We start from the raw sequence: 115,343 nt of genomic DNA, 5'->3' as shown, positions 1-115,343 counted from the left end.
AACCGAAGGTAAGGGCCGATTCCTTATCCATCATCATAAACCGCTGCTCTACGATAGGCCGCTCCAGCGGAGCTTCTTTATAAAATTCCGGGATGACATCCTCCATCATCTGCCGGTACAGCACGCCGCCCATCACATTTTTCGAGCCCGGATATTCGCCTCGCTCCAACAGCAGCACCTTCACTCCGGCCTTGGCCAGCTCATAGGCACAGGCAATTCCCGCAGGGCCGGCGCCGACGACGATGCATTCAAATTTTTCGGACATACCCGTCCTCCTTTCCACCCAAGGCCGTTGTGTACTCTTCAATCAGCAGGGGCAAGATCTCGAACGCATCGCCTACAATCCCGTAATGGCAGTTCTGGAATATCGCAGCATTCGGATCCTTATTGATCGCTATGATTAATCCGGAATTTTGCATGCCCACGATATGCTGGATGGCCCCTGAGATGCCTATGGCAAAGTAGATTTTCGGCGTGACCGTTACACCGGTCTGCCCTACTTGATGATGATGCCCGATCCATCCCGCTTCGACCACATCCCGGCTGGCCCCTACGGCGGCTCCCAAAACTTCGGCCAGCTTATGTATCAGCTGAAATCCTGCGGGTCCTCCCATTCCCTTTCCCCCGGCTACCACAATATCCGCTTCATCGATGCGCACTCTGCGGGCTGTTTCCCGAACGATCTCCAACACTTTGGTGCGAACCTCTTCTTCCTGCAGCGGAATCGATTCTTCTACCAGCGTTCCCGTTCGGCCAGGCTCCGGGAATAGCGCTTTCATAACTTTCGGGCGAACGGTAGCCATTTGAGGCCGGTACTTCTTGCACAATATTGTCGCCATGATGTTGCCTCCGAAAGCAGGACGGCTGGCCAGCAGCAGGCCGGTGTCTTCTTCCACATCCAGCATGGTGGAATCGGCGGTAAGTCCCGTAGGCAGATCCGTAGCCACCGCGCTCGCCAGATCCTTTCCGGTCGAGGTGGCACCGTACAGAATAATTTCCGGTTTGTACTTCTGCGTGCACGCGAGCAAGGCTTTCATGTACGGTTCCGTACGGTAATGCTTATAAATCGGGTCATCGTATACATAGAGCGTATCCGCACCGTATGCAAATACCGTTTCTGCCAAGGGCTTCACGCCTTCGCCGATGACGACCCCGGCCAGCTCCGTTCCCCGTTTATCCGCCAGCCTTCTCCCCGCCCCCAACAATTCAAGCGAAACCGGAGCGACCTGGCCTTCCTTCACCTCGATATACACCCAGACACCCCGGTAGTCCTCGAAGCTCATCAAGCTTCACCCCTTGCTTGGAACAATTCTTTCTTTTCCATCAAAATGCCGAGCAATCCCTTCACCTGTTCCTTCGGTCCACCCTCCAGAATGGTCCCCCCTTGGGGCTTTTGGGGCGCCCACACGGAGGAAACAATCGTCGGCGACCCTTTTAATCCAAGCTGAGTCCGGTCAACATCGTCCAGATCGCCCACCGACCATATTTGCGGTTGATAGCGTGCCGCCCGAAGCACGTTAGGCAGCGGAGAATACGGAACTTCGTTAATCTCTTTTTCCACGGAAAGCAGACAGGGCAATGTCGATCGGACAACCTCATAGCCGTCCTCCAGCTTACGGTGTACGATCAAATATCCTTGTTCCCGCCGCACCTCCACGATCTTCTTGACCGAGGTGAGCGGGGGAATATCGAGTCTCCTGGCAATCCCGGGACCCACTTGACCCGTGTCTCCGTCTATGGTCATTTTACCGCACAGGATCAGGTCGATCGGCCGGAGCTTGGCGATTTTGTCCAAAGCTTTCGTCAGCGCATAGCTGGTCGCCAGCGTATCGGCGCCGGCAAACGCGCGGTCGGAGATCATATAGCCCTCGTCCGCTCCGATTTCGATGCATTTTTTAATCGCCTTCACCGCCGGCGGCGGCCCCATGGTCAGCACCGAGACCGTTCCCCCGTACTTTGCCTTGAGCCGAACCGCCTCCTCCACCGCATGAGCGTCATAGGGATTGAGGATCGCCGGCGCGCTGGCACGATCCATGGTATTGGTCTTCGGATTCATCTTGATGATTTTCGTATCCGGCACCTGTTTAATACAAGCGACAATATGAAGCAATGCGCATCACCCGCCCTATCATCCTAGGAAGTAGTCATAATCCAGTATATATGGCTAATACAAATAAAATGCATGGGATTTCTCATTCCTCCGGGCTTTTCCCGCCGTGAGTGTTCTTTCCGGCTCCACACGCTCGCCGGCCTTGATGGATCGAGCAATTTCGAACCGCCGTGCAGAATATGCACAACATGACCATCACACATCAATTAGAAATTTGAAGAGGAGGTTGATGATATGGGCAAAAAAAAGTTAACGACATCCAGTGGAAGCCCTGTCGCGGATAATCAGAATTCGCAAACGGCCGGCCAACGCGGGCCTGTAGTGATCCAAGATGTGCACTTACTCGAAAAGTTGGCTCATTTTAACCGCGAACGCATTCCGGAGCGGGTCGTCCACGCGAAAGGTGCAGGCGCTTTCGGCTATTTTGAAGTCACGCATGCCGTGAATCAGTGGACCAAGGCCAAATTCTTATCCGAGGTTGGCAAGCAAACACCGGTTTTCATCCGCTTCTCAACGGTCGCCGGCGAAAAAGGCGCCGCGGATACCGAACGCGATCCTCGCGGTACGGCTATCAAATTCTATACCGAAGACGGCAATTATGATCTGGTCGGCAACAATACGCCTGTTTTTTTTATTCGCGATCCTCTGAAGTTTCCGGACTTTATCCATACGCAGAAACGCAATCCCCAAACCAATCTTAAAGACCCGAACGCGATCTGGGATTTCTGGTCTCTTTCCCCGGAATCGCTGCATCAAGTGACCATTTTGTTCTCCAACCGCGGCACACCCAAATCGTATCGTCATATGCACATGTTCGGCAGCCATACGTTCCAATGGATTAATGAGCAGGGCGAAGCCGTCTGGGTAAAATACCATTTCAAGACCGATCAGGGCATTCAGAATTTTCGCCGGGAGGAAGCCGTCCGCATCGCCGGCGAGGACCCGGATTACGTAACCCGGGATCTGTTTGAAGCGATCGAAAAAGGGGATTATCCGTCCTGGACGCTGTACGTTCAAATTATGCCTCTGCAGGATGCAGATACGTACCGTTTCGACCCGTTCGATGTGACCAAGGTGTGGTCCCAGAAGGATTATCCTTTGATCCCGGTCGGACGCATCGTATTGAACCGGAATCCGAAAAACTATTTCGCGGAAGTGGAGCAAGCGACGCTGTCGCCTGGAAATGTGGTGCCCGGTATCAGTTTCTCCCCGGACAAAATGCTGCAGGGCCGGCTGTTTGCCTATTCCGACGCGCACCGGTACCGCGTGGGAGCAAACCATAATCTGTTACCGGTAAACCGTCCGATAAGCCCTGCAGACAACTATCAGCGGGATGGGGCGATGAGATTCGACGACAACGGCGGCAGTTCGGTCAACTACGAGCCCAACAGCTTTAACGGCCCGAAAGAGGTTCCGGAAGCCAAAGCTCCGCCGCTGCCGGTATCCGGTGCGGTCGACAGCTACCCGTATGATCGCGATGATCATTACACGCAAGCCGGCGATTTGTATCGTTTATTGAGCGAGAGCGAACAAGCGGATCTGATCGACAACATTGTCACTGCAATGAAGCCTGTGAAACCGGAGATTCAACTGCGGCAAATCGGGCATTTCCGCAAAGCCGACCCCGATTACGGAGCGAGAATCGCAGAAGGTCTGGGATTAGGTTAAATCCCGGGCAAAGACGAAGCCCTTATCGTTATCGATAAGGGCTTTCGCTTTATGACAGCACGAAAGGAACCGCCTTTCTGGAGACGATCCCTGTGGTTGCTGTCTTATGGCTAAGACGGTATGTGCTTTACAGCTTTACAACATTTTCGGCTTGAGGACCGCGGTTGCCTTGTACAACGTTGAATTCCACGCGTTGGCCTTCGTCAAGCGTCTTGAAGCCATCGCCTTGAATCGCGCTGAAATGTACGAATACATCGTTTCCCCCTTCAACCTCGATAAAGCCAAAACCTTTCTCTGCGTTAAACCATTTTACTGTACCTGTTTGCATTGTGAAAAACCTCCAATAGATTAATTTAACATGTTCCTTTTTTCTTTAAAAAAAATTCACATATTGAAAAAAGTTCCATCTTCAAAATGATCCCCTTTTCAATATGTGAATTGCGGTTTCAAATTTCCAATTTCTCTAACTTTACCACAGGTTATTTCAAAAAGCAACTGTCTGGGCCATCGGCCTTTCCCCGCCGGTATGTGAAAAGACACCCGATAGGGTGCCCTTGATTCACAGGGATCCGGCATGCTGTTTATATATCCATGTCAGGCTTGTTTCGACGCTTCAATCTCAATCGAAACTTTAACCTCGTCTCCGACGAGCACGCCTCCTGTTTCCAATGCCGCGTTCCAGGTTAAGCCGTAGTCGCTGCGCTTCAGGCTGCCTTGACCGCTGAATCCGGCTTTCTCATTTCCCCAAGGATCTTTGCCCTGACCCTCAAATGTAACGGAGAATGTTTCAGGGCGAGTGACGCCATGAAGGTTCAGATTGCCGGTCACATTGTATTCCCCGTCACCTGTTTTCGTGATTTGGGTAGATTGGAAGGTCAGTTTCGGATACTTCTCGATATCAAAAAAATCAGCTGTACGCAAATGCGCATCACGATCATCATTCCGGGTGTCAATACTGCTTAAATCGATACTAAATTGAACGTCAGCGGTTGTCAGATCTGTGGGGTCGGCTTCAATATTCGCTTCAAAGGTATGGAAGGTCCCCTTTACCTTCGCAATCATCATGTGTCTGATCGTAAAATCGATACTGCTGTGCGTAGGGTCGACAATCCATTTTGTTTTAGCCATTGTAACAACCTCCCTATTTTTACTTACTAATAGTTAACATCTAACTATTAGTATGTTAGTATTAATTGTATTCTTTTATCCTTCTTTTGTCAATCAATATTTTGGAAATTTACCCAAAATTATTTTTTTCTATCTGCGTAAAATAAAAAAACAGCCCGTAGAATCCCATTCCGTGAGGAATGCTGTCTACAGGCTGTAAAAGAGTGATCCCACTCATGACTTTATGATTCGGCTAACGGCAGCTCAACCCTTACTTCCGTACCTTGATTGTATGTACTCTGGATATGGATCGTGCCTTCAAAATGATCCAGAAGCTTCTTTACCATGTAAAGACCAATCCCTTGACCGCTTTTTTCTTGATTGAATTTCCCGTATTTTTGAAACAAATTTTGAAGCTGGTGTTCATGCATGCCCACACCATGATCCTTAATCTTCATCACTACTTTCTTCCCGTCACTGACGGCCGAGAATATGACTTTGGAATGCTCATGACTATACTTTATCGCGTTGCTCAATAAATTCGACAATATTAATTTAAATCCGATGGTATTGTTGAAAAGCTTCTCGTTTCCTTTCAGATCCAGTGTATAAACAAGCTGAATCTCTTGCGTTCTCGCTTTAATACTCATAAAATCGATGACTTCTTGTATACTCGGCAAAAGCCAGATCATTTCTTTATTCCATAATAAGTCGTTTGATAACATCTGTTCCGTATAGATGATATATGAAATTTCATTATCTATAATATCCACGCAGTCGGCAATCGATTTCATCTTTTCTATGCTGCCCGGACTTAGATGAGACTCCGATTTAAGCACCATCGAAGCATACGCTTTGATAATCGTCAGCGGATTGCGGACTTCGTGGGACACCACATGAACAAAATCCAGCTTTTGCTTATATAAATCCATTTCGGATTGCATTTCGGACTGAACCGAAAGGGAAGGAAATATCACCGTTTCATCTGTATTCTTATATAAATTGGAACGAATCAGTTCATTGTCCGTCATCAGGTACTCGTGGCTTCTCATTAACTTCATAAGAAGTGACGCAGGTACACTTTTCGCATCATAGGCACAGACGGATAACAATCCCATTCCGTAAACATTGCTGTCAGCTATCACTTCGTACTTCTCAAGCAAATCTGCAATACCTTCTTGTTCCTTCCAATCTACATGGGCCCACGTTCGTATAGAAATATGCTTACTCAAAAAAGGCTGCAGCATTTCACCGAATTGATTCACGATGGTTTGACTGTTAAAATCTCCGTGCGCCCCATAAAAAACGCATCGGTCATAAAAATGCACCTTACACCGTTGTTCATTCGATAGAATCTGCTTCAGCTTTTCCTCAATCAGACGATTTTTCTCTTCGGAGTCAATAAACAGAATATGATGATCGTGTTCCAGACCGGTGACAATATATGAAAGCGCATTATTTAGATAATGCTGCAAATCATCGTAAAAGTATAAAATATGCCCGCCGTTTGATACTTGTAACTTTTTTGTTAATTGCATGATTGAATTTCCGTTCATGTCAGCACCTCATTGTAAAAAAAAAGCTACAAGAATGGGAAAGACAGCGCTACCTGGTTGAATATGTATTTACAAATATTATACAAAAAAATTGTCGATTTTTAAATTCATATTTTCCAAATTTTTGCGCATCCCGACGGCAAAAAATAAGGCCCCCTCAGCGGAGAGCCTTAATTTTTATTACTTCTTTGTCATCCATTCCGGCTTGGAGAAGCCTTTGAATTGTTCGTCGATCGTTTTCTCAAACTCCGGCGATTGAATCGCAGCTTTCAGATCTTGGGCGAATTGAGTTTCGACATCTTTCGTATTCACAACCAGTACGTTGCGGTAGTTTTCCGCCATGTTCTCCAATTTCAAAGCAGCGGTCAGATCCATCTTGGCGGCAAGTGCAAAGTTGCCCGGTACCGCAGCCAAATCGGCGCTATCTACAGTACGCGGCAATTGAGCGGCTTCAAGCGGTTTAATAACAAGCTTCTTCGGGTTTTGGTCGATATCCTTTTCGGATATTTTCGACGGATCGGCATCCTTTTTGATGGTAACCAATCCGATATCCTGAAGCATAAGCAGCGTGCGGGCCAGGTTGGCCGGATCGTTGGCGACCGTTAACGTGCTGCCTTCTTTGATATCATCAAGCGATTTAAACTTGTTGGAATACAGTCCCATTGGAGCCGTCGGTACACTGATCACTTCTTTGAGATCCAAACCATTGTCCGATGCGAATTTTTTCAAATAAATAATGTGCTGGAACAGGTTGGCATCAATCGAGCCGTTGGCAAGCGCCTTGTTCGGCTGAACGTAATCGTTAAACTCCACAACTTCAATCGTGTAGCCTTTGCTTTCCATAATCGGCTTAATCGCTTTACCGACCATATCGCTGTAAGGGCCGGCCGTTGCTCCGATCTTTAATGCTTTTTTCTGCTCTTGCTTAGGCGCATCGGCGCCATTGTCGCTCCCGGCATCTTTGGTTCCACAGCCTGCAAGCAAAGATAAAACCAATGCCAGAATCATCATGAGTACAGCATGCTTTCTCATGGTTTCCCTTCCCCCTTTGAAATCATATTTATCTCAACGCTTATCTACTTTACGTGCGGCCCAATCCCCGATATGTTGAATGATTTGAACTAACACGATCAGCAAAATAACCGTTGTAAACAACACTTGATTATCGTACCGGTAATACCCGAAACGAATGGCCAGGTCGCCAATCCCTCCACCGCCGACCGTACCGGCCATAGCGGAGAAGCCGATCAGGCTGATTGCCGTGATCGTCAATCCCGAAATAATTCCCGATTTGGCTTCGGGCAGCAGCACTTCACGGATAATAAGCCACGGCTTTGCGCCCATCGCCACCGCAGCTTCGATAACGCCTTTGTTTACTTCCCGCAGCGATGCCTCTACCAGCCGTGCATAGAAAGGAATGGCCGCCACCGATAACGGAACCGCCGCCGCTGTCGGGCCGATGGTCGTCCCGAGAATCCAATGCGTGAACGGCAGGAGCAGTACGAGCAGGATCAAAAACGGAATGGAACGAATCATATTCGCCACAAATCCTACCACCACATTGAGCGTACGATTCTCGGAGAACAATCCCCGGTCACTGACAAAAAGCAGTATTCCTATCGGTATACCCAACACGATGGCGACGCCGAGCGAGATGCCGACCATGTACAAGGTCTCATAAAAGGCCTTGAGCATATCGGGCAACAATTGAAGGAATTCGCTACTCGACACGGTCTACCACCTCCACTCCGCAGGATCGATCCACCAGATATTGCAGCGCGTTGTCGATCTCCAGGGGTTCTCCTGTCACTTCCATAATAAACGTGCCCAGAGGCTTGTCCCCGATATATTCAATCTTGCCATGCAGGATGTTCGCCTTGATTCCGCTCGCTTTCAGCATGTCATAAATAATCGCTTGTTCAGCCGCTTCATCGCGAAATAATACTTTGACCACTTTCCCGGCCGGATCGAGCTTGTCCCATAATTTCCGGGGCAGTTTGAACTCCAGCGTGTTGGCAATAAATTCCCGGGTCAACGATTGAACCGGATTGGCAAAAATCTCATAAACCGAGCCTTCTTCAATAATTTTTCCGTCCTGCATGATGGCGACGTGATGACATAAATCCTTCACCACTTCCATTTCATGCGTGATGAGTACGATAGTCAGGCCTAAGGTTTTATTGATATCGCGAAGCAGCGACAAAATGGATTGGGTTGTGGTCGGATCGAGAGCGGAGGTCGGCTCGTCGCACAGCAGCACCTGAGGATCATTGGCTAATGCCCGCGCTATACCTACCCTTTGCTTCTGGCCGCCGCTGAGCTGGGCCGGGTAATGCTCCGCTTTGTCAGCCAGTCCTACCAGCTGCAAGAGCTCGGTGACCCGCTTGTCGATCAAAGATGGCGGTTTCCCCGCAGCTTTAAGCGCGAAAGCCACGTTCTCGAACACCGTTTTGCTGGTGATCAAATGAAAGTGCTGGAAGATCATCCCGATTTTTTGGCGGGCGACTCTTAGCTCTTCCTTCGAAAGCGACGTCAGATCCACGCCATCGACCACCACTTTGCCCGAGGTAGGCTTCTCCAGCAGGTTGATACACCGGAGCACCGAGCTTTTACCGGCTCCGCTGTAACCGACAATGCCGAAAATATCCCCTTTGCGGATAGTTAAATTGACACGATCGACACCGAGGACCATTCCTTTTTTCGTCTTATACTCTTTATGCAAATCAATAAGTTGAATCATATCGTCCCCCCCAAGCAAAAACACCTTTTTCGATCGAAAAAGGCGTCACCCATACGACGTACATCGCTTCCGCTTATGTTCATGTCGATCATACCCGTAATTGTATAATGGTTCAGATTGAATAAATCATACTATTTGCATGAGACCCTGTCAATAAAATATGGATTGGATATTTTGTCTAGAAGCGGCACTTTCATTTCCATATATACCTCACGCCGTCCCTTTTGCCCAAACCATTCCCTTAAAAAAGACATATTATAGTGGAGATCATTTACTACAGTATCAAGCAAATGGAGATGAAGAGATGGGACTTCCAACTCAGAACCCGCCCAAAAGCAAAACCAAAATCGATGTGCTCATCCCGGCGATTGAGAAGGATTCGGGTACACTCCCTTATGTGATTGATGCCATCAGAAAGCATGTAAAGCATCCTATAGGCAGCATTATGATCGTTTCTCCAAACAGCCAAAAAATCAAAAACATATGCCGCCATAAAGGGTGCCGATTTATCAATGAGACTGCCGTCCTGCCGATTACCAAAAAGCATATTCATTACCGTTCCAGGAAATGGGATAAGTCGGGCTGGCTTTACCAGCAGCTATTAAAGCTCGGCGGCGATTCCTTAGGTTCCCAAAAATTTTACTTGGTCATCGATGCCGATACGGTACTGATTCGTCCCCACAGGTTTAGAACCGGTGGCAAAACCGTGTTTTACTGCCGAAATTGGAGCCAGAATGAATATTTCAAAACCTACAAAAAGCTATTGGGAACCAAGGCCTCTTCGCCCGTCTCATTTGTCACCCACTATATGCTGTTTGATAAATCAAAGCTTGCCAAGCTGAAGAAGGCTATTGAAGCCAGACATCATACAAGCTGGTACCGGGCGATTATACGCCAAAGCGACAAGTCCAAACCGTTTGCTTTTTCCGAATTTGAAACGTATGGGAACTTCCTCTACTCCAGATCCCCCGGCCAGCTCATACTTAAGAAGGCTTTGAACAAAAGTTTAAATATGAATGCTTCACAGTTATCCCCGTCCAAGATCAAGAAGCTGGCTAAGAAATTCAGGTCCATCTCCTTCCACAAGCGGAAGTGGTATTCAAGAAAACCTAAGGGACTGGTACAATGACTGCTTATCAAGTGGTATGGAGAGGGCCTGTAAGTAGAGCCAGCGGTCTTGGAATAGCAAGCAGAGAGTATGTTCTTGCTTTGCAGCGGCGAGGCGTGGATGTGAAAGTGGATGTGAAAACGCATCAGTTGACCAGAACACCAAACAGAACAAATACCCTGCTTGCGAAATTCGCACAAAAGCCATACGCCAAAAACAAACCCAAGGTTTTAATATATCATTATCCGCCAAATACCATTAACCTGAAAAAGGAAAGAAAACGTTACGATTACATCATTTTGAATACCGTATGGGAAACAACCAAAATACCGCGCTGCTGGCTGCCTAATATCAATCAGTTTGATGCCGTTTTCGTCCCTTCGCTTCATAATAAGGTCGCCATGAGAAATAGCGGCGTGAAGGTACCCCTATTTATTGTCCCGCATGGAGTGCATATCCATATTTTTAAGCCGAAGAATAAGAAGCTGCTGTTAAAACAGCTGTCAGGAAGGTTCATATTTGTTTCCATATTTGGTTTCCAACACCGTAAAAATCCCGAGGCTTTATTAAGAGCCTACTGGGAAGAGTTTTCTTCCGCCGATCGAGTCGCTTTAGTAATCAAAACGAATGGATACAGCCGGGTTGAAAAGGAAGAATGGATTAAAAATAAAATTCGCAATTACAAAAAAATGCTTCGAATCCGCAAAAAAACTGCTCCGGTTTCCATTATCACACATCGTCTGAGGCAGCATCAGATGAAAGGGATATATACTCTGGGGAATGTCTTTGTATTGCCTTCCCGAGGGGAAGGCGTAGGCTTACCTTTTCTTGAATCGCTGTCCAGCGGTGTTCCCGTTATCGCTACCGGATGGGGCGGACACATGGACTTCTTGCATTCCGGAAATTCATTTTTCATCCGTTATCAGCTTAGACCTCCGGCGATCAGCATGAATAGCCGGCACTCCATATCACCTACTTTCCGCCATTTGTTCGCACAAAAAGGACAACGCTGGGCGGAAGCGGATATTCAGAGCCTAAAAAGACAAATGAGATTGGCGTATCGAAACCCGGGTCTTTGTAGACAGAAGGGAAGGCAAGGCAGAAGGGATATGCTTAATCAATCTTGGCTCCGTGCCGGATTCACATTAAAACAAGCTATCGAAAAGGTGATCCGAATAAGAAGAAAACGTCTATTCGTCCATGGATGAGCGACCGCCATTATAAGGCAGGTTTACTTGTACTAAAAAAAGATTTCGGCACCGCTGAAAACAATGTATACTTTTTTTATTGTTCAAAAAACAACGAAGATCCTAAAGGCTTCCTGTAAGGAGGAATAGTCTTGCGAATTGTTTTGCTATCCGGTGGTTCCGGGAAAAGACTCTGGCCGCTCTCCAATGAAATCCGATCGAAGATATTTCTTAAGCTGCTGGAATCTCCAGACGGGGTCAAGGAATCCATGATCCAAAGGATTTGCAGACAATTGGAGTCAGCCGGATTGCTTCCATACACATCGATCGTTACTCATCAAAGCCAAATTGAAATTACCATAAATCATATTGGCGACCGCGTTCCTATCATTAGCGAACCTCACAAAAGAGGAACTTTCACGGCAGTCGCTTTAGCCGCAGCTTATTTTCATTCCAAAGTGCATGCCGATGCAGATGAAACCGTCTGTATTATTCCTGTTGATTTATTCGTTGAGGAGTCCTTTTTCCATATTTTTCATCAGATGCCGCATATCCTCAGCCAATCCCAAGCAGATCTCGCCCTTCTTGGAACCACCCCTACTCACGCCTCCAGTCAATATGGATACATTGTGCCGAAGATCCAAAACAAGGCGGAATACTATCCCGTTGCCCAATTCGTGGAGAAACCGGATGCAAACCATGCAAGCTTCCTGATTCAAAAGAACGCTCTATGGAATTGCGGTGTTTTCGCCTTTTCCCTACGGTTTATGCTTTCTTACTTAAGCAGCCGAGGTCTGCCCGTTGAATATGAGGAATGGCTTGATCGGTATGAACAATTGCCCGAGCTTAGCTTTGATCATGAAGTTGTGGAAAAAACCGGTCATACGGTAGTGATCCCCTACGGTGGGACCTGGAACGATTTGGGCAGCTGGGATACATTAGCGAATCATCTTGGCAGCAGCGTCGTCGGTTTAGGCCAGGTGTCAGATGACTCTGTGAATACCCAACTGGTCAATGAGCTCTCCTTTCCCGTTCATGTGATCGATGTATCCGATATTATTGTAGCCGCAAGCGCCGATGGTATTCTTGTCGCCAGTAAAACCAACGCCAATCGAATCAAGCAGCAAGTCAATAGCATCCTGCGACGGCCTATGTATGATGAAAGAAGATGGGGAACCTGTCGGGTATTGGACTACTCGAAAACAGAAAAGGAAACGGAAACTCTGATTAAAAAGATCGAGATGCATGCAGGCAAAAATATGAGCTATCATTCTCACCAAAAAAGAAGAGAAGTATGGACCGTCATTTCCGGATCCGGTGAGCTGATTTTGGAGGGCCGACTCTCCACCATTGAAACCGGCGACGTGATTCAAATCCCCTGCGGGGCCAAACATACAGTGAAGGCCATTACGCCGCTCGTATTCATTGAAGTACAGATAGGTAATGATCTTAATGAAGAAGATATCACACGTGTTGCAGTAACCTGGGAGAAGGCCATCGAGTATGGCAACAAGGGGGAACCTCCCGCATAGCCTTCCGGCCCTACAATCTTTTAAGCGAAAGGGAATGGACATCATCAAAGACAGCAAAGGGACCGCTCCTCCGTCTAAAATAGACATCGGGGCGGTCCCTTCTCCATTGGTTTAGCCGTACTTCTACAAATTCTCCGCCTTGCAAAGCTTTTTCAGTGGCATGCTTACCTTACTCTGCCCTTATGAATGCATCCCCCGGGCTGCTTATTTAATTTCCCATCGTAATGCAGGGATGGCGGCTTCCTTTTCAAAAGCGGCAGCGAATTGATATAATGACGCCTCATCGAAAGGCCTTCCGATGAACTGCATCCCGATCGGTAAGCCCGTCTTTGAAAAACCGCATGGAACCGAAAGGCTGGGCAGTCCCGTCAAATTGGTTGGTCCTGTTAAGCGGAGAAGGGCGGCACGAACCGGCTCGTCCTGTCCGTTGATCCGGATTTCCTTCTGTCCGATATTCGGAGGCAGGATGGGGAGGGTTGGCGTAACCAGCACATCCACATGCTCGAAAACATGACGAAAGGACTCCTGAGCGCGACGGCGAATGTCCTGAGCCTTCACGTATTCATACCCCTTGGCTTCTGCGCTTACCTGCAGCCGTTCCAACACTTCCGGATGATATTTTTCCGCGGAAGAATTGAAGTGCTCTTCGTGAACCGCATAAGCTTCGCTTTGTATCGTTTTCAGCTGTGCCCATGACACTTCGGAAAGAACCGGAATATCCACCGTTCGGATTTCTGCGCCCAGGGTTCTCAACAGATTGATGGCGTCGTCTATTTTGGCGCGGATTTCATCATCAATCAGGTCGTAATAGAAGGTCGATGGAATACCGATCACCTTACCTCGAATCGGTTCCCCGATATAACGGGTAAAATCTTCTCCCGCTCGCTCCACCGAAAACGGGTCCTCAGGATCGTAACCGGCCAAGATGCCTAGCAGCTCCGCATTATCCTGAACGGTCCGTGTCATCGGTCCGATATGGTCCAGCGTGTAGGCCAACGGATATACTCCGTGTTTGCTTACTCTCCCAAAGGTAGGCTTCATTCCGACAATCCCGCATGCCGAAGAAGGAATCCGGATAGAGCCCCCGGTATCGGTTCCTAAAGCTCCGAAGCAGAGTGCTGAAGCGACGGCCGCACCGGCGCCGCTGCTGGACCCTCCGGTCATTTTGGACGTATCATAGGGGTTGCGCACCGGGCCAAAATAAGAAATATCGCCCGTAGGTCCATAGGCAAATTCATGCGTGTTGAGTTTTCCGATCACAATGGCACCGGCCTGCTTTAGCTTCCGGACCACACTGGCATCCGCATCGGGTATAAAATCTTTGTAAATCGCGGAGCCCATGGTGGTTTTTATGCCTTTGGTATAAATCAGATCCTTTAATCCGACGGGAATTCCGTGCAGCGGTCCTCTGTATTGACCTGCCGCGATTTCGGCCTCGGCTTGTTCGGCCTGTACAAGCGCCTCCTCCGCCGTTACCGTAATGAAAGCATTGAGCACCGGATTGAGGGCATCTATCCTTTTTAGCAATGGGGTGACAATGTCTTTCGGAGATATTTCCTTGCTGCGAAGCTTCTTCGAAAGCGTCGCGATATCGAGCTTTAACAGATTAGAATCGGACATTTGGAATCTCCTCTCACCTTGGATTGGCACCCCCTAGTCGGGGGCTGCCTTGGAATGTGAAATATTCGTCGATTAAGCTGTTTTTTCCCTTTTGCCGGGTTTCACAAAGATCATGGCCACCATCCCTATTCCTGCTGCAACGGCTGCCGCTACAAACATAGCCGTATACCCGCTTGACGCAACCAGTACACCTGTTAACGTAGGAGCGACAATAGTAGCTATATTCGTGATAAAGTGAGTAACTCCTCCAAAGGTCCCCGCTCGGGTAGGTTCCGTATCGATAATAACGGTCCAATACACGGAATTAGGCAAAAAGTTAAACGCATTCCCGATGGCCATCAGAGCAAGCACGGCCCCTACACTGTTTACAGTCGGAATCATCATAAAGCAGATCGCCGTAAGAAGAAGGGAAACAACCGCCAAACCGGAACGGGCGATGCGCAAGCTGCCTGTTTTCCGGCGAAGAGCGTCGGAGATTTTCCCCCCGAGCAATACGGTGACGCAGGCGCCGATCCAAGGGATCATCCCTAAATACCACAAAGAAGATAATTTAAAATCAAAGGTGTCCTGCAAATACTTAGGTGTCCAGGTCAAAATCAAGAAATTGACGTATTGGAAGGCGAAATATCCGATGGCGTTCATGACCAACGTCGGACTTTTAAAGAAATGATACCATGGGACATGTACCTTCGGTCCTTGATTTACGACCTGCTCGGTTTTCAACAAACCGTCGGTGGACCGGATTTCAACCAACTCCTCCTTGGATACTTTCGGATGATCCTCCGGATTGTCGGTAAACATCTTCATCCAAATCACGACCCAAATGATTCCGATGATACCCAAAACGAGGAACATCTTTTTCCAGTCCATAATGGAAAGCAATCCGACAGCTACCGGGGCTGTCAGCAAAGCCCCCAGCGGCGAGCCGAGCAATCCGAGCGAAGCGGCAAATCCTCTTTCTTTGGGAGCGGCCCAGTTGGCCATCGTGCGATTGATGGTAGAAAAAAGCGGCCCCTCGGACAGACCGAACAACACCCGAAACAGAGCAAAGCCGGCAATGGCGGAACCGCCTAAAAGGGTCATTCCGATATAACCGGCATAAGCGGTCCCAATCTCAAAAACAGACCAAGCCAGCCCCGCCGCAATCCAAACAAACTTCGGCCCCTTCTTATCGGCCAGCATCCCGCCGAACAGCGCCCCGATCATGTAACCGTAGCCAAAGTAACCCAGGATTTCACCCCATGACTTTGGATTAAGACCGAATTCTGCGATAATCGCGGCTTGGGCGTACGAAATCGCTCCACGGTCAATGTAGTTAATAACCGTCATAAATACGATCATGCTAAAAATCAAATACCGGTACTTCAATCCTCTCACTCCTTGTCTTATTAAACAACATTGGTCTGCAAACGCTTTCGACGTAAGCCCAGTGTCGCTTTACCTTTCATTTATAACAAGGCTCTTGGAGTTAAACAATAGGTTGAAAAACAAATAACTATGCAGCATCGCATAGTCATTTTAGTAGAAAGCTTATAAATTCAGGATATTTAGCCATATCCATCGCTTCCTTCTTTTTTATGCATTAATGCATAACCATATATGCAAATATGCATAATTCATTGCTTTCCCTTCCACCGACTTAACTTTCTGCTTACCGTAGATTGATTTACTCCTAACACTTCAGCGATTTTCGTGGTCGAATGATACCGCTTTTGAGCCAATTGCAGCAATTCTTTTTCCAATAATTCAACAGCATCCTTTAAGGGCATAATCTGATGAATCTGGATACCTTTATGTTCTTTGACATTGACGTTCACATGGTCAGGCAAATGCTCCTCATGAATCCATTCGTCCTCCGTTGTGACAAACAGTCTTTCGGTCATATTTTGCAGTTCGCGGACATTTCCCGGCCAAGCGTATTCCTGCATTTTTTTTAAAACGAGCGGATTAAATTTCTTCTTTAGCCCGTATTTTCGGTTTAACTGGTCTGTGAAATAAAGGATTAAGGGAATAACGTCCTCTTTCCGCTCGCGCAGCGGAGGAATCGCAATGGGAACAACATTCAGCTGGTAATACAGATCTTTTCGGAATTGTCCGGACTGTACCTTCTGCTCGATGTCCTGTGCCGTAGCGGAAATGATTCTTACGTTAATCTCAACGGAAGTGCTCCCTCCCATCCGCGTAATCCTTTTTTCCTGGATGGCTCGAAGCAATTTCACTTGCAGAGCCGGTGGAATTTCATCCACTTCATTCAAAAATAAGGTTCCTTCATGTGCCATTTCCAAGCAGCCTAGTTTCACTTCCGCCGCACTCTCGTCACCAAACAATTCGGTCTCCAGTAACAGCGGCGGAATGGCCCCGCAATGAACGGTAATGAACGGTCCTTCATGACGGTGACTCCATTTATGGATATAAGAAGCCAGCACTTCTTTGCCGATTCCCGATTCACCTAACAGCAGTACGCTTGAATCCACCTTGGCTACCTTTTGCGAGAAAGAAACCACTTTTCTCATCTGTTCGCTCCGGTAGATCATTTCCTTCTCAAATTCCTTCTTGGAGCGCAGGTCCATAATTTCTTTCCGGTAGCTTTCCGTTAATTGCTTAAGCAATTCAATCTCGGCTTGAAGCTGACTAATCTCCGTAATATCCCTGGAGGCATTGACAACACGAATAATACGTCCCTCATCATCTTTAATCGGGGTGCCGACTACCTTCAAGCGGCGGCCTGTCTTGGTCGTTTGAATCATCGATACCTTTTCCTGCTTTTCCAGAACGAGACGGGTAATGGAAGGGTAATACACTCCCTCTCTTTCTAACTCATATACGCTTTTTCCCACCAGTTCTTCTTCCTTGTAGCCCCATAACGTTTCGCACGCGGAACTAACCCTAAGGGTAATCCCCTGGCCATCAGATACATAAATCACATCATAAGAAATATCAAAAATCGCCTTTAAATCGAAATTCAGATTTTTATAAAAATCCAGCTCCTCGACGATCTCCTGTAACTCGGACGCCCGCTGAAAAACCAATACTTCTCCTTCCCCTTGACCCTGTAGAAAAAAGGGAAAACGCTGAGCGGCAAACGCTTCATCCCCCAGCTTAAATTGCATACTTCTTTTTGGATCGGAAGGCTCCATGCTCAAATCCTGGAGTACATCCTGCAAAAATATATCCTTGTCAGACTTAAGTGAAAAGCGATCGGCGGCATAACGATTCATAAGTACAATCCGCTTGTCCCGATCCATAAACATCATGCCAAACGGCAGCAGATCTAAAGCTTCTTGCTCCAAACCTTTCACAAGAACTTCCCCCCTAAACACGGCAATCCCTCGTTATATTCATCCCATGCAAAGAAACAGGCCACCCGCGAGAGTTGGCCTGTTCAACAGGATATTTCCATTTATGCCTTGATCTTGAAGTTAAAATAGTCCTTGGCATTATTATAGGAAATGCCTTGAACAATACTGCCCAGAAGCTCCATATCATTCGGAACCTCTCCATTCTCAACCCATTCGCCAATCAGGTTGCAAACCAATCGTCTAAAGTATTCATGCCTTGTATAGGACAAGAAGCTTCTGGAGTCGGTAAGCATCCCGACAAAACGGCTCAGCAGTCCGACGTTAGCCAACGTTTTCATCTGCTCGAGCATGCCGTCCTTCGTATCGTTGAACCACCAGGCGGAGCCCAGCTGCATTTTCCCTGGAATCCCGCCGTTCTGGAAGGCTCCCATTACCGTGGCCAGCACATAATTGTCCTTAGGGTTCAAAGAGTACAAGATCGTTTTATGCAGGGCGTTTTCTTTGTCCAAAGCATCGAGCAATTTTCCTAACGGATAAGCAAGTGCGCTGTCGTTGATGGAATCGAAGCCTGTGTCCGGGCCCAGCTTCTCAAACATCCGCGAGTTGTTGTTTCTTGATGCATTAATGTGGAACTGAGTGGCCCAGCCCAGCTCTGCATAAATTTTGCCCAAGAAAATCAATGTATATGTCTTAAACTTTTTTTCTTCCTCTAAGCTAACCGCTCTTCCCTGCAAGGCATAAGCAAAAATCTCTGCCGCTTCTTCTTTGGTCGTCTCGGCATAAGCTACATAGTCCAACGCATGGTCGGAAACCGTACAGCCCACGCTGTGGAAAAATCTGGCCCTTGCATCGAGAGCTGCCAAAAATTGATCGTAGCTGGAAATCGGCTGTCCGGTTACTTGCCCAAGCTTCTCAATCCAAGGCACAAACGTAGCCCGGTTGATTTCCAGCCCCTTATCCGGCCGGAAAGCAGGCAGTACGGCCACGTCAAAATCGTTCTCTTCCTTCAGTTTGATATGATATTCCAGGGAATCGGTTGGGTCGTCCGTCGTGCAAACCACTTTGACATTGGACTTGGTAATCAGATCTCTTGCGCCGAAGCCTTCCCCTTGGAGCAGAGCGTTTACCTTCTCCCAAATCAACGGCGCATTCTTTTCATTAATCAAGTCATGGATGCCGAAAAAGCGCCGGAGCTCCAGATGGGACCATTGGAAAAGCGGATTTCCAATCGTCATCGGTACGGTTTTGGCCCACGCCAGGAATTTATCATAGTCGCTAGCATCGCCGGTAATATACTTCTCTTCTATACCGTTAGCTCTCATGACTCTCCATTTGTAGTGATCTCCGTTCAACCATACTTCCGTTATATTTTTAAACGTTTTGTTCTCATATATTTCCTGAGGGCTCAAATGGCAGTGATAGTCGATAATCGGCATTTCTTTTGCATAATGATTGTATAAATGGACTGCCGTTTCGTTGTTTAACAAGAAATTTTCATCCAAAAATGTTTTCATAAACATTCCACCTCTGCCCTTTTTAGATTAATGTTCACGTGTGCTTTAATAGTACTTCTTTTATCACGCAATTACAATACAAAATTGTTCACGTTAACATTTTTTTCGGGAGATTTCTCTTCGGGCTGCAAATGACTTTAGCTAAACGGCTTTACCTATGAGAAAAAGAGGACCGGATTCGCTTTTCAATCGCAAACCCGGTCCTCTATTGCTGTACCTATGAGAGCTTTTTATGGTTTAACAAATACCGTTTTGATGGAAGTGAAAAATTCGATTGCCGCTTGACCCTGTTCACGGGAATGGGAGCTCGATTGTTTCATTCCGCCGAACGGAGCCTGCAGTTCTACGCCCGCGCTTTCCGCATTGATACGAACGAGGCCCGCATCGATATCCTTGATGAAATTGAGCATGTTCGCGATATCGCGGGTAAAGATGGACGCGCTGAGACCGAACTTCACGTCATTGGCGATCTCTATCGCTTCCTCAATGGTATCTACCTTGATCAAAGCAAGCACAGGTCCGAAAATTTCTTCCTGCGCGATGGTCATGTTAGTCTTGACGTTCTCAAATACCGTTGGCTGTACATAGAAGCCATGCTCCAAGCCTTCTCCTTCAGGTCGGCTGCCGCCGTAAAGAAGAGTGGCCCCTTCTTCCTTTCCTTTTTGAATATAAGAAAGAACGGTATCCAATTGGCTTTGGCTGGCGCAAGGGCCCATCCATGTATCGCTTTGCAGCCCGTGACCGACTTTGATTTCCTTCACTTTGGCCAGAAGCTTTTGTTTGAATTCCTCATATACGGCGCTTTGAACGATAACACGGCTGGTGGCCGTACATTTTTGACCGGTAGAGCGAAGACCTCCGCTGACGGTCGCATCCACCGCAAGATCCAAATCCGCATCCGCCGCCACGATGACCGGGTTTTTACCGCCCATCTCCAGCTGATATTTGGCACCGCGTGCAAGCGCACCCTGTCCGACCAATTTACCCACGTTGTCGGAACCGGTGAAGGTAATGCCGTTAATATCGGGGTGATCGATAATGCCCTGACCGATAACGGAACCGTTGCCTGTAACCAGATTCAAGACACCTGCGGGCAGTCCTGCTTCCGCCATGCACTCGATCACTTTCGCCGCAGTGACAGCCGTTTCCTGGGCCGGCTTGAGCACTACGGTATTTCCATATACGAGCGCCGGCGCCATTTTCCAAATCGGGATGGCCACAGGGAAGTTCCAAGGCGTGATGACGCCTACAACTCCAAGCGGAACGCGTGTAGTGAACATCAAAGCTTCCGCATCCGTAGACGGGATAACGTCACCGTTCTTACGCATGCCCTCACCGGCATAATAACGCAAAATCGCTATACCGCGGGCGGTTTCGCCCTTGGCTTCCGGGAACGTCTTGCCCATTTCCCTTGTCATGGTTTCCGCTACTTCATCGAGGCGTCTTTCCAAAGCATTCGCCATCTTATACAGGTACTCTCCGCGCGCCGGGCCGGACAGCTTTCTCCACTGCGCGAAGGCCTTTTTCGCAGCAGCTACGGCACGATCCAGGTCTTCTTTGCCGGATTTTTGAATGTAGCCGACAATTTCATGCTTGTTCGCGGGGTTAATGCTCGCGTCCGTCTTGCCCGTGGAGGCGGCAACCCACTCTCCATCGATATAGTTCAAATAGGTTTTGGCTTCTGTTTGTACGGTCATGGTCTATTTACTCCTTCCGAATAACAAATTTAGAATGTAGGTCCGATGCGCCAGATCCCGAAATCATGCTGCTTTAATATTTCCGCTTTGGTCAGCTTTCCGGAGCACACCTTGGCAATTTGATCCATAATCCGCTGGCCGACCGAGTCGATCGTTTCCGTGCCTTCAATAATCGTCCCTGCGTTAATATCGATATTCTCGCGCATTTTATTGAAGATCGCCGAGTTCGTGGATATTTTGATCGTTGGTGCGATCGGAGAACCTGTTGGCGTCCCCCTTCCTGTAGTAAACAGCACGATTTGCGCTCCGCCGGCGACCATTCCTGTTAACTGCTCGATATCATGGCCTGGCGTATCCATCCAAACCAGTCCCTTGCGGGTCGGCCGCTCGGCATAATCGATCAGCTCCTGAAGCGGCCGGGTTCCTGCTTTATTCGCCGCTCCGAGCGATTTTTCCTCAAGAGAGCTCAGCCCTCCGCGGATATTGCCCGGACTCGGATTGCCGGTACGGATATCCACGCCCATCGTAAAGGCGCGGTTTTCCATGGCCTGAATGACTTCATAGACCCGCTTCGCCACTTTGTCGTCAACGGCACGATTCGCAAGCAAATGCTCGGCGCCGATCAGTTCCGTCGTTTCCGCCAGAATCGAAGTGCCTCCGCAATCGACAATCCGGTCGCTGACGAATCCGACCGCCGGGTTCGCGGATAAGCCGGAACAGGCATCTGAGCCGCCGCATTCGGTACCGACGATAAGCTCGCTGAACGGAAACGGCTCGCGCATGAGCTCAGAGGCGTCCTGCACCATTTGTGCCGCGATTTTTGCGCCCTGGGCGATGGCAGACAGGGTGCCTCCGTGGTCCTGGATCGATACAAGCTCGACAGGCTTGCCGCTCTTGGCAATTTCACCGGCAACGCTGCGCGCTTGATGCGTTTCGCAGCCCAGTCCAAGTACGACAACGCCGTAAACGTTAGGATTGGTCCCCATGCCCACGTAGGTTCGGAAGGTTTGTTCATAATCGACGCCGACCTGGGCGCAGCCATGCTGATGAATGAAGGATACCGTGCCCTGCACAAGCTCCGTAATTTGCTTCGCCGCTTGAGTGGCGCAAGTAATGGTAGGTAATATCAGCACATGGTTGCGTACGCCTACACGTCCGTCCGGACGACGGTATCCCCAAAATGTCGGTTCAGGTTGATTGGCCAAGCTTATCACCTCTTCCTCGTTTGCCTTCCAGGTTATGCACATGCACATGCTCGCCGGCTTGAATATCTTTGACGGCAACGCCGATGACCTCGCCGTATTTGAGGATATCCTGACCCGAGCTGATCGGTAAGACGGCGAATTTGTGGCCGAACTCGATCGCCTGCCTGAGCTCGACTTCAAAGGTCTTATCCTGACATGTGACCTGAAGAAGCGCTCCAGCCGGTACATTCTCCAAAGCGACAGCGACGTTGTCCTGCGGCTTCATCATAATGACCTTGTATTTGGCCTGTGTCGGCTCCATTCCGATCCCTCCACTCCGCTTATGGGCGTTTTACGAAGTTCGTCAGTACACCGATACCGGAGATTTCATTCTCAATGCGGTCGCCATCCTGCAACGTGAACTCATTGGGGGGGACGATGCAGGTTCCGGTAAGAAGGATAGTGCCGTCAAAGATTTCATTATCTCTGATCAGGAAGGAAACCAGCTCTTCGAGCTTTCTCTTTAACTGCCCGGTGCTTGCCGTACCATCTACAACCTTCTCATTGTTACGGTAAATCCGGCAGGCAATTTCGAACTTGTACGGATCCTCCACCGTTTCCGCCAAACGGATCGACGGTCCGATGGAGCACGATCTTTTCCAAAGCTTCGCCTGCGGAAGATAGAGCGGATTCTCCCCTTCGATGTCACGGCAGCTCATATCGTTACCGACGGTATAGCCGAGAATCGTACCTTTGCTGTCAATGACAAGGCCGAGCTCGGTCTCCGGAATTTGCCAGTTCGAATCGCTGCGCAGGTAAACATCGTCATTGGGCCCCACGGTCCTTGCGGCAGTCGATTTGAAGAAAATTTCCGGACGCTCCGCATCGTATACTTTATCGTAGAACGTCGTTGAATCCAGCTTGCCGCCGGTAGCCTCATAATTTCTCGCTTCCTTGCTCCGGGCATAGGTGACGCCGGATGCCCATACTTCAGGGGCTTCAATCGGCACCAGCAGACGAAGGTTCTCGAACGCCGTTGGCAGCGGGCTGCCGTTTTCGATCTCACGCAAAACGAGCTTCAGCGGGGTCGTTCCCTGTGCATTAGCGGCATCCACCAGCTCTATAAATCCTTGATACGGCAGCGCAAACACTTGATTCTCATCCGTTAAAGCAGCAACCGTAGGTACATCAGACTCATTTAAAAATCGAATTATACGCATGAAATATGCCTCCCAAGTTGGTATATAGTGAACTCCTTCATATCCCTAGAGCACTTCCTTGCCATGAAATGAAGGAATGCCGAATCCCATCTGTTCTGAAATTTCCTCCGCAGCCTGCTGCAGGGATTGTACGTGCTCCATCAACTCCGCATCGCTCACGCGTGCAACGAGCGTTGACATACTGATCGCAGCGATCACCTGCCCCGAATGATCCCTTACCGGAACGGCAATGCAGCGCACTCCCGGCTCATTTTCTTCATTGTCTACGGAGTAGCCCTGTCCACGTACCTTTTCAAGCTCTTGCATAAAATAAGATTCGCTCATAATGGTTTTCGCGGTATGCTGCCTGTAAACATAACCTTTCAGTAATTGCTTTAACTCCTTCGGCTCTTTATAGGCGACGAGCACCTTGCCAACCGCACTGCAGTGGATTGGAATTCGTTTGCCGATACGCGAATAACGGATGATCGCCTTCGAACCTTCGACTTTATCGATGTACACGCCCTCTTTGCCGTCCAGAATGACCAAATTCGTCGTCTGGCCCGTGATGTTCGATAAGTGGATCAGGTGCTTTCTTACAACGTTCCGAATATCGAGATTATGCATGACGATGGTCCCTCTCTCGAGCAGCTTCATGCCCAAACGGTATTTTCCGTTCTCGGGGTTTTGTTCAATATAGCGATGAACCTGAAGCGTTTTTAAGAGAGAATGAACGGTACTCTTGTGCAGAACCATGCGGTCGCTGATTTCAGTGATTTTCAACTCGGTATCATACTCATCGAACAAATCCAAAATCAAAAGTGCCCGTTCTACAGCTTGAATCATCGGCATGTTTATTCACCCTTTTTACGGAAACCTTTCATTTGTTTACTTCTTCACAGGGACACCCAAGCCGGCGGCGCCTTTTTCCGATGTTCGCAATTCGGGACTGTACCGTTTGATCATATCCGTTCCGATTTTTGCGCGTCTCACGCGCTCTTTGCACAGCGCAATCGAGGTTTGCTCCAAATGGGTGCCGGAAGGATAAATGTTAGGCGAGTTGCGCAATCCGAACTTAATATAGACGGGAGCAGCCACACGGATGATTTCCGGAATTTCGTAATGCCGGATAAATCCGCCGATATCGTCCGGAACTTCAACATAAATATCAATCGGAATATCAACGGCCTGACGAATCGCAGCAAGGCGGGCCAGGGTAAGATCGGTCGGTACGTTGTAGGTATCCGCCCCTATGCTTTCGATCAGTTTAATGGAAACCGGGTTCGCCTGCGCCATTTGCACGGAAATTTTCACGACCAAATCTTCCGGCAGCTCGCCCTTCTTTTTGAACTCATTGACAAGCCAAAGCAGCCCTTCATCCGCTACGAGAATGCCGCGAATGCCCGCATCGCACGCACGCTTGATATCCTCGATCGAATAAACGAGCTGATCCATGCTTTCCACGCGAAGACCGATGACCTTGCCGGCACTCGCCCAAGGCATTGCAGTGGTATCCCACGTACCGCGAGGTCCTACAAACAAGCTGACCTCCAAGTTTTCGCGCTTGCCGATTTCCGCCATTTGCTTCAGTTCGTCATCCGTCAGCAGCATGATGCCGCTGCCTTGAGACACGCGATGAATCAACACATCATATTGCTTGCAGGCTTCGATAACCGCCTCAAAGGAAGCGGGCCCTTCCACGCTGGGAATTTCAATCCGGTATTGGGCGCCATCCGGAAATGTCTTTGTGGAGGACGGCAGATCATGAAGGTCACCACGCGGGAACCCAAGCTGTTCAATGACATCACGAGTTTTTTGCAAAAGTCGCATCCCCTTTATAAACGTATTCATGTTCTTATCCAAACCATCTTTCCATGGATCCCGGCCTGTGGCTTAACGGCGCTGCATTCATGGAAGACGGTTCCGATCCCATAACCATTCCTTCCGTTGTTGTCCCTGGTTTCGGGAAGCAATACAGATGGGGAGACCGTTGTTCCAGCTCCCCCCACCTTGACCATGTCCATCCTTGAAATAATTGGTGCCTCTTCCGTTTCAGCCGTTACCCAAGTAAGGCGGCTGCTTAAGAAGAATCATCACTTGGGTTGCGTCTTATTTCCCGCGCACTTTATTCACTTCATCGTACATTTCTTTGACCAAAGCTTCACCTAAGTCTTTGGAAAATTTATCGAGGACAGGCTTGACGATTTCCTGCATCTTCTCCCGGTCTTCCGGTTTCACCTCATTTACTTCTATGCCCTTAGACTTCAGGTTTTCCAGCGATTGCTTATTTTGCTCCCGGTTCTTTTCACGTTGGAATTTACCCGCTTCTATGGATGCCTCTTGCAAAATCTTTTGTTCATCCGGTGTCAGACCGTCCCAGAACTTCTTGCTGACCAGAAATACAAACGGCGTATAAACGTGATTCGTCAAGCTCAAGTATTTCTGCACTTCATAGAACTTGTTGGATTCGATCGTCGGCAGCGGATTTTCCTGGCCGTCGACGGTTTTCCCCTCCAATGCGCTGAATACTTCGGAGAACGGCATCGGTGTCGGATTTGCCCCTAAAGCACTAAATGCTTCGATATGCACTTTACTTTGAAGGGTACGGATCTTCAGTCCCTGAAAATCCTCCGGCGCAGCAACCGGTCTCTTGCTGTTGGTCAAATTGCGGAACCCGTTCTCCCAATAAGTTAATCCGATAAGTCCCTGCTGCGGCAGCATATCGAGTAATTTTTTCCCTACGGGTCCATCAAGCACGGCATCCGCTTCTTGCTCGTTATTAAACACGAACGGATAGTCAAACACGCCGAATTCTTTCACCATCGAGGTGAGCGGTGAAGTGGATGGAATGGTGATCTCCTGCGTTCCGGATTTTAACGCATTCGTCATTTTTAAATCATCGCCCAGTTGAGCTGCAAAGTAAGTCTGCACCTTCATGCTGCCACCGCTCTTCTGTTCCACCAGCTCGGCAAATTTCTTAAGCCCTTGGCCCTGCGGATGATCCTCATTCAAACCGATTCCCGCTTTGAGGGTACGCGTTTGTTTGGCCGGCGCTCCCCCCGCCTGACCGCCCGCTTCCTGGGTCGCCGATCCCCCGCCGCCGCAGGCGCTAACGACAAGCAGGCTGGGCAGTGTAATGCCGATCATCGCTTTTTTGAACCAATTCATGTTTGATTCCCCCATTCTTATTTTTTGTTTATCGGGTTAAAGGCTCTGGTAGCGCTGCTCCGGCCGGGAAGGCTTCAGCTCTACCCGCTCTTTCACCTTTTGGTTCACCAGGTACTTCGGATATTCGCCGGCAATCAATACGTCGACTACGCCCATAGCCGCTTTGGAGCGCATCTCCGCCGCCGCTTCTTCGGAATACCATGCCGCATGAGGCGTAAGGATGACGTTATCCATCGAGAGAAGCGGATGATCCTTAGGAATCGGCTCTTCTTCCACCACATCCAGCGCTGCTCCGGCAATCTGCCCTTTGGTCAGGGCGTCGACCAGCGCTTTCTCGTGAATGACCGGTCCGCGGGAAGTATTAATAATAATGGCATCCTTCTTCATCCGGGCAAATTGCTGCTCCCCGATCATCCCGCGCGTGGCTTCCATAAGCGGGGCATGCACGGAGATAAAATCGGATTGGGCGCACAGCTCATCCAGCTCGACCAGCGCAACCCCCTTCTCTTCAGCCAAATGCTTCGGAAAATAAGGATCATAAGCCAGGACCTTCAAGCCGAGCGGCTTTACTTTTTCCGCCAGCATCTGAGGGATTTTGCCGAAGCCGACTAAACCGATCGTTCTTCCGCGAAGACGATAAATCGGCTGTGTGACTTTGAAATCCCATTTGCCGTTTTTCACATGATGGTTGGCCAGCGTGATTTTTCGGGTCCAGCTCAGAAGCAGCGCCAGCGCATGGTCGGCCACTTCATCCATACAGTAATCCGGCACGTTGGCAACGCAAATTCCTTTTTCCGTAGCCGCATCGAGATCAATCGTGTTCACGCCGACTCCGTAGCGGGTGATCACCTTGCATTTCTCGAGCGCCTCGATCACCTTGCGGCCGATCGGCGCGTATTGGTTGATGAGCGCATCGGCGTCACGGCATGCTTCGATCACGTCTTCCTCGGTTTTGCATTGGGCGGAAACCAATTTGATGGAGTCGTGGCGAAGCAGCACGTTTTCCTCAAACCGCAGATCTGCGTATTCCCAATCGGTAACGACAACTTTCCATTTTTTCATCTCTTGTGTCCTCCTCTATCAAGTAAACCAATCAAGCGGTACAAGTACAATTTGCGGGAACAGGGTGAGAAGAAGCAGAATAATCACTTCAACCAGCAAGAATGGCCAAACGCCCCTCATAATATCTTCCATACTGAGCTTTCCGACCCCGGCCGCTACGTTCAGTACGGTTCCTACCGGCGGAGTAAGCAATCCAATGGAGCAGTTGAGGACAAACAAAAGTCCGAAAAGCACCGGATCGATTCCTGCAGCATCGATAATCGGCATAAGCACCGGCGTCAGGATCAAAATCGTAGGCGTCAAATCCATCGCCGTTCCAACCAGGAAAACGACAAGATTAATCATCATCAATAAAAGCAATTGATTATCCATTAACGGGCTAAGCATGTTCGTCAGCTCGTTGGGAATATTGGCTACGGTAATCAGCCAGGAGGAAACCAGCGCAGCAGCAGCCAGGAACATCACGACGCTGGTCGTTTTGCCTGCCGCCACCAAAACCTGGTACAAATCCTTCAGCTTCAGCTCGCGATAGACGACGAGACCGACGAACAGCGCATAAAAGGCGGCAACGACGGCGGCTTCCGTCGGTGTAAAGGCTCCACCGCGCAAACCGACGATAATAATGACCGGCAAAATAAGCGCCCATATCGCTTGGACCGAGGCCTTCAAAATTTCCTTCGCGGATTTTTTCGGGAATACTTTGTAGTTATCTTTGCGTACGATCAAATACCAGGCAATGGTCAAACCGACGCCAAGCAATAAACCGGGAACAATACCGGCCATAAACAATTTGGTAATCGAAACACCGCTGGTCACGCCAAAAATGATCATAGGGATGCTTGGCGGAATGGTCGGCGCAATGATCCCTCCGGCGGCGATCAACCCGGCGGACCGGTTTTTGTTATACCCTGCCGCCACCATCATTGGAATTAAAATCGCTCCGAGTGCAGCCGTATCGGCTACAGCGGAACCGGATAGTCCTGCGAACATGACGCTTCCGATAATCGCAACGTAACCGAGGCCGCCTTTGATATGACCGACGAGAGCCATAGCGAAGTTAATGATGCGCTTGGAAATACCTCCCGCATTCATCAGCTCCCCCGCCAGGATAAAGAACGGAATCGCGAGCAGCGGGAAATTGTCGGCGCCATCAATCAGGTTCTGGGCCATAATCTGACTGTCGAAAATATCCATCGTATACATTAGCACCATCCCGCTGACGAGCAGCGAAAAGGCGATCGGGATGCCAAGCGCCATAGCGCCCAGCAGAGATCCGAGAAATACGGTAACGATCATCTTGGGACCTCCTTATTTCCAGAGGTGTTCACATGCGTAATGATTTCCTCAGATTCGTGGATTTGCATATATTTATTGACATCCTCATTAGCGAACAGCACACGGTACAGCTTAAAAATGATAATCAGCCCCATACCTATACCCATGATAATACCCGTTCCGTAAATCAACGTTAGCGGCAAGCCTGTCGCCGGTGCCGTACTGCCGGCGTTAAGCAGCGTAATTTTCCAGCTCCCTTCGACCACCAGGTAGATAACGGCCAGCAAAATCACATTACTGATGATGAATACGATCTTTTTCAGCGGCTTCGATAATCTTTTGACCAGCATATCGACACCCAGATGGGAATTTTCCTTGAATGCAATAACTGCGCCGAGAAGCACAAGCCATATGAATAAAAATCGGGCCATTTCCTCGGACCATGTAATGCCGGAGTTAAACAAATAGCGCAGCACGACATTTCCAAAAACCAGGATAGCCATGAGCGATAGCGCCAAAGCAATGAAACCGTTAAACAGATTCTCAACCACTTTTCCTACATTTTTCACGCGGATACTCCCTCCTCTGTTGTAATCGAGAAAACGTGTTGTCGGGGCATTCCAAGTCGCCAGATGGTCGGTCCGGGCCTGTTTGCGCTTACTTCTTATCAGCGTTACTGCGCTGCCGCCTTAATCTTTTCTACCATGTCCTTACCCCACGGGTATTTCTTGTAGAATTCCTCGTACAATGGAGCTGCGGCATCCTGCATCGCCTTCTTGAAGCTGTCATCCGGCGTAATGAACTGCAAGCCCTTTTCCTGCAGGAATTTCTTATCCTCCTCAAAGCTGTCTTCAAGCAGCTTCCACTCATGGTCCGCCGCTACTTTGGATGCATCCTGGATGACCTTCTGCTGTTCAGGCGTCAGTGCATCCCAGAATTTCTTGTTGATGATATACATATTAGGACTGAACATGTGGTTGGATTCCAAAACATACTTTTGAACTTCGTACCAGCCGGATGCGCGTAAGGTAGCGATCGGATTATCCTGACCGTCCACAACCTTTTGCTCAAGTGCGGTAAACACCTCCGATATCGGCAGCGGCGATACGTTGGCTTTCAAAGCTTGGCCCAGTGCGATATAGTTCGGAATGTTCGGCATACGGAGACGGAAGCCTTTGAAATCCTCAATGCTGTTAAGCGGCTTGGTGCTGGAGAACATCCGGAACCCGTTAGCGCTCCAGGCGAGCACTTTCACGCCGTGCTTGCTTTCCATATCTTCCGCCATCTCTTGTCCGATCGGACCGTCAAACACTTTCTTGGCATGGGCGAAATTTTCAAACAAAAACGGCCATTCGCCAACCTGCATTTTCTCGATGTCGGACTGCATAATCAGCCCCGGAATTCCCATCTCGATCGTTCCGCTGCGAACTCCGTTGTAAAATTCCTTCTCGGCGCCAAGCTTGTTGTTGTCATAAATTTCAACCTTGAGTGTGCCATTCGAATTGGTCTCGACCAGCGGCTTAAATTTCTCGCGAAGTGCAACGTTCTGCGGATGCTCGGGGGCAAAGTAATTCGCAACTTTGATCGTTTTCGCTGCCTGACCCGAGCCCCCCGATGCTCCCGTGCCGGAACCGGTACCCTGATTGGAACTGCCGCAGCCGGCAAGCACAACGGAAGCGGCCAGAAGCAGAACAGCTGTCATTTTAAACCCTCTTTTTACGCTCATAAATGACACTCCCCTTTTACAAAGTTGGATCATTTATTATTTCTGGAAATCGGGTTAGTTTGATTTCCAGCAAATAACCGGGATGAAAGCGGTTAAATTTGTTATGTTAGTTTTATATTATAAAACTATGTTTTATTTCCTGTTTATATAGAGACATGCGTGAGTCCCAAGATATCAAGTCAAAATACAAAGGCTTCACGGGATAGTGCTGCTCATCGTCAAGAGATTTTGCCGCAATTTGTTTTATATTATAAAACATAGTTTTATATAAATGATCTGAAAACGCTTTAAATGAACTATATAACACACTTGCAGCTTTTGTCAATGACTAAAAATATTTTTTTATGCAGCGGCCCCGCTAGTGCCGGATCACGGATGAATGACTTCAAACCGCGGTAAACCATCCGACAACCGGCAGGGCCTGTGCCATACGATATATCCAATTATTCGCCTGTCATTTTCCCTTCAAATGCATCAAGACAGGCTTTGCAAATACCGCAAAGCGGACAGGATTTGGCATTCTCGGTTTCCTTGGTCACGTACGGCACCTACTCTACGTGAATCGCCGCATGTTCACGCAGCGCGGCCCCATCCGTCAGGTGCAGCTGATTTAGAAATTCGGTCTGAAAAGTGCCCGGGCGATCGGCTCCGGACACCTCGACAGCCTTCTCTGCGGCCACTCCGTAATAAGCTAGGGCGGCTGCCGCGGCCAATGTCAGATCCTTTTCGACGGCCGCGAATGCGCCGATCACCGAGGTTAGCAAACAGCCCGTCCCGGTGACCCTGGTAAGCAAAGGGGTACCGTTGCTGACTTTATAGACGATCTTTCCGTCACTTACCATATCGTCCTTCCCGGTAACGACCACGACGACCCCCAGCGTCCGGGCCGCTTGACGGGCAAGCTCCGCTGCATCGCCTCCCGCCTCCAGGGCATCGACGCCCTTGATGCTCCGCGCTTCCCCAATGACATTGGCCACTTCGGCGGCGTTCCCCCTAAGAATTGAGACCTTGATGTCCTTCATGATTCGGCGTGCCGTTGCCGTTCGATAAGGGGTGGCTCCCGCTCCTACCGGATCGAATACCACAGGTACCCGGTGCTCATTCGCCGATTGGCCGGCAACCTGCATCGCATGAACAACCTCTTCATTCGGCGTGCCCATATTCAATACCAGCGCCCCGGCTATTTTGGCCATATCCGCCACTTCTTCCCTGGCATAAGCCATGACGGGAGAAGCGCCTAAGGCGAGCAGCCCGTTGGCGGTGAAGTTCGTCACAACGATATTGGTAATATTGTGTACCAACGGGCTCTTTTCCCGTACCTTTTCCAACACAGCGACCGCTTGTTGAATGTCCACCATATGAACCTCCTTACTCGTTCCTCATTTTGATCAATGCATCGTCAATCCGCCGTCTACCCTTAAGCATTGTCCTGTGATAAAGGCCGCCCACTCCGAGGAAAAAAACAAAACGGCTCCTGTAATATCATTCGGAGAAGCCAACCGTCCCATCGGCGTCAGACGGATGATCGCATTCTTGACATCTTCCTTCGTCTCCCGGCTCGAGTCGGTGGGGTACGTCAGTCCGGGCGCCACACAGTTGACCGTAATTCCGAAAGCTCCAAGCTCTGCAGCCAGATTGCGGCTGTAACCAAGCAGGGCCGATTTGGCCGTTGTGTAATCATGATACGGGACAACCGGAAAATCAATCAGATTGGTGACCATATTCACGATCCGGCCGCCGTTTCGTTCCTTCATATGGGGAATCACCGCCTTGCAAACATGAAACGCCCCGCCGAGGCTGCCGTCCAGTTGTCTTTGATAGTCGTCCCATTCGATATTCCATGCCGTTGCGCGCTGCTTCGGGTTGAAGCTGTAATGGCTGAGCGCATTATTGACAACGATGTCGATTCCGCCGAAAGCCTCCACCGCTTCGGAGACCATCCGCTGCACCGCCGCCCCGTCCGTGACATCGGCCTGCAGCGCCACGGCCTCTCCTCCCGTCTGCCGGATGTGCTCCGCCACTTCCGAGGCCGACTTTTCATTGCTTTTATAGTTGACGATAACCAAAGCGCCCAGAGCACCGAACGCCTTGGCAATACTTGCGCCGATGCCCCGGCTTGCGCCTGTGACCAAAACCGTTTTTCCCGCAAAGTCCATTCCTATCCCCCCTACTCCACATCGGGATCATACCGTTCGGCATCCTGCTCCACGCTTCTCTCCAAATCAACCCAGCGGACCAAATCGAGCAGATTCAAGCGTCCGTCATGGTGCCAGCCCGAGGGCGTCCGCGACATCTCCCCGACCGCGCAGATGCGGGTGGCGCCGTACATGCCAAGCAGCCCTGCCACCGCTTCTAACCGGTCCGGACCGACAGCGAGGCCCACCGTCTGCAAAACCTCCCGGTAAGGCCGGATCTGTTCGGCGGCCGACTCCAGGGACTCGCACGCAAACACATGAATCGTCCGGTTCAATGGAGAAGCCTCGAAGCCGGGCCGCCCGTGATAAATGACGGTCCAATCCGTTCCGGTCCGACTCGTATAGACCGCTGCGGGTTCTCCCCGCAAACTCATCATTTCAAACCGCTGTCTCACCGCGTGAATAGCCATCGATTCCTCGTCCGACAGCACGGCCCGGGGCTTCTTCTCGTGATAGCGTTCCATCTCGGAGGCGAGCAGCTGCCCGAACTGCCGCGGCGATACCGCGCCGCCTTCTTCGACGAACACACTGTGCGGAGCCAGGCAGCCCTGCTGATCATAGATCGATGCGTCCTCCGCCAACCTCCGGGCGGTTTCGCGATAGCGGTCTGGGGTCAGCGCCTCCTGCCCGATCATCGCGAAGCTGACCTTATGGCCGTAGCTGATAAAGCGCTTGGTCCCCGGCACTCGCGACCGCAGCTTTTCCACCGTTTCCTGCGAGCCGTAAGCGACGACCGCCTCAGCCGCCTCGATGACAGGCCGCTCCAGCACTTCATTGCCGCCCTTCCACGGCAGCACGGCCAGGCAGTCCGCGAGTGCGGGGTCCACTTCCGCCAACGATTCCGCAAACAGCACAGCCATCAGCGGCTCGGCCGAGGACGTCTTGCCCAGATTCGCCGATTTCAACAAGATTCCCATGACCAGGCTCCAGATCGGAAGCCCGGGCACATTGCCGGAAAAGACGTGAAATAACAGCTCAGGCCCGTACGCCCGGCTCATTCCGCCGTTTTTCATCGGCCGGAACTCATCAAGCACCTCCGAGGCATCGAATTCCACGTCCAGAAAGCGAAGCAGCTCCTTCCGGCGAAAGGTCCGGAAGAAGCGTTTGAGTTCGAGCCGAATCATTTCCCCGTCGTAGCCCGTAATCACCGGCAGCCAAGCCTCCGCCAACCGGCGGAGCTCATAGTCCGGGTCCAGCCATTGGCGAACGGCCAGGTCCAATCGCTCAACAATCTGTTCCGTTCTTAAGCGGGCCAAATATTCCCTCCGCCGTACGGATAGTTCCCGGGTAATGTCCGCCATCAACTCCGGTGTCAAATCCGGGTATTGAAGAACCAGCGTTCCCTGCGGACCATCGTAAAGCCGCTCCGTAAACGAACCCGGCCGGATGCCGCTTGGGACTTTGTACGCAGGTCTTACGGTCACCGCCTCACTTGAGTTCATGCTTTCACCTGCTTCTTATGGGAACTCATCAGCTGATCGATGGCTATGGAGCACCCGCGGGCCTCCGAGCCTTTGATCCGTCCCAGCAGGACAAGCCCGCGTTCGTTCTTATACCCCATGTCCTCCGTGAGAACAGCGAATGCCGAGTTCCAATTGCCCAGATCATAGTGGGCCAGAACACCGGTTTCCCCGTCTGGAGCCGGCTCCAATGTGTCGGGGTTAAGAACAAGCGTCCGAATCCAGGGGGGATTCGCCTTCTCATGTACGGCACGGCCCGTCAGTACGCGGCTGCGTATCGTTTGATCATAGATTTGCGAGCTGAGCTCCGTCATCCCGTACATATTCACACAGGACTCGCGATTCAGCCCGAAATGATCTTCGATCTTCCGGTACAGCTCCTCCGCCGTGATCTCCCGGGACTGCCCTTTCAGACCGCCTGTATCAAACAGGCGGCTGCCCTGCGGAAGCTCGACTTGAAATGAATGGTCTGCACAGTAATCCAGTAAATGCACATAAGCAAAAGTAGCCCCGATCAGAAGCACCGGTTCGTTACAAGCCGTACACTCCTGAAGTGACGCCAGAACCCCTTCCATATCCAAACCGTTCTCCTGCGAGTAAAAATAACGGCTGCCGGATGTGCCGTAATGCTCCACAGCCTTCGTCAAATAACGGGAGAGGGACGAATTGCGGTTCAAATCGGCCGCGGGAGACAGCACCAATACCGTGATCCGGTCACGGTCCGGAAGCACATAATGCTTGAAAGGAGGGACCATCGATGCATCCCATACTTCCAAGGTCGGATGATAATGCTTGCCCCGCTTGTCCGCATTCGTCGTTCCGCTGGTCATGAATACGGCTTCCGCTTCCTCCGCCGGCTCGCAGGATAGCGTCAGCTCTTTAAACGCCTGAATCGGGATCGGCGGAATCTCCCGCCAATCCCTAACCGTTAACGGGGATTTACGCCGGGCCTGGCAATATTTCTTGTACGCTGCATTGTGTTGAAACTGATAGCGAAACAGCTTTAAAGCCGCTTCCTGAAACGAAGCCTCCGATTCAGCCTCCGTCACATCGCCTGCCGAAAAGCGTCCGATATACCCCAGAATATGTTGTACGATTTCTCTCGATTCCGCCTTCAATTTGGATTCCCCCTCCCTATAGCACCACTCCCATTATTGTAAAGCCCGATACCGCTCACATCTGCGGCGATTACTTCTTCGGAACCAGGTCATTGGTCACGATGTCGCTGAGCTTCAAGTCATTTTGGATCAAACCCAGCTTCTTGTATACGTCGGCGCCTTCCTGCAGAATAGACGCATCCAGCCATCCAAGTCCGTTTTTGTCCGTATCTTCGGATACCGTCGATTCATTGCGCAGCTTGATGATTTCTCCGTTGCGCTGTTTATCTTTTCCGTCGATAGCTTTCGTCAAAGCCAGTTCAGCCGCCGCGTCAGGATTCTGAATCATCCATTCGGCGCTTTTCTTATAGACCTCAAGAAAGCTCCTCAGCATTTCTTTCTTCTGCTGGAAGGTCTCCTCGGTCACAACGAACACGTCGCTCGGTACATTCAGGTAGTCCTTCACGTTGATGACATTCACATCTCCGAGTCCTTTCAGCATCGCATCGGCCAGACCGGTATCGGTGGCTGCCGTTGCGTCTACCTGCCCTTGGATCAGAGGAGCGAAATTGGATACTCCGGTTTCCACGATCGTGACATCCTTCTCCGTCAGGCCCGCCTGATGGAGAACAACCAGCAGGTTATGGCGGGTGCCGCTGGATAAACTGTATACGCCGATTTTTTTCCCTTTGAGATCCTTAGGTTCCCGGATGTTCTTATCCTTTAAAGAAACGATATTAAATACATTTTGAGGATAAATGTTATAAATGACGCGCAGCTTCTCGCCTTTATCCAAAGCAAAGTACAAGGAACCCGGGTCTGTAAACGCAATGTCGGCCTGCTTGGACAGGATGTTCTTAATCGCATCTCCGCCTCCGGCGCCCGGAACAAACGTAAAGTCAATGCCCTTTTCCTTAAACCAGCCTTGCTCCTCCGCATAATAAAGATTCGTTTGTTCGGTGATCGGCTTGCTCCAGCTGGCCATGATCACCTTTTGCGTTTGCGCCGGCGTCCCGGCGGCCGGTTGAGCCGAACCGGTTTCATTCGACGATGGGGTCCCGCATGCCGATAACAGCAGGCTCCCCGCCAACATCAGGATTGCTGCGATAGTATATTTTTTCATTTGTCTTTCTCCCTTTTATACGGTTTTAACTTGACCCTCTCCAGAACAATAATGATCTGATATAAAATCATTCCGAGCACGGTGAGCAGCAGCAGTACAGCGAACATCAGAGGCGTGTCCATCATCCCCTGGGAGGCGATGATCAAAGCCCCGAGGCCCTGGTTTCCCCCGATAAATTCGCCGACCACCGCCCCGACTACAGCCAGCACCACAGCGACGCGAAGCCCTGAGAACATACCGGGCAATCCCGCCGGCAGCTTGAGCCGGATCAACGTCTGCCACCGGGAGGCTCCCAGCACCCGGAACAAGTCCCGCTTCAACGGATCTACGTAGTGAATAGCGGTAACGGTGCTTTCCAGCAGAGGAAAAAAGGAAATTAGCGCCGTGATGACGACTTTGGGGGTGGTCCCGAATCCGAACCAGATCATAAACAGCGGCGCCAGCGCCAGCTTGGGCACCGCTTGACTGGCCACGATATAAGGGGATAAAAGCCGTCTTAGCCACGCCCATTCGCCCATCGCGATCCCGCAAAGAACCCCGAACAAGCCGCCCAGCAGCAAGCCGAGCACAATTTCCAGCAGCGTTTGGCCGATATGCTTCGTAAAATATCCCGTGACCAGGCCCGTCCACAAGGTATCGGCTATGACAGACGGGGCAGGCAGTACCAACTCCGAGACCCCGCTGGAGCGGACAAAGCCCTCCCACGCGGCGATCATCAGCACCAAAAGCCCGACCGGCAGGACAGCATTCCGAATCACTTCCGCTCCCCTCCTTCCATCGCCTGTCTCACCGCCAGACACACCCGGTTAAATTCGCCGTCATAGCGCATCTCATAATGGCGTAAATCGGGTAATGGCACGGAGTACTCCCCGGCAATGCCTCCTCCATGAAGAACAATGACGCGATCCGATAAATACACGGCTTCCGTAATGTCATGGGTGATAAAAAGGACCGTCATCTTCCTGCTCCTGCACAGCTGGAGAAGGTCCTCCTGCAAAGACTCCCTTGTCAAAGCGTCCAATGCGGCGAAAGGCTCGTCCATCAGCAGCAAGGACGGGTTTCGCATCAAAGCCCGGGCAATGCCCACACGGCTTTGCTGACCGCCGGACAGCTCGGCGGGATACTTATCGGCATGCTGAGCCAGGCCCATGCGTTCCAAAAAGGCGTCCGCGGCCTCCCGGTCGGCTCGGGTCGGCTTGCGGACCAAAGACACCGGCAGCAGGACATTATCCCTTACCGTCTGCCACTCCAGTAAAGTAGGCGCTTGAAAGACAACGCCAACTTGGGTTTGCGGCTCCGTGACCGGCTTGTCCGCGATCCGGACCGTCCCTTCGTCAGGCGCGAGCAGGCCCGCCGCCATCTTTAACAAGGTCGTCTTGCCGCAGCCGCTTCTGCCGACCAGGGAAACGAACTCCCCTTCCTGCACCTGCAGATGCAGGCCATGAATGACCTGCTGCTCTCCGTTATAGTTGTGACTAACGCCTTGAAACTCCAGGTAGACCACCTTGATCCCCCCTGCTTTCTACTAACAAAAACACACCTTGCCCATAGCAAAGTGTGTCTCTCACCTCTCCCTACGCTGGCATGACCCAACAGGTTCAAATGGTTAACGGCGGACTAGCCGTACTCTCAGCCCGATTCCTCGGACCCCCACGCTTTATCCAGTTATATTCATGATACGCTATATGTGAACCGGCGGTCAAGAAAGAGCCTGCTTTCCTATCAAGGATCACAGGCTCTTTCCTATTCTTATTGCAGATCTTTAGGTGCCAATTCAATGGCATCCCGTATGGCGGCCAGCATGCTCCGCTCGTCGGCAATATTTTTACCGGCGATATCAAAGGCGGTTCCATGATCTACAGAGGTGCGAATGATCCCGCCCTTTAATCCGACCGTGATATTGACTCCCTCTTCCAATCCCAATACCTTGATCGGACCATGGCCTTGGTCATGGTAGCAGGCGACCACGATATCGAAATCCCCGCGGACCGCACGGAAAAATAACGTATCCGCCGGGTACGGCCCCGTGACATTGATGCCCTCTGCCTTGGCTTTCTCAATGCCCGGAATCAGCTTCTCTTCTTCTTCCCCGTTTCCGAACAATCCGTTCTCGCCGGCATGAGGATTAATCCCGCATACCGCAATGCTCGGCCGGATCTTCCCCGCACGGGTAAGCGTCTCATGAGCCAGCTTGATGACCGTATACGTTCTTTCCGGATTAATCATCTCGATCGCTTTAATCAATCCCACATGGGTGGTGAGATGAATGACTTTCAAATTCGGAGAGGACAGCAGCATGGAGTAGTCCTCCGTGCCGGTTAATTCAGCCAGAATTTCGGTATGTCCCGGATACAGATGTCCTCCCTTATGAAGGGCTTCTTTATTCAGCGGCGCGGTACAGATGGCATGAATTTCCTTTGCTTGCGCGAGTTCCACGGCCTTTTTAATGAATTGGAAGGCTGCGTTGCCCGCCTCGCTCGATACTTGCCCGAACGGCAGGTCTTCAAGCAACAGATCCAGATCGACGCAGTCTATCGTGCCATGCTGAAACAGGGCCTCGCTAAGCTGACTGATTTTATGAATCTTCACATCGGCCTGCACGATATTTCTGGCGCGTTCCAGAATTTTATAATCGCCTATGACAACCGGCTTGCACTGCTCGTATACCTGAGCCGATTGCAGCGCTTTCACGATAATTTCCGGACCGATACCGGACGCATCACCCATCGTTATGCCAATTACTGGTTTCATACGATTTATTCCCCCTTGAGCTTTTGTATGGAGTTAAGCAGCGATAAATCCGTTCCGAACGCCCCCGCTTTGGTGATGGCATACATGGGCCTGGACCCGATCGTTCGGCCGAGCGGAATACCGGTTTCCACTTCGGCTATGAGATGAAATCCGGTCACACCAAGCTGCATACAAACTTGCTTTGCCGTATCCCCTCCGGTTAACACCAAGCCTTTTACTTCGCAGGCTTCGGTGAGACGGGAAGTGACCGTTCCCAGCGCGGCGGATATCGAATTGCTCACTGCACTTTCGTCCATTCCGTTCTTTTTTCCCAGCCGCTGGGCCTCTTCAATATCTTCAGGCCTTCCGGAGGAAAATAGAGCAATATCCACCTGATCCTCGAGCGCCCGCTTGGCTTGCTCATATACTCTTTGCATTTCCGCCTCACGGGACGCCTCATCAGCGACAAGAAAAGAGGAACGCATTTCAATACCTTTAATATGAGGCTGCTCAAGGACAATATCCAGCTGTTTCCGGGTCGTTGAACTTACACTGCCGGCCACAAGCAGCACCGGCTTTGGATCCCGCGGGATATCCAGCTCAATCCGCTTCGGCTGCAGCCCGTAGACCTCCGGCAAATAATTAGCCAGCCCTGCAGAGCCTACCCAGCAAACGGAGTGGCCGCTTCGGGACATCAGTTGAACAATAAGCCGCAAATCTTCTTCCCGTTCGGCGTCAAATACGATATACCGGATCTGATCCTCCCGACATTGCTTTAGCTTGGCCTGCACCTGTTCAAAGCCGGATCGCAGCTCCTCATAAGTGACCAGAGCCACCGGCCGCTCCGATTGACCCTGCACAATGCTCGGGATATAGGAATCACGGACAGGGGTTTTCGGGTCCCTTGCGATTTCTGTCTCGCCCAAGGGCTTTCCATAAAGGTAGTGAATACCTTTGACGGTCGTTCTGCCATTCCTCGGATACGCCGGTGCAATGACGACAAAATCCGGATGAAAAACGTCGTATAAAGCATCGATCTCCGTGCCCAGATTTCCTCTCAGGGTAGAATCCACTTTTTTGTAAATTACATCAAAGCTGCCCGATTTAAGCACCTGCGACGCTTTTTTTACTTTGTCATACGCCTGGCTTTGAGGCAGCCATCGGCTATCCGTATCAATGACAACCGCGTCCTGATCGAAGGCCGTTTCATCCAGCTCGAACAATACCGACGTATTCAAACCGTATCTGGCCAACTGCACTCCGCTATCATTGGCTCCTGTCAGATCATCGGCAATCATCGCTAATTTCAACACATTCACCTCTTTTAAACACGGACTGTTTAAAATTTATACACATTCCTGTAAAATCGCTTTTATTTTCTAACTCTTACTATTCTAAATCATAATAGTTAATGCATAGTAAATCAATATAAACTTTTGATTTTATAAAAAAACGGGCAAAAGTGTTTAAAATTAAAACACTCTTACCCGTTTTTTGTCTCCTTCAGCTTTCTCCATAAGGTAGCTCTCGTGATGCCTAACCGTTTGGCCGCTCTGGATTGGTTCATCTTTTCCTCCGCAAGCACGCGTTGAATAATCTCCTGCTCGATTTCCTCCAGCGTTTGATGAATATCGATTTCCACCGTGCCGCTGCGGGACGCGCTTTTTCCGGTATCTGATGGAATCAGGGACAGCACATCATTTTCAATATAATGCCCTTTCGAAATTCTCACGAAGGAGTCGATCATTTGTTCAAGCTCTTCGAGGTTTCCTTTCCAAGCATATTCAGACATCCTTTCCAGCACATCGTTGCGGATGCCGACGATTTGTTTTCCGTACTTTTCATTGCATTTTCCAATAAAATAACGGATATACTCATCCAGATCTTCCATCCTTTCGCGCAGGGACGGAATATAAACAGGGTGTTTTGAAATCAGCTCATACAGCTCTTGGCCTACGGCCCCTTTGTCCAACATGGCCTCGGGTGATTCCTTAAAGGACATGATAACCTTGTTGGGCTGCCGCTCCAGCCATCGGCTAATGGCGGCTTGACTGAGCTCATCGAACTTTTCCAACCCTTTGAGATAAACCGTTCCGTTTTCAATCCCGGACAGCGCATCTGTTAATCTGGAAAGCGCACCGGGGGTGCCCGCCTTGACAGTCAATTCAATAAACCAATCGTTCTTGGGTTCCAGTGATCCGTGAATGGCCCCGGCTATATATTTTTTGCCCGTCCCCTCTTCTCCGTACAACGTAATCAGATGCTCGGCGGCGGCTTTCTTCGCTTGCTCGATGGCCTTCTTGCCTTCCCTGGCCGACCCTAGAATCTGGGTAAACGAATGGACGGGAGGCTGCGCATACTTGATTTCCAGTTCGTCCTCTGCATCCCGGAGTGATTTTATTCTTACATAATAAAGACGCCGATGCCTGTCCTCTTCAAAAATCCCCAAGGTCCACTGCAGCTGCCGTCCTCCAATGTTTACGTAGGAGATCGCTTTTTTATTTTCATTGACGGTCTGCACCATGGACATCCAATCCGGAAACAATTCTACTAAAGAGGGATTGGCCGTTTCCCCGGGTTCTCCGAACAGCTGCATGAAACGGCGAAAGCCGGGATTGGAAAAGCTGATCCTCCCCTGCTCGTCTGCCATCGCAATCCCTTCTTCCAGCTCATGGAGCAGCGCTTCGTAAGCCCGGTATTTCTTATTCGCCTGTAGCAGCACCTGATATACCTGTTTGGCATGATGAAAGGCCTCGATGACAGACTCTCTTCCCGATGTAATCAAGACGCCCTGCAATCCGTGCTTCTTCGCCAGCCGTATGGTGACGGTATCTCCTACGATCACTTGAACGCCCTTTTTTTTGGCTTGCCGGATAATCCCCTCCACCTGCAATTCTTCATGGATCACTGTATAAGGAATATCAATCCCCATCAAGTGGGAGACGGCAATCACGTCATCGCAAATATTCGGAAAAGCCACCATTTCGAGCTTCCCCTTATAGTCTTTGACCAAGGTTAGCGTACGAAGGAGATCGAAGCCCGACAAGGGAATTTCAACCACGGGCTGGGGCACATGGTCCCGAAGAAGATTCGCCGTTCCTCCCCGGCTGATAATGATGTCGAATTTCTCGTTTTCCAGATGCTTATATATGGCCAAGGCTTCTTCAAGGTCGCCTTCTTTTACCGTAATATCCAAATCCGTCTGTTCCGACGCAAGGCTTAAAGCTAATTCTTTCAATCCTCGATAGGGGGCCAGCAGTAAAATCTTGATCTTCATAGCAAACCAGATCCTCCAACCCGCTTGATTTTCATACCATAACGCCATGCCTTAAACCAGTAAAGCACTGTAAGCCCCTCCCTTTGTTCGGGTACCTAAAGTGCTTCAGCCGTTTAAAGTGTATCATTTTCCGCAGGAAAATTCACCATTGTATTTTTTTTTGCGCAGCTCCGGTTTTTGGGCATGAACAAGCCATACCCCGGCAAGAATACAGACGATTCCGCCCAGGGTTGCAGGGTTGAGACTTTCGTTCAGCACAAGATAGCCTGATAAAACTCCGATAACCGGAACCATCAGCAGCGAGATCGACGCTTTGCTCGCTTCCAGTGTAGACAAAATACGAAACCAAAGTATAAACGCAAGCGCCGACGCGATCACTCCCGCAAAAACAATATAAATGACAGGCATGATCCCCCAGCGGCTTTCGCCATGCTCAAAGCACAAGGAATACAGGTAAAGCCCGACGGCCCCCACAGCCATCTGCCATGTCGTAAACTGCATATTATCGCAATGAACCAGCTTCCGCTTCATAATGACCGTGGATACCGCCCATGCCATCCCCGACGACAAGGCCAGAAGAAAAGCGCCAAATCCCCCTCCCCAATGCACATCGAGGGCCAAAAACAATCCGGCTATGCCCAGGAGCACTCCTGCCATTTTGGAGAGGGTCAACCGTTCTCCCGGGATCCAAAAATGAGCCATCACCGTTAGCCAAAGCGGCATGCTGTACGTCAGAACGGAGGTTAATCCCGCGCTCATCTCATTCAAAGAAAGTTGTATCGCTATATTGAAGTAAGTCGTATGGAGGAGACCGCAAGCGATAATCCATTTCCAATCCTTTTTATCCGGCAGCGGAACCCTTTTATAAACATAAAAGGCCAGGAGCACTGCCGCGCCCAGCCCAAACCTGTAGCCTGCAAACAACACCGGGGGAAAAACCGAATTCGCCTGCTTCATAATAACCCAGTTAAATCCCCATATTAAACATAAGATGACAATCGTAAAATTCATTCCGGCACCTCTTGATGTAAACAGATATCCAGTTCAAATCGCCTTTTTATTCACCGCACCGGAAGATTTCATAACGGCGAACTTCCGGTGGTGCAGGCCATAATAAATGGCCCCCGTACAAGCAACGATAAGGCCTGCGATGAAATACATCGTATGATAGCTTGTACTGGCTGCTATGATGCCCAGCAGATAAGCGCCCAGGCCGTAACCGGTATCAAACAGCACAAAGTAGGTCCCCGTGGCCACGCCTCGCCGATGGTTCGGCGATGATTGAACCGCTATGGTTTGGAAGCTCGGGATAAGCGCGCCGAATCCGAGCCCGATGATGCCGCCTGTAACCAAAAACACAAACGGTGTTTGAGCCAGGCTTAACCCGATCATGCCTAGCGTAAACAGCAGTAACCCCGGGTAAACCAGCACGTGCGCGCCTAATCGATCGAATATTTTTCCTGTAAACGGACGGGATAAAACAATTATCGCAGCAAAAATGATAAAGAAATAGCTTGCCAAAGGCCCCATTCCCAGATCCTTGGCATAAACGGAGATAAAAGTGGTAATCGCTCCGTAGGAAAAAGCCAACGTACTTCCGGCCAAAGAAATGGGCAGCGCCCTCGGTTCGAACCATTTCCTCCAGCCTGTGGCTCGCTCTGCCGTCTTCCGCCCCTCCTGTTCCGGGACCCGGACAACGAACCCGAAGATACACGACAATAAGGCGAGAATGACACAAAAAACAAATAAAATAAACGCATTGTAGCGCTCTATAATCGTCAGCCCCAGGAAGGGCCCGATGACCATCGCCAGGCTCATAAACAAGCTAAAATAGCCGATCCCCTCCCCTTTACGGCGGTCGGGAACCAATCCAACGGCAATCGCCCCCGTCGCCGTCGCAGCGATTCCGAATCCAATGCCGTGTATAAACCGCAAGGTAAGCAGCGCATAGTAATTATCGATGATCGTATATACAGCCGTACAACCCATAAAAAGCAGAAGCGACAGCATGACGATTTTGCGCTTATTCAACTCGTCGGTCCATTTGCCCGCCAAAGGCCGGAAAATCACCGCCGCAATGACAAAAACCGTCATCACAAGCCCGATTTGCTCCTGTCCTCCCTTTAATGAATCCGTGACAAAGATCGGAAGCGTAACCGCCAAAATGTAAAAAGTCATAAATAAAAAAAAGCTGCTGAGGCATACAGCAACAAAATCACGATTCCATAAGTCTCTTTCCCTGTTCAAAGCGTTTCCTCCAACTCGTTAATGGTTCTGTTCGCATTCTTGGTAATTTGGATCAACGCCGCCCTAAGCCGTTCAACATCTTCCTCCGACAGTCCGTCCAGAACGGAGCTGACTACCCGACTTTCAATAGGCAGCAGCACTTGATTTAACGATCTCCCCTTGTCTGTAATGAACGTTAAAAAGGATCTCCGGTCGACGGCGTTCGGCCTTCTTTCGACGAGGCCCTTGCGCTCCAGCTGGTCCAGTATTCGCGTGATGTTGGTCTGGTCCTTTTCCGCTCTATGGGCCAAGTCCTTTTGAGTGATTCCATCCCGCTCCGACAACCGGTTTAATACCGTCCACTGCTCCGTGGTGATGTCGTACGGCTGATAATGAAGCGAAAGCAGCTGACTTAATCTGCGGCCGGCATGATTGATGATAAAGCCTAACGAATGATCAATATTATTCAAGGACAGACCCCCATTTATTTGCTATAGCAATTATAGTTCCGACATGTAATTCTGTCAATGACACCTGTGCACAACTGAACCCCGCCTCCTTTTATGAACATTGACATATCGAGAACTCGCGATATAATAGGTGTCATGAACCCAATAATAGTGTTTAAAGCTTTATCGAACGAAACGCGCCTGCAAATACTCCATTGGCTAAAGGAACCGGAGAAGCACTTTCCCTCGCAAGAAGGCGGTGATAGTAAAAAAATCGGGGTTTGTGTCGGTCATATTCAAGAAAAGGCCGGATTATCGCAATCGACGGTTTCCCAATATCTGCTGATGCTTCAGAGAGCCGGTCTGTTGGAAGCGACACGTCACGGCCAATGGACATATTACAGAAGAAACGAACGGGCTTTTCAAGCGTTGGCCGGTTATATTCAGGAACAATTATAGATAAAATACCTATTATACATGGCTGGGTTTCTTACAGAAATTCTCCATGTATATATTCGGTTTCCATATCTAAAAATATAAATATATGAATAACTATCTATTGATGTGAGGAAATATACTGTAAGAATTTACTATACACCTGGAATTCATCGTTACGATGCTACATTTCCGGACGGAAGGGGAACCCGCCATGGTTAAAGGCAGTTCTACAGCTAAACAAATTCATGAAATTCCTGTTTCCATTTTGGATCTTGCCCCTATCGTCGTTGGCGGCACAGCGGCAGAATCCTTTAAAAATACACTCGACCTTGCGCGGCATGCCGAAAAGTGGGGTTACCACCGGTACTGGCTTGCGGAACATCACAACATGACAGGGATCGCCAGCTCGGCTACATCGGTCGTTATCGGGCATGTAGCTGCAGGTACGGAGAAAATCCGCGTGGGCTCCGGAGGAATCATGCTGTCTAATCACGCCCCGTTAGTCATCGCCGAACAGTTCGGGACGCTGGAATCCTTATACCCGGGACGCATTGATCTTGGATTGGGGAGAGCCCCTGGTTCAGATCAGCTTGCAGCGCGTGCACTGCGGCGGGGACTGGGAAGCGACGGTCACGATTTTCCCGAGCAGCTGAGCGAGCTTCGCAGTTACCTGAACCCCTCGCTGGGCAATCGCCCGATGGGTGTGCGAGCCGTTCCCGGCGAAGGACTGAATATCCCGATCTGGCTGCTTGGCTCCAGCGGTTTCAGCGCACAGTTAGCTGGACAGCTTGGTCTGCCTTTCGCCTTTGCCAGCCATTTTGCGCCGGATTACATCCTGCAGGCCCTGGAGCTCTACCGCAGCCATTTCCGTCCTTCGGAAGCGTTGGAAGAGCCTTACGCCATGATCGGCGTTAACGTCTTCGCCGCTGATTCGGTGGAAGAGGCCCAGAGACTGGCGACCTCCCAGCAGCAGCAATTTCTCAATCTCATCCGCGGCCGCCCGGGCCAATTAAATCCGCCGGTGGAAAGCATGGAGCCGTTGTGGACCGCTCAAGAAAAAGCGATCGTTCAAAGTCAGCTGAGCTATACCGTTGCCGGGAATAAAGATACGGTTCGGGAGCAGTTGAACCGTTATCTTAAACTCACACAGGCCGATGAATTGATTGTGACGGGCCAGATTTATGATCACCAGGCCCGTTTGCGGTCCTATGAAATCCTCGCCGAGGTCATGAACGGAAACTAACTAAACACATCATGGCTGTGAATATGGGACGTCAACCAAAAAGAGAGGCAGCGCCGAGCTCCTCTCTTTTTGGTATGGAAATTATTCCTTTGTCTGAAGTTCAACTGCTCCAAGCGCCCCAGCAGGAACGTCTCCGTCCCTTTCATCCGATTCAACATAATGCTTCAAGGCCATGAGTTTATTTTCCCAGAACCGTTCATAGTAAGCCAGCCAACGCTTCAACTCGAGCAGGGGATCCGGATCAAGCCGGTATCGGGTCTCCCGTCCGACCTTTCTCTCTTTGACGAGTCCCGCATCGGCCAGAACGCGCAGATGCTTGGACACCGCCGTCCGGCTCATCGGAAAGTATCCGCTGATGACTGTCACAGGCATCTCCCGATCGACAAGCAGTTGGAGCAGCTTACGCCGGGTCGGATCGGCGATCGCCTGAAAAACGTCATGCTTCGGTGCCGGTGCCGTCATCTTAACCCTCGACGTACTGGCCGAGCTTTTGAAGAAGGCCGATCCAGCCATGACCCATCCGTTCGCGAACCATCGCATGTGCTTGTCCGAATTCGGTAACCTTGTCCGCATCCCAGCCGGAATGAATCAGTGTAACTTCGGTTTGACCGTCTTTTTCGATTAATTCGAACGTAAGAAGCCAATCTTTGCCCCATTCAAAAGACAGACGGTGAGGCGGATCGATTTCGGTCACTTTACAAGGGGATTTTCCGAAGGGCCCCGCTTCCAAATGAAACTCATGTCCGACTACAGGTTGAAAATCATTAGGCATAAACCAGGCGGCAAGGCCCTCCGATGTGGCGACGGCATCCCACACTTTTTGAATCGGAGCATTCAACAGCTGCGTCTGCCGGATGTCCGGCAGTGTATTCGGGCTTTTATTTTCCATCATCTTACCTCCAGGATCGATCGCCGATTTTCCATTCGGCCGTTTTCTAAAGAATACGAAACCTTTCGGTTTCATATGTTATATTTTATTACACATTTGGCTTCACGGCAATGCTTAGGTATTTGTCACATCCTTGCCCCCGTCGCCATATTATTTTGTATATTGGATTTTCACCCAAACATAAGGATATGGAGGGATATACTTGAGCAATCTTATAGTAATGGGAATTGATCATGGAAACGGGTATTTTAAGGGATACAGCAAGGATGTGAACGGGCTGGTTCTTCCGAGCGGCTTTCTGACGAAAGAGAGCGTGAGAAGAGAGGATTCCACAGGCGTAGGCGATATCCAATATAACGAGTTTGAGTCAAGCTTGTATGAAGGTGAACAATATATGTGGGGGCAGGAGGTGAATGCAGCCAAAGGTAAATTCCTGTCCACCTATACCAGCGAAGACCGGTATGCCCAAAAATATTACAAGTTGCTGAGTCAATTCGGCTTAGCCAGCTTGATCAATGAAGAAGGGTCATTCGACGTCTTTCTGGTTACCGGATGTCCTTCAAGAGAAAAAGGCACGAAGCGGGAACAGGAGCTTGCCCGTGTATTCAAGGGCAAACACAATATCCTGATGAACGGCCAACAGAAGATCATTCATGTGAAGGAATGCAAGATTCTGCCTCAGCCGCTTGGAAGTATACTGGACTTATACATTGACGAAGAAGGACTGATTGACAGAAAAGAAATCGCAACCTCTTATATCGGCATTGTAGACATCGGTTCCGGTACGACGGATATTGACGGAATCGATTCCTTAAGGGCGATCCCCGAAGACCGGCATACCATCCCCGTAGGCGTTCATGAAATTTATCAACGTCTCGCCGATTACATCAATGCCCAAAGCCCTGATGCCTTCGCCACGCCAAAAAGTGTTGAGATGCAGTTCGACCGCTCCATCTACCAGGCTTCCAAACGCCTGACGATTCCTATTCAGGACATGAAAGAAAAAATTGTCCGTGAAACCGCTGAATACATCATCAATGAGCTTCAAATCCGTTGGAGAAACCGAAGCAAATTTGACATGGTGATTTTAACAGGCGGTGGTGTAAAGGTACTGCATCCTTGGTTTAAAGATTTTATTAAAGACATCACCGTGATTGAGGATTATCAATTATCCAATGCCCGGGGGTTCTGGAAATTCGGATTATTGCTTTCCAAAACTAATGAAGACGCGGTGGAAAGCCAGAATCGGCAGGCCGTCCTAATCAGGAGCTGATCAACGTGGCCAAGGCTGGATCTATTGTTTTTCATTTGAATTCCAGTGACCTTGAAAGCAAGGGCAAAGCTGATCGTTTAATGACCTTTTATAGACAACTGCTGAAAAACCGTCGTCTGACGCGATTTTGCAAAGAGGCTTTTATTGAAAAGGCCGAGCGCCAATTGAACGGGCTGGAGGAGCAATATACCTTGCTCAATTACTATATCAAGTCAAAAGGGATAGACTACATCCTGGATGCGGTGCAGGAAAAGGAAAAACGGCCATCGCCTGCTGCGGATGAGACGGAGATGAATAAAGCCGTCAATCACATCATTCAAGCCGTCCTAAAGGGGATTCAAACCGAGCTGCGCCGCCCAGCGCCTCCTATACCCGTAAATGCCCAAAACCCGGACCCCCTCTCTAAACCCAAGCCCGATTTGTTCAAGTTAAAGGCTTTACTGTAAAATAAAAAACTTGCCGCTGCCGACAGTACGATTCTGGTTACTGTTTGCCAGCGGCAAGTTTTATTTTCAGTGTTGAAACCTTGTAGGAGTTGGGCTACAATGAGTGTACTAAAATGCAACACATCGATCCGGAGGTCCTCCTATGAACAAAATCTTAGTAATAGCACCTTATCAAGGATTAAAGGAATTGTTTCTGGAAGTCAATGAGGACCTGCATAAAAATATTCATGTGGAAATGGGCGATTTATACAAAGGCCTGGCCATCGCCAAGGAGTACGAGAATAAGGGATTTGACGTGATTATCAGCAGAGGGGCTACAGCCCTGCTGCTCCAGGAGCATTGTCAGCTTCCCGTAGTAGATGTGAAAATTTCAGGCTATGATATTTTGCGGACGCTCACGCTGATCAAGGGGTATCCCGAAAAAATCGGGGTCATGAGCTATCACAATACGATTCAAGGTGCGGACGAGGTTGGAAAGCTGCTCGAAATGGATCTTACCTTCTTTCCGATCAGTACGGAAACGGAAATTGAAGACCAGATCCGATCGGCCATAGAGCAAAACATCCAAGTCATTATAGGGGACCAGATATCTACTTATACCGCATCCCAATTCGGTCTGAAGGCCATCTTGATCACCTCCGGAAGAGAATCGGTGGAAGAGGCGCTCAAAGAAGCGGAGAAGGTCGCTTACTATACGGCCAAAGAGAGGACTCTCCGCCAATTATACGAATCGATTATACGGGACTATCCTGACGGAATTCTGGTGACAGATAAACGAGGCAAGGTTCAGGTGCTGAACGATAAAGCGGAAAAGCTGCTTGATCTTACGAAAGAGCAAGCGACGGCACAAAAGCTGAAGTCGATTCATCCTGCACTAGGCGCCCCCTGTGATGCGACAAACGGACCCGGTACCAAGGAAATTATCGAGGTGAACGGGGAAACCGTCATTTTGAACAAAGGGCCTTTAGCCGTTCAGGGGAACCCGCCAAGCGAGCTGACGATTCTGCAGACGGTAAGCGATATCCAGGAAACGGAGAGCCTGGTTCGTCAAAAGCAATCGCTCAAAAGCTCGCGGGCTACCAAGCATTTCAATCACCTCGTTGCCAGTTCCCCGGCTATGAAAGAGGTGATCCGCACGGCCAAGCGATTTTGCAAATCAGACACACCTCTTTTGATTTACGGTGAACCGGGAACAGGCAAGCACAGTCTGGCTCAAGCAATTCATAATGAAAGCGGTCGCAAAAACCAGCCGTTTTTATTTATCAATTGCGAAGCCTTCAATGAAAAAAACATGGAGCTTGAACTCCTGGGCGATCACGAAGAGCAGACGCCGGGGATTTTTGAGCTTGCGCATGGCGGAACGGTATTTATGGATGCCATCGGAAAATTATCGCTCCCACTGCAGGCCAAGCTGATTAACGTTTTGCTGGAAAAGAAGGTGGCCCGTCAAAACGGCGGCAAAACGATCCCTATTGATGTCCGTATCATTGCCGCCCACTCCGAGTCCCTGCATGAGCTGGTGGAAGTACGCCGTTTCCGTGAGGATTTATACCATCTTTTGAATGGAGGAACGATTGTTATCCCTCCTTTAAGGGAACGGAGAGAAGATATCCGGGAATTGGTGCGCTGGTTTATCGTATCGGCCAATCCGAAATTCGGAAAACAAATTGTAGGCTGCCGGGAAGAGGTTTTGGACAGATTAACCCATGCTTCATGGCCGGGCAACGTGTTGGAATTAAAGCATATGGTGGAAAGAATGTGTGTATTTACATCCGGCCCTTTCATCGAACTGAAAGAAGTGCTGCCTTTTTTAGAGGAAATGGATATGAACGCAAACCACCATCCACATGTTCAAGGGATTGATATTGCGGGCAAAACATTAGATCAATTGGAGAAGGAAATCATTTCCAGGGTTCTGAAGGAGGAGGATTATAACCAAACGGCGGTAGCCAAACGGCTCGGTATTAATCGTTCGACATTGTGGCGTAAAATCAAGGAAATTGAAAAAGCCGATGGATAAGGGACAAGCATTGATAGCATATTAAGCAAAGTTTTACCATGTCACTTGAAACCGTCAGGTGAAATATCACCTTAAACGGAAGGGTGACTTTTTTGTTTTTGGATCATGTTGCTTTATTGCACAAATGGGTAATGAATCCTGTATTTGGTTTAATAACGGCTGGATGGATTCAAATAATATTGGATAATAATTCCTTGAAATTGTTTTATTTTGAAAAAATAATGATGCAAAATATAAAATCGTTTTATTTTACATCACTTTTTTTGAAATTTAGGTATTGTAATATTCAACAATTTCGTGTATTTTATTATTGAAAACGATTTCTTCATAACATTGTATCAGGGGGTATATCATGAAAAAACTAATATCTGTTTTGACACTTGCTTCTGTCCTCACCTTAACGGCATGCGGCGGAGGCGGACAATCGCAAGGCTCCACAGAAGGAGGAGCGAAAAAGGTTTCTCTGAAAATCGGACATACGCTGGCGGATACGTCCCATTATCAAAAAGGGATGGAAAAGTTTAAAGAGCTGGTTGAGCAAAAATCCAACGGCGAGCTTACGCTTCAGATCTTCCCTAACGGATCGCTTGGCGGCGAGCGCGATATGATTGAAGGCTTGAATGTGGGCAGCCTCGATATGGTATTGACTTCGACGGCTCCGATGAACGGTTTCGTTCCGGAAATTAGCGTTGTAGATTTGCCGTTCTTGTTCCGCGACGCCGATCATGCACATAAAGTATTCGACGGGGAAATTGGACAAGATCTGCGTAAGAAAGTGGAAGAGAAACTGCCGAGCGTAACGACACTGGCCTGGTGGGAAAACGGATTCCGTAATGTAACAAATAAAAACGCTGCCATTAACAAGCCTGAAGATCTGAAAGGCATCAAAATCCGGATCCAGGAAAATCCGATCCACAGCGATACCTTTAAGGCCTTTGGCGCCCAACCGACTCCAATGTCCTTTACCGAGCTGTTTACCGCGCTTCAGCAAGGTGTCATCGATGCGCAGGAAAATCCGGTACCGGTTATTTACACCTCCCGTTTCAATGAAGTTCAAAAGCACCTGACCATGACGCGCCATTTCTACTCTCCGTCGCTTTTGATGGTTTCCAAAAACACATTTAACAGCCTGACTCCAGAGCAGCAGAAAGCGCTTAGCGAAGCCGCTGTGGAAGCAGGAAACTACGAGCGTCAAGTAGTACAAGACATGGAGAAGCAATACCTCACAGAGTTGGCTCAAAAAGGTATGACGATTAACGAAAAGCCGGACATTCAGCCTTTTGTAGATGCCGTGAAGCCGGTATATGACAAGTATCAGCCGCAGTTCGGTGATTTAATCAAAAAAATTCAGGATGTAAAATAAGCTATCAAGAGAGCCACCGCGGCGGATGAGATTCTCATCCGCCATTCACCATCCCACAGATAAGGACAGGATGTGAACGTATGACTACGATCATTAAATATATAGACGGATTGAATAAGCTGTTGCGCTACCTGTGCGCGCTGCTGTTGGCCGTGATGTCGGTTGCTGTCGTATTCCAGGTCGTCATTCGCTTTGCAGGTAAATATATTGATGTTGAAATGCCCGACTGGTCGGAGGAGCTGGCGCGTTACTGCATGATCTGGCTTGTGTTTTTGGGTACGGCCTTGGCGGTTCGTTACAGCGCATTAATCGGCGTGGAGGCCATTGTTGAACGCTTGAATCCGACCTTGAAGCGGATTGTCCGCGTTCTGGTTACAGTGATTACCATGATTTTCTTTTTTATTCTCGTCTATTACGGATTCGAGATGCTGGGTCATGTTTCGGCGCAAGAATCCCCAAGCCTGCGTATCCCGATGTCGATTCCTTATGCGGCACTTCCCGTTAGCGGTATATTCATGCTCTTAAACGCAATCGCTGTATTGTTGGAAACCATTGTGGGAAAAGACGGACAACAAAAAGAAGTATTTTCGGGGAGTGAATAACGTATGGCGCTGACTATGCTTGTTTCTTTATTGATTTTACTGCTGCTCAGCGTGCCTGTAGCACTGTCATTAGGACTTGCTTCTACGATCGCTGTTCTTAGCGACGGCAACATGCCTTTGCTTGTTCTGGTTCAGCGGATGTTTGCGGCATTGGACGTTTTTCCGCTAATGGCTATCCCTTTCTTTATTTTAGCCGGCTCTCTTATGGAAACCGGCGGAATCTCACGTCGATTGGTCAACCTGGCTAACTCCCTCGTTGGGGGCATGACGGGCGGTCTGGCGGTTGTAACCGTCGTAACGGCCATGTTCTTCTCCGCCATTTCCGGTTCCAGTGCGGCTACGACTGCAGCCATCGGGTCGATTCTGATTCCGGCCATGGTGCAGCGCGGCTATGATATCCGGTTTGCTTCCGCTACTCAAGCGGTATCCGGTGAATTAGGGGTTATCATTCCTCCTTCTATTCCAATGATTCTGTTTGGTATTTCCGCAGGTGTATCCATTGGCGATTTGTTCTTGGCCGGTTTTATACCCGGGATTATGATTTCGTTCTCCCTGATCCTCACCTGCTGGTTTATTGCCAAGCGTAAAGGCTATAAAGGAAAATCGGGAATCACCATGGCGATGAAAGTCCAAGCCTTCAAAGAAGCTTTGCTCGCACTTCTTATGCCTGTCATCATTCTCGGGGGAATTTACGGCGGATTGTTTACACCGACGGAAGCGTCCGTTGTCGCCGTTGCCTATGCGTTTATCGTAGGAGTATTTATTTATAAGGAAGTTAAATGGAAGGATCTTGTGAATATCTTCGCCAAGTCGTCCATTACGACTGCGATCATCATGGTCATCATTGCCAATGCCGGTATGTTCGGATGGATCTTGACCCGTGAACAAATTCCACAGCAAATCGGAGAGTTCTTCACTTCCATCTCCAGCAGCCCGATTGTTTTCTTGTTCTTGATCAACTTATTGCTCTGGTTTGTGGGTATGTTCTTTGAAACTTCCGCAGCGATCATTATTCTGGCTCCGCTGTTAACGCCTGTAGCGGTTGCGCTCGGCATCGATCCTGTTCACTTCGGTATGATCATGATCGTCAACCTGGCTATGGGTATGGTTACACCACCTGTCGGCGTGAATCTGTTTGTCGCTTGTCAAATTGCAGGTATACGATTGGAACAAATTATGAGACCGTTGGTTCCTTTCTTGTTCGTGCTTGTCGTGGATATATTAATCATTACTTATGTTCCAAAAATTTCACTACTCTTGCCTCAACTATTTAAATAAGCGCAAAGTCTGGTTATTTTGGGTAGAGAGATAGAATACACTATTCGGATTAGAAAGGTGCTGTCTAAACCATGCTGTTTCCAAAATGGGTGAAGATTAAGCAGCGATTTACCGGACCTGTTGTAACCGACATTGATGCGACCATCGCGCAGGAATTCGCAAAGGTCGGCCTGGCTGAAAAAATCAAGCCGGACCAACGCATTGCGATTACCGTGGGAAGTCGGGGAATTGCCAATATCTCGACCATCGTGAAAGCGGCGGTTCAAGAGCTGAAGAAGATCGGTGCAATCCCCTTCATTATTCCAACGATGGGAAGTCACGGCGGCGCAACAGCGGAAGGCCAAGTCGAAGTGCTGGAGAGCTTAGGAGTCACCGAGGACTTCTGCGGCGCGCCTATTCTGTCTTCCATGGAAGTGGTCCAGGTAGGTGAAACTCCCCAAGGGATGCCGGTCTTTGTAGATAAATATGCTGTAGAAGCTGACGGCGTCCTGCTCATGGGAAGAATCAAGGTGCATACCGATTTCAAATCACCGATCGGCATTGAGAGCGGTCTGATGAAAATGGCTGCGATTGGTATGGGCAAGCACAAGCAAGCGCTGCTGATTCACAGCTATGGCGTGCATGGCATTCGCGACATCATGCCAGAAGTCGCCAAGGTGATGCTCCAAAAAGTGAATATTGTGTGCGGCGTGGGCATTGTAGAAAATGCCTTTGAACAAACCGCTATCATTGAAGCGATCCCGACGCCGCTTATCCCGCAGCGTGAATCAGAGCTGCTTCGGCAATCCGCCGCTTTAATGCCTAAGCTTCCTGTTGAGGATATCGATGTTCTTATTGTTGATGAAATTGGAAAAAACTACAGCGGAACCGGAATGGATACGAACATTATCGGACGTATCCGGATTTTGGGCGTTCCTGAGCCCAGCAGTCCGCGTATCAAATATATTATCGCGAGCGATGTCAGCGAGGAGTCGCATGGCAATGCGCTGGGCATCGGGCTTGCGGATGTAACGACCAAACGATTGTTTGATCAAATTGATTTTCAAAAGATGAACGAGAATGTCATCACCAGCACATTTTTGACCCGGGCGGCCGTGCCGATTGTGCTCGACAACGACCGTGAGGCATTGAAGACTGCACTCCGCTCCAATTGGGGCGTAGAACCGGAGCGGGCCAGAATTGTCCGCATTCCAAATACGCTTCATTTGGAATATCTATACGTTTCGGAACCGCTTTTGCCGGAAATTCTCAATCAGCCTCACATTGAGGTGCTCGGGGAACCGGAAGAGATGAGCTTCGATTCGACAGGTTATTTTCCAAAAACAGATTTTACTCATGCCTGAGGAGGAGAGAGAACATGGAAACTTACGGTCATTACATTAACGGAACATGGATCCATGATGAGAACAACTTTACGGTTTACGACAAGTACACGGGAGAAGCGATAGCCACCGTAGGGAATGCATCGAAAGAAACCGTAAATAAAGCTGTTGAATCTGCACTCGAAACGTTCCGTTCCCGTAAACTGAGCCCTACCCAACGTTACGATATCTTGATGAAAGCCGCCGGCATCATTCAAGACCGCAAGGAAGAATTGGCGCTTGTGATGGTGCGCGAGGTAGGAAAAGTGCTGAAAGACGCGCTTGCCGAAATCGACAGAGGCACCCAAACGCTCATTGCATCGGCGGAAGAAGCCAAGCGCATTGCCGGTACAGGCATTCCTTTGGGACAGCCCGGCAATGACCAAAAAATGGCTTTCAGCATTCGGGTTCCGGTAGGCGTGGTCTGTGCGATTACTCCTTTTAATTTTCCGTTCAATTTGACTGTCCATAAAGTAGGGCCGGCCATTGCAGCCGGAAATACCATTGTATTAAAGCCGGCGGAGATGACGCCCATCATCGCTTGCAAATTGGCTGAAATTTTGACGGAAGCCGGACTTCCCGCAGGTTTCTTAAATGTGGTCAACGGCCTAGGCTCGGAAATGGGCCAATATTTGTTGGAAGATGAGCGCATCGCAATGTACACCTTTACGGGCAGCCCGGGTGTCGGACGTCATATCAAGAGCGCGACAGGCATCCGCAAAGTGACGTTGGAGCTTGGCAACAATTCTCCCAACATCGTGCATCGGGACGCCCCTGATCTGCAAAGAGCGGCGGAGCTCTGCGTCACACGCGGCTATTCCAATGCCGGTCAGGCATGTATTTCGGTTCAGCGCGTCTATGTTCACCAAGACGTATTTAACGAGTTTGTAGACAAAGCCATCCAAGTTGCCCAAAAGCTGAAGGTCGGCGATCCGAAAGACCCTTCAACCGATATCGGCCCGATGATTGCCGAGAGAGAAGCGATTCGTGCTGAATCCTGGATTAAAGAAGCGGTGGCGCAAGGCGCCAAGATCGCTTTCGGAGGTACACGGGAGGGAGCTGTTTTACAGCCTACCATCTTAACGAACACCACCCCTGACATGAAAGTGATGTGCCAAGAGGTATTCGCGCCTGTCATCAGTATTGTGCCTTACGAGGACATTGACGATGCATTCCGTCAGGTCAATGATTCCCGCTTCGGACTTCAGGCCGGGTTCTTCACCAATGATCTTCAATTGGCCATGCGTGCCGCTCATGAACTGGAGTTCGGCGGCGTAATCATCAATGACGTTTCCACTTATCGTGCGGATGTTATGCCTTATGGCGGTGTCAAGGACAGCGGAACCGGAAAAGAAGGCCCTCATCATGCGGTTCAAGAAATGACGGATGAGAAGATTGTCGTTATTCATATGCAATAAGCAGCCGGAATGATTATTATATCTTAATAGATAATGGGGTATGAACATGAGAAACGTCTGGGAGTATTTCTCAACGGGACAAATCGTATTTGGTAATGGTGCCATCCGTGAATTGGACAGAGTGTTGAAGCGTCTTAAAGCAAACCGCGTTCTGCTGGTTACCGACCCGGGAATCAAGCAAGCGGGCATTGCCGATAAAGTCATTTCTATTTTGCAAGACGCCGGTTATACGATCGTCGTGTATGACAAAGCTGTACCGGAACCTCCGGTAAGCTCGGTATTAGAGTGTTTCGCATTCGCCAAGGATCAATTGAATCCCGATGCCGTTATCGCTCTTGGCGGAGGCAGCAGCATTGATCTGGCGAAAGTGGTGGCCTTATTGATGGCTCACGGCGGACATCCGCTGGATTACGTTGGAGAGAATCTGGTTCCGGGGCCGATTGCTCCTTTAGTTGCCATACCAACGACAGCAGGAACGGGCTCCGAGGTCACATCCGTTGCGGTACTTACCGATACGGACAACAATCTTAAGGTAGGCGTTTCCGACAATTACCTTCGCCCGGCTGTCGCCTTGCTGGATCCCGAATTAACGCTTGGGCTTCCCCCATACGTAACGGCATGTGCCGGAATCGATGCCTTATCGCATGCCATTGAGGCTTATACAGCCAAAAACCATAAGTATATTCAAGCGGAAGGCAGCATCTTGTTCCAAGGCTCCATTCCGATCAGTGATGCGCTGGCCATGGAAGCCATTCGCCTCATTGCCGGCAATTTAACCGTCGCCGTACAGCAGGGCAGCAACGTAGAAGCCAGATCGAATATGCTTCTTGGCAGCCTGCTCGCAGGCTTGGCTTTCTCGAATGCCGGGACAGCTGCAGCCCATGCGCTGGCTTATCCGATCGGCGGTCTGGTCAAATCGCCTCACGGCGAAGTGACGGGGCTCCTTCTGCCATATGTCATGGATTTCAACGGCGATGTTGAACCTGAAAAAATGGCCAATATCGCAAGAGCGTTTCATGTGAATGTGGACGGATTAACGGACCGGGAGATCGCGGAAAAAGCATCCTCTGCGGTATTGGACACCTTGCGCGCAATCGGTCTGCCTACAAAGCTGTCCCAGATCGGTATCCGCGAGGAAGACATTCCGCATATTGCTCAAACCGCTTTAACCATCGCGCGTCTTGTCCGAAACAATCCAAGGGTTCCTACACAAAAAGGATTTGAGGAGCTTCTTCGCAAAGCTTTATAATTAAGCCTGGAATGAAAATAGGCTTTACTTAAATGATTGGGGAACAGTATACCTGTTCCCCTTTTCTTGTTCATATATAGTTATTTTAAGGAAATCAGCCCTACCGAATACAGGAAAATGAGCACAATCAGGATCGGAGACACTACACGCAGCAAGAACATCCATAGCTTATACCAGATGCCCGACAGTCCCGCTTCCTCACCTGCACGTTTCCATGCATACCCGGTAAACAATGTAATGATAAGACCGCCCAGCGGCATTAATATATATGAGGTAGTAAAATCGACCAAATTGAAAATCGTTTTGCCTCCAATTTGGAATGGGGCGAGGATTCCCGCAACGGAAAGGGTTGACGGAATACCCACTAAAAAACAGATGATTGATGTATACACCGAAGCTTTTTTACGGCTCAGCTGCCATTTGCGCATAACGTATGCTACGGGCACTTCTAATATAGAGACCGCAGAGGTTAGTGCAGCAATAGCCAGCAGCAGGAAAAATAAGCCCCCAAAGAAAAATCCAAACGGCATTTGCGAAAAAGCCACAGGCAGTGCCATAAAGACCAATCCTACACCTTCGCCGGGCTGAAGCCCATAGGAGAAAACGGTAGGAAAAATAACCAGGCCAGCAATCAACGCGTAAAACAAATCGCCAAATCCAACAGCTAGCGTAGCGGCACCCAAGGATTGCTCTTTCTTGACATAAGACCCGTAAGTGAGCATACAGCCGAATCCGAGTGATAAGGAGAAGAATGCATGCCCCAGTGCCACTAGCGCCGATTCCGCATTAAGTTTTGTAAAATCGGGCTTTAAGAAAAAGCTTACCCCCTCTTCTGCCCCCGGAAGCGTAAGGGATCGAACCATAAGAATAAGCAAAATCAGCAAAAAGCCTGGAATCAAAATCTTATTAAACTTTTCAATTCCACCGGAAATGCCTTTGGCTATAATCCACCCCGTGAGCAGCATAACTACGGCTTGCCAAAACAACGGCATATATCCGCCGGCAAAGGATTCGAATTTCTCTTTATAGTCGACGCCCGATTGAAACAGCAAGCCCGTGAACGATTCTACTGTATAATGCAATGTCCATCCGACTACAACGGCATAATAAGACATGACCAGAAAAGCCGTTATGACAGGGAACAGTCCGAGGATGCCCCAATATTTTTTGCCTGACAGGTTAAACAAGGAAGTGGATGCATTGCCCCTTCCTCCGCGGCCGATCGTCAACTCTGCAAGCAAAATCGGCAGTCCTGCTACAATGAGACAAATGATAAACAATAGGAAAAATGCGGCTCCACCGTATTGTCCTGTAATATAGGGAAACTTCCACATATTCCCCAAACCTACCGAGCTTCCGATTGCCGCCAAAATAAACCCGGTGGAAGTAAACCGTTCGCTTAGCCCTGCCTTAGGAGAAGACTGGGATGCTGGTATCTTTCTCATGATAGTTCTCCTGTTCTCTAGATGTTTACTAAAATACTAAATTAGCATAAAACGAATTCTCATTTCTGTCTACTAGAGAATAATAATTAACAATAATTGACATCACGAGTGCCCATAGAATTCAATAAAAAATGAAAAAAGTTGATCTAAATTAAACGGATGTGGGAACCTTTCCCCATAGTTACGGACTCAAATAGATGAAAATAACTTTAAGGGGGTGAAAACCTGGATGGAAGAAGACGTAAGGAAAGCTCAGCAAGGTGATCGAGATGCTTTTACGAGATTGATAAAAAATATGGAGGGAAATCTGTATCGCATAGCATCGTCGATATTGAAATCTGATCAGGAAAAATTAGACGCAGCGCAGGAGGCGATCATCAAAGCGTATGTTTCGCTTCCAACATTGAACCATCCTCGCTTCTTTAAAACATGGATGATTCGCATCCTTATTCGGGAATGTATGCGCATCGCCCGATCACGTAAAAAAGTAATCCCCATAGGGGAAATAGTCGAACCTGCAGCCGATCAACGTTTCGAAAACCGTATTGAACTGCAGGAAGCAATCAACAGCTTGGAAGAAGATCATCGGACTGTCATCCTCTTACACTATATGGAAGATTTATCGATTAAGGATATCGCCGAGATTTTGGAACAGAGGGAGGGAACAATAAAATCCAGGCTTAATCGCGCACGAAAAAGATTATCCCAATTCATGAGCGATCACTACAACGAAAGAGGTTTTGTGAATGAACGAATATAATATCGATCAAGCGTTGAGACATATGAGGCAAAAAAGGAAAAACTCCGTCCCCGAGTTTTTCAGTAATGGTATAGAAGAAGTATTAACACGCTTGCCTGAACAAATGAATGAAGCGAAAACAGAGACGAAGAAGAGATTAAAGTGGGGCTGGGTACAAACCACGGCGGCAGCCTCCATTGTTTTCTCCTGCATCATTTATTCCGGATTTGCTTCGCCCGCAATGGCTTCGATCCTAATGAAAATACCAGGTTTACATTTTATATACTCCGCGACCTATGAAGATGTTTCAAAACAGCCTGAAGACCCACATTTGCTTCGAGGTTCGCAGTTTCATTTTGGCAATCATGGTCCGTTTGACGTTATAGATAAAATGGGCCCAAATATCAAGCAATTTACTGCTTACTCCGAAATGGAGCAATATATTGGGATGGAAATACCACGGATTCCTGATCAAGAGGGGAGCATCCGGGTTACAGATTATAATGGAATAGGCTATGAAATCCATGCCTTTAACAGATCGGGGATGCTTTTAGACGTCGTTCCTAATGCGGTTAACCTTCCACAGTTTGAAGGAAGTAGTGTAAATCCTGTTATCAAATCAACGACGGATTTAAACGGACTGGAAGCGGATGTTCTTTCTTATCAATTCAGTACAAAGAATCCGGATGATCGCACCAGCTATATAACTTGGCAGCGAAATGGGTTTACACTTATTTTAGCCGGAACCCAACCCATAAACCAATTGATCGAGGTTGCGCAAAACATAGACAAACAAGCAATGAGGATGAAAGCGGACAAAAAATAAATTTTATTCAAAAACAAAAACTTATATGCAGTACTGTCAATACTTTTGTCAAGAATAATTGTCAGTCATGTTATTGCGACATATATCTTTACTTTCCACTGCTACTTCAATCTCTGCTTTACCATAGATATGTCTAACATGAAACAGGAGCCCCAAAAATGGGCTCCTTGATCATTCTAACACGCAGCATATTAATATTATTAATTCCAGAATAAATATGTCGCCACGATAACCGATACAAGCAACCCTGCCGCAAACATAGCCCACCTTCCGGCCAATTGCTTTTTCTGCGGTCGATGCGTATCCCGGATCATCTGCACTTGATCGTACAGAAACTCAATATGCGATGCAGTCCAAGTATGGACGCTCTTGGCCTTGTCCAACTCATCCAGGATTTCATCCATGACCGCGACATTTTGTGCATGGTAGACGGCCAACGTCAGCACCAGCTTGATTGTTGTCTGTTGGGCTTGTGTCAAATCCCTCATGAGCGATATCATTTCTTTGTTTGTGGAACCGGTAATCGATCCAATGACACGCCCGATCACTCCCTGATTTTCAAGCCGATCCAGCCGGTGCTCAATAGATGAGAGCTGAGAAAGGGATTGTTGAACAATGGACTTTACCTGGTTTTGATCAACCAGCCGCGGGTTTTCTTTAACAACTTCATTAACCTGCTGTTTGCTTGGGAGGCTAACTGCTTTTTCATTCATTTGCGTCACAGGTTATCGTCCTCCTTGCAGACGGTTTCGCATGCTATCCAATCGGGATAGAATGCTGTCTGCCTGTTGACTGTAGTCGATTCGCATCCTATTGTCGTTGTCCCGCTCCAACTTGGTGTAGATGTTGTCGGCCTGCATGCGGTCGGCAATCATATCATCAACGGTGGAGAGAGCCTTTGCCAATGTATATCCGTTCATCTCGGTAAGCTGTGCGACGTAAACCGTACCGTTGTTCAAGAGTTTCACATTAGCATGTACGGCTCTTGTTGTTTCCAACACTCCGCCAAACATACCATCGCCGTATGCTTCATCCAGCAACCGGCGAAGTGTTACACCGACGACGAAACCGACGCCAGCACCGATGATACCGCCCGGAATGAACAACGATAAGCCTGCCAACGCACCTCCGGTTATGGTCCCTTTTAGACCGTCCTTTGCCATTTTCATCTTCATCTCGTCAAATGTGATCTTCCCCGATTTATACTGCAAGTAAGTGACGAGGCCGGATACCGTTACGGAAATAACTGCTCCGATTGCCGCCCCGCTAATCATTTCGCCTGCAACCGAACCCGGTGTCATCCCAACGGCAAGCTGCTCGTTCAGGATTTTATTGCTCAACTCATTGGCTGAGTCCAGATTGTCTTGAAGCGTCCCCATCACCTTTGTCGGATTCGGAATGCCTAGTTCATGGGCACGATCAATCAATTCCTGTGGGCCAACAAGGACAGTGGTCGGTTTGTAATGGTCGTTGTTCAGAAAATCCTTCAACGTCTCGTTGATGCTGTCTGCGGAACGAAGCGTCTTGACTTGGTACTCGTTGATGATCTCCCCGGTCAGGCGGTTGTACTCTATTGCATCAATGCCGGGGTTGTTGCTGACGATTCTGCCAGCCGCGTTACGCGGAAAATCAATTTTCGTAAAAATATTGCGGATGTGCCCTTGCATTTCCCGAACGAAATCGACTTCGCCAGCCGCGTCCCCCTGAATGCGGCTTAGGGCATTGGCAGCAGCGTTATTGCTTCCCTGCAACTGCTCTTCAAGCCACTCTTTCAATCCATCGGTTGTCTTAAATGCATCCACATTCGGAAATTTCTCCTGAAGCGTCTGAGTGATTTTTACTTCACGTACAAATGCATCGGTTCCCTCGAACACATTTGGGATTCCGTAACGGGCTACCTCATATGTAGGGATGGTTGTGGCGATATTAATGAAATTAGCGATCTCTTTCTCGGTGAGATTATGATGCAGATGCCGGACGCCGATAGTACTCGTGATTTCGTGATCCATTCGGCATTTCTTGCAGTAGTAGCTGTTGTTCAAACGGTTTCCTCCATGAATCCAGACTAAAAAAGCAGAGGGAACACGCGGCTCCCTCCTTTGTAATGATGCGGAATTTTACAGGTTGATACGCCGGATCGCATTGCTTTCTTTATCATAGAGGATGACATTGCCGTTATTATCGAAGCTTATCAGATCGATCTTTTTAATGGGCAGGCCATCATTGTAGATAAGGTCATTTCCATCTACAAAGGTAGACATATTTCCATCTGTACTCAATTCGTAGATGGTAGCTCCGCTGGTCAAATAAAATTTGCCCTCGTGAGCCGTGACGCTGTCATATTGGGTATTATCATAATCAACGACTTTATCCACCTTGAGGGGAAATAACTGAACACTATAGAGCTTGCTCCGACCGAAAACAAATACTTTGTTGTCTGTCGCAAATGCCGTGGCAACCGGAGCATAGCCATAATAGTCAGACACATCAATGTCGTTGTATGTTGAACTGCTGGCGAGAAGGTCTGCCTGAGCGGAAAGTTGCCCCTGAAAGATGCTCGATTCATGAGCCCCGGTTATACCATAAATAACAGAGTTGTTATCTGGGAATGCAATGAAGTCATAATAGCGTCCGGACTTTTGCCCATAAGCGGCCATGTTGATGCCGGTTGAAATATCATAGATAACAGCATCGGTTCCATATTTGGATGGCAGGTAAACATTTGATGCCAAATACAGCTTATCGTTTGCATAGTTATAAGCCAGTTTCATTGGCGTCAAATTTGTGTAATCGAAGTGGGTCACCTGACTTCCATTCTTGAGATCCCAGTTGAACTCATGGTTAATCGTCTTGTATGTTTCGACCGCTCCATTGGAACTGTTGAATTTGCGAATCTTCTTCTTTTGACTGTCCAAGAAAAAGACGTTGTTATTCTTATCGACAACCATACTGTCGACAACGTTGATTTTCGCCATGCGTACAGGCCCGTCCACATCCCCTTGACCGTTACCGCCAACTAAAGTATCTACACTGAATTTCACCGCCTGTGATGGTTGTTGCGGGTTGCTTGGTGTTGACGGATTTGTTGTTGGCGATGTTGGGTTCGTTGTTTGACCCGGTTGAGTTACCGGCGGTACAGACGGTGTGGTCGTTTGTTCGCCGCCTATGGTTTTGTTGTCATTTCCAAACTGGAAGGCCCGCCAAAGCATTACCGTAGCTTCAGCCCGGGTAACCGTTGCTTGCGGACGGAACGTTTCATCCGGGAACCCGGAAACCAGCCCATTTTCCACTGCGATGGCTACGTAATCCTTAGCAGACTCGGAGATACCGTCATAGTCCTTAAACATAGCTTGGATCGTGCTATGGTCGGGCAAGCGGCTCATATCATATCCTTTGAGCTTCACAAGGGCAACCGTGATATCCTCCCGTAATGCAGGTGACGCAGGATTGAAGATATACTCCCCGCTCGCAGTACGGTATCCGCTCATGTAGTCCTTGACGGCTTCCACAAAAGGAGATGCCCAATTTGTAACCGGAATATCAGAAAACGATGAATAATTCACCTTTTTCGCTTGAATTCCTGAAGCGGTCAGCATGATCTTGGCGAATTCAGCACGTGTGATGGTGTTGTCTGGACGGAACTTTTTGTCAGGATAGCCATCGATCACTTTTCTGTTGACCATTTCAGCTATGTACTTGTACGCCCAATGCGTCGGTGGAAGGTCAGTAAATGACACGGTCGGCGAATTGGCAGGTGCATTTTGCCACTCCTCTCCGTATTCAGGCAGTGCCGCTGACGCCGCGCCGACTGTACCAAACAGTAATACAAAGGTGATAAGCAGAGTTGTCATTTTCTTCATTGCTTTTGTTTCCCCTTTTCTTTGGAGTGTCCTGACCGTTATAGGTAACATGGAGCAATTTGTTCAGTGTCTTTCTGTTTTGTGATACCCCCTATCAAAAAATGTAGAATCTTGGAAGTTGCTATACGAGGACATTATACAACAAGCTGCCCATCTATGTGTAGTTCAATTGTCACTGTCATAGGATAATCGTCCCAATCACACTCTGCTAAGATGAAGTTGAGGTGATACTTAATGGATTTCAAGCAAACGGTAGGTGAACAAATTCGTAGGGTACGTAAACTCAGAGGAATGACGCGAGAACAGTTGGCTGAACAATCAGGCTTATCTTCAGCTATATAAATGACGTGGAAAGAGGCATTCGTAATATATCTCTGGAATTCCGAGTGAGGCTGGGAATGGAAAAGCGGGCAATGGAAGGCAAGTTCAATGGAGGAAGAGTGCTGGGGTACGACAACATGGATAAGGAACTAGTCACAATGAAAATGAGGCCGTCATTGTTCGCAGGCACCAAGAAGAGTCGGGCGGCAGATCACCAAGATTAATCTTCTTTTTCGACTTTACTATCGATGCATTACACAAGGACTCCGCAACACTGCTTAGCCGTCTAGCGGTCGCCCAACAATTAGATTGTATTGCCCCTCTGGAATCCTTCGTATTGGACAGCCTGAATCAAACAATACTGACAGCCTCAGGGACTTGATGAACTCCCTTAATATTTTACCCTTAGCGATGATACGGTTCACCTTACACGCTATAACGGCTAAATCTTCACAGTTTTGCGATCTAAAACAATAAAACCCCCAGACCATTTAATATGGAACTGGGGGTCGCTTTTAAAATATTCAGTACTCCCGAATATTATTATTTTAATTTTATCAAGTAATCTTGATTGACAGCAACTTTGGCGTTCACACGCTGCAATGAGATCGTATAGCTGTCCAGCATAGGTGCGGGGATATAAAGGTCAAGGTATGGCAAACCTATATCGCTGCTTTCAGCCCTCTCCCATCCTTCTATCTTGAACTCCTCACGCAAGGCATCCAAGTTTCTACCAATTTCCTTATTTTTTGCCATTTCGGCGTAATAATCCGGAATATAGAACCTTACGCCATCTAAAATCTTTTGATCAGGGTATTCCTTTTTAATTTTTAGATGGATGTATCCGTTTTTGAACTCCGCTCCCTCAATAACGATAAGTCTTTTTTTAAATTGCACGGTTTTGGGAAAAGTATCATTCTTTGAGAGTTCGAAGGTGCCGCTCGGATCTTTTTCGGTTACCGAAACCGTACCGATATGCAATTGCAATGCCGCCGTATCTTTTTCGAAAAATATTGACGACGAAAACGGCAACTGTTGTTTGCCATCCTCCAGCATCAGGGCGGGACCGGACGGATCGTACTTATATACATTTCCCTTCTCATCTTTCAGATACGGAGCCATCCCCTCTTCTCTCGGGAAATCCAAAGTCAAGCCATTTTTATCGTAAAGAATCGCATTCATCGTTGTCGGTTGAATGGTCAACTTTTCCAAAATGAGTTCCTTCAGATCGGGGTCGAAGACCGCAATTGGAAGCGATTGATTGGGTTCGTACACTTTATTATGAAGCAGTTTATTTTGATCGACTGGAACAGCAATCATTCCCATTTGCTCGATATCCGCACGTTTAATCTCTCGGTTTAAAATAAGCTTCCTCACTTCAAATTGAAGCTCTTTTTCCTTTGCCAGAAACTCTCGCGCCGCATTTTCCGGTAGCTGAAATTTATAAGAAACTTGAAGGACCGGTCCTTTGCTTTCATCCGTTGTTTCGGCAATCGTGGTGCCCGTAGTTGAACCACCACCTCGTAAATTGATCGGAGCGACTTCAATATGAACGTTGCTTTTGCCATCCCTTACGTCATATTCGTTTGTGCGAATGAATGCCTTAAACAATAGTTCCTCGTCGGTTAAATAGATATCACTTATCGTTACGGTGGTCCCGCCAAATTGCGCGGTTTTCGCCTCAATAGGCGTGTACCCGTTTTCAATAGCTACTTGAACTCCATCTTGACCTCTTAAGTGATTGAGCCAATCAACAGCAATATCAAATCCGGGGACTTCTTTCATATAAGCGGCAAATGCGGGGGACATGGATACACCCACAGAAAATGTACCGGTTAAGATGGCAATAGCCGCCGCAGACTTCGACAAAATCGAAAAAAGATTGAGCTTGTGCCGCCCGTTGGGTCTACTTTTGATCACAGAAGTTTCCCGCTCCCTCTCATAAATATCGGGGACTTCTTTTGCGAAACGATATAGGGAATTCGGAACGGTAACTTTGGATAAGGACTGTTGCAACTCTGATTTGAACTGCAATTCATTTTTCATAGTTGAGCCACCTTTGTATTTAAGTCCGGAAACGATACTAATTTGCTAAGTCGGATTCTCGCACGATGAAGCCGGGTTTTGACAGTTCCCTCATTAACATGCAACACATTCGCAATCTCATCGATTTTCATTTCTTGAAAATAATAAAGGACAATGACCGTTCGCTGCTGTATATCCAAGGACATGACCGCTTCCAAAATCTCACTTGATTGCTCTTTTCGAAGTATTTTTTCTACAGGTGATGAGGAAGTGTCGTTTACGATAACCGATTCAATATCCAAACCATCAAATCGGTTTTCCTTTCTTACAAGATCCAATGCCCTGTTTGCTATAACGCGGCTGAACCAGCCATTAAAATGTCGGATTTCCTTGCCTGCCTTGATCGATTGGTACGCTTCGATCATCGCATTTTGTACGGCTTCCTCCGCCAAATGCGGTGAGCGCAAAATGGCCAAAGCGGTATGATAAGCTTTTGGAATTAATGGTTCCACCAGTTTAGCGAAAGCTTCCTTTTTACCGCTTCGAATTTCTTCAAGTAATCGATGTTCACTTTGGGATTCCATAAAGTACCGCCTTTCATTTCTGTTCAACTATTATATAGGCGTCTATAATCGGTTTTTGGTTCTTCATTTTGGTGCTTTTCAAAAATATTTTTTATATAATGCCATAACGCTTCTGCAGTCATATAGGGCTCACCTGCGTTGATTCTTCGTACGAACCGACTGTCGGGCACGTTCATACCTTCCTCAATTGTAAAAAACAACTCGATTCCCACCCTTCCTCCCTCCTCTACGACTGCCGTATTATAAGCACCGAATGGAAAAGCCAAAAGCTTCGGCTGGAAACCCAGTTCTTGCTGCAGCCTTTTTTCCATGAACTTCATATCTGTGGATATCCTATTACGATACTCACTTTCATCCTCTTGTCTCTTTTTCTGCTCCAAATATAACTGAGAGGTTAGAGCCGGTCCAACTTGACCCTGAAGGTCGGTCTGAACATAACGGTGCAGATTATAAGTGTGGCTGTAAATTCCCATGCCTTTCTCTTTGAGTTCACGCATTTGATCCCAAGTTAAGTGGGGCTCCGCATCCGGATTGAACAAATCCGATGAAACGCCTACCACAAAATTGCTTGCAGTAACGCCAAACTCCTGCAAAACGGGAAAGGCTACGTTGTAAAATGATTCATACCCGTCATCAAAGGTGAGCACAACCGCGTTGGCCGGCACTGGCTTTCCGTCTAGCATGAATCGGACAAACGCATCCATTGTAATGATCCGGAATCCTTTCTCTTTCAACATACGCAAGTGCTCTCTAAATTGGTCGATGGTCACGGTAGAATGATTCTGCTTTCCGGGTTCAAAACTTTCCACGACATCATGGTACAACAACACGATGGCTTTATCACGGTAATAGACAGAATGGATGGATTCTTGAACTACCCCAGCCACCGTTTGAGCCAAGAGAAAAAGCCCCAATAAGGCGAAAACGAACCTGTTCACCGATTCTCCCTCTTTTTGTTTGATACGCGCGTTCATTCTATAGGCGTATCACAAAACAAAAAGGTTACAGGAGACCTACGGATACGATAAAGGCATTTTTTTAAAACGGCGAAGGGACTTATGCTTTCTACAAGCAAAGTCTCCCCTCCAGGTACAATTTTGTCTTCGTTTGGTCATCCCACTCCGGTCAATATCCTACTGCGTATATAGTGGTGTAAATAGTGAAAGCGATTGTTGTACGCGACGCTAGAGATGGTGATGTTTCATAAGGGAACCGCCTACTTCGCTTAGGCCCTACGCCACCCCTCCGAACATCCGAATCATCACGCGGCGGAATTGTTGATTTGCCACGCCAAGGTTCGTCATCTGGAATCCCTGTTCGTGTTATTTAAAAGGCCCGTATTAGCCTCTAAACAAGCTAATCGGGCCTCATCTATCTCATATTCCACCTTACCCGCTCCAGCCTCTTTCCGCGCCTCTACGCTCTTCCATACGAAAAATTTAGCCGTCATTTATGGTAAGGTTCTCTCCGCATCACTTTAAAAGCCCTGTAAATCTGCTCCACCAGCACAAGACGCATCAGCTGGTGGGGCAGCGTCATGCGCCCGAACGAAAGCTTCAGGTCGGCTCGGGCAAGCACATCGGGAGCGAGGCCAAGCGAACCGCCGATCACGAAAGCGACGCTGCTGCGCCCGTATGTAGCCAGGTCCTGCACGTGCCGCGCGAACTCCTCGCTCGAAAGCAGACGGCCCTCGATAGCGAGCGCCACAACATAGGCGTCGCTCCGCAACTGCGCAAGGATCCGCTCGCCTTCACGCTGTTTGACCTGCGCCTCCTCTGCGGCGCTCATGGACTCCGGCGCCTTCTCGTCGGGCACCTCGACGATCTGCAGCTTGGCATAGGGGCCAAGCCGCTTTACATACTCCGCTATACCCTGCTTCAGGTACGATTCCTTGAGCTTGCCCACCGCAATCATTTGAATGTTCAACTCCAATCCATCCTCCTCACGATCCAACAAAACAAAAAAAGAAGACCGCTTAACCTAAGCGAGCCTTCCGACATCTCCGGCATAAGCCTCTTTTCATCTATACAACCAAAAACCGCCCCGGCGCGGAACAGCGCTCGCAATGCGCCGGGGGTGTCCAGTCCGTAAAATGGACTTCCTCCAAATCGACAATATCCGGCGCGTCCTCGAATTCATCAACGAACATATCGATCGCCAGCTCCAAATGATCTTTACAAACCACGTACATCGTCAAACCCCTTTTTCTTTTGCCCACAAACCCGAACAGCCGTGAATGCTTCAGACAATTGATCATCTTATGTTTTTCTAGTTTACCTCAATGTATACCGGTCTAACAAGCGGATAACTCTGCTCATGGCTTACCGATTCTGCAGCTCCTCCAGCTTCAGCTTCAAGGTGTTCTTCTTGGCTCCGCGGTAAAAGGTAACATCGAGCTTATCACCCACCTGCTTATAACCGTATATGTATTTGCGCAGAGCCAATGTTCCGTCCACCGGCTTACCGTCAAGCTCTACGATCACGTCTCCGCTTTTGAGTCCCGCAACCTTGGCCGGTCCAGTGACCTCCAGTACGATGACGCCGCGCTTGACATCCGATGGAATCTTCAAGTCCTCGGTCCCGGCGAACAAATGGAGATCCTGGGTGACGACCCCCATATAAGGGCGTTTAATCTTTTGATCTGTAATCAGCGCCTGAATCACTGTCTTCGCCTGATTAATCGGGATTGCGAACCCGAGACCCTCTACGCCCATATCGGCAACCTTCAGCGTATTAATGCCAACGACCTTGCCGGACAGATTGACCAGCGCGCCGCCGCTGTTGCCTTGATTGATCGCCGCGTCGGTCTGGATGACCTCCATCTCCCAATCGAACTCGCCTTCACGGCCAAGAGCTACCGGGATCGTCCGCTTCGGCCAGCTGATAATGCCCTTCGTAACGGTTGGAGCATAGCCAAGACCTAGCGGATTGCCTACCGCGATGGCGGTCTCCCCTGCCCGCAGCGCGTCGGAATCGCCAAACTCCGCCACCTGCTTAATCCCGCTCCCATCGATCTCCAGTACCGCCAAGTCCGTGATCTGATCGCTGCCGACCAAGACTGCCTCCCTTTTCTCACCGGTAATGGTCACGACATCCAGTTTCGTAAAGCCGTCAACCACATGGTTGTTTGTTACGATGTGTACTTTATCCCCAGCCCGTTCGAACATCACGCCGGAGCCGAGCCCCATGGAACTCCCCCGCTCCTTCTCCCCTTCCCGGCGGGTACCCAGGATGCTCACTACGGTAGGAGATACTCTCTCCGCGGCGCTTACAACCGTATCGCTGATTTCCCGGTCATTCTCTTCTCCGACTGCGACATTCCCCGGGACGGGAGCAAAGGCAGCCAACGCTTGCGGCTGCACCGGATCGTTCGACGAGCCGCCGCCGAAAAGCACAAACAGCACGGCCGTAACTGCCGCTCCGACGATAGCCGGGAGCAGCCAGCCAAGCCACCCTTTGGGCAGACGGCCCGCGGAATAACGCAAGGATTCCTTGTATGACACCTTAGTTGAATAGAAATCGTCGTCAAATAAACTCACCGCAGCCGCCCCCTCAATTCCCATACATAGATGTGATGCAGCGAATCCCAGACCTTTTCAGCCATCATCCCAGCCGCATCTTTTGCTTCAACTATTGTACCTTAAAATCTCGAATTCTGAGAATCTAAAAAAATAGGAATGTTTTCCTTCACACTGGACTAGAATAAGAACATGAGTCTTTCATCCCCGAAAATAAGAGAGGTTAAGCCCTATGACCAGCAGCCGTATGTATTCCCATCTCGAAGAAATCGCATGGATCGGTCAATTAGCCGACCTGAAGGAAGAACATTACCGCAACTCCCTTCTGCTCAGCGCCGTCATTGAACTGCTCATGGAGAAAGGGATACTCTCTGCGGAGGAGATTTCCGCCAAAGCACAGGCTTTGGAAATTCAAGATGCCACAGCGATCCGCCAGATCCAATGTTTTGAAGGATGAAGAGGGTTACTCCTCGCTGAGCCGGTCCCAGGCCGTGGGACGGTCGTGATATGTATCCATCAGCTTAGCCCGGTGATCATCCGGCTCCAGACGCTCTTCTACCATATTATTCACGGTCAGCCTGGCCAAATCCATCATATTGTGGTCCCGGCTCAGATGAGCAAGGTATACCCGCTTCGTCTTCGCCGTCACCACATCCACCAGTCCGCTGCCTGCCGCTTCATTGGATAAATGCCCTACATCGCTTAGAATACGACGTTTAATGTTCCAGGGATAACGGCCCATTCGCAGCATCTCGATATCGTGATTCGCTTCCAGGATCAGCACATCGCTATCTTCAATCTTCTCTTTCACCTTTGAACTCATATAGCCGAGGTCGGTTGCCAGACTTAACTTTTCTTCCCCATGATAAAAGCAGTAGCCCACAGGCTCTGCGGCATCGTGCGAAATGGCGTAAGACTCAATCTGCAGAGAGCCGAATTCGCGAATTTCTCCTGTCTGCATAACGCATTTGTTCGCTTCGGCAATCTCGCCGATCTGTTTGTCGAGCGCTTCCCACGTTTTCTCGTTGGCATAAATCGGCAAATCATACTTGCGCGCGATCGCCCCGAGCCCCTTAATATGATCTGCGTGCTCGTGCGTCACCAGAATGGCATCCAGCTCCTGCGGCGACATTCCCCGCTCCTGCATAAGCTGCTCCACCTTCTTTGCACTTAGCCCCGCATCGATCAACACCTTGCCTTCGTCGGCAGCCACCACCATGGCGTTCCCCGTAGAACCGCTGCCCAGCATACAAAAACGCATTCCCATCCCCATAACTCCCAATCTCTTACTTATTGTTTTGCTGCGGTTCTTCCACCGCACCGTTAAATGCATGAACAAAATAAACATCCCCGTTGGCGAGCGATACCCGCCAGGACGGCACCATATACATCGTTTGCGAATTGTAAACCTGTCCGTGATACCCCAGCCTCACGCCGGTAATGACAGAACCCGACGGCAAATAATTCTCTATCATGCTGCGAAGTGCAATATAGGGTGAAATGACCTTTTGTTCCTTCTGGTCATCTTCGGACTGCACCTCCACATAGCCCTGCCGATAGGCAGTCACCTGCCCGTTTTCCTCGATCAGCTCCAGCTGCACCTCGAACATCGGAAGTGAACGGTACATCTGATGGAATACATAGGTTCCCCCAAGGCTTGTCATTGGATCGAACTGGTACTCTCCGGCATGCGCAATCCCGGTCCGGCCGAGCACATCCTTGAAGGACCCCTTGTTGATCAGAGGGTCGAATTTGAAGTGCGTTTTAAGCGGAATCGGCTCCTCCGGCGTCAGGTTCTCGTCGAATTTGACCACAATTTCCTTTAGCCTCGGCAGTTCTTTCGGGATGTCCGCGGGCACTTGAATATTTTTGCTTTTCACCAGCCGCTGAAGCTCCTCCGCCGTCGCGCTCTGGTTCGCCTCCAGTTCAAGAATGTCGGCACGGCTGGACCAGAGCTGGATGCCCAACACTATATTGAGCAGCAGAAAGGACATAATCAATATCGTTTTGGCCCGGCTCCAATCCATCCGTTGTTCCCCCTATTCTAGAAACTCATACGTCCCATCGCGAAGCTCGACCGCCCATGCAGGCACCAGCTCCATCGTTTGCTCCCTTATAACGGGCCGGTAACCGGGAAATACCGAGTACACCTGCTTTGTACCGGTAAACTGCGCAAGCTTTTGCTCAAGGGGTTCACCGCCGGCAAGCTGAACTTCTTTGCGGATAACCTCCTTCGTATCGGGGGTTATAATCGAACGTTCATAGCTCGCGACAATCCCTTTTTGCAGCGATATTTTCATAAACCCCATATTTTCGTTGCCCGTATTTATGATCGGATACGATCCATAATATTGGCGAAAAACAAAGGCCTGATGGTTTGAAAGCATCTGCTGAGGCACCTTTTGCACCGCATACGTTCCGTTCCATCCTCCATGCTGGTTAATAAACTGCACCGCCGAAAGCAGATTATCGAGAATATTCAATTTGCTGTCCGCCGGCGCCACAGGATCGGAATAGGTCATCCAGTGCTGTTCATTTTTGAGCTGCAATCCTCTCTTGCCATCGGTGTGGATCTCCGATCCGTCCCGCTCCGTCAAATTCCGTGTTACGCTCGGATCAACGAAAAAGGTTCGCTTCAGCTGATCTGCTGTGAATTGCGTAAAGCCCATTTGATACCCTGTCATCGGCAGCGGCTTTGTCGGTAAATAAAAATCGCCAGCGGCTGCCTTGCGATACGGAATGAAATCAGGGTCGACGGTGACAAAACGCTCGATATCCTTCACCGTAAAATCCGCCCTCGTGACCTCGTACAAGGTGTTCGGCGTATCGGTAAAAAGAATGGTACGAACCTCGTTGGCATCCTTGGCAAAAATCCATATCCGCGTAATCAGGTCACTCTCATTAATCAAGTCCCCTTTAAGCTGCATCACCCGTTGAAGCACATTCATAGGCAGCCCGTCACGGAAGCGGATTTCCACTCCCTGCTGTTTGCTGCCCACTTCCTCCAAATCCAAGCCTAATTGCAGCGCATTCGTCTTACGGAAATCCTCCATGAAACGCTGCTTTACATTCTCCCATACATCGTTATACTGCTGCGTATTGGGATAGAGCACCGTATGCTGCCCATTGCCCAGGTGCAGCACCAATTGATCCGAAAACAGCATCTCCTCAATCGAGGCCTGCGTTCCCAGCATGTCGGTCTTCACGTATTCATCCGGAGGCATCAGCGGATCAAACTTCGGATAACTGTAAGCAAGGAAGTAGCTTTGCACCAGACTTGCCAGAACCAATAGGGTCAGTACCGCCGTCTTCAACTGCTCTATCATCCGGTCGCCTCCTCCTGTTGATACGGAAGTGTGAACGTAATCCGCGTCCCCTGGCCGAGTTCAGAGTCCAAATGAATCGTTCCGCCGTGGGCTTTCACTATTTCTCGGGCAATCGACAAGCCGAGACCCGTCCCCCCCATACTGCGCGATCGTGCCTTATCTACCCGGTAAAACCGCTCAAAAATCCGGCTCAAATCTTTCCGGGGGATCCCGATGCCGTTATCCTGTATAGAGATTTCCAGCACCGACTGTACCGGTCTTGTAGCTTGAATCCGGATATGCCCGCCGTCCGGTGTATATTTAATCGCATTCGATACGAGGTTATCCAGCACCTGGTCTATACGGTCCCGATCGAGCATAATCTCACCCACACCCTGCTCCACTTCCAAATCAACAGAAATCGACCGCTGCTCCAGCTGAAAAGAAAACCGATCCGTCATTTCCTCCAGCATCTCAGCCACATCCGTCGTTTCCTTACTGATGATCGCCTGTTTCGAATCGAGCCGGGACAGCTGCAGCAGGTCCGTTACGAGCCGAATCATCCGCTCGGTCTCATTACGCGCCACGCCTACGAATTTGGCCGCCAGCTGCGGCTCCTCGATGGCGCCGTCCTCCAAGGCCTCCAGATAGCTTTTGATCGTCGTTAGCGGCGTTCTTAGCTCATGAGACACATTGGCCACAAACTCCCTGCGCGACTGCTCCAGCTTCTCCTGTTCGGTGACATCCTGCAGGACGGCAATCGTTCCGGCCGCGCCTTTTCCTTTACTGTAAATGGTGGTGAACGTCACGCGCACAAACACCGGCTCTTCCTCCGGTTCGTGAACCAATTGCAGCATCATCAACCGGTTTCCGTTTTCTTCCTTCATCTGGGCCGTCTCCGGGGTTAGATTCAGCAGCTCTCCCAAATGCATCCCCAACGTCGTATCCTCGTTCACCTTCAATATTTGTTTGGCCCTGCGGTTGATCACAATCACGCGCCCATGGTCATCGGTTGCAATCAGTCCATCATTCATATTGGACAAAATCGAGGCCAGCTTTTCTTTTTCCTCTTCGTTCAGCAGCAAGGCCTCCCGAAGCCGTTTCACCATAATATTAAACGTCGTTCCGAGCTGGCCGATCTCGTCTTGACCCATGACCCGAATCTGCTCGTCAAAGTCAAACCGGCCTTCCGCCACCGCCGTAGCCTGTCTCGTAATCGCCTTAATCGGATTGGTAATCGTCGCCGACAGGATGACTCCAAGCAGCGCCGTCAGCGCAAGCGCGATGAGCGTACCCGATATGAAGAAACGGTTGATCCGGTTCATCGTATCGTATACCTCTTCCATTGAAGCAATGATATACACCGCTCCGAGCACCCTTACCCCCGAGCCGATCGGTTTGGCGATGACCACCTTGCGGACCCCGTCAAAATCCGTAAACATGCGCTGGTTGTCCTTAATGCCCTGCAGCGCCCGGGTGACCTCGGTTTGCGTATTTTTATTGCCTATCACCGATTGATTGCTGGCTAACGAGGTAGTAAGGACTACACCGCCCGCATCAATCACCTGGATTTCCGCATTGCTGATCACAAACAACCGGTTGACGAACTCGTTTAAATCCGCGTACGACCTCTTCAAGGCTTCCGTGTTTTTGTTATCTTGGCTTTCGCTCAAATACGTCTCCGCATATTGCGCAAGCAGCTGCGCCTGCTTATTGCGGTTATCCATAAATTCGTTTTTGAGCGAGCTTTCCAGCGTACGGATAAAATACACGCCGATGAGCTGCATCGCGATCAAAATCAGCAAAACGTAAATAATAATCAGCTTGGCTTGAATCGATTGAAAAAAGCGGATGCGATTTTTCTGCATCAGGACCGCCCCCGCCTAGTAGCTGCCGGCGATTGTTTTCGGATTGCGCATCATGTAGCCAAGCCCCCGCCGGGTGATAATATATTCCGGACGGCTCGGATCGTCCTCCAGCTTCTCTCTGAGCCGGCGGATCGTCACGTCAACCGTACGTACATCCCCGAAATACTCAAAGCCCCACACGGCCTGCAGCAGGTGCTCGCGCGTCATGACCTTGCCGCTGTTCTTGGCCATGTACTGCACAAGTTCGAACTCCCGATGAGTAAGATCGAGCGGTACACCGTCCTTATAAACGACATACATGTCGGTATCGATGAACAAGCTGAGGATTCGGAAGCCCTGCCGTGGTTGCTCTTCCTCCGGAGACTGGGACACAGGTACGGACGATACCTTGGTCTGTCTGCGCAGGTGTGCTTTCACCCGGGCAAGCAGCTCGCGCGTTCCAAAAGGCTTGGTCACATAATCGTCTGCGCCAAGCTCAAGACCCAACACCTTATCAATCTCATTGTCCTTGGCTGTCAGCATGATGATCGGGGTATTCAGCTTCGCCCGTACCTCCCGGCACACATCCATACCGTCCTTCACCGGCAGCATCAAATCCAGCAGGATCAAATCCGGTTCTTCGGTGTAAGCCAGATCCACCGCCGTTCCGCCGTCGTAAGCGCAGATGACCTCATGGCCCTCTTTTTCCAAATTAAACTTCAGTATATCCGCAATCGGTTGTTCGTCGTCTACAACGAGTATTTTCGCCATTCGTTCCTTCACCGCCTGTCAAAGACTAACAGCTGTTCATGGAAGCTATTCTACTATTTTACCACAACTTGAAGCAAAAAGAGACATGGCGCGCAAGGCCTGCCGCCCTGCTTTCTCCATGTCCCTTGATCTATGTGCCGCTTGCATCCTTAGCGGTTTAAATATTTAAGCGGATTTTGCGGCGATTGATTGAGCAGAATTTCAAAATGCAGATGCACCCCTGTAGAGTCCCCGGTACTGCCCATCGTTCCAATCTTTTCGCCTTTCTCCACAATTTTGCCGCTGCTTGTCTCAATCTTGCTTAGATGCGCATACACCGTACGATACCCGTTCATATGATTAATGATGATCATATTGCCGTAACCGTCTTTCACACCTGCAAACTCAACCTTGCCGTTATCGGAGGCGAGAATACTGCGGTTGCCCGTCAGGTCAATCCCCTTATGAAAAGCGCCCCAGCGTTTCCCGAACGTACTGGTAATCGTAGCCGAAACGACCGGCCACGCAAACTTGCCCGTGCCTTCCCCTAATACAACCTTGGTGCCTCTTTTCACGACGGCCTTCACCGGCTGCTGGACGATTTCCTCGCTTAATACGCTTTCTTCTTCCATCAGTCCGTTGACCTTCGTCAGTTGAAGGGTCACTTTCTTCATGCCGTTCTTTCCTTCCGAAAGCACCTTCGTCTCTCCGAGCCGCATGCTGTCGTCCTGCTTGTATTCCGTCTCGTGTTGAATCTCCTGATTTTCCACAACCTTCTCTACTGTCCGCACGGACAGTGTCGGGTTCATCACGGTAAGATCCAGCTGCTCTCCGACTTTGATCATATCATTATAAATCCAGGGGTTGTTCTGGTATATCACTTGCTTTGGAATATTCAGCTTCTTGGCGATACACGATACGCAGTCGCCGTCTACAACCGTATATTTTGTAGGCCGCGCGTTGCCCGTCGCCAGCTTATTCAGAAGCTCGTCCGGCTTCATGAGCTGGTCAGGCTTAATTTCCAATTGTTTCATCTCTACATCCTGAACGAAATCCGCTTTCTGCAATTCCGTAGTTACTGGAGCGTCGCCGGCAGATGAAGCGGACAATATGCCGACCTTCCCCGGTTCTTTTTTCTGCTGCAGAGAGGCAATGACATTAGCTTTTAGCTGCTCCAGCACTTGCTTGGCCGTCGCTTCGTCTTTTACAATACCTACGGGCTTGCCGTCCACCAACAATTGAACGCCTACAGGATAGGCCGAAAAATAACGTTCCAATTGCTTAAGAACAGCTTCATCCTCTGCCGGTGTTCCAAAAACCCTCTCGGGAGTAAATTCGAGTCTGGGTTCCTTTACGACCATCTGGATGTCCGCATCGCTCTTGGTCAGCTGCTCCCGCTTCTTCTGCTTGAATTGTTCGACCTTCGCCGGATCGGATATGGTTCCGATCGAGTCCCCATTCGCATACACATGATAATAATCCTTCATATTCGCCTGCACGTATTGGTTTCCGCTCCAGATGACGGCAGCGATTAAACTTAATACGGCTGCGGACTTAATAACCAATCTTTTATGTTTAATAATACGGTTTTTTAATGGGATAGGAGTGGTTGTTCCTTGTTCCTTTGTCACCGGTTCGACCCTTAAGCTCTCAGCCAAGCCCTCGGATCCATTCTCAGCCTTCTGGCGTTGAAGCTTTTTTACCAGACCCTTGAATTGATCCATCATCTTGAAAACTGTCATCTTCTTCTCCTTTTAAGCTGTTTTTTGCCGCATTGGATAGGCATCCGTGCTACATAACACGGAACTACTGCTTTCTTGAGACCCTAGCACATAAAAACACCTAAAATCAGGGACAACAACCAAAGTGCCCAAACTCCTTTATAAATTTACCATACCCCGTCTATTTATTTCAACCAAACCCCATGTGATCCCTTATTTTCAGAAAAAATTCTGACAGGAGTGTGAAGTAAAACAATGGAAAATATCATTGCGGCTTTCCGCAATCCACACGATATGGAAAAAGCCGCAGAGGCACTTTTAAAGCAAGGCGTCATTAATCTCAAGCTCGAACCGGGTGCTTTACACCCGAAAGGCGAGCAGCCTGATATCACTCTCCTTGGGAGAATCGGTACGTCGATCTCTGAAACCGCAGCCAAGCTGCAGGTTATCGTGGAATCGTCACGGAGGCGGCAAGCTGAGGATACCATCCGCAAATATGGCGGCGTATGCTGGTTCTAACGAAGACGAAAAAACTGACCTTCAACGATCATGAGGTCAGTCTTTTGCCATGCCCTATTTTCAGATGCCGCATCAGAAGCCCAAAAACCGGGCTCAGGGCGCTCCAATTAAAGATTGCAGCTGTTGATACTCCTCCGGCTTTAAATGCCTCTGAAGCAGCTCCTCCAGTTCCTTCAGCTCTGCCGCGGTGATTCCGTCTTCCAGAATAACGGAAATCCTCTGCATCTCCTCTTGCGGTACCCGGGGGACCAGCAGAGAAAAAATTTTCGCTTTGTTTGCTTCGGACAATTGATCCTTCTTCTTGGCAAACTCTTCACTTGAGACAACAATTCTTCTTTCCTCTTCCGGCAGCTCCGTCTGACCGGATTGACGGCTCCATACAGCTACCGCGTCCTCCGGAACCGGATAAGGGTCAGCCGTGTCTTTGCTTGCCTTGCCATCATGGTCTGCCCCTCCGCTTTTTTCCGACCCGGTTTCGGAAGAAGTCGAGCCTGGATCGGCAGAAACGGCCAGATCCCTGGGCTGCTGCGGGGTAGCCGCCTCGTTCGTCCCGAACCCCAACTGCGCGGTAAAACGGTTCACAAACCGGTTCCACTCGATCTTTTGATTTCCCGGACGTTGAATCTGATATTGGTCCAACAATACATCCACATAGGCATTCACGGCGAGAAAGGTCACCACCACGCAGCATAAAGAAGTGACCGCTGCGCTGACTCCTAGCTTCAGCAACCAGCTCATCCATTTCATTACTCTTCCCATCTCCCATCAGCCTGTTGTTCATAGTTCCAGTATTGACCTTTTTCTGGGAAATCAATCGGGCTGTCCGCACATATGCAAAAAAACCCCGCTCTCCGTCATCAGGAGAACAGGGCCATGTTTTTTATAAGATCGGATTCCAATTAGAAAATGGGCTTCACCAGGTTGGTTTGCTCACGATTGCGTCCAACGGAGAAAATCGCAATGGGGATGCCGGTCAGCTCAGACACCCGCTCGACATACCGTCTTGCGTTCTCCGGCAAATCCTCGAGCTTGCGGACATCAGACAGATCCTCGTTCCAGCCCGGGAGTTCCTCATACACGGCTTCGCATTCAGCCAACACCTTCAGACTGGCCGGATAATGCTCGATGATTTCACCGCGGTATCTGTAAGCCGTGCAAATCTTCACCTTGTCCAGACCGGACAGCACATCGAGCGAATTTAAGGATAAGCCCGTAATTCCGCTCACCCGGCGGGCATGACGAACAACGACGCTATCGAACCAACCGACGCGGCGCGGTCTTCCGGTAACCGTACCATATTCATTGCCGCGTTCGCGAATCCAATCACCGGTTGCATTTATCTGTTCGGTCGGGAAAGGACCGTCTCCAACGCGTGTAGTGTAAGATTTGGCTACGCCGATAATGTGCTGAATTTTGGACGGACCCACTCCGGATCCGATGCAGACGCCGCCCGCAGAAGGATTCGAAGAGGTGACATATGGATATGTTCCTTGGTCGATATCCAGCATGACACCCTGCGCGCCTTCGAAAAGCACCTTTTTGCCTTCGTCGATCAGATCGTTCAGAACTACCGACGTATCGGTAACATAAGGACGGATTTTCTCCGCATAACCGAGATATTCCTGAATGATCGAATCGGCATCAAGACCTTTAGATCCGTACACCTGTTCGATCAATTCGTTTTTCTCCTTCACCATTTGGCGGACCTTCCGGGTAAACTCCTCCGCATCCATCAAATCGGCAATGCGGATCCCGTTGCGTGCTGCTTTATCCATGTAACAAGGGCCGATCCCCTTACGTGTCGTCCCGATTTTGTTCTCGCCTTTGCGTTCTTCCTCTAAACCGTCTAACAAAAGGTGGTAAGGCATAATCAAATGGGCACGATCGCTGATGCGCAGATTGTCCGTCGTAAAGCCGTTATCATGAATATATTGAATTTCCTCGAGCAGCGCGCCTGGATTGATAACCATACCGTTGCCGATGACACATATTTTATCTGCATAAAAAATGCCCGATGGAATCATCGTAAGCTTATACTTTTTATCATTAATAAGAATCGTATGTCCCGCGTTATTGCCCCCCTGATAACGGGCGACAACCTCGGCAGACTCTGCAAGAAAGTCGGTAATCTTCCCTTTCCCTTCGTCTCCCCATTGGGTTCCGACAACTACTACCGTTGACATATTCACTTACCCCCGTGAGGTGGAAACCACCTGTTATTTGCCCTAAAGGCACAATACACCATTGATTAGTTTAGCAGTACCGCTCTGCAAAGTCAACAAAAACGAACAATGAACATAGTCTGTTGCCCATTGTTCGGAATTTATTCATATGTAGCAGGTCTACAGCGGCATTCCAATCGGGATGCCTATCTGTAGTCCGCATATTCTTTTCCTTTTCTTTAAAACAAAAAATGTTCCCCGTGCAACAAGCCAGGCCGGCGCAAATCTTACCGGGCCATCGCCGGCTCCTGATGGGTTCGATCAAGATTTACGAATTTATTGTAATTTTTCAGAAAGGCAAGCTCCACCGTCCCGACCGGTCCGTTACGCTGCTTTGCAATAATAATCTCAATAATATTTTTCTTCTCCGACTCTTTATCGTAGTAGTCGTCACGGTACAGGAATGCCACAATATCGGCGTCCTGCTCGATCGATCCCGATTCCCGGAGGTCCGACATCATCGGCCGCTTATCCTGCCGCTGCTCCACCCCCCGGCTCAACTGCGAAAGCGCGATGACCGGAACGTCCAGTTCACGCGCAATCTGCTTCAGCGTACGGGAAATTTCCGAGACCTCCTGCTGGCGGTTATCGCCTTTGCCGCGCCCGTGAATGAGCTGGAGATAGTCGATCAAGATCATGCCAAGACCCTTCTCCTTTTTCAGGCGGCGGCACTTTGCCCGAATATCGGCTACGGTAACGGACGGGGAGTCGTCAATATAGATGTTGGCCTCCGACAGCGATCCGATGGCCATTGTCAGCTTCTCCCAATCGTCCGGCTCCAGGAAGCCCGTCCGCATTCGTCCGGCATCCACATTCGCCTCCGCACAAATCATCCGCTGCACGAGCTGAGCCGCGCCCATCTCCAAACTAAAAATGGCGACCGTCTCTTTTTCCCGCACCCCGACATTCTGCGCTATATTCAAAGCAAACGCCGTCTTTCCTACGGAAGGACGGGCCGCAACGATAATCAGGTCTGACCGTTGAAAACCTGAGGTCATCTTGTCCAAGTCGGTAAATCCGGAGCGGATCCCGGTTGTCCCCCCCTTTTGATTGAAGAGGAACTCTACCTTGTCGAAGACCTCCATCAGCACATCCTTGATCGCAATGAAGCCGGAGCCGGAGCGGGCCTGTGAAATCTCCATGATGCGCTGCTCCGCATCGCTGAGCAGCGTCCCCACTTCGTCTTCCCCGGAGTACCCGTTCGTAACAATCTGCGTAGCCGCCCGGATTAAACGACGCAGCATCGACTTTTCTTCTACAATCTGCGCATAATAATCGACGTTGGCTGCCGTAGGCACCGCATTGGCGAGCTCCGACAGATAGCTGATGCCGCCGACCTCCTCCAGCTGCTTCTTATCCTGCAGCCGGGCGGTCAGCGTAATCAGATCGACAGGCTCATTGGCCTCGGCAATCTCGATCATGGCCTCATAAATCCGCTGGTGTGCCCCGCGGTAGAAATCGTCGCTTGTCACCCGCTCCATCGCCGTAACCAGCGCGTCTCCATCAAGCAAAATAGCGCCGAGCACCGCCTGCTCGGCTTCTATATTTTGTGGAGGGATACGATCCATAAATAAACTCTCGTTCACCTGATCTCCTCCTGATATTCAAGCTTCTCATCATGGATAACAAGGGAAATAACGGACATTCACGTCCGTTATCCATTCCTTTGCCGAATCAGGCTTTTTTCCTATTCTTCCACTACGTGCACTTTCAGCTTCGCGCTTACTTCCGGATGCAGCTTGACGACAACCTCTGTCACGCCCAGCGTGCGGATCGGTTCGTCCATAACGATCTTCCGCTTATCCAGCTTGATCCCTTGCTTGTCCAGCGCTTCGGCCACCTGCTTATTCGAAACGGCGCCGAACAACCGGCCGTCCGCACCGGATTTTGCCTTCAACTGCACCGTCAGCTCTTCCAATTTCCGGGCCAGCTCCTGCGCATCAGCCTTCTCCTGCGCTTTCCTGCGTTCCTCGGCTTTCTTCTGCTGCTCCAGCACCTTCATGGATCCCTCGGTAGCCGGAGCGGCCAGGTTTTGTTTAAACAAGAAATTATTGGCATAGCCCTCGGAAACCTCTTTAACTTCCCCTTTTTTTCCTTGGCCCTTCACATCTTTCAACAATATGACTTTCATTCAAACAGCCCCTCCTCTGCGTGTATCTCGCTTAACACTTGCTTGAGCCGCTGTGTGGCTTCCGCCACTGTGCCTTCAATCTGGGTTGCCGCATTCGTCAAATGACCGCCGCCGCCCATCCGTTCCATAACCAACTGGACGTTCATCTGTCCGAGCGACCTTGCGCTGATCCCGATCAGACCGTCCGGGCGTTCGCTGATCACAAACGAGGCCATAATACCCGTCATAGTTAACAATGTATCAGCAACTTGGGCGATGAGCAACTGTGAATATTTACGTCCCGGCTCATTCACCGCAAGCGCAATATGGTCGAAGATGACGACCGCGTTCTTGATGACCTCGGCTTTCTGAATGAAGTATTCCAAATCTTCCTTCAACAGCTGCTGTATCAACAAGGAATCGGCCCCGTTGCGCCGTAAGAAGGACGCCGCCTCGAACGTCCGTGCCCCCGTGCGGAGACTGAAGCTTTTCGTATCGACGACAATCCCGGCGAGCAGCGCCGTCGCATCAAGTATGCCCATGGTAAGCCGCTCATGAAAATATTGGAGCAGCTCTGTCACCAGTTCGCATGTGGAAGACGCATAGGGCTCCATATAAACCAGTGTAGCGTCTTGAATAAAATCCTCGCTCCTGCGGTGATGGTCTACGACTACCTTCCGCTGCGTCATCTGCAGCAGCCGCGGCTCCGGCGTCATCACCGCCCGGTGCGTATCTACAACAACGGCCAAAGACCGTGAGTTCGTAATCTGCAGCGCCTGCTCTGGAGTAATAAACCAGCGGTTCAGCGTCTCATCCTCGTAGATCATCTCCATCAGCTTCTGGATCGAAGGATTCACTCCCTCCAGCACAATGTAGCCTTCTTTATTGCTGACATGCGCCATCTTCAACACGCCGATGGCCGCCCCAATCGCGTCCATATCCGGGTATTTGTGTCCCATGATGATGACCTTGTCGCAATCCTTGATCAAATCCCGAAGCGCATGGGAAATTACCCGAGCCCTGACACGTGTCCGCTTTTCGAGCGCATTGGAGCGTCCTCCGTAGAACGACAACCGCTCGCCTACCTTCACAGCCGCCTGGTCGCCGCCCCGACCGAGAGCCATATCCAAGCTTGTTTGGGCCCAATGCCCAAGCTCGGTTATGGACGAAGTGCCGGAAGCGATGCCGATGCTTAACGTCAGCGGCAGCTTATGCTCGATCGTGATATCCCGAACGTCGTCCAGAATCTCGAACCGGGATTGCTCCAGCGCCTTCAACCCTTTTTGATCCATCAGGACTAAATACCGGTCTGACGCAGTACGGCGGAGATAAACGTTATGTTTTTGCGCCCATTCCGTAATTTCACCGGTCACTTTAGCCATCATGATGCTGCGTGTCTGGTCGTCAAGACCCTGCGTCGCTTCATCCAGGTTATCCAGCATCACGATGCCAAGAGCCAGCTTTTCCTCGTCATAGCGGAGCTGAAGCGATTTGAGCTGTGTAATATCGGTCAAATAGAGCAGCCGTTCTTCCGGATTGATCTGCACTTCGTAGATGTTATTGTTCATGGCCATTTCGAGTTTTAATTCTTTTTCCTTGCGATTCTTAAGTGCCGGAAACAGCTCAAGCAAGGATTTCCCGATCAGTGAATCTTCACCCAGCATGTGAGCCACGAAAGGATTGTGCCACTCAATGATTTTTTCCTCATTATAAAGCACAATGCCAAACGGCAGCCCATGGATAACCTCGCTTCCTGCCCGCTTGACCCGATGCGATAACGTGGCCACATAGCGGTTTAAGTCCTTACGGAACGCTTGCTCCGCCTTCAGTGTGTAATACCCGAGAACGCAGCACAAAATCAAGGCTATGAGAGCAATGACCCATTGGTATATAAAAAGAATTAAGGTCAACGCGGCCAGCAAGGCAAAAATCCATACGATATGCATCCCATGCCATCGCTTCAACAGGAACTTCGGCATTTCATTCGCTCCTAATCCCTATAAAGTCACTTACGAGTCATAATACGATCACGGATCGGAAACGCCACATCGAATACTCCAAGCAAACTGAACAAAAAAGATACCGGCGGAAAAAGCAGCAGCAGCAGAATTCCAACAATCGGTAAGGTCTTGTTCCAATGCATCACATGCGCTACATAGAACAAGAAGGATATCGCCTGAATGGAAAACAGGAACGTCAGCAGCGGAAGTAGGTTCAAGAGCACGGTGTAAGACATCGATTTCGTATCGCTTACGAACATTTCCATGATCAGCGCGATCAAATAAAACCAGACAAACGATTTTGGAAGCATCCAATCCTTGATCGGCTTAAAGGCAGGAATGGATTCTCCCGAGCGTACAAGCACCCTGCGGGCCAGAGCATGGGACACCACCACGTAAAAAAGCGAAAACCCGATCATGTACAGCGGCAGCATCAGCACCATCATATGGATCAGCGTATCCGGATCGACTCCCATCATATTCTGCAGTTCCACAGGAAGCGTCTTCACACTATCCATCATAAACTGCTTTAGTTTGCCGACCGGATTGAGACCAAACAGTTGTGTCACAACAAGGGTAAGCAGCAGCTGCGCAAGGAGCGTCACCGTACCTGCCGTAAGGACGGTTCGTGCCGGGGCGCTTTTTTTATACAAGTTGCCCATCTGGATGACCGGGGGCAGAAAGAAAAGCGATATCGACACAAGCAGTGCTCCAAGAGAACCGGCCAAAAGCAGCGATGTAATTAAATATACAACTGCCAAGCAGATGGTGTAATGCGCCAAGAACTGCTTATTACCTAACTTCACATACATGACCAGCACAGGCACCATCAATAGTGCAGCCGTAATCAAACTTAACGGAGGTAAAAAAATCGTTAAGAGCAAAAAAATATAAGCGAATCCCCATCCGAACATTCGCTTTTTCTGTGGTTCTTCCAAGCCTTTCACCTCTTACGCAAATGTTCTTCCAAAGCGGAAATGTCTCCGTACCATTCTTCCAATTGATGACCTTCCTCACGGTGCTTCTTCATTTTGTCCAGAATAACCTCATCCAAATTGCGTAGAGAGATGCCAAGTCGGCGGCCGAGAATATAACAATAGGCAATGAGACTGGCCAGACCGTCAACGATTCTGTGATGACTGCCTTCCCATATGCCTTTAAGCAGGTGTGCCATTTGATCCACAAGCTCAGTTTTCAGCCATTCGATAATTTTGGCCCGTTTGGCCAAATCAACGTCTCTATCGATATTAGACAAGCTGATTCTCTCCTTACCATGAAGCTTTAGTTAATTATACCACACTTTTAGACCCGTTGTTCGGACTGCCAAAGCTTAAAACAATAATCAATAATTTCCCTTCTGCGGATAATGCCTATAAACACTTCATTATCGTCTATGACAGGAACATAGTTCTGGTTCGTGACCAGCGTAATCAAATCTACCATCTGCTGGTCGATCCGGACCGGTTTTATTACCATATGCTGAGGTACTTCCTTCAACTGCACTTTGTGTGCGTTCTCAAATCCGATCTCAGGGGAACGCTTGAGCTTCCATAATAAATCCCCTTCGGTAATGGTTCCGACATATTTTCCATTCTCATCAATCAGAGGAACGGCCGAATACCGGTGATACTCCATTCGCTCGAGTGCTTGACGTATGGTGGAATGAGGAGATAAATAAATAACGTCATCCTTGGGCACCAAAAAAAATGCGATGTTCAACGCTGCTCCCTTCCTTTCTCTATCTAAAAGGTCCTGCGATTCTCACCTTTCCATCATATCATGATATGCCCCGGGAAGAAAAATAATCACCGCTTGCAGGAACCATCCTCATGGACTTTTACTTCACGGTTTTTTCGTTTGCACGCCCAAATAAAAAGACAACCGGGTTACCCCGATTGTCTTATTTAGATAACATTACTCCGTCGTGTACGGCAGCAGAGCAATTTGACGCGCACGCTTGATTGCGATCGTCAGTGCACGCTGATACTTGGCGGAAGTACCGGTTACACGGCGAGGAAGAATCTTGCCGCGCTCGCTGATAAACTTCTTGAGCGTTTCAATATCTTTATAATCAATGTGCTTGATTTTGTTTACGGTGAAGTAACAAACTTTACGGCGCTTGCCGCCTTTTTTGCCACGGCCGCTGAACTTTCTTTCGCCGCGTTCGCCGCGGTCTTCAGAGCGTTCTCTTTTTTCGAATGCCATGTTTCTCCATCCTTTCTACGTGGGTTTTCCTACCGTTCCAAGCCTCTTAAAACGGCAAATCATCATCAGAAATATCAATCGGTTTTCCGTCATCCTGGAAAGGATCCTGCTGTTGGCTGCGTCCTCCGCCGTAACCTCCACGGTAGCCGCCTCCATCGCCGCCGCTGCCGGCACCCATTCCCATACCCTCATCGCGATTGCCGCTGTTAGCCGACTCCAGAAAGCGCACATTGTCCGCAATGACTTCCGTCACATAAACGCGACGTCCTTCATTGTTATCATAGCTGCGTACCTGAATACGGCCTTCCACTGCTGCCAAACGACCTTTGCGAAGATAATTCGCACAAGTCTCCGCGAGTTGGCGCCAAGTTACGACCGGAATAAAATCCGCTTCTCTTTGGCCTTGATTATTTGAGAAAGGTCGGTCAACTGCAAGTGTAAACTGGGTTACAGCCACACCTGCGGGCGTATAGCGCAGTTCAGGGTCACGTGTCAGTCTTCCGATCAGAATCACACGATTCAGCATGTATTTCCCTCCCGGATCCGTTGCAACGTACACCCGTGATTTACGTTGTCCGTTGTCAACAAACTCAATTACGGCACTGGAGCCTTAAGCTACGTCTTTGACGATCAGGTATCGAATGACTTCGTCGGAAATCTTCAATACACGGTCAAGCTCGCTGACGACTTCACTATTAGCGTTGAATTGAACCAACACATAATGACCGTCACGATGCTTGTTGATCTCATACGCAAGACGGCGCTTACCCATCAGATCGTGCTTCGTAATTTCGCCACCGTTGTTGATGATGTTTTGGAACTTCTCCACCGTAGCCTGAACCGCTTCTTGTTCCAGATCAGGACGGATAATATACATCACTTCGTATTTGCGCATGTTGCCACCTCCTTTTGGACTAAAAGGCCTCTGATTCGGCTTGTACCGTCAGAAGCAAGGAGCGAGAATGTTTTCCTAAACTCGCACCATAATACTATAGCAAAAATAGAATGCCAAAGCAAGAGAAACCATCACACGATCATGTTGTTTTAACAGGGCAGGATGGTAATTATTAACCCTAATGCTAAAGTCGTTTTGTGGAAAATCTAACAATACACCAACAACAGGAGGTGACCCGCCATGGGTGAATGGTCGCAATTCCGTCCTGGCGACAGGGCGCCGAACGACGGCGAGTATATGGAAGTTGGCGAAAATGCCTTCCATATGGGCATTAACAATCCCAAAATGATCACATTAAAAAAAGGGGAACGCTTCCCCGAAACCACCAATCATAACCGAAAGTGGAAAAAAGTGTTTCGGGGCTGACCCCCTCTCCCCGACCGCCGCGGAATCGGAAGGCGCGTCGGGGAACCAATAACTTCATGTAAATGACAACTCAAAAGGAGATTACGATATGCGATATAAATATACCCTTATTCTTACCATTATCGGTGCCGCGCTCTGCCTGATCCATTATATCGGACACGAATACGACCCGATTTATTTACTGTTTTACTCTCTCAGCGTGCCGGCCTGGTTTTACCCTATCTTCACTTATACGGACGTAAATCCCCTGCTTCTCTATTTTCTCACGACTTTGTCGTGGACCGTCATGGGTTACGTCATTGACCGCTTCTCGATTTACCGCCAATCCCGCAGTCAATAGGCCTTCCAGGCATAGACCCTATCCATGTTGGAAACATGGCCGGGTCTTTTGGTTATGGCTGCAATTTTTTTCTACACTATTAAAATGAAGCCCTTGAGCTATATACCACTCATTTGCAGCAGCAGGTTATGGGATATGTGGATAACCCCGGCATATCCGGCAAAGCAAAACTTATCAACATGTGATTAACTTTTGGGTTAGACGAACTGATATTGTCCTGTTGATAACTTAATTAACTCGCTGCTTCACGTTCTCAACATGTATACAAACGTTTTTGAGGCCGTTGATAGGCCGCAATATTCTTTTTTATATTCCGCTTTACCGGCCGACTGCGATGTATTCCTGCCGATGCTTATGCTCCGATGAACCCCTCGGGTTCTCTCCCCTTTCCGCCAACAAAAAAAACGACCGTCATCGGTCGTTTGGTTATTGTATGTATGGCGGAAAGAGTGGGATTCGAACCCACGCACGGCTTGCGCCGCCTAGCTGATTTCGAGTCAGCCCCCTTGGGCCACTTGGGTACCTTTCCGCATTCCAAAAGGGACAAGTAATATAATATCACAGCCCCTCTTATAAATGCAATACCTAATTAAGCAGATTATCAAAGCCTTTGTTTGCTGGTTTCTTTACCTATTGTCCTGCTTCCGTACCGTCCGCTCCAGCCTCTTCTGATACAGCGGCAGACCTAAGCACCTTTTTTAATTTGCTCTCAAACTTCGCCCTGGGTACGAGCACACTATGTTTACACCCGACGCACTTGATCCGGATATCCATGCCCATCCGGATAATTTCCATTTCGTTCGTGCCGCATGGGTGAGGTTTCTTCATCTGTACTACATCACCAAGCTGATATTGTTTCTTTTCCATTAAGATTCCGCCTTTTCCGTCCGATGATAAGTGACGAGTCTCGGATAAGGGATATCGATCCCGTGTGACTCGAATGCCTTTTTGATTTCCGCATTCAATTGGCGCATCACCGCAAAATGAGTGTTGGGTTTACATTCGGCAGTCAGTCTCAATGTAATATCTGAAGTCCCTATCATATGAACACCAAGCACGTCAGGAGCCTTCACCATATCCACGCTATGTTCATAAAAGGCATTTGCAACTTCCTTTAATACCTTCAAAGCGGTATCGATATCCGTTTCATAGGCAACATTTACATCGATTACTGCAAGTGAATTATTAATCGAAAAGTTTGTTACCTGATTAATTGTTCCATTAGGAATAATATGAACCTCTCCCGTCCAACTTTTGATCCGGGTTACTCTCAAGCCGATTTCTTCGACTGTTCCTTTGTAGGTTCCTGTTTGTATGACATCTCCGACGGCAAATTGATCCTCAAATATAATAAAAAAGCCGGTAATGACATCCTTCACCAAGCTCTGGGCTCCGAAACCGATGGCAAGTCCGACAACGCCTGCACCGGCCAGCACAGGACCCAAGTTTACATTAAATTGACTCAATATCATCAGGATCATGATGAAATTGACCACATAAGTAATGATATTCGCAGCTAATTTACCGATCGTTTTGGTTCTTCTCTGGTCGAATTGGATCGGACCCCGCGATCTTTCTCTCAACATATGCTCTAAAGCCTTATTAGCGATTTTAATAATGACCCGAGCGGCTATATAAATCAGAATTACCTTCAATAAGGTAAACAGTAATCCAGTCCATACTTCAGGATTGGAAATATAGTCCGTCAATTCCGTTCGAAGTTTTTTCCATATTTGCGGTAAATTTTCTAATGTTATTTCCTCCGTTTGAACTTCAGGATTAGATTGGTTCATTTCCTTCCCACCTTACAGATCTATCGTAACATATTTATCACCGTTTTTAAAATAAATGCCCCTGATCTCTACATTTTCTTGGCGGATAATGTCCGCTACTTGATGTAAACATTCATCCGGAAATTCCAAAGATAGGGCACACCCGGCCGTTATTTCTTTCGGAGTCGGACACATATCATTCTCAATGCCGGCATAATCGAGCAGCATCTCCGCTCTTAACGCTTGTTGAGTTGAATCAAAAGCCATCAACAGCAACGCTCTCCCGCCTTTTCCGTTTTTTTCAGACCTACGTATAATTCATTCCTATTAACCGTATACTAGTAACAGTTTTTGCCCTGATTTTTGTGTATGAACTCTTAATGGGAGGCGTAAATATGAAAATTCCTTTTCATAGAGATGCGCAAAAGACAACAAACAATGAAATTCTTAAGGTAATGCATTCGGAATCAAACAGCATCGAATTGCTCTCCGAACGCCTTTTTGCTTTTCTCCAACAAGTGCCTCCCCATCAGCCTATCGTTCTGGTTTGTGTCGGCACGGATCGTTCCACCGGCGATTCATTAGGTCCACTCGTGGGAACTCAATTAAAAAAGTATGCGATAGAAGGCCTTCATTTATTTGGAACGTTGGATCATCCGGTTCATGCAATGAACCTAAGCGAAACGCTCACCACCATAAACCAACACTTTAATAATCCGTATATTATTGCCGTCGATGCTTGTCTTGGTCAATTAACAAGCGTGGGCTGCATCCAGATCGGGCAAGGTCCGGTCAAGCCCGGTGCCGGCGTCAATAAAGAGCTTCCTCCTGTAGGAAATATGCATATTACCGGTATTGTTAACGTCGGCGGTTTTATGGAATATTTCGTGCTTCAGAATACGCGACTAAGCTTGGTCATGAATATGTCCGACATCATAGCCAAATCATTCTACACCGCTCTAACCAGTAAACTGCGGTGGAAACCTACACCTTTAGTCCGCATCGATTAATGGCTTCGATTTCTTCCGGGGACAACGTATACTTGGACTGTCCTTGCTCTATCGGCTTAGCATACATATAAGTTTGTTCCCGGCTGTGTATTCCCGTAAGCACTACCCCATCCCTCTGATCATCCAGGATCGCTATGGAGAAACTTAGATCACTTCCTCGTTCCGCGAAAGCATTGTAACGGCAAAATCCGATATGTGATTTCATATGACGCATATGTTGTCTGATTTGTTTGATTTTTTCATCAATTTCATTATTCCTGGCCTCTTGGTCATTTAACTTTTGCTGCAGGTCAATTAATATTTGTTCAACATTGACAGCCTCCGCTCCGTTCAGCATACGTTCGTATCTTTTGCGGAGTTTATTCAGCTTCGCCCATAAGGAAACAACGATAATACTAAAAAACAATATGATGATTCCCACAAATGCTAATACAGCTTCTAACGGAATACTTGCTCCAAGTTCCCCCATGTGATGGCCCCCACATCCACACTCTTAGTTGGTATATTTCACGATTTCCTTGATCGCATAAACGAATTGATCGACTTCTTCATTCGTTGTAAAACAGCCTACACTCGCCCGAACCGCTCCACGTTCCATGGTCCCGGCCATCTCATGGGCCATAGGCGTACAATGATATCCTGCCCGAACGGCAATTTGAAACGATTGATCCAAAATAAAAGCAATCTCAGAGGAATCCGCATTTCCTACGGTAAACGAAACGATACCGGTTTTATTTTGCCCCACTTCAGGACCTAATACAGTAACGCCATCAATTTCCAATAGCCCTGACATCATTCTTTGAGTCAGCTGCCATTCCTTCTTATGAATGCTTTCAACCGTTTCCTTTTGTATGTATTTCACGCCCTCAATGAGTCCCGCTATCCCCACCGTATTTTGTGTCCCTGCCTCATATCGATCCGGCCGTACGGTAGGCTGATCAATGGCTTCCGATTGGCTCCCCGTCCCCCCATGCAGCAGCGGATCCAAATCAATATCGGGATGGATATACAACCCGCCCGTTCCTTGCGGTCCAAGAAGTCCTTTGTGGCCGGGAAAAGCCAACATATCAATCCCCATTTTTTCCACATCAATTTCTAATATCCCTGCTGTTTGCGCAGCATCCACTAATAGCTTGATTCCTCTGTCTCTGCACAGTTCTCCTATTTCTGATACAGGCAGTATGCTTCCAAGCAGGTTAGAGCTGTGACTGCAAACAACCAACTTTGTATTACCATTTATTTCCGAAACCAGATCATCAATTGCCAGATGCCCTTTCTGATCTGTTTTAATGTAAGAAATGTTTATGTTTTTTGTTTTTTTCAAATATTCCAATGGTCTTCTGACGGAGTTATGCTCTACAGCAGTACAAATGACATGATCTCCCTCATGAAGAAATCCCTTTAAGGCCAAGTTGAGAGCCATGGTTGTATTTAGTGCATAGGCAATATCGTTCGGATTTTTAATATGAAAAAGTTTGGCTAATTGCTTGCGTCCTTCAAACAGAGTGCGGCTTGCTTTTACAGCCATTTCATGACTGCCCCGGCCCGGGTTCGCAGCAAAGTGTTCCATATTGTCGTACATTGCTTTTAATACCTCCGGGGGTTTTGGCCAAGAGGAAGCTGCATGATCCAAATATATTATCGACAATTTCAATCACCCCACCTTTTCATTTTCATAAAGATAGCATACCCGAATCACCTGAGAAAATCAGGTATATAACTCAGGTATGCTATACAAAATAGCTTCATGAACTTTTCCCTTGCAGCATTTCCAACAGGCGATCCAAATCATCTTTTGAATAATATAAAATTTCAATCTTACCTTTATTGTTATTATGTTTGATTTTCACTGTAGTGCGATAAGTTTCCCTCAAGCTTTCTTCCAGCTGATTAATATAAGGATCCTTGCGTTTCGGTTTTAATTTGGTTTTTTTCTCCGTATTTTCTTCCAGCTTTTTAACTTCTTCTTCTAATTGGCGTACACTCCACTGTTCTTTAATAGTTGTATCCGCCAAGGCTTTGACGATCTTTTTATCTTTTAATCCTACAATAGCCTTTGCATGACCCATCGATAATGTTCCACGTGAAACATATTGCTTGACTTCTTCTGGCAGCTGCAATAACCGGAGAAAATTGGCAATGTGTGAACGACTCTTTCCGACCTTCACTGACAGCTCTTCTTGCGTCATATTAAACTGATCGATCAAAGCTTGATATGCAACGGCCACTTCCATCGCATTCAAATCTTCACGCTGTACATTTTCTATTAAAGCAATTTCCATAACTTGCTGATCGGTAAATTTTCTGACAACGGCCGGGATCGTCGCCAACCCGCTGGCTTGTGAAGCACGATACCGTCGTTCGCCCGCAATGATTTCAAATCCCTTTAAAACGCTTCTTACAATAATGGGTTGAATGACTCCATGCTCTTTGATCGATGCAGCCAACTCTTGAATCGATTCATCATTAAAGTTTTTTCTCGGCTGATATGGATTCGGTCTTAATTGACCAAGTGGAATTTCAACAACCTTATCATCTTCATTGATGTTAAGTGAGGGCAGTAACGCATCCAACCCTTTTCCCAGTCCCGTACCTAATCGCTTACTCACAGTGCAATCACTTCCTTTGCCAACTCCATATATACCTCTGCACCCTTTGATTTCGGATCATAAGTAATGATGGACTGACCATGGCTCGGAGCTTCACTTAATCTCACATTACGGGGAATAATCGTCTGATATACTTTCTGCTGAAAGTATTTCTTCACTTCTTCAATAACCTGCATCCCCAAATTGGTTCTGGCGTCAAACATCGTTAAAAGAACGCCTTCAATTTGCAATGTCGTGTTAAGATGCTTCTGTACAAGGCGCACAGTGTTCAAAAGCTGACTTAGTCCCTCCAAAGCATAGTACTCGCATTGAATTGGAATAATGACCGAATCGGCAGCCGTTAATGAATTTACAGTTAAAATACCTAAAGATGGCGGACAATCGATCAATATGTAATCAAACATGTGTTTCACTAGCTGAAGCGATTTTTTTAAACGAACTTCTCTTGATATGGTTGGAACAAGCTCTATTTCCGCGCCGGCAAGCTGTATAGTAGCAGGAATAATTTTCAAATTTTCAATTGCCGTATCACACATGGCATCTTTGGGATGTACATCATTAATCAGAACATCATAAATGCAATATACGGCATCCGCTTTGTTGATCCCAATACCGCTTGTCGTATTGCCCTGAGGGTCAATATCAACCAACAATACTTTTTTTCCCAAAGATGCCAGAGAAGCTCCTAAGTTAACAGACGTTGTAGTTTTGCCAACCCCGCCCTTTTGGTTGGTTATGGCGATAATTTTAGCCAATGAGTTCACCTCATATAATTAAAAACTTAAATGATTCAAAACTTTTTCGAATTCCATTTCACGAAACAATAATGAATAAATACACTAGAAAAAATTCGAATTTTTCATTTCTTTTAAGACGGTTCCAAAATAAAAGTAAATAGATCGACACGACTTGACGCAATTTCAAAAAAAAGAATCATTAGAGAAGCTTAGAAACTCCCCAATGATATGTTCAGCAAAATGCCTAAAGAGAAAAACAAGCCTCCTAATGAGGCCAATCCTTTTATTATGAATTCAACGGAGTGAACTATAATTAAGAACAGCACGATGAGCAATAAATGTATAATTTATTTTAGCGTTTTGGTATCCGAATGACAATTTCGTAATGATCTTCATGATCTTGTTCCGTAGTATTAATCGTTAAACCGGAAGATGAAACCATATCAACGGATTGCCTGATTGTATTCAGCGCCAATCTCACATCTTTAGAATACGAAACCCTCTTGGCTTTGCTTTTTACTTTAGCCGATTCCTTCAAAAAAGCAATTCTCGCTTCTGTCTGTTTCACATTTAATTCTTTAGAAATGATGTCTTCCAGCACTTTAACCTGAAGTTCTTCTTGATCCAAAGAAAGCAAAGCTCTGGCATGCCGCTCCGTCACTTTACGTTCAATTAACGCTTGCTTCACCGGTTCACTCAATTGCAAAAGTCTGATTTTATTGGCAATGGTGGACTGACTTTTCCCCAGCCTTTGAGCCAAGCTTTCCTGTGTCAAACTGTGCAAATCAATTAATTGCTGATAAGCAATGGCCTCCTCAATAGCTGTTAAACCTTCACGCTGAAGATTTTCAATTAAAGCTATAGAAGCCGCTTGCGAATCATTAAAATCACGTATGATGGCAGGGATCGTTTCTAAACCCAATTTTTTCACGGCTCGCAAACGACGTTCTCCCGCAATCAATTCAAACATATTGTTCCGCATCCGAACTACAATCGGCTGAATTACGCCGTGTGTTTTAATCGTCTGACACAGTTCTTCAATCCGCTCATCATCGAATATTGTTCGAGGCTGGTATGGACTTGGAACGATCTCATGGACAGGAACATTTTTCACTTCGCTTGTTGACGCCTTATCAGCAAAACCAAACAACTTCGAGATTTGTTCCTTCATTACGATAACCACCCGATCTTTTTAACCGATATATATAATATCCCTTTATTAATTAATTCTCCAGAAAAGTCTAAACTCCTGCTAGTACCGACAAAGAACTTTAGCCTATCCCTGAAAAGACATCCGTTAAAATGTTCCACGTGAAACAAAATTAAATCAAAGGAGATTTTAACGGTGTACCTGCTTTTCTGGGGTATTTTTTCGGCGTCGGACCCGTTTTTGTAATAAGCACGATATGTCTGGTTGACTCTTCAACAGGAAGCTCAAAGCGATGAGTGTTCAGCCATTGACCCCTCAGTTCTCTTAAGCTGAAAGAGGCTTCCTCTATTTCGTCTTGGACCCCCTGCCCTTTCATTGCCACAAATAATCCTCCGACCGAAACAAAAGGCAAACAAAATTCATTAAGCACGGCCATACGTGCCACCGCTCTTGCCGTAACTAAATCATACTGGTCACGATGCACGGGGAGACGGGCCGCGTCTTCGGCCCGAGCATGCACACATTGAACGTCGGATAACCCTAAAAAAGACGTTACATGATTTAAAAAGTGAATCCGCTTGTTTAAAGAATCCACTATGGTGACCCGTAGATGGGGAAAAGCAATTTTCAAGGGAATACTGGGAAATCCTGCTCCTGAACCGATATCGGCTATCTTCAAATGATCCGACATAGGAACAAAAAAAGCAACAGAGAGAGAATCGTAAAAATGTTTAATATATACCTGTTCCCTCTCGATTATACCGGTCAGGTTCATTCGCTCGTTCCAATCCACCAGCTCCCTGTAATAAAGCTCAAATTGATGAAGCTGAGACTCCGATAACCGGATTCCTCTATTATTTAGCAAATCTGTAAAATTATTCAATATATTATCCATAGTTATCCTCTGGCTGCGAGTACTTTGTTATATTGCTCCAAATAAACCAGTAGGATAGAAATATCCGCAGGCGTCACGCCGGAAATTCGAGAAGCTTGCCCGATCGATATCGGCCGGATTTTGGCCAGCTTCTGCTTCGCTTCTGTTGCAAGGCCATGGACTTCTTCATAAATGATATCTTCCGGAATCCGTTTTTTCTCCATTTTACGCAGCCGTTCTACATGAGCCAATTGCTTTTCGATATAACCGCTGTATTTGACCTGGATTTCGACCTGCTCTTTCATATCTTCCGTCAGTTCATAAGGAGCCGGCGAGAGCGCATGAAGATGCTCATAAGTAACCTCCGGACGACGAAGCAGCGAAAGCATGTCGACAGAGTTATTCAAAACGGCACTCCCTAATGAGGTGAGCATCTGCTGTACCTCCGGTGTCGGCTTCACTTTCGTCGTTTTGAGGCGTTCGATCTCTTCCTCAACCTTCTTCACCTTGTCTTGGAACCGTTCATAGCGCGTTTGGGATATGAGTCCGATCTCATACCCAATGGGAGTCAGACGCAGATCGGCATTGTCATGACGAAGAAGAAGCCGGTACTCCGCGCGGGAAGTCAACAATCGGTAAGGTTCATTGGTTCCCTTCGTTACCAGATCATCGATCAAAACGCCGATATAAGCTTGGGAACGATCAAGGATCACAGGTTCTTTACCTTGAACCTTACGGGCGGCATTAATTCCAGCCATAATTCCCTGCCCCGCCGCTTCTTCATAACCGGACGTACCGTTGATTTGTCCAGCGGTGAAAAGCCCCTTCACTACCTTTGTCTCAAGAGACGGATATAACTGCGTCGGAATCACCGCATCATATTCAATCGCGTAGCCCGTCCGCATCATCTCTACCTTTTCCAGGCCAGGGATTGAACGCAGAATTCTAAGCTGAACATCCTCGGGCATACTTGTCGACAGACCCTGCACGTAATATTCTTTGGTGTTCCTTCCTTCCGGCTCCAGGAAGATTTGATGCTTCGGTTTGTCGCTGAAACGCACAATTTTGTCTTCAATCGACGGACAATATCTTGGACCCGTGCCTTCAATCGCTCCAGAAAACATTGGAGCGCGATGCAAATTATCGTTAATAATTTGATGTGTCTCTGCAGATGTATACGTTAACCAGCACGGCAGTTGATTTGGAACCTCTTCCGTCGTTTCATAAGAGAAAAATTTAGGTTTTTCATCCCCCGGCTGAATTTCGGTTTTTGAAAAATCAATGGTGTCCTTATGCACCCGCGGCGGCGTACCGGTTTTAAACCGGACCAGCTCCAGTCCGTGTTTGCGCAAACTCTCCGACAGCTTAACGGCCGGCTGCTGATTGTTCGGACCGCTCTCATACATCAGCTCGCCCATGATGATTTTGCCGCGAAGGTACGTTCCTGTCGTCAATACAACTGCCTTGCCCAGATACCGTGCTCCAGTCTTGGTGATGACTCCCTTGCATACCCCGTCCTCGACAATCAGTTCCTCCACCATCCCCTGGCGAAGCGTTAACCGTTCTTGTTTCTCCAACGTTTCTTTCATGGTATGCTGATACAGAAATTTATCGGCTTGCGCGCGCAAAGCATGAACTGCTGGACCCTTCCCGGTATTCAGCATCCGCATTTGAATATAGGTCTTATCAATGTTGCGGCCCATTTCGCCTCCAAGGGCATCAATCTCGCGCACAACATGGCCCTTGGCCGGTCCGCCGATCGAGGGATTGCAGGGCATAAACGCAATCATATCCAGATTAATCGTCAGCACCAGCGTTTCACATCCCATACGCGCTGCCGCCAAGGCCGCCTCGACGCCTGCATGGCCTGCACCGATAACAATAACATCATATTCTCCCGCTACATAACTCATCGATCCGACCTCCTAACAAGTGATCTTATTTACCTAAGCAAAACTGTGAAAAAATCTGATCTATCAAAGAATCGCTCACGGAATCTCCTATAATTTCCCCCAGGTGCTCCCAGGCGTTTCGAATATCAATCTGAATCATATCGATCGGCACGAACGATTCCGCGGCTGAATAAGCTTCCGAAAGAGCTGTCCGGGCCTGTTTCAGCAAATGAATATGCCGCGCGTTGCTTACATAAGTCAAATCGCTGGATTCAACCTGACCGCTGAAGAATAACCCTGCGATGGCTTTCTCCAAATCGGCGATGCCTTGATCCGACAACAGCGACATCCGGACGACCCGCTCTTCGCCGAACGCATCGACCAGTATATGCTGTTCCAGCTGCTGAGGCAGGTCAAGTTTGTTGATAATTGCGATCACCTGACGTCCCTTCAGCTGTTCGATCAACTGCAGCTCATCCGGCTGCAATCGCTCCGCCCCATTGAACACCAGCAGAATGAGATCGGCATCGGCCAGCGCCTGACGGGATTTCTCCACGCCAATTTTCTCAACAATATCCGATGTTTCGCGGATCCCGGCCGTATCGAGCAGTTTTAGCGGAATACCACCTACATGCACATATTCTTCCACAACATCTCTTGTCGTACCCGCAATATCGGTAACAATAGCCCTCTCTTCTTGTGCCAGAGCATTAAGCAGCGACGATTTTCCTACATTGGGGCGCCCGACGATCGCCGTAACAAGGCCCTCGCGCAAAATTTTTCCCTGTTCCGCTGTACTCAGCAGCCCGTCAATATCCGTCATCGCCTCCGAACACTTGTTTTTAATATAGGCGTTCGTCATTTCTTCTACGTCATGCTCGGGATAGTCGATATTCACTTCGATATGAGCCATCAGCTCAACCAAACGATGACGAAGCTCTTTGATTCTCTTCGATAAGGTTCCTTCGGACTGCTTCAAAGCGATTCGGAAGGCACGATCGGATTTCGCCCGGATTAAATCGATAACCGCCTCGGCCTGGGACAAATCAATTCTCCCATTGAGAAAAGCACGTTTTGTGAATTCCCCCGGCTCTGCCAGCCGAGCCCCGTTCCCCAGAAGCAGGTCCAGCACTTTCCGCACGGAGACGAATCCCCCATGGCAGCTGATCTCCACTACATCCTCTTTGGTGAAGGATCTCGGAGCCCGCATCACCGTTACCAGCGCTTCCTCCGTTCTTGCCCCGGTGTCCGGGTCCACAATATGACCGTAATGTACCGTATGCGAAGGTACTTCGCTAAGCTTCTTTTTTCCTTTAAAAATACGTTCACTGATCCGAACGGCTTGGTCTCCGCTGACGCGAATGACCGCGATCCCCCCTTCCCCCATCGGAGTGGCAATCGCCGCTATGGTATCCTGAATCATGGTTGCACCTCAATTATTTGTAAGCTTCAATACTAAAGAAAAAGCAATGAAGTCATACGAACATGACATCATTGCATGTGGTAATCAGCGTAAAACAATCACGACACGGCGATTGGGCTCATCTCCCCGGCTGAACGTGCGGACTTTCGGATGATGTTGAAGCTGCGAATGAATGATTTTACGTTCCTGAGGAGACATCGGTTCGAGAACGACTTCTTTTCTGGTACGGATGACGCGATCGGCCAAACGATCGGCAAGCTCCTGCAGTGTTTTTTTCCTTCGCTCACGGAATTGCTCGGCATCCAGCACAATGCGCAAATGCCGGTCAGAGTACCGGTTGGCTACAATGTTGACCAGATATTGCAGCGCATCAAGCGTCTGCCCTCGCCGCCCGATCAGCATGCCGAGCTCCGAGCCGTGCAGGTGCAGCTCCGTAACTTCCTTGTCCTGTTTTTGCTCAATCCGAACATCAAGCTTCATGGAACGAAACACATCCTCAAGGAACAAGACCGCTTCTTCGATCGCATCCGGAAGCAAAGTCAGTTCTACCTTCGCCTCCTTAGCCCCGAAGAGTCCGAACAAACCTTTGGCAGGCTGCTCCAGCACATTCACATGGACTCGGTTCTCGGTTGTCCCCAGCTGCTGAAGCCCGTTATTTACTGCTTCATCGATCGTTTTACCTGTTACCACGATTTTCTTCGTCATCCGATCACCCTTAACTGAAGAGTAATGAAATTATTTTTTCTTTTTCGATTTCGGTTTAGCTTCTGCCGTTGCTACAGCTGGTTGTGCTTTACCCGGCTTATATATGAAATAAGTTTGAACGATCGTGAAAATGTTACTGTAAACCCAGTATAACGGGAGGGCCGACGCAAAATTCATCGCCATGACAAAGATAAGCACCGGGAATATAATCATCAGGCTTTGCATCTGCGGAGGCGTCTGCGAAGACATCATTTTTTGCTGCAAATATGTCGTGACCGCTGCGAGCAGAGGCAATATATAATAAGGATCCTTCGTTCCAAGCTGCATCCAAAGGAAAGTATGTTCACCGATATGTCCATTGCGCATGATCGCGGCATACAAAGCAATCAGGATCGGCATCTGTATGAGAATCGGAAAACATCCGGCAAGCGGATTCACGCCTTCCTTTTGAAACAGCTTCATCGTTTCTTCCTGCTGTTTTTTGGCGTCGTCTTTGTATTTGTCTTTAATCTTCTTCAACTCGGGCTGCAATTCCTGCATCCGTTTCGAACTGCGATATTGTTTTAGCGTAAGCGGTAATATGATGAACCGGATAATAATCGTTACAACAAGAATGGACAACCCGTAAGAGCCCCAAAGCATGTGTGCAAACCAATCCAGCCCATCCGAGAGAGGACCGACAAACCACTTGTCCCAAAAGCTGTTTTCCCGGTCAATCGGCGCATTCGCCGGGCTGCATCCCGCAAGCAGTAAAAATACGAATAAAAGCGGAATGTATTTCAATAATCGACGCGTCAAAATCATATCCTCCCAGCTTCATCTTTTCCATTCTAAACTATATCATATCTTCAGGCACAAAGAAACTAATCGCTGCGTATCATCTCTCTTTACGAACCAGAAGAGACGCGCGTTTGAGCACATGAAGCACACTTTTCTCCATATCATGGTAATCCATCTCGGCAGCCGGCTTACGAGCGATGATGATCAGATCGTATCCCCCCGGAATTCGGGCTGCGTTAAGCCTCACAATCTCTTTCAACATACGCCGGATACGGTTTCGGACGACGGCGTTTCCGAGCTTTTTGCTGACCGACACCCCAAGACGAAAGGTTTCCTGCTCCGGGCGGGCTTTATAATAAAGTACAAATTGGTGGTTCGCAGTCGACTTGCCGTGGCGATAAACTTTATCGAAATATTCTCTTTTCGTCAGTCGGTTCTTTTTCTCCACGAACGCACGCTCCATTATCAGCCCCAATAGCGGCAAACTCACATGATCCTTATCCAAATCAGACGATTCCGGTCCATAATAACAAAAAAGACCACCTATCAGTGGTCTTACGCCCTTATGCGCTCAATACTTTTCTTCCTTTTTGACGGCGAGCTGCAAGTACTTTGCGACCATTCTTCGTGCTCATTCTCTTACGGAAGCCATGTACTTTCTTGTGTTTACGGACGTTCGGTTTATATGTCGGTTTCATCTATCGTGCACCTCCTCGAAGGATTTGTTCCAATCCCAAAAATACCTTTAAACATTAAAGCACATTTTCACAATAAAAGTCAACTCGGATCCCCTCACTGCCTTCAAACAACATCTGCCAGGAAAGTTTCGGTCCATCCGCCGTCAATGACTAACATATAGAATAAATAAAAATTCAACCGGTTATCCACTTGTGAATAAAAATAATCGGAATTTCTCCGATTTTGTCGAATTATGAACACATTATAAACAATATATAGTGCTGTTGATAAGTCATACATACAAGTTGTAGGGTATGTGGATAAATCTTAACATTTCGTTGCTTATCAGGGTCTTTTTTGATATCATGAATATGTTTTCTGTTGTGGATACGATTACTTTTCAACAACTTTATCAACAGCCTGTGGATATCTTTGTGAACAATTTACACGGCTTATGTATAATTGGGTTATCGACTTTCTGCATATTGTGGATAGTTTCGACAACTCACCGCTTTTTTTCTACAGGGTCGCGGCTTACGCCACACCGGTTATTTTTTTAAGGGAGTGAATAGATTGTGGAAAGCCATCCTAACGACCAGTGGCAGCAAGTATTATCCATATTGCAAAAAAGGGTGAGCAAACCGAGCTACGAAACGTGGCTTACCTCCACAAGAGCTGTCGTATTTAACGATACCACGGTAACGATTTGTACCCCGAACAATTTCGCGCGCGACTGGCTGGAAAACCGCTATACCAAGCATATTAAAGAAGCGGTTTACGATTATACCGGCAAACAAGTCGAGCTCAAATTCATCATTGAATCCGAAGAACAGCCTGAACCGCCCAGCATATCAGCAGCATCGGCTGCTGCTCCGGCCAAAGCACATCAAGCCTCTGCTCCGGAGGAAACGTTCAGTCATATGATGAACCCGAAATATACGTTCGATACGTTCGTCATCGGTGCAGGAAACCGGTTTGCCCACGCGGCATCGCTCGCGGTTGCGGAAGCGCCGGCCAAAGCGTATAATCCGCTGTTTCTGTATGGAGGCGTGGGATTAGGCAAAACGCACCTTATGCATGCCATCGGCCACTATGTTCTTGAGCATAACCCCAGTGCACGCGTGCTCTATATCTCGTCCGAGAAATTCACGAACGAATTCATCAATGCCATCCGTGACAACCGCGGCGAAAGCTTCCGCAACAAATACCGCAATATCGATGTACTGCTTATAGATGATATTCAGTTCCTAGCCGGAAAAGAACAAACGCAAGAGGAATTTTTCCACACGTTCAACGCTTTGCATGAAGAACGCAAGCAGATCATCATTTCCAGCGATCGGCCGCCCAAGGAGATTCCGACGCTTGAAGAGCGTCTCCGCTCACGCTTTGAATGGGGTCTGATCACCGATATTCAGCCTCCGGACCTGGAGACGCGGATTGCGATATTGCGCAAAAAGGCGAAAGCTGAAAATCTCGACATTCCCAATGAAGCCATGGTTTACATCGCCAATCAGATCGATTCGAACATTCGGGAGCTGGAAGGCGCATTAATCCGTGTGGTGGCTTACTCTTCTTTAATTAACGAGGACATTACATCGCATTTGGCCGCCGAAGCGCTGAAGGACATTATTCCAAGCAGCCGTCCAAGAGTGATTACGATACAGGATATCCAACAAAAGGTCGGCGAATTCTACGGCATGAAAATCGAGGATTTCAAAGCGCGTAAACGGACCAAAACCGTAGCTTTTCCAAGACAAATTGCCATGTACCTGGCTCGGGAGATGACGGATTTCTCACTGCCGAAGATCGGGGAGGCATTCGGTGGACGAGATCATACGACGGTTATTCATGCGCATGAGAAAATAAGCGAAGCACTGAAAGTAGATCAGGAATTATTCAAAATCATTCAGAACATTACAGAAAAAATCAGAAACGTAACGCTGTAAACGGGAAACGATGCGATGAACGTCTTATCCACAGCTGCATAAAAGAAGGCCTATGCACAATCTTATACACATGTGGATAGGCCTTCTTTTTGCCTTATTCACTCACATATCCACATATCCCGGCTCCCTACTACTATTACTAATTTAAAAAAAAATGTAATATAGAAGTATATGCCCATCGTTTCCCGATTAGAACCAGTAGGAGTGACATACATGAAATTAACGGTACTGAAGCAATATTTGAATGAATCCATCGGTCACGTTTCTAAAGCCATCTCGAGCAGAACGACCATTCCCATCTTAAACGGGATCAAAATAGACGTCGATTCCAGCGGAATGATACTGACAGCCAGCGATACCGATATTTCGATCCAAAGCTTTATTCCTGCCGAGGATAATGGAATACAGGTCATCGATCTTAAACAATCCGGCAGCGTTGTCCTTCCTTCCAAATTTTTTGTGGAGATTATACGTAAACTGCCGGCGCAGCAGGTAGAAATTGAGGTTAAAGACCATTTTCAAACGACGATTCGTTCGGGTTCATCTGAAATTCAGCTTGTGGGCCTCGATCCGGAGGAATATCCGATTATGCCCGGCATCGAGGAGAATAAACGGATCCAAATTCCTAGCGACCTGCTGAAAACAATGATCAAGCAAACTTCGTTTGCCGTTTCAACGAATGAAGCTACTCCCGTGCTCACTGGAATTTTATGGACCATTACAGACGGAAAACTGAAATTCACCGCATGTGACCGTCACCGGTTAGCGAGCCGTGAAACGAATATCGATACGGAAGAAGGCATGACGCTTAACAATGTAACCATTTCCGGAAAAACGTTAAACGAGCTTGCCAAAATATTACCGGACCAGAACACGCTGATCGATGTCGTTTTTGCCGAAAATCAAGTGCTGTTCCAAATCAATTCCATCTTGTTTTATACCCGGATTCTAGAAGGAACATATCCGGATACGTCGAAGCTCATTCCGCAATTCTATCAAACGGAAATTGTCGTCAATACGAATGAATTGATCGATGCGATTGACCGCGCCTACCTCCTATCCAGAGAGGACAAAAGCAACATCGTCAAGCTGATGATGCTTGAGGACCAATCGATCGAGATTTCTTCTACCTCTTCTGAGCTTGGAAAAGTGACCGAAGAGTTGATGACTTCAAGCATGAAGGGTGAACTGCTGCGCATTTCCTTTAACTCCAAATATATGCTCGATGCCTTAAAGGTCATGGACAGCGAACAGATTCATATCGGCTTTACCGGCGCTATGCAGCCGATTATCATCAGGCCGAATGAGAGCTCCAGCCTGCTGCAGCTGATCCTGCCCTACCGGACTACGGGCTAGAAAGAAGGATAATCCGTATGAAAAAAGTGGGCATAAGCACGGACTATATAACCCTTGGTCAATTTTTGAAGCTGGCCGATTGCATTTCTACCGGAGGTCAGGCCAAAAGTTTTCTTCAGGAAACCGAAATCTTTGTCAATGGAGAACCGGAACATCGACGGGGCCGCAAGCTGGTTCCGGGCGATATCATTAAGGTGGCGGGCTGCGGCGAGTTTCAGGTCGATGGGCCGACATAACCGCCGCACTTTGGCAGAAGGCTTTGTTCGGCAAAGCCCCGCGATTGCTTATGAAGCAGGCTTTGCTCCGCAAAGCACTCAGGAGGAACCGTCTTGCAATTAAAAAGGCTGTTAGTGCAGCATTATCGCAATTACGAGCAGGTCGAATTCCAAACCGACCGGATGGTGAACATCATCGTTGGACCGAATGCACAGGGAAAAACGAATTTGCTGGAATCGATTTTCGTGCTCGCGCTTACCAAGAGCCATCGGACCAACCAGGATAAAGAGCTGATTCGCTGGAACGAAAAAAAGGCCAGTTTACATGCGGAGATTGAAAAACGGTATGGTACGCTGCAATTGGATCTGATCATATCGCAGCAAGGCAAACGTGCCAAAATCAATGGGCTGGAGCAAAAAAGACTTAGCCACTTTATAGGAGCTTTGAACGTTGTCATGTTTGCGCCTGAGGATTTGGAGATCGTCAAAGGGTCTCCAAGCGTCCGCCGACGTTTTCTCGATATGGAAATCGGACAGGTGCATCCTGCGTATTTATACGATCTCTCCCAGTACAACAAAGTACTGCAGCAGCGGAACAATTACTTGAAGCAGCTGTTCTCATCCTCCGGCGACGCTCCCCTTCTTGAAGTTTGGAATGAGCAGCTTGCTCAATTCGGTATTAAAATAATGAAAAAACGTCAAAGCTTTATAAAGAAGCTGCAAATATGGGCGGAAAAGATACATGCCGGCATCACCAATGGCATGGAACGGCTTCGAATTGAGTATGACAGTGCCTTTGCCAACGCTCTTGAAGAAGAAGAAGCTGTCTTATTTGACCGATTTATGATAAAGTTATCACAGGTGAAGGATCAGGAAATCCGCCGCGGCGTCACGCTGGCAGGACCGCACCGCGACGATCTCCGCTTTTACATTAATGATAAAGAGGTACAAACGTTCGGTTCCCAGGGGCAGCAGCGAACAACGGCCCTTTCGCTTAAACTGGCCGAAATCGAGCTCATCTGCGAAGAAGTCGGGGAATATCCCCTGCTTTTGCTCGATGATGTGTTGTCAGAGCTTGACCGATATCGCCAAACCCAGCTTATTGAGACGTTCCAACGGAAGGTGCAAACCTTCATTACGACAACCGGCATTGAAAGCATAGATTTGTCAAAACTGGAAAACGCTTCTGTCATCCATGTTCGAGACGGAAGCTTAACATAAATGGATTGCCATCGTTTTGCCGGGAAGGAGTGGGTCAGCATGTTCATTCATTTGGGCGGCGAAAAAATTATTCGCGCATCGGAGCTTGTCGCCATTTTTGACCTGTCGATCGAGAAATCTTCCAAAATATCCAAGCAATTTGTCACCTATGCCAATAAGGAAAAGCGCGTGGAAGTGATTGGCGACGAGGAAAGCAAATCCCTTGTTGTGACACATACAAAAGTCTATTACTCTCCGATATCGTCCATGACTTTGAAAAAACGGGCGCATCATTTGTTAACGAACTAGAGACCATGTCGCTCCGCGATTTCATCAGCCAGTTGAACATAATAAATGAGATTTCCTCCTTGAAAGCGCATGTTCAGGAGAGATTTACTCTTTTTACTACGGAAAAGTGGGTGTCTGCATGTCTGTAAATCCAGGTACAAGCTATGATGAAAGTCAAATTCAGGTGCTTGAAGGTCTAGAGGCGGTTCGCAAACGACCGGGGATGTACATCGGATCCACGAGTAGCCGAGGCCTTCATCACTTGGTATGGGAAGTCGTCGATAATAGTATCGACGAAGCACTAGCCGGATATTGCACGAAAATTGATGTGATTGTTCATCGGGACAACAGCGTAACGGTTATTGATAACGGGCGCGGCATCCCGGTCGGGGAGCATCCGAAGCTCAAGCGTCCGACCTTGGAGGTCGTGCTTACCGTGCTTCATGCAGGCGGCAAATTCGGCGGTGAGGGTTACAAAGTATCCGGCGGTTTGCACGGTGTAGGCGTATCTGTCGTGAACGCTTTGTCCAAGAAATTGATTGTCCGGGTGAAACGCGACGGTAAAATCCATGAACAAGAATTCAGCTGCGGCATTCCCCAGTATGACGTAAGGATTGTCGGGGAGACGGAGGAAACCGGAACGCAGGTGACGTTCTGGCCCGATGAAGAAATATTCACGGAAACAACCGAATACGATTTCGATACGCTTCAATCCCGTATCCGGGAGCTTGCATTCTTGAATAAAGGGATCGAAATTACGCTGACGGATGAGCGTTCGAATGAGTCCCACACGTTCAAATACGAAGGAGGGATCGTCTCCTTTGTTGAATATTTGAACCGTACGCGGGAAGCTTTGCACCAGCCTCCGATCTACGTCGAAGGAGATAAAGACAATATTCATGTCGAAGTCGCCCTTCAGTATAACGACAGCTATACGGAGAACATTTATTCGTTTGCGAATAATATCAATACGCATGAGGGCGGTACACACGAATCCGGATTCAAAAGTGCGCTTACACGAGTTTTAAACGATTATGCCCGTAAAAACAATGCGATTAAGGATAACGATGCCAATCTGTCCGGCGATGACGTGCGCGAAGGCTTGACAGCCATTATTTCGGTCAAGATTCCGGATCCGCAATTTGAGGGCCAGACGAAGACGAAGCTCGGGAACAGCGAGGTTCGCGGTATCGTGGAATCGCTTTTTGCGGAGAAGCTCCAAGAGTTCCTGGATGAGAATCCGTCCATTGCAAAAAAAATCGTAGAAAAAGGCGTACAGGCGCAAAGAGCCCGCGAAGCGGCAAGAAAAGCGAGAGAGCTGACGCGCCGCAAAAGCGCCCTTGAAGTGAGCTCTTTGCCTGGCAAGCTGGCCGATTGTTCTTCTAAGGATGCTTCCATCAGCGAAGTGTACATTGTCGAAGGGGACTCCGCCGGCGGCTCGGCCAAGCAAGGACGCGACCGGCATTTTCAGGCGATCCTGCCGCTACGCGGCAAGATTCTCAACGTGGAAAAAGCGCGGCTGGACAAAATTTTATCCAATGCGGAAATTCGCGCGATCATTACGGCGCTTGGCACAGGGATCGGCGATGATTTCGACATTTCAAAAGCGCGGTACCATAAAATCATTATTATGACGGATGCCGACGTCGATGGAGCGCACATTCGGACGCTGCTTCTCACCTTCTTCTACCGCTACATGCGGAGACTGATCGAGGTTGGATATGTCTACATCGCCCAGCCGCCGCTTTACAAGCTTGAGCGGAACAAAACGGTGCGTTATGCCTACAATGACAAACAGCGGGAAGCCATTATGGCTGAATTTGGGGAAGGCGCTAAAGTGAATGTACAGCGGTACAAGGGGCTTGGAGAAATGAATCCGGGCCAGCTGTGGGAGACGACGATGGACCCGGAGAGCCGTACCTTGCTGCAGGTAAGCATTCAAGACGCGATCGAGGCAGACCTCGTCTTCGATACGCTGATGGGCGACAACGTTGAGCCGCGGCGTGAATTTATTCAGCAGCATGCGAAATACGTCAAAAACTTGGATATTTAATTCATCGCCATGAACCGTAGGAGGTAAAAAATCTTGTCGGAAGAATCCCGTTCACAGGTTAGAGAAATAGATATCGGCTCGGAAATGCGCACTTCCTTTATGGATTACGCGATGAGCATTATTGTCAGCCGCGCTCTGCCGGATGTCAGAGACGGTCTTAAGCCGGTGCATCGGCGTATTCTGTATGCCATGTCGGAGCTGGGCATGTCACCTGACAAACCCTATAAGAAATCGGCCAGAATCGTTGGCGAGGTCATCGGTAAATACCATCCGCACGGTGACTCTGCCGTATATGAAACCATGGTGCGCATGGCGCAGGATTTTTCGTTGCGCTATATGCTTGTCGATGGCCACGGAAATTTCGGCTCGATTGACGGCGACGCTGCCGCGGCTATGCGTTATACGGAGGCGCGGCTATCCAAAATCGCGATGGAAATGCTTCGCGACATCAACAAAGAAACGATCGATTTTGTGCCGAACTATGACGGTGAGGAGCAGGAACCCGCCGTATTGCCGGCACGCTTTCCCAACCTGCTCGTCAACGGATTGTCCGGTATCGCCGTAGGGATGGCAACCAATATTCCGCCCCACAACCTTACGGAAGTCATCAACGGCGTTCAGCAGCTCATTGAAAATCCGGACGTGACACCGCTCGATCTGATGCAATCGATCAAAGGACCCGATTTTCCTACCGGCGGTTTTATTATGGGGCGTGAAGGAATTAAACATGCATACACCACCGGCCGCGGTTCCGTAACGATGCGAGCCAGAGCGACCATCGAGGAAACCGGCGGCAAAGCGCGAATCATCGTTCATGAACTGCCCTATCAAGTCGTCAAAGCTCGTTTAATCGAAAAAATCGCCGAGCTGGTCCGCGAGAAAAAAATCGACGGCATTACCGATTTGCGGGACGAATCGGACCGCAACGGAATGCGTATCGTTATTGAGCTGCGCCGTGACGTTAATCCGAATGTCGTACTGAACAATTTGTACAAGCAAACGGCCATGCAGTCCAATTTTGGTATCATTATGCTTGCACTGGTAAACGGTGAACCGAAGGTGCTTAATCTTCGTGATATGCTTTACCATTATCTGCAGCACCAAAAAGAAGTCATTCGCCGCCGGACAGAATTTGACCTTCGCAAAGCGGAAGCCCGTGCGCATATCTTGGAGGGCTTGCGCATTGCGCTGGATCATCTGGATGAAGTGATTACGCTGATCCGTTCATCCCGCACGACGGAAGATGCCCGTGAGGGCCTGATCAACCGCTTCGGCCTTAGCTTTGAACAGGCACAGGCGATTCTCGATATGCGTCTGCAGCGTTTAACCGGCTTGGAGCGCGAGAAAATCGAAGAAGAGTATGCTGAATTGCTCAAGAAAATTGCCGAGTACAAAGCCATCCTGGCTGACGAACAGTTGGTATTGAATATCATTAGCGAAGAGCTGAATGAAATTAAGGAAAAATTCGGTGATGAACGCCGCTCGGAGATTACGATCGGTGAAGAAAGCATCGAGGATGAAGATCTGATTCCTCAATCCGAAGTCGTGATTACGATATCGCATACTGGCTATATCAAGCGTTTGCCGGTGACTACCTACCGCAGTCAGAGACGCGGAGGCAAGGGCGTTATCGGTATGGATACGAAAGATAATGACTTCGTAGAACATTTGTTCGTAACGAATACACACCATTATCTGATGTTCTTCACGAACAAAGGAAAGGTATATCGTCTAAAAGCTTATGAAATTCCGGATCTCAGCCGTACGGCCAGAGGAACGCCGATCATCAATCTGATTCAGATCGAGCAGGGAGAAACGGTAAATGCCGTCATTCCTGTGGAAAGCTTCGAATCCGATAAATATTTGTTCTTTGCAACCAAGAACGGTTTGGTGAAGAAAACGCCTCTGGAAGACTACTCCAATATTCGTAAGGGCGGGTTGATCGCCATCACGCTCCGTGAAGACGATGACCTGATCGGAGTGAGGCTGACGGATGGAAATCAATCGATTATTATGGGTACGAAGCAAGGGATGTCCATTCATTTCCCGGAACAGGATGTTCGCCCGATGGGTCGGGGGGCTACCGGAGTGAAAGGTATTCATCTGGATGATCATGATGTCGTTATTGATATGGACGTCGTTCAAGAGGATAACAGCGTGCTTATCGTTACGTCCAAAGGCTACGGTAAACGGACTCCGGTTGAAGAGTACCGGATGCAGTCCCGCGGCGGTAAAGGCATAAAAACACTCAATGTGACGTCAAAGAACGGCCCGGTCGTCGGCTTGAAGGTTGTTCGGGAAGACGAGGATCTTATGGTCATCACTGCGCTCGGAACGATTATCCGTACAAGCATGTCGGGTATTTCCATGATGGGACGTAATACACAAGGGGTTAAACTGATCAATATCCGTGATGAGGATGAAGTGTCCACTGTAGCGCGGGTAGAGAAGAATGATGATCAGCCTGAAACAGAAGAAGACGGCGAGACGCCGGACATTACGGCAGAAGAATGACCGTCTTATGCTTCAAGGGTTAAAGAATGGGGCTTACATCCCCATTCTTTTTCGTTTAAAATATATACAAAGATAATTTTTCAGCGGAGCTGAAGGTAAGGTAAAGTGAGGGAATTCCATGGCTACTGTCCCCGTTTCCCAGTTGAAATCCGGCGAGAAACTCTCTGAAGATGTGCTAACCAAATATAACAACGTTCTTCTTCGCAAAGGTAAAATCATCTCGGAGCACGATTTGGAAGTACTTCGAGCGTTTTTAATTCCTGCTGTTCAAATCGAATCCAAGAATGGACAAGCCGTTAGCTCATCGGACGAAACCGCTTTGGATGAAAAACAACAAGGGACGGTCTTGTCTTTTTACGAACATTATGAAAAAATGCTGCAGCTGATGCGGCGTGTTTATAATATTGCGAACGCCGGCGGTCAAACCTTGCCGATACTGGAGATACGCACGACATTGGAAAAGCTGATCCAGCATATTGATGATTACAATGTGCTCACATTCAGTCCAAGACATTTTCAATTGAGTGATTTTATTTATCATAACAGTATTATGGTCAGCCTTACTTCCTACAATTTGGCCAAGTGGCACGGTTTGTCTTCTAAAGATTTGATGCCGGTAGCGCTGGGCGGATTATTGCACGATATCGGGAATGCGAAGGTGGACGCGGGGATTTTGTTCAAACCGAGCGCGCTGAATGCTGCTGAAAGAGAAGATATGAAAAAGCACACGATTATCGGCTATAATCTGTTAAAAAGCGTACCTGCCATTAACGATGGAGTGAAGCTTTGCGCACTGCAGCATCATGAACGTGAAGATGGATCCGGATATCCCTTGGGTGTTCGCGGTGATAAGATTCATTTATATTCAAAAATTGTGGCCATCACCGATGTCTTTCACGCAATGAAAACCAATCGTTATCATAAGAGTGGAGCCTCTCCATATTTGGTACTGGAACAGCTTTTGAATGAATCCTTTGGTAAATTGGATCCTGCACTTGTTCAAACCTTTATCAATAAAGTAACTTCCTTCCATAACGGGACGTTGGTGAAGTTGAGCGATAACCAGGTTGGAGAAATTGTCTTTTCCGACCGGTCGCACCCGACTCGCCCCTGGGTGAATGTGAACGGAAAAATCATCAATTTGATGATCGAACGCAATCTGTACATACAAGACGTGATTCAAACATAAATTTCCGGCACACTGTACTTGACTTCAGGAAGCCGCTTGTGTTAAATTAGTCTTCGTCGCTTTGGTGGCGAGGCTTTTTTTATGGAATTGAATGTTACGTAAAAAATAAAAAAGTACTTGCAATCGAATAGGCAAATGTGTTATATTATAAAAGTCGCCGTTAAACAAGACGACAATGAAATTGCCCTTTGAAAACTGAACAACGAGTGAGTGTAAAGATAGAGAATCGAAAGATTCTCGCCAGTAGTAGATGATGAGCTAATCAGCTTTTCTTTATTGGAGAGTTTGATCCTGGCTCAGGACGAACGCTGGCGGCGTGCCTAATACATGCAAGTCGAGCGCTGGGGGTTCTCCCTTAGGGGAGACCTCCTGGAGCGGCGGACGGGTGAGTAACACGTAGGCAAC

Annotated in this window: 111 protein-coding genes, 1 tRNA gene and 1 rRNA gene (1 of these 113 running past the window's edge); 31 read left to right on the top strand and 82 right to left on the bottom strand. The window is 48.6% G+C overall.

Annotated features, from left to right (window positions below; translation table 11 throughout):
• The 3 genes in view from NR121_RS08200 to NR121_RS08190 are tightly spaced (each overlapping or abutting the next) and all read right to left on the bottom strand, a layout consistent with a single transcriptional unit that may run on beyond the window.
• Nucleotides 1–265, bottom strand: partial view of an FAD-dependent oxidoreductase gene (locus NR121_RS08200; RefSeq protein WP_054817007.1) — the start only. Its footprint begins 1,031 nt before the window's first position; the window shows 265 of its 1,296 coding nt (coding positions 1–265); its start codon is at nucleotides 263–265; its stop codon lies beyond the left edge, outside the window.
• A complete protein-coding gene (locus NR121_RS08195; protein WP_054817006.1) occupies nucleotides 249–1,283 on the bottom strand; it encodes an electron transfer flavoprotein subunit alpha/FixB family protein in 1,035 nt (344 codons plus the stop codon). Before NR121_RS08195 ends, NR121_RS08200 begins: the two co-directional genes overlap by 17 nt.
• Nucleotides 1,283–2,110, bottom strand: coding sequence for an electron transfer flavoprotein subunit beta/FixA family protein (locus NR121_RS08190; protein ID WP_062410261.1), 828 nt, complete (start codon nucleotides 2,108–2,110; stop codon nucleotides 1,283–1,285). Before NR121_RS08190 ends, NR121_RS08195 begins: the two co-directional genes overlap by 1 nt.
• Before the next feature lie 234 nt (nucleotides 2,111–2,344).
• On the opposite strand from NR121_RS08190, the gene NR121_RS08185 reads away from it, so the two are divergent.
• Nucleotides 2,345–3,778 carry a catalase gene (locus NR121_RS08185; RefSeq protein WP_256831064.1) on the top strand — a complete coding sequence of 478 codons (1,434 nt, stop codon included), beginning with the start codon at nucleotides 2,345–2,347 and terminating at the stop codon, nucleotides 3,776–3,778.
• A 127-nt stretch (nucleotides 3,779–3,905) separates the two neighbouring features.
• Here NR121_RS08185 and NR121_RS08180 read toward each other — a convergent pair whose 3' ends face one another.
• The 6 genes from NR121_RS08180 to NR121_RS08155 form a co-directional block, all read right to left on the bottom strand.
• Nucleotides 3,906–4,106: a cold-shock protein gene (locus NR121_RS08180; RefSeq protein WP_054817005.1), complete on the bottom strand. Its 201-nt coding sequence runs from the start codon at nucleotides 4,104–4,106 to the stop codon at nucleotides 3,906–3,908.
• A gap of 266 nt (nucleotides 4,107–4,372) precedes the next feature.
• A complete protein-coding gene (locus tag NR121_RS08175; RefSeq protein WP_054817004.1) occupies nucleotides 4,373–4,906 on the bottom strand; it encodes a YceI family protein in 534 nt (177 codons plus the stop codon).
• A gap of 221 nt (nucleotides 4,907–5,127) precedes the next feature.
• Nucleotides 5,128–6,423 (bottom strand): ATP-binding protein, encoded by a 1,296-nt coding sequence (locus NR121_RS08170; RefSeq protein WP_171006009.1) that lies wholly within the window; start codon nucleotides 6,421–6,423, stop codon nucleotides 5,128–5,130.
• A 198-nt stretch (nucleotides 6,424–6,621) separates the two neighbouring features.
• On the bottom strand, nucleotides 6,622–7,473 hold the full coding sequence (locus NR121_RS08165; RefSeq protein ID WP_062410258.1) for a MetQ/NlpA family ABC transporter substrate-binding protein: 852 nt from the start codon (nucleotides 7,471–7,473) through the stop codon (nucleotides 6,622–6,624).
• A 33-nt stretch (nucleotides 7,474–7,506) separates the two neighbouring features.
• Nucleotides 7,507–8,136 carry a methionine ABC transporter permease gene (locus NR121_RS08160; RefSeq protein ID WP_054817054.1) on the bottom strand — a complete coding sequence of 210 codons (630 nt, stop codon included), beginning with the start codon at nucleotides 8,134–8,136 and terminating at the stop codon, nucleotides 7,507–7,509.
• Nucleotides 8,137–8,161: 25 nt separating this feature from the next.
• Entirely contained in the window at nucleotides 8,162–9,181 is a 1,020-nt protein-coding gene (locus tag NR121_RS08155) for a methionine ABC transporter ATP-binding protein (RefSeq protein ID WP_256831063.1), read from the bottom strand.
• 304 nt (nucleotides 9,182–9,485) lie between these two features.
• Here NR121_RS08155 and NR121_RS08150 point away from each other — a divergent pair, with 304 nt between their 5' ends.
• From NR121_RS08150 to NR121_RS08140, 3 genes are all read left to right on the top strand, one after another.
• Nucleotides 9,486–10,310 carry a DUF6492 family protein gene (locus tag NR121_RS08150; RefSeq protein ID WP_062410256.1) on the top strand — a complete coding sequence of 275 codons (825 nt, stop codon included), beginning with the start codon at nucleotides 9,486–9,488 and terminating at the stop codon, nucleotides 10,308–10,310.
• Nucleotides 10,307–11,497: a glycosyltransferase family 4 protein gene (locus tag NR121_RS08145; protein WP_137671002.1), complete on the top strand. Its 1,191-nt coding sequence runs from the start codon at nucleotides 10,307–10,309 to the stop codon at nucleotides 11,495–11,497. Before NR121_RS08150 ends, NR121_RS08145 begins: the two co-directional genes overlap by 4 nt.
• Before the next feature lie 131 nt (nucleotides 11,498–11,628).
• A complete protein-coding gene (locus tag NR121_RS08140) occupies nucleotides 11,629–13,008 on the top strand; it encodes a sugar phosphate nucleotidyltransferase (RefSeq protein ID WP_074729846.1) in 1,380 nt (459 codons plus the stop codon).
• A gap of 204 nt (nucleotides 13,009–13,212) precedes the next feature.
• On the opposite strand, the gene NR121_RS08135 is transcribed toward NR121_RS08140, so the two are convergent.
• The 28 genes from NR121_RS08135 to NR121_RS08000 form a co-directional block, all read right to left on the bottom strand.
• Nucleotides 13,213–14,628, bottom strand: a complete 1,416-nt coding sequence (locus NR121_RS08135) for an Asp-tRNA(Asn)/Glu-tRNA(Gln) amidotransferase GatCAB subunit A (RefSeq protein WP_074729847.1) — start codon at nucleotides 14,626–14,628, stop codon at nucleotides 13,213–13,215.
• Between the two features lie 72 nt (nucleotides 14,629–14,700).
• Nucleotides 14,701–15,969 carry an MFS transporter gene (locus NR121_RS08130; RefSeq protein WP_306274404.1) on the bottom strand — a complete coding sequence of 423 codons (1,269 nt, stop codon included), beginning with the start codon at nucleotides 15,967–15,969 and terminating at the stop codon, nucleotides 14,701–14,703.
• Between the two features lie 275 nt (nucleotides 15,970–16,244).
• Nucleotides 16,245–17,927, bottom strand: coding sequence for a sigma 54-interacting transcriptional regulator (locus tag NR121_RS08125; protein WP_256831060.1), 1,683 nt, complete (start codon nucleotides 17,925–17,927; stop codon nucleotides 16,245–16,247).
• A gap of 101 nt (nucleotides 17,928–18,028) precedes the next feature.
• The gene (uxaC, locus tag NR121_RS08120; protein WP_062410251.1) at nucleotides 18,029–19,441 is read right to left on the bottom strand and encodes a glucuronate isomerase; all 1,413 of its coding nucleotides are present in this window, start codon (nucleotides 19,439–19,441) and stop codon (nucleotides 18,029–18,031) included.
• Between the two features lie 230 nt (nucleotides 19,442–19,671).
• Complete coding sequence (gene gucD, locus NR121_RS08115) at nucleotides 19,672–21,138, bottom strand: alpha-ketoglutaric semialdehyde dehydrogenase GucD (RefSeq protein WP_062410250.1); 1,467 nt, start codon at nucleotides 21,136–21,138, stop codon at nucleotides 19,672–19,674.
• A 29-nt stretch (nucleotides 21,139–21,167) separates the two neighbouring features.
• Complete coding sequence (locus tag NR121_RS08110; RefSeq protein WP_054816998.1) at nucleotides 21,168–22,343, bottom strand: UxaA family hydrolase; 1,176 nt, start codon at nucleotides 22,341–22,343, stop codon at nucleotides 21,168–21,170.
• Nucleotides 22,327–22,644: a UxaA family hydrolase gene (locus NR121_RS08105; RefSeq protein ID WP_062410249.1), complete on the bottom strand. Its 318-nt coding sequence runs from the start codon at nucleotides 22,642–22,644 to the stop codon at nucleotides 22,327–22,329. Before NR121_RS08105 ends, NR121_RS08110 begins: the two co-directional genes overlap by 17 nt.
• 19 nt (nucleotides 22,645–22,663) lie before the next feature.
• Nucleotides 22,664–23,542 (bottom strand): fumarylacetoacetate hydrolase family protein, encoded by an 879-nt coding sequence (locus tag NR121_RS08100; RefSeq protein ID WP_054816996.1) that lies wholly within the window; start codon nucleotides 23,540–23,542, stop codon nucleotides 22,664–22,666.
• 45 nt (nucleotides 23,543–23,587) lie between these two features.
• Nucleotides 23,588–24,373: an IclR family transcriptional regulator gene (locus NR121_RS08095; RefSeq protein ID WP_054816995.1), complete on the bottom strand. Its 786-nt coding sequence runs from the start codon at nucleotides 24,371–24,373 to the stop codon at nucleotides 23,588–23,590.
• A gap of 36 nt (nucleotides 24,374–24,409) precedes the next feature.
• On the bottom strand, nucleotides 24,410–25,342 hold the full coding sequence (locus tag NR121_RS08090) for a U32 family peptidase (RefSeq protein ID WP_171006010.1): 933 nt from the start codon (nucleotides 25,340–25,342) through the stop codon (nucleotides 24,410–24,412).
• A gap of 288 nt (nucleotides 25,343–25,630) precedes the next feature.
• Nucleotides 25,631–26,689, bottom strand: a complete 1,059-nt coding sequence (locus tag NR121_RS08085; protein WP_062410248.1) for a TRAP transporter substrate-binding protein — start codon at nucleotides 26,687–26,689, stop codon at nucleotides 25,631–25,633.
• A 36-nt stretch (nucleotides 26,690–26,725) separates the two neighbouring features.
• The gene (locus NR121_RS08080) at nucleotides 26,726–27,751 is read right to left on the bottom strand and encodes a C-terminal binding protein (RefSeq protein ID WP_062410247.1); all 1,026 of its coding nucleotides are present in this window, start codon (nucleotides 27,749–27,751) and stop codon (nucleotides 26,726–26,728) included.
• 18 nt (nucleotides 27,752–27,769) lie between these two features.
• Nucleotides 27,770–29,047 carry a TRAP transporter large permease gene (locus NR121_RS08075; protein WP_062410246.1) on the bottom strand — a complete coding sequence of 426 codons (1,278 nt, stop codon included), beginning with the start codon at nucleotides 29,045–29,047 and terminating at the stop codon, nucleotides 27,770–27,772.
• Nucleotides 29,044–29,595: a TRAP transporter small permease gene (locus tag NR121_RS08070; RefSeq protein ID WP_054816994.1), complete on the bottom strand. Its 552-nt coding sequence runs from the start codon at nucleotides 29,593–29,595 to the stop codon at nucleotides 29,044–29,046. The genes NR121_RS08075 and NR121_RS08070 overlap by 4 nt, the downstream gene beginning before the upstream one ends.
• Before the next feature lie 104 nt (nucleotides 29,596–29,699).
• Complete coding sequence (locus NR121_RS08065; RefSeq protein ID WP_054816993.1) at nucleotides 29,700–30,752, bottom strand: TRAP transporter substrate-binding protein; 1,053 nt, start codon at nucleotides 30,750–30,752, stop codon at nucleotides 29,700–29,702.
• A gap of 548 nt (nucleotides 30,753–31,300) precedes the next feature.
• Nucleotides 31,301–32,110 (bottom strand): hydroxyethylthiazole kinase, encoded by an 810-nt coding sequence (gene thiM / locus NR121_RS08060; RefSeq protein ID WP_171006011.1) that lies wholly within the window; start codon nucleotides 32,108–32,110, stop codon nucleotides 31,301–31,303.
• 30 nt (nucleotides 32,111–32,140) lie between these two features.
• Entirely contained in the window at nucleotides 32,141–32,908 is a 768-nt protein-coding gene (locus tag NR121_RS08055; RefSeq protein WP_062410245.1) for a 3-oxoacyl-ACP reductase, read from the bottom strand.
• 11 nt (nucleotides 32,909–32,919) lie between these two features.
• On the bottom strand, nucleotides 32,920–34,389 hold the full coding sequence (locus tag NR121_RS08050) for an acyl-CoA reductase (protein ID WP_074729855.1): 1,470 nt from the start codon (nucleotides 34,387–34,389) through the stop codon (nucleotides 32,920–32,922).
• Complete coding sequence (locus tag NR121_RS08045; protein ID WP_054816990.1) at nucleotides 34,386–35,525, bottom strand: LuxE/PaaK family acyltransferase; 1,140 nt, start codon at nucleotides 35,523–35,525, stop codon at nucleotides 34,386–34,388. Before NR121_RS08045 ends, NR121_RS08050 begins: the two co-directional genes overlap by 4 nt.
• A 70-nt stretch (nucleotides 35,526–35,595) precedes the next feature.
• Nucleotides 35,596–36,627 carry an ABC transporter substrate-binding protein gene (locus tag NR121_RS08040; protein WP_062410242.1) on the bottom strand — a complete coding sequence of 344 codons (1,032 nt, stop codon included), beginning with the start codon at nucleotides 36,625–36,627 and terminating at the stop codon, nucleotides 35,596–35,598.
• Nucleotides 36,624–37,385, bottom strand: coding sequence for an ABC transporter permease (locus NR121_RS08035; RefSeq protein ID WP_054816989.1), 762 nt, complete (start codon nucleotides 37,383–37,385; stop codon nucleotides 36,624–36,626). The genes NR121_RS08040 and NR121_RS08035 overlap by 4 nt, the downstream gene beginning before the upstream one ends.
• Nucleotides 37,382–38,131, bottom strand: a complete 750-nt coding sequence (locus NR121_RS08030; RefSeq protein WP_235594189.1) for an ABC transporter ATP-binding protein — start codon at nucleotides 38,129–38,131, stop codon at nucleotides 37,382–37,384. Before NR121_RS08030 ends, NR121_RS08035 begins: the two co-directional genes overlap by 4 nt.
• A gap of 245 nt (nucleotides 38,132–38,376) precedes the next feature.
• Nucleotides 38,377–39,378, bottom strand: a complete 1,002-nt coding sequence (pdxA, locus tag NR121_RS08025) for a 4-hydroxythreonine-4-phosphate dehydrogenase PdxA (protein WP_054816988.1) — start codon at nucleotides 39,376–39,378, stop codon at nucleotides 38,377–38,379.
• A gap of 5 nt (nucleotides 39,379–39,383) precedes the next feature.
• Complete coding sequence (locus tag NR121_RS08020) at nucleotides 39,384–40,667, bottom strand: four-carbon acid sugar kinase family protein (protein WP_256831059.1); 1,284 nt, start codon at nucleotides 40,665–40,667, stop codon at nucleotides 39,384–39,386.
• A 173-nt stretch (nucleotides 40,668–40,840) separates the two neighbouring features.
• Nucleotides 40,841–42,634 (bottom strand): sigma-54-dependent Fis family transcriptional regulator, encoded by a 1,794-nt coding sequence (locus NR121_RS08015; RefSeq protein ID WP_256831058.1) that lies wholly within the window; start codon nucleotides 42,632–42,634, stop codon nucleotides 40,841–40,843.
• Nucleotides 42,635–42,757: 123 nt separating this feature from the next.
• Nucleotides 42,758–43,645: a DMT family transporter gene (locus NR121_RS08010; RefSeq protein WP_054816983.1), complete on the bottom strand. Its 888-nt coding sequence runs from the start codon at nucleotides 43,643–43,645 to the stop codon at nucleotides 42,758–42,760.
• A gap of 33 nt (nucleotides 43,646–43,678) precedes the next feature.
• On the bottom strand, nucleotides 43,679–44,881 hold the full coding sequence (locus NR121_RS08005; RefSeq protein ID WP_256831057.1) for an MFS transporter: 1,203 nt from the start codon (nucleotides 44,879–44,881) through the stop codon (nucleotides 43,679–43,681).
• Nucleotides 44,878–45,330, bottom strand: a complete 453-nt coding sequence (locus NR121_RS08000; RefSeq protein WP_217437203.1) for a MarR family winged helix-turn-helix transcriptional regulator — start codon at nucleotides 45,328–45,330, stop codon at nucleotides 44,878–44,880. The genes NR121_RS08005 and NR121_RS08000 overlap by 4 nt, the downstream gene beginning before the upstream one ends.
• 135 nt (nucleotides 45,331–45,465) lie before the next feature.
• On the opposite strand from NR121_RS08000, the gene NR121_RS07995 reads away from it, so the two are divergent.
• Both NR121_RS07995 and NR121_RS07990 read left to right on the top strand, forming a co-directional pair.
• Nucleotides 45,466–45,768, top strand: coding sequence for an ArsR/SmtB family transcription factor (locus tag NR121_RS07995; RefSeq protein ID WP_074729511.1), 303 nt, complete (start codon nucleotides 45,466–45,468; stop codon nucleotides 45,766–45,768).
• A 190-nt stretch (nucleotides 45,769–45,958) separates the two neighbouring features.
• Nucleotides 45,959–46,990: an LLM class flavin-dependent oxidoreductase gene (locus NR121_RS07990; protein ID WP_054816982.1), complete on the top strand. Its 1,032-nt coding sequence runs from the start codon at nucleotides 45,959–45,961 to the stop codon at nucleotides 46,988–46,990.
• Between the two features lie 81 nt (nucleotides 46,991–47,071).
• Here the strand turns inward: NR121_RS07990 and NR121_RS07985 are convergent, their stop codons facing one another.
• Complete coding sequence (locus NR121_RS07985) at nucleotides 47,072–47,452, bottom strand: ArsR/SmtB family transcription factor (RefSeq protein ID WP_054816981.1); 381 nt, start codon at nucleotides 47,450–47,452, stop codon at nucleotides 47,072–47,074.
• 1 nt (nucleotide 47,453) lies between these two features.
• Entirely contained in the window at nucleotides 47,454–47,879 is a 426-nt protein-coding gene (locus NR121_RS07980) for an SRPBCC family protein (protein WP_054816980.1), read from the bottom strand.
• Between the two features lie 202 nt (nucleotides 47,880–48,081).
• Here NR121_RS07980 and NR121_RS07975 point away from each other — a divergent pair, with 202 nt between their 5' ends.
• From NR121_RS07975 to NR121_RS07935, 9 genes are all read left to right on the top strand, one after another.
• On the top strand, nucleotides 48,082–49,152 hold the full coding sequence (locus NR121_RS07975; RefSeq protein ID WP_256831056.1) for a ParM/StbA family protein: 1,071 nt from the start codon (nucleotides 48,082–48,084) through the stop codon (nucleotides 49,150–49,152).
• 5 nt (nucleotides 49,153–49,157) lie between these two features.
• Complete coding sequence (locus tag NR121_RS07970; protein WP_074729514.1) at nucleotides 49,158–49,598, top strand: hypothetical protein; 441 nt, start codon at nucleotides 49,158–49,160, stop codon at nucleotides 49,596–49,598.
• Between the two features lie 142 nt (nucleotides 49,599–49,740).
• Entirely contained in the window at nucleotides 49,741–51,618 is a 1,878-nt protein-coding gene (locus tag NR121_RS07965; protein WP_174349581.1) for a PrpR N-terminal domain-containing protein, read from the top strand.
• A gap of 352 nt (nucleotides 51,619–51,970) precedes the next feature.
• Nucleotides 51,971–52,981: a TRAP transporter substrate-binding protein gene (locus tag NR121_RS07960; protein WP_054816975.1), complete on the top strand. Its 1,011-nt coding sequence runs from the start codon at nucleotides 51,971–51,973 to the stop codon at nucleotides 52,979–52,981.
• 80 nt (nucleotides 52,982–53,061) lie between these two features.
• On the top strand, nucleotides 53,062–53,583 hold the full coding sequence (locus NR121_RS07955) for a TRAP transporter small permease (protein WP_054816974.1): 522 nt from the start codon (nucleotides 53,062–53,064) through the stop codon (nucleotides 53,581–53,583).
• A gap of 3 nt (nucleotides 53,584–53,586) precedes the next feature.
• The gene (locus tag NR121_RS07950; RefSeq protein ID WP_054816973.1) at nucleotides 53,587–54,861 is read left to right on the top strand and encodes a TRAP transporter large permease; all 1,275 of its coding nucleotides are present in this window, start codon (nucleotides 53,587–53,589) and stop codon (nucleotides 54,859–54,861) included.
• 71 nt (nucleotides 54,862–54,932) lie between these two features.
• The gene (locus NR121_RS07945; RefSeq protein ID WP_054816972.1) at nucleotides 54,933–56,204 is read left to right on the top strand and encodes a nickel pincer cofactor-dependent isomerase, group 22; all 1,272 of its coding nucleotides are present in this window, start codon (nucleotides 54,933–54,935) and stop codon (nucleotides 56,202–56,204) included.
• 14 nt (nucleotides 56,205–56,218) lie between these two features.
• Nucleotides 56,219–57,640: an aldehyde dehydrogenase family protein gene (locus tag NR121_RS07940; RefSeq protein WP_062410227.1), complete on the top strand. Its 1,422-nt coding sequence runs from the start codon at nucleotides 56,219–56,221 to the stop codon at nucleotides 57,638–57,640.
• A 46-nt stretch (nucleotides 57,641–57,686) separates the two neighbouring features.
• Nucleotides 57,687–58,889, top strand: coding sequence for a hydroxyacid-oxoacid transhydrogenase (locus tag NR121_RS07935; protein ID WP_062410226.1), 1,203 nt, complete (start codon nucleotides 57,687–57,689; stop codon nucleotides 58,887–58,889).
• 80 nt (nucleotides 58,890–58,969) lie between these two features.
• Here NR121_RS07935 and NR121_RS07930 read toward each other — a convergent pair whose 3' ends face one another.
• Nucleotides 58,970–60,334, bottom strand: a complete 1,365-nt coding sequence (locus NR121_RS07930; RefSeq protein ID WP_062410225.1) for a sodium-dependent transporter — start codon at nucleotides 60,332–60,334, stop codon at nucleotides 58,970–58,972.
• A 229-nt stretch (nucleotides 60,335–60,563) separates the two neighbouring features.
• Here NR121_RS07930 and NR121_RS07925 point away from each other — a divergent pair, with 229 nt between their 5' ends.
• Nucleotides 60,564–61,094, top strand: a complete 531-nt coding sequence (locus tag NR121_RS07925) for a sigma-70 family RNA polymerase sigma factor (RefSeq protein ID WP_074729520.1) — start codon at nucleotides 60,564–60,566, stop codon at nucleotides 61,092–61,094.
• Nucleotides 61,081–61,899: a DUF4179 domain-containing protein gene (locus tag NR121_RS07920; protein WP_174349580.1), complete on the top strand. Its 819-nt coding sequence runs from the start codon at nucleotides 61,081–61,083 to the stop codon at nucleotides 61,897–61,899. Before NR121_RS07925 ends, NR121_RS07920 begins: the two co-directional genes overlap by 14 nt.
• A gap of 200 nt (nucleotides 61,900–62,099) precedes the next feature.
• On the opposite strand, the gene NR121_RS07915 is transcribed toward NR121_RS07920, so the two are convergent.
• The 9 genes from NR121_RS07915 to NR121_RS07875 all read right to left on the bottom strand — a co-directional run bounded on the left by NR121_RS07915 (nucleotide 62,100) and on the right by NR121_RS07875 (nucleotide 72,228).
• Nucleotides 62,100–62,621 (bottom strand): hypothetical protein, encoded by a 522-nt coding sequence (locus NR121_RS07915; RefSeq protein WP_054816969.1) that lies wholly within the window; start codon nucleotides 62,619–62,621, stop codon nucleotides 62,100–62,102.
• 3 nt (nucleotides 62,622–62,624) lie between these two features.
• Nucleotides 62,625–63,941: a hypothetical protein gene (locus tag NR121_RS07910; protein ID WP_054816968.1), complete on the bottom strand. Its 1,317-nt coding sequence runs from the start codon at nucleotides 63,939–63,941 to the stop codon at nucleotides 62,625–62,627.
• 75 nt (nucleotides 63,942–64,016) lie between these two features.
• Nucleotides 64,017–65,759 carry an S-layer homology domain-containing protein gene (locus NR121_RS07905; protein ID WP_256831055.1) on the bottom strand — a complete coding sequence of 581 codons (1,743 nt, stop codon included), beginning with the start codon at nucleotides 65,757–65,759 and terminating at the stop codon, nucleotides 64,017–64,019.
• Nucleotides 65,760–66,623: 864 nt separating this feature from the next.
• Complete coding sequence (locus tag NR121_RS07900; RefSeq protein WP_256831054.1) at nucleotides 66,624–68,126, bottom strand: DUF4179 domain-containing protein; 1,503 nt, start codon at nucleotides 68,124–68,126, stop codon at nucleotides 66,624–66,626.
• On the bottom strand, nucleotides 68,123–68,689 hold the full coding sequence (locus NR121_RS07895; protein ID WP_062410218.1) for an RNA polymerase sigma factor: 567 nt from the start codon (nucleotides 68,687–68,689) through the stop codon (nucleotides 68,123–68,125). Before NR121_RS07895 ends, NR121_RS07900 begins: the two co-directional genes overlap by 4 nt.
• A gap of 23 nt (nucleotides 68,690–68,712) precedes the next feature.
• Entirely contained in the window at nucleotides 68,713–69,627 is a 915-nt protein-coding gene (locus NR121_RS07890; protein WP_256831053.1) for a polysaccharide deacetylase family protein, read from the bottom strand.
• Nucleotides 69,628–70,135: 508 nt separating this feature from the next.
• The gene (rlmH, locus tag NR121_RS07885) at nucleotides 70,136–70,615 is read right to left on the bottom strand and encodes a 23S rRNA (pseudouridine(1915)-N(3))-methyltransferase RlmH (RefSeq protein ID WP_054816963.1); all 480 of its coding nucleotides are present in this window, start codon (nucleotides 70,613–70,615) and stop codon (nucleotides 70,136–70,138) included.
• Nucleotides 70,616–70,712: 97 nt separating this feature from the next.
• Entirely contained in the window at nucleotides 70,713–70,880 is a 168-nt protein-coding gene (locus tag NR121_RS07880) for a CxxH/CxxC protein (RefSeq protein WP_074729547.1), read from the bottom strand.
• 130 nt (nucleotides 70,881–71,010) lie between these two features.
• Nucleotides 71,011–72,228, bottom strand: a complete 1,218-nt coding sequence (locus tag NR121_RS07875; RefSeq protein ID WP_256831052.1) for a S1C family serine protease — start codon at nucleotides 72,226–72,228, stop codon at nucleotides 71,011–71,013.
• A 211-nt stretch (nucleotides 72,229–72,439) separates the two neighbouring features.
• Here NR121_RS07875 and NR121_RS07870 point away from each other — a divergent pair, with 211 nt between their 5' ends.
• Nucleotides 72,440–72,664 (top strand): hypothetical protein, encoded by a 225-nt coding sequence (locus tag NR121_RS07870; RefSeq protein WP_054816961.1) that lies wholly within the window; start codon nucleotides 72,440–72,442, stop codon nucleotides 72,662–72,664.
• A 6-nt stretch (nucleotides 72,665–72,670) separates the two neighbouring features.
• Here NR121_RS07870 and NR121_RS07865 read toward each other — a convergent pair whose 3' ends face one another.
• The 6 genes from NR121_RS07865 to NR121_RS07840 form a co-directional block, all read right to left on the bottom strand.
• Nucleotides 72,671–73,474, bottom strand: a complete 804-nt coding sequence (locus NR121_RS07865) for an MBL fold metallo-hydrolase (protein ID WP_054817051.1) — start codon at nucleotides 73,472–73,474, stop codon at nucleotides 72,671–72,673.
• Between the two features lie 19 nt (nucleotides 73,475–73,493).
• On the bottom strand, nucleotides 73,494–74,234 hold the full coding sequence (gene yycI / locus NR121_RS07860; protein ID WP_054816960.1) for a two-component system regulatory protein YycI: 741 nt from the start codon (nucleotides 74,232–74,234) through the stop codon (nucleotides 73,494–73,496).
• 12 nt (nucleotides 74,235–74,246) lie between these two features.
• A complete protein-coding gene (locus tag NR121_RS07855; RefSeq protein WP_054816959.1) occupies nucleotides 74,247–75,533 on the bottom strand; it encodes a YycH family regulatory protein in 1,287 nt (428 codons plus the stop codon).
• Complete coding sequence (walK, locus tag NR121_RS07850) at nucleotides 75,530–77,380, bottom strand: cell wall metabolism sensor histidine kinase WalK (protein ID WP_054816958.1); 1,851 nt, start codon at nucleotides 77,378–77,380, stop codon at nucleotides 75,530–75,532. The genes NR121_RS07855 and walK overlap by 4 nt, the downstream gene beginning before the upstream one ends.
• Before the next feature lie 15 nt (nucleotides 77,381–77,395).
• Nucleotides 77,396–78,130, bottom strand: coding sequence for a response regulator YycF (yycF, locus tag NR121_RS07845; RefSeq protein WP_054816957.1), 735 nt, complete (start codon nucleotides 78,128–78,130; stop codon nucleotides 77,396–77,398).
• A 149-nt stretch (nucleotides 78,131–78,279) separates the two neighbouring features.
• Nucleotides 78,280–79,851 (bottom strand): M23 family metallopeptidase, encoded by a 1,572-nt coding sequence (locus tag NR121_RS07840; protein WP_074729530.1) that lies wholly within the window; start codon nucleotides 79,849–79,851, stop codon nucleotides 78,280–78,282.
• Nucleotides 79,852–80,085: 234 nt separating this feature from the next.
• On the opposite strand from NR121_RS07840, the gene NR121_RS07835 reads away from it, so the two are divergent.
• Nucleotides 80,086–80,349: a hypothetical protein gene (locus tag NR121_RS07835; protein WP_054816956.1), complete on the top strand. Its 264-nt coding sequence runs from the start codon at nucleotides 80,086–80,088 to the stop codon at nucleotides 80,347–80,349.
• A 93-nt stretch (nucleotides 80,350–80,442) separates the two neighbouring features.
• On the opposite strand, the gene NR121_RS07830 is transcribed toward NR121_RS07835, so the two are convergent.
• From NR121_RS07830 to rpsF, 11 genes are all read right to left on the bottom strand, one after another.
• On the bottom strand, nucleotides 80,443–81,087 hold the full coding sequence (locus NR121_RS07830; RefSeq protein ID WP_256831050.1) for a hypothetical protein: 645 nt from the start codon (nucleotides 81,085–81,087) through the stop codon (nucleotides 80,443–80,445).
• 161 nt (nucleotides 81,088–81,248) lie between these two features.
• Nucleotides 81,249–82,532, bottom strand: a complete 1,284-nt coding sequence (locus tag NR121_RS07825; protein WP_054816954.1) for an adenylosuccinate synthase — start codon at nucleotides 82,530–82,532, stop codon at nucleotides 81,249–81,251.
• Between the two features lie 266 nt (nucleotides 82,533–82,798).
• Nucleotides 82,799–84,139 (bottom strand): replicative DNA helicase, encoded by a 1,341-nt coding sequence (gene dnaB / locus NR121_RS07820; protein ID WP_082661032.1) that lies wholly within the window; start codon nucleotides 84,137–84,139, stop codon nucleotides 82,799–82,801.
• A gap of 119 nt (nucleotides 84,140–84,258) precedes the next feature.
• Nucleotides 84,259–84,702, bottom strand: a complete 444-nt coding sequence (gene rplI, locus NR121_RS07815) for a 50S ribosomal protein L9 (protein WP_062410213.1) — start codon at nucleotides 84,700–84,702, stop codon at nucleotides 84,259–84,261.
• Nucleotides 84,699–86,660 (bottom strand): DHH family phosphoesterase, encoded by a 1,962-nt coding sequence (locus tag NR121_RS07810; RefSeq protein WP_074729531.1) that lies wholly within the window; start codon nucleotides 86,658–86,660, stop codon nucleotides 84,699–84,701. Before NR121_RS07810 ends, rplI begins: the two co-directional genes overlap by 4 nt.
• A 26-nt stretch (nucleotides 86,661–86,686) precedes the next feature.
• On the bottom strand, nucleotides 86,687–87,628 hold the full coding sequence (locus NR121_RS07805) for a DUF2232 domain-containing protein (protein WP_375162516.1): 942 nt from the start codon (nucleotides 87,626–87,628) through the stop codon (nucleotides 86,687–86,689).
• Complete coding sequence (locus NR121_RS07800; protein WP_062410210.1) at nucleotides 87,625–87,936, bottom strand: MazG-like family protein; 312 nt, start codon at nucleotides 87,934–87,936, stop codon at nucleotides 87,625–87,627. Before NR121_RS07800 ends, NR121_RS07805 begins: the two co-directional genes overlap by 4 nt.
• Before the next feature lie 47 nt (nucleotides 87,937–87,983).
• On the bottom strand, nucleotides 87,984–88,400 hold the full coding sequence (locus NR121_RS07795) for a CBS domain-containing protein (protein ID WP_054816953.1): 417 nt from the start codon (nucleotides 88,398–88,400) through the stop codon (nucleotides 87,984–87,986).
• Between the two features lie 195 nt (nucleotides 88,401–88,595).
• Nucleotides 88,596–88,886 (bottom strand): 30S ribosomal protein S18, encoded by a 291-nt coding sequence (gene rpsR / locus NR121_RS07790; RefSeq protein WP_062410209.1) that lies wholly within the window; start codon nucleotides 88,884–88,886, stop codon nucleotides 88,596–88,598.
• Nucleotides 88,887–88,932: 46 nt separating this feature from the next.
• The gene (ssb, locus tag NR121_RS07785) at nucleotides 88,933–89,412 is read right to left on the bottom strand and encodes a single-stranded DNA-binding protein (protein WP_054816952.1); all 480 of its coding nucleotides are present in this window, start codon (nucleotides 89,410–89,412) and stop codon (nucleotides 88,933–88,935) included.
• 84 nt (nucleotides 89,413–89,496) lie between these two features.
• On the bottom strand, nucleotides 89,497–89,781 hold the full coding sequence (gene rpsF, locus NR121_RS07780; RefSeq protein ID WP_054816951.1) for a 30S ribosomal protein S6: 285 nt from the start codon (nucleotides 89,779–89,781) through the stop codon (nucleotides 89,497–89,499).
• Between the two features lie 240 nt (nucleotides 89,782–90,021).
• Between rpsF and NR121_RS07775 the strand changes: the two genes are divergently transcribed.
• Together NR121_RS07775 and NR121_RS07770 are read left to right on the top strand one after the other, a co-directional pair.
• Nucleotides 90,022–90,207 carry a YjzC family protein gene (locus tag NR121_RS07775; protein WP_062410208.1) on the top strand — a complete coding sequence of 62 codons (186 nt, stop codon included), beginning with the start codon at nucleotides 90,022–90,024 and terminating at the stop codon, nucleotides 90,205–90,207.
• Between the two features lie 88 nt (nucleotides 90,208–90,295).
• Nucleotides 90,296–90,547: a hypothetical protein gene (locus NR121_RS07770; protein WP_062410207.1), complete on the top strand. Its 252-nt coding sequence runs from the start codon at nucleotides 90,296–90,298 to the stop codon at nucleotides 90,545–90,547.
• Between the two features lie 438 nt (nucleotides 90,548–90,985).
• Here the strand turns inward: NR121_RS07770 and NR121_RS07765 are convergent.
• From NR121_RS07765 to NR121_RS07750, 4 genes are all read right to left on the bottom strand, one after another.
• A tRNA-Ser gene (locus NR121_RS07765) sits at nucleotides 90,986–91,076 on the bottom strand.
• A gap of 101 nt (nucleotides 91,077–91,177) precedes the next feature.
• On the bottom strand, nucleotides 91,178–91,414 hold the full coding sequence (locus NR121_RS07760) for a DUF951 domain-containing protein (protein ID WP_054816949.1): 237 nt from the start codon (nucleotides 91,412–91,414) through the stop codon (nucleotides 91,178–91,180).
• Nucleotides 91,414–92,340 carry a mechanosensitive ion channel family protein gene (locus tag NR121_RS07755; protein ID WP_062410206.1) on the bottom strand — a complete coding sequence of 309 codons (927 nt, stop codon included), beginning with the start codon at nucleotides 92,338–92,340 and terminating at the stop codon, nucleotides 91,414–91,416. The genes NR121_RS07760 and NR121_RS07755 overlap by 1 nt, the downstream gene beginning before the upstream one ends.
• Before the next feature lie 12 nt (nucleotides 92,341–92,352).
• Entirely contained in the window at nucleotides 92,353–92,595 is a 243-nt protein-coding gene (locus NR121_RS07750; RefSeq protein WP_062410205.1) for a putative Se/S carrier protein, read from the bottom strand.
• A 119-nt stretch (nucleotides 92,596–92,714) separates the two neighbouring features.
• Here NR121_RS07750 and yyaC point away from each other — a divergent pair, with 119 nt between their 5' ends.
• Nucleotides 92,715–93,329, top strand: coding sequence for a spore protease YyaC (yyaC, locus tag NR121_RS07745; RefSeq protein WP_062410204.1), 615 nt, complete (start codon nucleotides 92,715–92,717; stop codon nucleotides 93,327–93,329).
• Here yyaC and NR121_RS07740 read toward each other — a convergent pair.
• The 12 genes from NR121_RS07740 to rpmH form a co-directional block, all read right to left on the bottom strand.
• Nucleotides 93,304–93,798 (bottom strand): DUF4446 family protein, encoded by a 495-nt coding sequence (locus NR121_RS07740; protein ID WP_062410203.1) that lies wholly within the window; start codon nucleotides 93,796–93,798, stop codon nucleotides 93,304–93,306. The two genes, yyaC and NR121_RS07740, sit on opposite strands and share 26 nt — an antisense overlap.
• Before the next feature lie 24 nt (nucleotides 93,799–93,822).
• The gene (locus NR121_RS07735; protein ID WP_062411097.1) at nucleotides 93,823–94,977 is read right to left on the bottom strand and encodes an aminotransferase class V-fold PLP-dependent enzyme; all 1,155 of its coding nucleotides are present in this window, start codon (nucleotides 94,975–94,977) and stop codon (nucleotides 93,823–93,825) included.
• Between the two features lie 97 nt (nucleotides 94,978–95,074).
• Nucleotides 95,075–95,938, bottom strand: coding sequence for a ParB/RepB/Spo0J family partition protein (locus tag NR121_RS07730; protein WP_062410202.1), 864 nt, complete (start codon nucleotides 95,936–95,938; stop codon nucleotides 95,075–95,077).
• Nucleotides 95,935–96,693 (bottom strand): ParA family protein, encoded by a 759-nt coding sequence (locus tag NR121_RS07725; RefSeq protein ID WP_062410201.1) that lies wholly within the window; start codon nucleotides 96,691–96,693, stop codon nucleotides 95,935–95,937. Before NR121_RS07725 ends, NR121_RS07730 begins: the two co-directional genes overlap by 4 nt.
• Nucleotides 96,694–97,027: 334 nt before the next feature.
• Nucleotides 97,028–97,846, bottom strand: a complete 819-nt coding sequence (noc, locus tag NR121_RS07720) for a nucleoid occlusion protein (protein ID WP_062410200.1) — start codon at nucleotides 97,844–97,846, stop codon at nucleotides 97,028–97,030.
• Nucleotides 97,847–97,997: 151 nt separating this feature from the next.
• On the bottom strand, nucleotides 97,998–98,720 hold the full coding sequence (gene rsmG, locus NR121_RS07715) for a 16S rRNA (guanine(527)-N(7))-methyltransferase RsmG (protein WP_256831049.1): 723 nt from the start codon (nucleotides 98,718–98,720) through the stop codon (nucleotides 97,998–98,000).
• A gap of 2 nt (nucleotides 98,721–98,722) precedes the next feature.
• Nucleotides 98,723–100,612, bottom strand: a complete 1,890-nt coding sequence (gene mnmG, locus NR121_RS07710; protein ID WP_062410198.1) for a tRNA uridine-5-carboxymethylaminomethyl(34) synthesis enzyme MnmG — start codon at nucleotides 100,610–100,612, stop codon at nucleotides 98,723–98,725.
• A gap of 25 nt (nucleotides 100,613–100,637) precedes the next feature.
• Nucleotides 100,638–102,014 (bottom strand): tRNA uridine-5-carboxymethylaminomethyl(34) synthesis GTPase MnmE, encoded by a 1,377-nt coding sequence (gene mnmE, locus NR121_RS07705; protein WP_054816948.1) that lies wholly within the window; start codon nucleotides 102,012–102,014, stop codon nucleotides 100,638–100,640.
• Between the two features lie 84 nt (nucleotides 102,015–102,098).
• The gene (gene jag, locus NR121_RS07700) at nucleotides 102,099–102,719 is read right to left on the bottom strand and encodes an RNA-binding cell elongation regulator Jag/EloR (protein ID WP_062410197.1); all 621 of its coding nucleotides are present in this window, start codon (nucleotides 102,717–102,719) and stop codon (nucleotides 102,099–102,101) included.
• Between the two features lie 30 nt (nucleotides 102,720–102,749).
• Nucleotides 102,750–103,517 carry a membrane protein insertase YidC gene (yidC, locus tag NR121_RS07695; protein WP_062411096.1) on the bottom strand — a complete coding sequence of 256 codons (768 nt, stop codon included), beginning with the start codon at nucleotides 103,515–103,517 and terminating at the stop codon, nucleotides 102,750–102,752.
• 79 nt (nucleotides 103,518–103,596) lie between these two features.
• A complete protein-coding gene (gene rnpA, locus NR121_RS07690) occupies nucleotides 103,597–103,947 on the bottom strand; it encodes a ribonuclease P protein component (RefSeq protein ID WP_062411095.1) in 351 nt (116 codons plus the stop codon).
• A 115-nt stretch (nucleotides 103,948–104,062) separates the two neighbouring features.
• Nucleotides 104,063–104,197 carry a 50S ribosomal protein L34 gene (rpmH, locus tag NR121_RS07685; RefSeq protein ID WP_054816947.1) on the bottom strand — a complete coding sequence of 45 codons (135 nt, stop codon included), beginning with the start codon at nucleotides 104,195–104,197 and terminating at the stop codon, nucleotides 104,063–104,065.
• A gap of 555 nt (nucleotides 104,198–104,752) precedes the next feature.
• Here rpmH and dnaA point away from each other — a divergent pair.
• From dnaA to NR121_RS07640, 9 genes are all read left to right on the top strand, one after another.
• Nucleotides 104,753–106,123 (top strand): chromosomal replication initiator protein DnaA, encoded by a 1,371-nt coding sequence (gene dnaA / locus NR121_RS07680; protein WP_074729553.1) that lies wholly within the window; start codon nucleotides 104,753–104,755, stop codon nucleotides 106,121–106,123.
• Nucleotides 106,124–106,336: 213 nt separating this feature from the next.
• On the top strand, nucleotides 106,337–107,479 hold the full coding sequence (dnaN, locus tag NR121_RS07675) for a DNA polymerase III subunit beta (RefSeq protein WP_074729552.1): 1,143 nt from the start codon (nucleotides 106,337–106,339) through the stop codon (nucleotides 107,477–107,479).
• Nucleotides 107,480–107,496: 17 nt separating this feature from the next.
• On the top strand, nucleotides 107,497–107,715 hold the full coding sequence (yaaA, locus tag NR121_RS07670; protein ID WP_062410194.1) for a S4 domain-containing protein YaaA: 219 nt from the start codon (nucleotides 107,497–107,499) through the stop codon (nucleotides 107,713–107,715).
• 93 nt (nucleotides 107,716–107,808) lie between these two features.
• A complete protein-coding gene (gene recF / locus NR121_RS07665) occupies nucleotides 107,809–108,915 on the top strand; it encodes a DNA replication/repair protein RecF (protein ID WP_062410193.1) in 1,107 nt (368 codons plus the stop codon).
• Nucleotides 108,916–108,954: 39 nt separating this feature from the next.
• Nucleotides 108,955–109,203 (top strand): extracellular matrix regulator RemB, encoded by a 249-nt coding sequence (remB, locus tag NR121_RS07660; RefSeq protein WP_062411094.1) that lies wholly within the window; start codon nucleotides 108,955–108,957, stop codon nucleotides 109,201–109,203.
• A gap of 118 nt (nucleotides 109,204–109,321) precedes the next feature.
• Nucleotides 109,322–111,235 (top strand): DNA topoisomerase (ATP-hydrolyzing) subunit B, encoded by a 1,914-nt coding sequence (gyrB, locus tag NR121_RS07655; RefSeq protein WP_054816946.1) that lies wholly within the window; start codon nucleotides 109,322–109,324, stop codon nucleotides 111,233–111,235.
• Nucleotides 111,236–111,268: 33 nt separating this feature from the next.
• The gene (gene gyrA, locus NR121_RS07650) at nucleotides 111,269–113,749 is read left to right on the top strand and encodes a DNA gyrase subunit A (protein ID WP_256831048.1); all 2,481 of its coding nucleotides are present in this window, start codon (nucleotides 111,269–111,271) and stop codon (nucleotides 113,747–113,749) included.
• Between the two features lie 118 nt (nucleotides 113,750–113,867).
• Nucleotides 113,868–114,938 carry an HD-GYP domain-containing protein gene (locus NR121_RS07645; protein ID WP_137671217.1) on the top strand — a complete coding sequence of 357 codons (1,071 nt, stop codon included), beginning with the start codon at nucleotides 113,868–113,870 and terminating at the stop codon, nucleotides 114,936–114,938.
• Nucleotides 114,939–115,211: 273 nt separating this feature from the next.
• Nucleotides 115,212–115,343 (top strand): 16S ribosomal RNA (locus NR121_RS07640); the annotation flags it as partial.

It is taken from the genome of Paenibacillus sp. Pae15, from assembly GCF_024519685.1.
GTDB lineage: Bacteria > Bacillota > Bacilli > Paenibacillales > NBRC-103111 > Paenibacillus_G > Paenibacillus_G naphthalenovorans.
The sequence above is the reverse complement of the archived record's forward strand: the minus strand, read 5'-3'. Positions and strand labels throughout refer to the sequence as shown.

What these genes read in the sequence shown, in the direction of transcription:
- NR121_RS08195 (WP_054817006.1), bottom strand. Translation starts at nt 1,283, where the DNA reads ATGAGCTTCGAGGACTACCGGGGTGTCTGGGTGTATATCGAGGTGAAG.
- NR121_RS08185 (WP_256831064.1), top strand. Translation starts at nt 2,345, where the DNA reads ATGGGCAAAAAAAAGTTAACGACATCCAGTGGAAGCCCTGTCGCGGAT.
- NR121_RS08180 (WP_054817005.1), bottom strand. Translation starts at nt 4,106, where the DNA reads ATGCAAACAGGTACAGTAAAATGGTTTAACGCAGAGAAAGGTTTTGGC.
- NR121_RS08175 (WP_054817004.1), bottom strand. Translation starts at nt 4,906, where the DNA reads ATGGCTAAAACAAAATGGATTGTCGACCCTACGCACAGCAGTATCGAT.
- NR121_RS08170 (WP_171006009.1), bottom strand. Translation starts at nt 6,423, where the DNA reads ATGCAATTAACAAAAAAGTTACAAGTATCAAACGGCGGGCATATTTTA.
- NR121_RS08165 (WP_062410258.1), bottom strand. Translation starts at nt 7,473, where the DNA reads ATGAGAAAGCATGCTGTACTCATGATGATTCTGGCATTGGTTTTATCT.
- NR121_RS08160 (WP_054817054.1), bottom strand. Translation starts at nt 8,136, where the DNA reads ATGCTCAAGGCCTTTTATGAGACCTTGTACATGGTCGGCATCTCGCTC.
- NR121_RS08155 (WP_256831063.1), bottom strand. Translation starts at nt 9,181, where the DNA reads ATGATTCAACTTATTGATTTGCATAAAGAGTATAAGACGAAAAAAGGA.
- NR121_RS08150 (WP_062410256.1), top strand. Translation starts at nt 9,486, where the DNA reads ATGGGACTTCCAACTCAGAACCCGCCCAAAAGCAAAACCAAAATCGAT.
- NR121_RS08145 (WP_137671002.1), top strand. Translation starts at nt 10,307, where the DNA reads ATGACTGCTTATCAAGTGGTATGGAGAGGGCCTGTAAGTAGAGCCAGC.
- NR121_RS08135 (WP_074729847.1), bottom strand. Translation starts at nt 14,628, where the DNA reads ATGTCCGATTCTAATCTGTTAAAGCTCGATATCGCGACGCTTTCGAAG.
- NR121_RS08130 (WP_306274404.1), bottom strand. Translation starts at nt 15,969, where the DNA reads ATGATCGTATTTATGACGGTTATTAACTACATTGACCGTGGAGCGATT.
- uxaC (WP_062410251.1), bottom strand. Translation starts at nt 19,441, where the DNA reads ATGAAAACATTTTTGGATGAAAATTTCTTGTTAAACAACGAAACGGCA.
- gucD (WP_062410250.1), bottom strand. Translation starts at nt 21,138, where the DNA reads ATGACCGTACAAACAGAAGCCAAAACCTATTTGAACTATATCGATGGA.
- NR121_RS08105 (WP_062410249.1), bottom strand. Translation starts at nt 22,644, where the DNA reads ATGGAGCCGACACAGGCCAAATACAAGGTCATTATGATGAAGCCGCAG.
- NR121_RS08100 (WP_054816996.1), bottom strand. Translation starts at nt 23,542, where the DNA reads ATGCGTATAATTCGATTTTTAAATGAGTCTGATGTACCTACGGTTGCT.
- NR121_RS08095 (WP_054816995.1), bottom strand. Translation starts at nt 24,373, where the DNA reads ATGCCGATGATTCAAGCTGTAGAACGGGCACTTTTGATTTTGGATTTG.
- NR121_RS08085 (WP_062410248.1), bottom strand. Translation starts at nt 26,689, where the DNA reads ATGAATTGGTTCAAAAAAGCGATGATCGGCATTACACTGCCCAGCCTG.
- NR121_RS08080 (WP_062410247.1), bottom strand. Translation starts at nt 27,751, where the DNA reads ATGAAAAAATGGAAAGTTGTCGTTACCGATTGGGAATACGCAGATCTG.
- NR121_RS08075 (WP_062410246.1), bottom strand. Translation starts at nt 29,047, where the DNA reads ATGATCGTTACCGTATTTCTCGGATCTCTGCTGGGCGCTATGGCGCTT.
- NR121_RS08065 (WP_054816993.1), bottom strand. Translation starts at nt 30,752, where the DNA reads ATGAGCGTAAAAAGAGGGTTTAAAATGACAGCTGTTCTGCTTCTGGCC.
- thiM (WP_171006011.1), bottom strand. Translation starts at nt 32,110, where the DNA reads ATGGTGGACATTCAACAAGCGGTCGCTGTGTTGGAAAAGGTACGGGAA.
- NR121_RS08055 (WP_062410245.1), bottom strand. Translation starts at nt 32,908, where the DNA reads ATGGACTTTGCGGGAAAAACGGTTTTGGTCACAGGCGCAAGCCGGGGC.
- NR121_RS08050 (WP_074729855.1), bottom strand. Translation starts at nt 34,389, where the DNA reads ATGAACTCAAGTGAGGCGGTGACCGTAAGACCTGCGTACAAAGTCCCA.
- NR121_RS08040 (WP_062410242.1), bottom strand. Translation starts at nt 36,627, where the DNA reads ATGAAAAAATATACTATCGCAGCAATCCTGATGTTGGCGGGGAGCCTG.
- pdxA (WP_054816988.1), bottom strand. Translation starts at nt 39,378, where the DNA reads ATGAAACCAGTAATTGGCATAACGATGGGTGATGCGTCCGGTATCGGT.
- NR121_RS08015 (WP_256831058.1), bottom strand. Translation starts at nt 42,634, where the DNA reads ATGAAGATCAAGATTTTACTGCTGGCCCCCTATCGAGGATTGAAAGAA.
- NR121_RS08010 (WP_054816983.1), bottom strand. Translation starts at nt 43,645, where the DNA reads ATGAATTTTACGATTGTCATCTTATGTTTAATATGGGGATTTAACTGG.
- NR121_RS07995 (WP_074729511.1), top strand. Translation starts at nt 45,466, where the DNA reads ATGAACCCAATAATAGTGTTTAAAGCTTTATCGAACGAAACGCGCCTG.
- NR121_RS07990 (WP_054816982.1), top strand. Translation starts at nt 45,959, where the DNA reads ATGGTTAAAGGCAGTTCTACAGCTAAACAAATTCATGAAATTCCTGTT.
- NR121_RS07985 (WP_054816981.1), bottom strand. Translation starts at nt 47,452, where the DNA reads ATGACGGCACCGGCACCGAAGCATGACGTTTTTCAGGCGATCGCCGAT.
- NR121_RS07980 (WP_054816980.1), bottom strand. Translation starts at nt 47,879, where the DNA reads ATGGAAAATAAAAGCCCGAATACACTGCCGGACATCCGGCAGACGCAG.
- NR121_RS07965 (WP_174349581.1), top strand. Translation starts at nt 49,741, where the DNA reads ATGAACAAAATCTTAGTAATAGCACCTTATCAAGGATTAAAGGAATTG.
- NR121_RS07960 (WP_054816975.1), top strand. Translation starts at nt 51,971, where the DNA reads ATGAAAAAACTAATATCTGTTTTGACACTTGCTTCTGTCCTCACCTTA.
- NR121_RS07955 (WP_054816974.1), top strand. Translation starts at nt 53,062, where the DNA reads ATGACTACGATCATTAAATATATAGACGGATTGAATAAGCTGTTGCGC.
- NR121_RS07950 (WP_054816973.1), top strand. Translation starts at nt 53,587, where the DNA reads ATGGCGCTGACTATGCTTGTTTCTTTATTGATTTTACTGCTGCTCAGC.
- NR121_RS07945 (WP_054816972.1), top strand. Translation starts at nt 54,933, where the DNA reads ATGCTGTTTCCAAAATGGGTGAAGATTAAGCAGCGATTTACCGGACCT.
- NR121_RS07940 (WP_062410227.1), top strand. Translation starts at nt 56,219, where the DNA reads ATGGAAACTTACGGTCATTACATTAACGGAACATGGATCCATGATGAG.
- NR121_RS07935 (WP_062410226.1), top strand. Translation starts at nt 57,687, where the DNA reads ATGAGAAACGTCTGGGAGTATTTCTCAACGGGACAAATCGTATTTGGT.
- NR121_RS07930 (WP_062410225.1), bottom strand. Translation starts at nt 60,334, where the DNA reads ATGAGAAAGATACCAGCATCCCAGTCTTCTCCTAAGGCAGGGCTAAGC.
- NR121_RS07925 (WP_074729520.1), top strand. Translation starts at nt 60,564, where the DNA reads ATGGAAGAAGACGTAAGGAAAGCTCAGCAAGGTGATCGAGATGCTTTT.
- NR121_RS07920 (WP_174349580.1), top strand. Translation starts at nt 61,081, where the DNA reads ATGAACGAATATAATATCGATCAAGCGTTGAGACATATGAGGCAAAAA.
- NR121_RS07905 (WP_256831055.1), bottom strand. Translation starts at nt 65,759, where the DNA reads ATGAAGAAAATGACAACTCTGCTTATCACCTTTGTATTACTGTTTGGT.
- NR121_RS07900 (WP_256831054.1), bottom strand. Translation starts at nt 68,126, where the DNA reads ATGAAAAATGAATTGCAGTTCAAATCAGAGTTGCAACAGTCCTTATCC.
- NR121_RS07895 (WP_062410218.1), bottom strand. Translation starts at nt 68,689, where the DNA reads ATGGAATCCCAAAGTGAACATCGATTACTTGAAGAAATTCGAAGCGGT.
- NR121_RS07880 (WP_074729547.1), bottom strand. Translation starts at nt 70,880, where the DNA reads ATGTACGTGGTTTGTAAAGATCATTTGGAGCTGGCGATCGATATGTTC.
- NR121_RS07870 (WP_054816961.1), top strand. Translation starts at nt 72,440, where the DNA reads ATGACCAGCAGCCGTATGTATTCCCATCTCGAAGAAATCGCATGGATC.
- NR121_RS07865 (WP_054817051.1), bottom strand. Translation starts at nt 73,474, where the DNA reads ATGGGAATGCGTTTTTGTATGCTGGGCAGCGGTTCTACGGGGAACGCC.
- yycI (WP_054816960.1), bottom strand. Translation starts at nt 74,234, where the DNA reads ATGGATTGGAGCCGGGCCAAAACGATATTGATTATGTCCTTTCTGCTG.
- NR121_RS07855 (WP_054816959.1), bottom strand. Translation starts at nt 75,533, where the DNA reads ATGATAGAGCAGTTGAAGACGGCGGTACTGACCCTATTGGTTCTGGCA.
- walK (WP_054816958.1), bottom strand. Translation starts at nt 77,380, where the DNA reads ATGCAGAAAAATCGCATCCGCTTTTTTCAATCGATTCAAGCCAAGCTG.
- yycF (WP_054816957.1), bottom strand. Translation starts at nt 78,130, where the DNA reads ATGGCGAAAATACTCGTTGTAGACGACGAACAACCGATTGCGGATATA.
- NR121_RS07840 (WP_074729530.1), bottom strand. Translation starts at nt 79,851, where the DNA reads ATGACAGTTTTCAAGATGATGGATCAATTCAAGGGTCTGGTAAAAAAG.
- NR121_RS07835 (WP_054816956.1), top strand. Translation starts at nt 80,086, where the DNA reads ATGGAAAATATCATTGCGGCTTTCCGCAATCCACACGATATGGAAAAA.
- NR121_RS07830 (WP_256831050.1), bottom strand. Translation starts at nt 81,087, where the DNA reads ATGAGCTGGTTGCTGAAGCTAGGAGTCAGCGCAGCGGTCACTTCTTTA.
- NR121_RS07825 (WP_054816954.1), bottom strand. Translation starts at nt 82,532, where the DNA reads ATGTCAACGGTAGTAGTTGTCGGAACCCAATGGGGAGACGAAGGGAAA.
- dnaB (WP_082661032.1), bottom strand. Translation starts at nt 84,139, where the DNA reads ATGGATCGTATCCCTCCACAAAATATAGAAGCCGAGCAGGCGGTGCTC.
- rplI (WP_062410213.1), bottom strand. Translation starts at nt 84,702, where the DNA reads ATGAAAGTCATATTGTTGAAAGATGTGAAGGGCCAAGGAAAAAAAGGG.
- NR121_RS07810 (WP_074729531.1), bottom strand. Translation starts at nt 86,660, where the DNA reads ATGCCGAAGTTCCTGTTGAAGCGATGGCATGGGATGCATATCGTATGG.
- rpsR (WP_062410209.1), bottom strand. Translation starts at nt 88,886, where the DNA reads ATGGCATTCGAAAAAAGAGAACGCTCTGAAGACCGCGGCGAACGCGGC.
- ssb (WP_054816952.1), bottom strand. Translation starts at nt 89,412, where the DNA reads ATGCTGAATCGTGTGATTCTGATCGGAAGACTGACACGTGACCCTGAA.
- rpsF (WP_054816951.1), bottom strand. Translation starts at nt 89,781, where the DNA reads ATGCGCAAATACGAAGTGATGTATATTATCCGTCCTGATCTGGAACAA.
- NR121_RS07775 (WP_062410208.1), top strand. Translation starts at nt 90,022, where the DNA reads ATGGGTGAATGGTCGCAATTCCGTCCTGGCGACAGGGCGCCGAACGAC.
- NR121_RS07770 (WP_062410207.1), top strand. Translation starts at nt 90,296, where the DNA reads ATGCGATATAAATATACCCTTATTCTTACCATTATCGGTGCCGCGCTC.
- NR121_RS07760 (WP_054816949.1), bottom strand. Translation starts at nt 91,414, where the DNA reads ATGGAAAAGAAACAATATCAGCTTGGTGATGTAGTACAGATGAAGAAA.
- NR121_RS07755 (WP_062410206.1), bottom strand. Translation starts at nt 92,340, where the DNA reads ATGAACCAATCTAATCCTGAAGTTCAAACGGAGGAAATAACATTAGAA.
- yyaC (WP_062410204.1), top strand. Translation starts at nt 92,715, where the DNA reads ATGAAAATTCCTTTTCATAGAGATGCGCAAAAGACAACAAACAATGAA.
- NR121_RS07740 (WP_062410203.1), bottom strand. Translation starts at nt 93,798, where the DNA reads ATGGGGGAACTTGGAGCAAGTATTCCGTTAGAAGCTGTATTAGCATTT.
- noc (WP_062410200.1), bottom strand. Translation starts at nt 97,846, where the DNA reads ATGAAGGAACAAATCTCGAAGTTGTTTGGTTTTGCTGATAAGGCGTCA.
- rsmG (WP_256831049.1), bottom strand. Translation starts at nt 98,720, where the DNA reads ATGGATAATATATTGAATAATTTTACAGATTTGCTAAATAATAGAGGA.
- mnmG (WP_062410198.1), bottom strand. Translation starts at nt 100,612, where the DNA reads ATGAGTTATGTAGCGGGAGAATATGATGTTATTGTTATCGGTGCAGGC.
- mnmE (WP_054816948.1), bottom strand. Translation starts at nt 102,014, where the DNA reads ATGATTCAGGATACCATAGCGGCGATTGCCACTCCGATGGGGGAAGGG.
- jag (WP_062410197.1), bottom strand. Translation starts at nt 102,719, where the DNA reads ATGACGAAGAAAATCGTGGTAACAGGTAAAACGATCGATGAAGCAGTA.
- rpmH (WP_054816947.1), bottom strand. Translation starts at nt 104,197, where the DNA reads ATGAAACCGACATATAAACCGAACGTCCGTAAACACAAGAAAGTACAT.
- dnaN (WP_074729552.1), top strand. Translation starts at nt 106,337, where the DNA reads ATGAAATTAACGGTACTGAAGCAATATTTGAATGAATCCATCGGTCAC.
- yaaA (WP_062410194.1), top strand. Translation starts at nt 107,497, where the DNA reads ATGAAAAAAGTGGGCATAAGCACGGACTATATAACCCTTGGTCAATTT.
- remB (WP_062411094.1), top strand. Translation starts at nt 108,955, where the DNA reads ATGTTCATTCATTTGGGCGGCGAAAAAATTATTCGCGCATCGGAGCTT.
- gyrB (WP_054816946.1), top strand. Translation starts at nt 109,322, where the DNA reads ATGTCTGTAAATCCAGGTACAAGCTATGATGAAAGTCAAATTCAGGTG.
- NR121_RS07645 (WP_137671217.1), top strand. Translation starts at nt 113,868, where the DNA reads ATGGCTACTGTCCCCGTTTCCCAGTTGAAATCCGGCGAGAAACTCTCT.